This is a genomic window from Rhodanobacter sp. G1, from assembly GCF_055397855.1.
This window is the reverse complement of the sequence record NZ_AP039674.1, coordinates 3652858-3765573: the sequence shown is the minus strand read 5'-3', so window position 1 is coordinate 3765573 and position 112716 is coordinate 3652858. Positions and strand designations below refer to the sequence as shown.

At 68.7% G+C, this 112716-nt stretch carries 97 protein-coding genes and 1 pseudogene (2 of these 98 cut by a window edge); 46 read left to right on the top strand and 52 right to left on the bottom strand.

The window, feature by feature from the left end; translation table 11 throughout:
* The 4 genes in view from bioF to bioC are tightly spaced (at most 28 nt apart) and all read left to right on the top strand, a layout consistent with a single transcriptional unit that may run on beyond the window.
* Positions 1-1020 carry the 3' portion of an 8-amino-7-oxononanoate synthase gene (bioF, locus tag ACZ5Z2_RS16715; protein ID WP_464759696.1) on the top strand. Its footprint begins 174 nt before the window's first position, so 1020 of the gene's 1194 nt are visible here — the last part of the coding sequence; its start codon lies beyond the left edge, outside the window; it ends in the stop codon at positions 1018-1020.
* Between the two features lie 28 nt (positions 1021-1048).
* Positions 1049-1957, top strand: a complete 909-nt coding sequence (locus ACZ5Z2_RS16710) for a sulfurtransferase (RefSeq protein ID WP_464759695.1) — start codon at positions 1049-1051, stop codon at positions 1955-1957.
* Entirely contained in the window at positions 1954-2727 is a 774-nt protein-coding gene (gene bioH / locus ACZ5Z2_RS16705; RefSeq protein ID WP_464759694.1) for a pimeloyl-ACP methyl ester esterase BioH, read from the top strand. Before ACZ5Z2_RS16710 ends, bioH begins: the two co-directional genes overlap by 4 nt.
* Complete coding sequence (gene bioC, locus ACZ5Z2_RS16700; RefSeq protein ID WP_464759693.1) at positions 2720-3601, top strand: malonyl-ACP O-methyltransferase BioC; 882 nt, start codon at positions 2720-2722, stop codon at positions 3599-3601. Before bioH ends, bioC begins: the two co-directional genes overlap by 8 nt.
* Positions 3602-3614: 13 nt before the next feature.
* On the opposite strand, the gene ACZ5Z2_RS16695 is transcribed toward bioC, so the two are convergent.
* Positions 3615-4229 carry a GNAT family N-acetyltransferase gene (locus ACZ5Z2_RS16695; protein WP_464759692.1) on the bottom strand — a complete coding sequence of 205 codons (615 nt, stop codon included), beginning with the start codon at positions 4227-4229 and terminating at the stop codon, positions 3615-3617.
* Positions 4226-4426, bottom strand: coding sequence for a YdcH family protein (locus tag ACZ5Z2_RS16690; protein WP_464759691.1), 201 nt, complete (start codon positions 4424-4426; stop codon positions 4226-4228). Before ACZ5Z2_RS16690 ends, ACZ5Z2_RS16695 begins: the two co-directional genes overlap by 4 nt.
* A 96-nt stretch (positions 4427-4522) precedes the next feature.
* Here ACZ5Z2_RS16690 and ttcA point away from each other — a divergent pair, with 96 nt between their 5' ends.
* The 4 genes from ttcA to ACZ5Z2_RS16670 all read left to right on the top strand — a co-directional run bounded on the left by ttcA (position 4523) and on the right by ACZ5Z2_RS16670 (position 8565).
* On the top strand, positions 4523-5341 hold the full coding sequence (gene ttcA, locus ACZ5Z2_RS16685; protein WP_464759690.1) for a tRNA 2-thiocytidine(32) synthetase TtcA: 819 nt from the start codon (positions 4523-4525) through the stop codon (positions 5339-5341).
* Between the two features lie 76 nt (positions 5342-5417).
* On the top strand, positions 5418-6620 hold the full coding sequence (locus tag ACZ5Z2_RS16680; protein ID WP_464759689.1) for an amino acid aminotransferase: 1203 nt from the start codon (positions 5418-5420) through the stop codon (positions 6618-6620).
* A gap of 128 nt (positions 6621-6748) precedes the next feature.
* Positions 6749-7666 carry a recombination-associated protein RdgC gene (locus tag ACZ5Z2_RS16675; protein WP_464759688.1) on the top strand — a complete coding sequence of 306 codons (918 nt, stop codon included), beginning with the start codon at positions 6749-6751 and terminating at the stop codon, positions 7664-7666.
* A 128-nt stretch (positions 7667-7794) separates the two neighbouring features.
* The gene (locus tag ACZ5Z2_RS16670) at positions 7795-8565 is read left to right on the top strand and encodes a M48 family metallopeptidase (protein ID WP_464759686.1); all 771 of its coding nucleotides are present in this window, start codon (positions 7795-7797) and stop codon (positions 8563-8565) included.
* Between the two features lie 42 nt (positions 8566-8607).
* On the opposite strand, the gene ACZ5Z2_RS16665 is transcribed toward ACZ5Z2_RS16670, so the two are convergent.
* A complete protein-coding gene (locus ACZ5Z2_RS16665) occupies positions 8608-9036 on the bottom strand; it encodes a hypothetical protein (protein ID WP_464759685.1) in 429 nt (142 codons plus the stop codon).
* A 188-nt stretch (positions 9037-9224) separates the two neighbouring features.
* Between ACZ5Z2_RS16665 and ACZ5Z2_RS16660 the strand changes: the two genes are divergently transcribed.
* On the top strand, positions 9225-9812 hold the full coding sequence (locus tag ACZ5Z2_RS16660) for a methyltransferase family protein (protein ID WP_464759684.1): 588 nt from the start codon (positions 9225-9227) through the stop codon (positions 9810-9812).
* 63 nt (positions 9813-9875) lie between these two features.
* Here ACZ5Z2_RS16660 and ACZ5Z2_RS16655 read toward each other — a convergent pair whose 3' ends face one another.
* The 6 genes from ACZ5Z2_RS16655 to ACZ5Z2_RS16630 all read right to left on the bottom strand — a co-directional run bounded on the left by ACZ5Z2_RS16655 (position 9876) and on the right by ACZ5Z2_RS16630 (position 17575).
* Complete coding sequence (locus ACZ5Z2_RS16655) at positions 9876-10862, bottom strand: alpha/beta fold hydrolase (protein WP_464759683.1); 987 nt, start codon at positions 10860-10862, stop codon at positions 9876-9878.
* Between the two features lie 124 nt (positions 10863-10986).
* A complete protein-coding gene (locus ACZ5Z2_RS16650; RefSeq protein WP_464759682.1) occupies positions 10987-12852 on the bottom strand; it encodes a M1 family metallopeptidase in 1866 nt (621 codons plus the stop codon).
* Positions 12853-12924: 72 nt separating this feature from the next.
* A complete protein-coding gene (locus tag ACZ5Z2_RS16645) occupies positions 12925-14097 on the bottom strand; it encodes a diguanylate cyclase domain-containing protein (protein WP_464759681.1) in 1173 nt (390 codons plus the stop codon).
* 152 nt (positions 14098-14249) lie between these two features.
* Positions 14250-15203 (bottom strand): prolyl aminopeptidase, encoded by a 954-nt coding sequence (gene pip / locus ACZ5Z2_RS16640; RefSeq protein ID WP_464759680.1) that lies wholly within the window; start codon positions 15201-15203, stop codon positions 14250-14252.
* Between the two features lie 118 nt (positions 15204-15321).
* A complete protein-coding gene (gene acpA, locus ACZ5Z2_RS16635) occupies positions 15322-17022 on the bottom strand; it encodes an acid phosphatase (RefSeq protein ID WP_464759679.1) in 1701 nt (566 codons plus the stop codon).
* A gap of 58 nt (positions 17023-17080) precedes the next feature.
* Positions 17081-17575 (bottom strand): Lrp/AsnC family transcriptional regulator, encoded by a 495-nt coding sequence (locus tag ACZ5Z2_RS16630; RefSeq protein WP_464759678.1) that lies wholly within the window; start codon positions 17573-17575, stop codon positions 17081-17083.
* 124 nt (positions 17576-17699) lie between these two features.
* Between ACZ5Z2_RS16630 and ACZ5Z2_RS16625 the strand changes: the two genes are divergently transcribed.
* Positions 17700-18608, top strand: coding sequence for a DMT family transporter (locus ACZ5Z2_RS16625; protein WP_464759677.1), 909 nt, complete (start codon positions 17700-17702; stop codon positions 18606-18608).
* 21 nt (positions 18609-18629) lie between these two features.
* On the top strand, positions 18630-19319 hold the full coding sequence (locus tag ACZ5Z2_RS16620; protein WP_464759676.1) for a glutathione S-transferase family protein: 690 nt from the start codon (positions 18630-18632) through the stop codon (positions 19317-19319).
* A gap of 55 nt (positions 19320-19374) precedes the next feature.
* On the opposite strand, the gene ACZ5Z2_RS16615 is transcribed toward ACZ5Z2_RS16620, so the two are convergent.
* From ACZ5Z2_RS16615 to ACZ5Z2_RS16590, 6 genes are all read right to left on the bottom strand, one after another.
* Complete coding sequence (locus tag ACZ5Z2_RS16615) at positions 19375-19995, bottom strand: hypothetical protein (protein WP_464759675.1); 621 nt, start codon at positions 19993-19995, stop codon at positions 19375-19377.
* A 190-nt stretch (positions 19996-20185) separates the two neighbouring features.
* A complete protein-coding gene (locus ACZ5Z2_RS16610; protein ID WP_464759674.1) occupies positions 20186-20452 on the bottom strand; it encodes a DUF2249 domain-containing protein in 267 nt (88 codons plus the stop codon).
* Between the two features lie 359 nt (positions 20453-20811).
* Positions 20812-21561 carry a bifunctional demethylmenaquinone methyltransferase/2-methoxy-6-polyprenyl-1,4-benzoquinol methylase UbiE gene (gene ubiE, locus ACZ5Z2_RS16605; RefSeq protein WP_464759673.1) on the bottom strand — a complete coding sequence of 250 codons (750 nt, stop codon included), beginning with the start codon at positions 21559-21561 and terminating at the stop codon, positions 20812-20814.
* A 28-nt stretch (positions 21562-21589) separates the two neighbouring features.
* Positions 21590-24253, bottom strand: coding sequence for a glycerol-3-phosphate 1-O-acyltransferase PlsB (plsB, locus tag ACZ5Z2_RS16600; protein WP_464759672.1), 2664 nt, complete (start codon positions 24251-24253; stop codon positions 21590-21592).
* A 93-nt stretch (positions 24254-24346) separates the two neighbouring features.
* Complete coding sequence (locus ACZ5Z2_RS16595; RefSeq protein WP_464759671.1) at positions 24347-25252, bottom strand: hypothetical protein; 906 nt, start codon at positions 25250-25252, stop codon at positions 24347-24349.
* Between the two features lie 470 nt (positions 25253-25722).
* Positions 25723-26592 carry a 5'-nucleotidase, lipoprotein e(P4) family gene (locus ACZ5Z2_RS16590; RefSeq protein ID WP_464759670.1) on the bottom strand — a complete coding sequence of 290 codons (870 nt, stop codon included), beginning with the start codon at positions 26590-26592 and terminating at the stop codon, positions 25723-25725.
* A 123-nt stretch (positions 26593-26715) separates the two neighbouring features.
* Between ACZ5Z2_RS16590 and ACZ5Z2_RS16585 the strand changes: the two genes are divergently transcribed.
* Both ACZ5Z2_RS16585 and ACZ5Z2_RS16580 read left to right on the top strand, forming a co-directional pair.
* The gene (locus ACZ5Z2_RS16585) at positions 26716-27750 is read left to right on the top strand and encodes an AI-2E family transporter (RefSeq protein ID WP_464759669.1); all 1035 of its coding nucleotides are present in this window, start codon (positions 26716-26718) and stop codon (positions 27748-27750) included.
* Positions 27751-27984: 234 nt separating this feature from the next.
* Complete coding sequence (locus tag ACZ5Z2_RS16580; protein WP_464759668.1) at positions 27985-30903, top strand: TonB-dependent receptor domain-containing protein; 2919 nt, start codon at positions 27985-27987, stop codon at positions 30901-30903.
* A gap of 102 nt (positions 30904-31005) precedes the next feature.
* Here ACZ5Z2_RS16580 and ACZ5Z2_RS16575 read toward each other — a convergent pair whose 3' ends face one another.
* The 4 genes from ACZ5Z2_RS16575 to ACZ5Z2_RS16560 form a co-directional block, all read right to left on the bottom strand.
* The gene (locus tag ACZ5Z2_RS16575; RefSeq protein WP_464759667.1) at positions 31006-32586 is read right to left on the bottom strand and encodes a sulfotransferase family protein; all 1581 of its coding nucleotides are present in this window, start codon (positions 32584-32586) and stop codon (positions 31006-31008) included.
* Positions 32587-32647: 61 nt separating this feature from the next.
* Positions 32648-34225, bottom strand: a complete 1578-nt coding sequence (locus ACZ5Z2_RS16570) for a sulfotransferase family protein (protein WP_464759666.1) — start codon at positions 34223-34225, stop codon at positions 32648-32650.
* A gap of 171 nt (positions 34226-34396) precedes the next feature.
* Complete coding sequence (locus tag ACZ5Z2_RS16565; protein ID WP_464759665.1) at positions 34397-35971, bottom strand: tetratricopeptide repeat-containing sulfotransferase family protein; 1575 nt, start codon at positions 35969-35971, stop codon at positions 34397-34399.
* An 80-nt stretch (positions 35972-36051) separates the two neighbouring features.
* Positions 36052-38031 carry a UvrD-helicase domain-containing protein gene (locus ACZ5Z2_RS16560; protein WP_464759664.1) on the bottom strand — a complete coding sequence of 660 codons (1980 nt, stop codon included), beginning with the start codon at positions 38029-38031 and terminating at the stop codon, positions 36052-36054.
* Positions 38032-38143: 112 nt separating this feature from the next.
* Here ACZ5Z2_RS16560 and ACZ5Z2_RS16555 point away from each other — a divergent pair, with 112 nt between their 5' ends.
* From ACZ5Z2_RS16555 to ACZ5Z2_RS16545, 3 genes are all read left to right on the top strand, one after another.
* Positions 38144-39487, top strand: a complete 1344-nt coding sequence (locus tag ACZ5Z2_RS16555; RefSeq protein WP_464759662.1) for an NAD(P)/FAD-dependent oxidoreductase — start codon at positions 38144-38146, stop codon at positions 39485-39487.
* Positions 39488-39505: 18 nt separating this feature from the next.
* Positions 39506-40138 carry a thymidine kinase gene (locus ACZ5Z2_RS16550; protein ID WP_464759661.1) on the top strand — a complete coding sequence of 211 codons (633 nt, stop codon included), beginning with the start codon at positions 39506-39508 and terminating at the stop codon, positions 40136-40138.
* 127 nt (positions 40139-40265) lie between these two features.
* On the top strand, positions 40266-41045 hold the full coding sequence (locus ACZ5Z2_RS16545; protein ID WP_464759660.1) for a hypothetical protein: 780 nt from the start codon (positions 40266-40268) through the stop codon (positions 41043-41045).
* A gap of 74 nt (positions 41046-41119) precedes the next feature.
* Here ACZ5Z2_RS16545 and ACZ5Z2_RS16540 read toward each other — a convergent pair whose 3' ends face one another.
* The 6 genes from ACZ5Z2_RS16540 to ACZ5Z2_RS16515 all read right to left on the bottom strand — a co-directional run bounded on the left by ACZ5Z2_RS16540 (position 41120) and on the right by ACZ5Z2_RS16515 (position 46452).
* A complete protein-coding gene (locus ACZ5Z2_RS16540) occupies positions 41120-41719 on the bottom strand; it encodes a nitroreductase family protein (protein WP_464759658.1) in 600 nt (199 codons plus the stop codon).
* Between the two features lie 552 nt (positions 41720-42271).
* Positions 42272-43099: a bifunctional DNA-formamidopyrimidine glycosylase/DNA-(apurinic or apyrimidinic site) lyase gene (gene mutM, locus ACZ5Z2_RS16535; protein WP_464759657.1), complete on the bottom strand. Its 828-nt coding sequence runs from the start codon at positions 43097-43099 to the stop codon at positions 42272-42274.
* Complete coding sequence (locus ACZ5Z2_RS16530; RefSeq protein WP_464759656.1) at positions 43099-43590, bottom strand: hypothetical protein; 492 nt, start codon at positions 43588-43590, stop codon at positions 43099-43101. The genes mutM and ACZ5Z2_RS16530 overlap by 1 nt, the downstream gene beginning before the upstream one ends.
* Positions 43587-44939 carry a GldG family protein gene (locus tag ACZ5Z2_RS16525; RefSeq protein ID WP_464759655.1) on the bottom strand — a complete coding sequence of 451 codons (1353 nt, stop codon included), beginning with the start codon at positions 44937-44939 and terminating at the stop codon, positions 43587-43589. Before ACZ5Z2_RS16525 ends, ACZ5Z2_RS16530 begins: the two co-directional genes overlap by 4 nt.
* Positions 44939-45694: an ABC transporter permease gene (locus ACZ5Z2_RS16520; protein ID WP_464759654.1), complete on the bottom strand. Its 756-nt coding sequence runs from the start codon at positions 45692-45694 to the stop codon at positions 44939-44941. The genes ACZ5Z2_RS16525 and ACZ5Z2_RS16520 overlap by 1 nt, the downstream gene beginning before the upstream one ends.
* Complete coding sequence (locus ACZ5Z2_RS16515) at positions 45691-46452, bottom strand: ABC transporter ATP-binding protein (protein ID WP_464759653.1); 762 nt, start codon at positions 46450-46452, stop codon at positions 45691-45693. The genes ACZ5Z2_RS16520 and ACZ5Z2_RS16515 overlap by 4 nt, the downstream gene beginning before the upstream one ends.
* 151 nt (positions 46453-46603) lie before the next feature.
* Here ACZ5Z2_RS16515 and ACZ5Z2_RS16510 point away from each other — a divergent pair, with 151 nt between their 5' ends.
* The gene (locus ACZ5Z2_RS16510) at positions 46604-47794 is read left to right on the top strand and encodes a DesA family fatty acid desaturase (RefSeq protein WP_464759652.1); all 1191 of its coding nucleotides are present in this window, start codon (positions 46604-46606) and stop codon (positions 47792-47794) included.
* A gap of 73 nt (positions 47795-47867) precedes the next feature.
* Here ACZ5Z2_RS16510 and ACZ5Z2_RS16505 read toward each other — a convergent pair whose 3' ends face one another.
* Positions 47868-48395 (bottom strand): DUF3016 domain-containing protein, encoded by a 528-nt coding sequence (locus ACZ5Z2_RS16505; RefSeq protein ID WP_464759651.1) that lies wholly within the window; start codon positions 48393-48395, stop codon positions 47868-47870.
* 137 nt (positions 48396-48532) lie between these two features.
* On the opposite strand from ACZ5Z2_RS16505, the gene ACZ5Z2_RS16500 reads away from it, so the two are divergent.
* Positions 48533-49645, top strand: coding sequence for a saccharopine dehydrogenase family protein (locus ACZ5Z2_RS16500; protein ID WP_464759650.1), 1113 nt, complete (start codon positions 48533-48535; stop codon positions 49643-49645).
* On the opposite strand, the gene ACZ5Z2_RS16495 is transcribed toward ACZ5Z2_RS16500, so the two are convergent.
* The 4 genes from ACZ5Z2_RS16495 to rpmB form a co-directional block, all read right to left on the bottom strand.
* Positions 49642-50079, bottom strand: coding sequence for a thiol-disulfide oxidoreductase DCC family protein (locus ACZ5Z2_RS16495; protein ID WP_464761732.1), 438 nt, complete (start codon positions 50077-50079; stop codon positions 49642-49644). The two genes, ACZ5Z2_RS16500 and ACZ5Z2_RS16495, sit on opposite strands and share 4 nt — an antisense overlap.
* Complete coding sequence (locus ACZ5Z2_RS16490) at positions 50045-50593, bottom strand: DUF4166 domain-containing protein (RefSeq protein ID WP_464759649.1); 549 nt, start codon at positions 50591-50593, stop codon at positions 50045-50047. Before ACZ5Z2_RS16490 ends, ACZ5Z2_RS16495 begins: the two co-directional genes overlap by 35 nt.
* 145 nt (positions 50594-50738) lie before the next feature.
* Entirely contained in the window at positions 50739-50906 is a 168-nt protein-coding gene (gene rpmG, locus ACZ5Z2_RS16485) for a 50S ribosomal protein L33 (protein ID WP_181303365.1), read from the bottom strand.
* 11 nt (positions 50907-50917) lie between these two features.
* On the bottom strand, positions 50918-51154 hold the full coding sequence (gene rpmB / locus ACZ5Z2_RS16480; protein ID WP_192107688.1) for a 50S ribosomal protein L28: 237 nt from the start codon (positions 51152-51154) through the stop codon (positions 50918-50920).
* Positions 51155-51434: 280 nt separating this feature from the next.
* On the opposite strand from rpmB, the gene secB reads away from it, so the two are divergent.
* The 5 genes from secB (at position 51435) to ACZ5Z2_RS16455 (ending at position 58481) form a co-directional block, all read left to right on the top strand.
* Positions 51435-51947, top strand: a complete 513-nt coding sequence (gene secB, locus ACZ5Z2_RS16475) for a protein-export chaperone SecB (RefSeq protein ID WP_464759648.1) — start codon at positions 51435-51437, stop codon at positions 51945-51947.
* Between the two features lie 8 nt (positions 51948-51955).
* On the top strand, positions 51956-52981 hold the full coding sequence (locus ACZ5Z2_RS16470) for an NAD(P)H-dependent glycerol-3-phosphate dehydrogenase (protein WP_464759647.1): 1026 nt from the start codon (positions 51956-51958) through the stop codon (positions 52979-52981).
* 302 nt (positions 52982-53283) lie between these two features.
* The gene (locus tag ACZ5Z2_RS16465) at positions 53284-56286 is read left to right on the top strand and encodes a DEAD/DEAH box helicase (RefSeq protein WP_464759646.1); all 3003 of its coding nucleotides are present in this window, start codon (positions 53284-53286) and stop codon (positions 56284-56286) included.
* 144 nt (positions 56287-56430) lie between these two features.
* Positions 56431-57102, top strand: a complete 672-nt coding sequence (locus ACZ5Z2_RS16460; RefSeq protein WP_464759645.1) for a TetR/AcrR family transcriptional regulator — start codon at positions 56431-56433, stop codon at positions 57100-57102.
* Entirely contained in the window at positions 57099-58481 is a 1383-nt protein-coding gene (locus ACZ5Z2_RS16455) for a cytochrome P450 (protein WP_464759644.1), read from the top strand. Before ACZ5Z2_RS16460 ends, ACZ5Z2_RS16455 begins: the two co-directional genes overlap by 4 nt.
* Positions 58482-58512: 31 nt before the next feature.
* Here ACZ5Z2_RS16455 and ACZ5Z2_RS16450 read toward each other — a convergent pair whose 3' ends face one another.
* Positions 58513-58974 carry a MarR family winged helix-turn-helix transcriptional regulator gene (locus ACZ5Z2_RS16450; protein WP_464759643.1) on the bottom strand — a complete coding sequence of 154 codons (462 nt, stop codon included), beginning with the start codon at positions 58972-58974 and terminating at the stop codon, positions 58513-58515.
* 97 nt (positions 58975-59071) lie between these two features.
* On the opposite strand from ACZ5Z2_RS16450, the gene ACZ5Z2_RS16445 reads away from it, so the two are divergent.
* From ACZ5Z2_RS16445 to ACZ5Z2_RS16415, 7 genes and pseudogenes are all read left to right on the top strand, one after another.
* Positions 59072-60016, top strand: coding sequence for a quinone oxidoreductase family protein (locus tag ACZ5Z2_RS16445; protein ID WP_464759642.1), 945 nt, complete (start codon positions 59072-59074; stop codon positions 60014-60016).
* A gap of 227 nt (positions 60017-60243) precedes the next feature.
* Positions 60244-60552, top strand: a pseudogene (locus tag ACZ5Z2_RS16440) (C-terminal helicase domain-containing protein); the annotation flags it as partial.
* A gap of 173 nt (positions 60553-60725) precedes the next feature.
* Positions 60726-61022: a DUF6289 family protein gene (locus ACZ5Z2_RS16435; protein WP_464759641.1), complete on the top strand. Its 297-nt coding sequence runs from the start codon at positions 60726-60728 to the stop codon at positions 61020-61022.
* Between the two features lie 191 nt (positions 61023-61213).
* Positions 61214-61888, top strand: coding sequence for an ABC transporter ATP-binding protein (locus tag ACZ5Z2_RS16430; RefSeq protein WP_464759640.1), 675 nt, complete (start codon positions 61214-61216; stop codon positions 61886-61888).
* Entirely contained in the window at positions 61872-63770 is a 1899-nt protein-coding gene (locus ACZ5Z2_RS16425) for an HlyD family secretion protein (RefSeq protein ID WP_464759639.1), read from the top strand. The genes ACZ5Z2_RS16430 and ACZ5Z2_RS16425 overlap by 17 nt, the downstream gene beginning before the upstream one ends.
* Positions 63767-64972: an efflux RND transporter periplasmic adaptor subunit gene (locus ACZ5Z2_RS16420; RefSeq protein WP_464759638.1), complete on the top strand. Its 1206-nt coding sequence runs from the start codon at positions 63767-63769 to the stop codon at positions 64970-64972. Before ACZ5Z2_RS16425 ends, ACZ5Z2_RS16420 begins: the two co-directional genes overlap by 4 nt.
* Positions 64969-66201 (top strand): ABC transporter permease, encoded by a 1233-nt coding sequence (locus ACZ5Z2_RS16415; RefSeq protein ID WP_464759637.1) that lies wholly within the window; start codon positions 64969-64971, stop codon positions 66199-66201. Before ACZ5Z2_RS16420 ends, ACZ5Z2_RS16415 begins: the two co-directional genes overlap by 4 nt.
* 114 nt (positions 66202-66315) lie before the next feature.
* On the opposite strand, the gene ACZ5Z2_RS16410 is transcribed toward ACZ5Z2_RS16415, so the two are convergent.
* The 6 genes from ACZ5Z2_RS16410 to glk form a co-directional block, all read right to left on the bottom strand.
* The gene (locus tag ACZ5Z2_RS16410; protein WP_464759636.1) at positions 66316-67905 is read right to left on the bottom strand and encodes a tryptophan halogenase family protein; all 1590 of its coding nucleotides are present in this window, start codon (positions 67903-67905) and stop codon (positions 66316-66318) included.
* 153 nt (positions 67906-68058) lie between these two features.
* Entirely contained in the window at positions 68059-70458 is a 2400-nt protein-coding gene (locus ACZ5Z2_RS16405) for a TonB-dependent receptor (protein WP_464759635.1), read from the bottom strand.
* Between the two features lie 275 nt (positions 70459-70733).
* Positions 70734-73235, bottom strand: a complete 2502-nt coding sequence (locus tag ACZ5Z2_RS16400) for a glycoside hydrolase family 3 protein (protein ID WP_464759634.1) — start codon at positions 73233-73235, stop codon at positions 70734-70736.
* Positions 73236-73427: 192 nt separating this feature from the next.
* Positions 73428-74444 carry a LacI family DNA-binding transcriptional regulator gene (locus ACZ5Z2_RS16395; RefSeq protein WP_464759633.1) on the bottom strand — a complete coding sequence of 339 codons (1017 nt, stop codon included), beginning with the start codon at positions 74442-74444 and terminating at the stop codon, positions 73428-73430.
* A 50-nt stretch (positions 74445-74494) separates the two neighbouring features.
* Complete coding sequence (locus ACZ5Z2_RS16390; protein WP_464759632.1) at positions 74495-75178, bottom strand: HAD family hydrolase; 684 nt, start codon at positions 75176-75178, stop codon at positions 74495-74497.
* A 14-nt stretch (positions 75179-75192) separates the two neighbouring features.
* Positions 75193-76206 carry a glucokinase gene (gene glk / locus ACZ5Z2_RS16385; protein WP_464759631.1) on the bottom strand — a complete coding sequence of 338 codons (1014 nt, stop codon included), beginning with the start codon at positions 76204-76206 and terminating at the stop codon, positions 75193-75195.
* A 169-nt stretch (positions 76207-76375) separates the two neighbouring features.
* Between glk and hemB the strand changes: the two genes are divergently transcribed.
* On the top strand, positions 76376-77368 hold the full coding sequence (gene hemB / locus ACZ5Z2_RS16380; RefSeq protein ID WP_464759630.1) for a porphobilinogen synthase: 993 nt from the start codon (positions 76376-76378) through the stop codon (positions 77366-77368).
* 7 nt (positions 77369-77375) lie between these two features.
* On the opposite strand, the gene ACZ5Z2_RS16375 is transcribed toward hemB, so the two are convergent.
* The gene (locus ACZ5Z2_RS16375; RefSeq protein ID WP_464759629.1) at positions 77376-78515 is read right to left on the bottom strand and encodes an acyltransferase family protein; all 1140 of its coding nucleotides are present in this window, start codon (positions 78513-78515) and stop codon (positions 77376-77378) included.
* A 172-nt stretch (positions 78516-78687) separates the two neighbouring features.
* Between ACZ5Z2_RS16375 and ACZ5Z2_RS16370 the strand changes: the two genes are divergently transcribed.
* Positions 78688-79629: an alpha/beta hydrolase gene (locus ACZ5Z2_RS16370; protein WP_464759628.1), complete on the top strand. Its 942-nt coding sequence runs from the start codon at positions 78688-78690 to the stop codon at positions 79627-79629.
* A 28-nt stretch (positions 79630-79657) separates the two neighbouring features.
* On the opposite strand, the gene ACZ5Z2_RS16365 is transcribed toward ACZ5Z2_RS16370, so the two are convergent.
* Complete coding sequence (locus tag ACZ5Z2_RS16365; protein WP_464759627.1) at positions 79658-80440, bottom strand: glutaminyl-peptide cyclotransferase; 783 nt, start codon at positions 80438-80440, stop codon at positions 79658-79660.
* A gap of 98 nt (positions 80441-80538) precedes the next feature.
* On the opposite strand from ACZ5Z2_RS16365, the gene ACZ5Z2_RS16360 reads away from it, so the two are divergent.
* Positions 80539-82374: a monovalent cation:proton antiporter-2 (CPA2) family protein gene (locus ACZ5Z2_RS16360; protein ID WP_464759626.1), complete on the top strand. Its 1836-nt coding sequence runs from the start codon at positions 80539-80541 to the stop codon at positions 82372-82374.
* 318 nt (positions 82375-82692) lie between these two features.
* Here ACZ5Z2_RS16360 and ACZ5Z2_RS16355 read toward each other — a convergent pair whose 3' ends face one another.
* Together ACZ5Z2_RS16355 and ACZ5Z2_RS16350 are read right to left on the bottom strand one after the other, a co-directional pair.
* The gene (locus ACZ5Z2_RS16355) at positions 82693-86160 is read right to left on the bottom strand and encodes an ankyrin repeat domain-containing protein (RefSeq protein ID WP_464759625.1); all 3468 of its coding nucleotides are present in this window, start codon (positions 86158-86160) and stop codon (positions 82693-82695) included.
* A gap of 59 nt (positions 86161-86219) precedes the next feature.
* Positions 86220-86513 carry a YcgL domain-containing protein gene (locus ACZ5Z2_RS16350; protein ID WP_464759624.1) on the bottom strand — a complete coding sequence of 98 codons (294 nt, stop codon included), beginning with the start codon at positions 86511-86513 and terminating at the stop codon, positions 86220-86222.
* Between the two features lie 192 nt (positions 86514-86705).
* Between ACZ5Z2_RS16350 and ACZ5Z2_RS16345 the strand changes: the two genes are divergently transcribed.
* Positions 86706-88232, top strand: a complete 1527-nt coding sequence (locus ACZ5Z2_RS16345) for an OmpP1/FadL family transporter (protein ID WP_464759623.1) — start codon at positions 86706-86708, stop codon at positions 88230-88232.
* A gap of 223 nt (positions 88233-88455) precedes the next feature.
* On the opposite strand, the gene ACZ5Z2_RS16340 is transcribed toward ACZ5Z2_RS16345, so the two are convergent.
* The 8 genes from ACZ5Z2_RS16340 to ACZ5Z2_RS16305 all read right to left on the bottom strand — a co-directional run bounded on the left by ACZ5Z2_RS16340 (position 88456) and on the right by ACZ5Z2_RS16305 (position 97913).
* Positions 88456-88680 carry a hypothetical protein gene (locus ACZ5Z2_RS16340; RefSeq protein WP_464759622.1) on the bottom strand — a complete coding sequence of 75 codons (225 nt, stop codon included), beginning with the start codon at positions 88678-88680 and terminating at the stop codon, positions 88456-88458.
* A gap of 26 nt (positions 88681-88706) precedes the next feature.
* A complete protein-coding gene (locus ACZ5Z2_RS16335; protein ID WP_464759621.1) occupies positions 88707-89162 on the bottom strand; it encodes a Tse2 family ADP-ribosyltransferase toxin in 456 nt (151 codons plus the stop codon).
* Positions 89163-89412: 250 nt separating this feature from the next.
* Complete coding sequence (locus ACZ5Z2_RS16330; protein WP_464759620.1) at positions 89413-90813, bottom strand: coniferyl aldehyde dehydrogenase; 1401 nt, start codon at positions 90811-90813, stop codon at positions 89413-89415.
* Between the two features lie 2 nt (positions 90814-90815).
* Positions 90816-93269, bottom strand: a complete 2454-nt coding sequence (locus tag ACZ5Z2_RS16325; RefSeq protein ID WP_464759619.1) for a TonB-dependent receptor — start codon at positions 93267-93269, stop codon at positions 90816-90818.
* A gap of 80 nt (positions 93270-93349) precedes the next feature.
* Complete coding sequence (locus tag ACZ5Z2_RS16320) at positions 93350-94504, bottom strand: SO2930 family diheme c-type cytochrome (protein ID WP_464759618.1); 1155 nt, start codon at positions 94502-94504, stop codon at positions 93350-93352.
* Between the two features lie 11 nt (positions 94505-94515).
* On the bottom strand, positions 94516-95754 hold the full coding sequence (locus ACZ5Z2_RS16315) for a parallel beta-helix domain-containing protein (protein ID WP_464759617.1): 1239 nt from the start codon (positions 95752-95754) through the stop codon (positions 94516-94518).
* A 129-nt stretch (positions 95755-95883) separates the two neighbouring features.
* Positions 95884-96978 (bottom strand): AraC family transcriptional regulator, encoded by a 1095-nt coding sequence (locus ACZ5Z2_RS16310; protein WP_464759616.1) that lies wholly within the window; start codon positions 96976-96978, stop codon positions 95884-95886.
* A gap of 188 nt (positions 96979-97166) precedes the next feature.
* Positions 97167-97913, bottom strand: a complete 747-nt coding sequence (locus ACZ5Z2_RS16305) for a glucose 1-dehydrogenase (protein WP_464759614.1) — start codon at positions 97911-97913, stop codon at positions 97167-97169.
* A gap of 104 nt (positions 97914-98017) precedes the next feature.
* Between ACZ5Z2_RS16305 and ACZ5Z2_RS16300 the strand changes: the two genes are divergently transcribed.
* Positions 98018-98419 (top strand): ArsR/SmtB family transcription factor, encoded by a 402-nt coding sequence (locus tag ACZ5Z2_RS16300; protein WP_464759612.1) that lies wholly within the window; start codon positions 98018-98020, stop codon positions 98417-98419.
* A 102-nt stretch (positions 98420-98521) separates the two neighbouring features.
* Here the strand turns inward: ACZ5Z2_RS16300 and putA are convergent, their stop codons facing one another.
* Positions 98522-101677 carry a bifunctional proline dehydrogenase/L-glutamate gamma-semialdehyde dehydrogenase PutA gene (gene putA / locus ACZ5Z2_RS16295; protein ID WP_464759611.1) on the bottom strand — a complete coding sequence of 1052 codons (3156 nt, stop codon included), beginning with the start codon at positions 101675-101677 and terminating at the stop codon, positions 98522-98524.
* A 208-nt stretch (positions 101678-101885) separates the two neighbouring features.
* On the opposite strand from putA, the gene ACZ5Z2_RS16290 reads away from it, so the two are divergent.
* From ACZ5Z2_RS16290 to ACZ5Z2_RS16265, 6 genes are all read left to right on the top strand, one after another.
* Positions 101886-102374 carry a DUF2244 domain-containing protein gene (locus ACZ5Z2_RS16290; protein ID WP_464759610.1) on the top strand — a complete coding sequence of 163 codons (489 nt, stop codon included), beginning with the start codon at positions 101886-101888 and terminating at the stop codon, positions 102372-102374.
* 107 nt (positions 102375-102481) lie between these two features.
* Positions 102482-103339 (top strand): cytochrome c oxidase subunit II, encoded by an 858-nt coding sequence (gene coxB, locus ACZ5Z2_RS16285; protein ID WP_464759609.1) that lies wholly within the window; start codon positions 102482-102484, stop codon positions 103337-103339.
* A gap of 85 nt (positions 103340-103424) precedes the next feature.
* Positions 103425-105038, top strand: coding sequence for a cytochrome c oxidase subunit I (gene ctaD / locus ACZ5Z2_RS16280; protein ID WP_464759608.1), 1614 nt, complete (start codon positions 103425-103427; stop codon positions 105036-105038).
* Positions 105039-105048: 10 nt separating this feature from the next.
* Positions 105049-105183: a hypothetical protein gene (locus ACZ5Z2_RS16275; protein ID WP_464759607.1), complete on the top strand. Its 135-nt coding sequence runs from the start codon at positions 105049-105051 to the stop codon at positions 105181-105183.
* A 79-nt stretch (positions 105184-105262) separates the two neighbouring features.
* Positions 105263-106150 carry a cytochrome c oxidase subunit 3 gene (locus ACZ5Z2_RS16270; RefSeq protein ID WP_464759606.1) on the top strand — a complete coding sequence of 296 codons (888 nt, stop codon included), beginning with the start codon at positions 105263-105265 and terminating at the stop codon, positions 106148-106150.
* 85 nt (positions 106151-106235) lie between these two features.
* Complete coding sequence (locus ACZ5Z2_RS16265) at positions 106236-108047, top strand: aspartyl protease family protein (RefSeq protein ID WP_464759605.1); 1812 nt, start codon at positions 106236-106238, stop codon at positions 108045-108047.
* An 88-nt stretch (positions 108048-108135) separates the two neighbouring features.
* On the opposite strand, the gene ACZ5Z2_RS16260 is transcribed toward ACZ5Z2_RS16265, so the two are convergent.
* Positions 108136-108357 carry a twin transmembrane helix small protein gene (locus tag ACZ5Z2_RS16260; protein WP_464759604.1) on the bottom strand — a complete coding sequence of 74 codons (222 nt, stop codon included), beginning with the start codon at positions 108355-108357 and terminating at the stop codon, positions 108136-108138.
* Between the two features lie 56 nt (positions 108358-108413).
* Here ACZ5Z2_RS16260 and ACZ5Z2_RS16255 point away from each other — a divergent pair, with 56 nt between their 5' ends.
* The 5 genes from ACZ5Z2_RS16255 (at position 108414) to ACZ5Z2_RS16235 (ending at position 112350) form a co-directional block, all read left to right on the top strand.
* On the top strand, positions 108414-109148 hold the full coding sequence (locus ACZ5Z2_RS16255) for an SURF1 family protein (protein WP_464759603.1): 735 nt from the start codon (positions 108414-108416) through the stop codon (positions 109146-109148).
* A gap of 13 nt (positions 109149-109161) precedes the next feature.
* Positions 109162-109734 (top strand): hypothetical protein, encoded by a 573-nt coding sequence (locus tag ACZ5Z2_RS16250; protein ID WP_464759602.1) that lies wholly within the window; start codon positions 109162-109164, stop codon positions 109732-109734.
* Positions 109734-110897, top strand: a complete 1164-nt coding sequence (locus ACZ5Z2_RS16245; RefSeq protein ID WP_464759601.1) for a COX15/CtaA family protein — start codon at positions 109734-109736, stop codon at positions 110895-110897. Before ACZ5Z2_RS16250 ends, ACZ5Z2_RS16245 begins: the two co-directional genes overlap by 1 nt.
* Complete coding sequence (cyoE, locus tag ACZ5Z2_RS16240; RefSeq protein WP_464759600.1) at positions 110894-111793, top strand: heme o synthase; 900 nt, start codon at positions 110894-110896, stop codon at positions 111791-111793. The genes ACZ5Z2_RS16245 and cyoE overlap by 4 nt, the downstream gene beginning before the upstream one ends.
* A 197-nt stretch (positions 111794-111990) precedes the next feature.
* On the top strand, positions 111991-112350 hold the full coding sequence (locus ACZ5Z2_RS16235; RefSeq protein ID WP_464759599.1) for a hypothetical protein: 360 nt from the start codon (positions 111991-111993) through the stop codon (positions 112348-112350).
* Between the two features lie 74 nt (positions 112351-112424).
* Here the strand turns inward: ACZ5Z2_RS16235 and ACZ5Z2_RS16230 are convergent, their stop codons facing one another.
* Positions 112425-112716: the end of a fimbrial protein gene (locus tag ACZ5Z2_RS16230; RefSeq protein WP_464759598.1), read on the bottom strand. The gene runs 737 nt beyond the window's last position; the window shows 292 of its 1029 coding nt (coding positions 738-1029); its start codon lies off the right edge, out of view; its stop codon occupies positions 112425-112427.

Sequence of the window (112716 nt, the reverse complement as noted above, 5' to 3'; positions counted from 1 at the left end):
CCGCAGCTGATCGCCGCGCTCAAGCGTGCCGCCGCCGACGAGGGCGTGGGCAGCGGCTCGGCGCACCTGGTCTGCGGCCATCGCCGCGAGCACGCGCAACTGGAGGAGGTGCTGGCCGAGTGGATGGGGCGCGAGCGCGCCCTGCTGTTCTCCACCGGCTACATGGCCAACCTGGGCACGATGCAGGCCCTGCTCGCGCAGGGCGACGCATGCGTGCAGGACAAGCTCAACCACGCCTGCCTGCTCGACGGCGCGCGGCTGGCCGGCGCCGAACTGAAGCGTTATCCGCACGCCGACGTCCAGGCGGCCGCACGCCAGTTGCAGAGCCGACCGCAGGCCGCCGCGCTGCTCGCCACCGATGGCGTGTTCAGCATGGACGGCGACGTGGCGCCGCTGGCCGCACTCGCCGCGCTGTGCGCGCGCGAGCACGCCACGCTGATGGTGGACGACGCGCACGGCCTGGGCGTGCTGGGCGAGGAGGGTGCGGGCAGCGTACGCGCCGCCGGACTCGGCCAGCGCGAGGTGCCTGTGCTGATGGCCACGCTGGGCAAGGCGCTGGGCTGCAGCGGCGCCTTCGTGGCCGGCTCCGCCGCGCTGATCGACGGGCTGGTGCAGTTCGCGCGGCCCTACGTCTACACCACCGCGATGCCGCCGGCATTGGCCGCGGCGGCTTGCGCCGCGGTGGAAATCGCGCGCGGCGAAAACTGGCGCCGCGAGAAGCTGCAGGCGCTGATCGCACGCTTCCGTGCCGGCGCCGCGCAGCTCGGCCTGCCGCTGATGGCGTCGCCCAGCGCGATCCAGCCGCTGCTGCTGGGCGATGCGCAGGCCGCGCTGGATGCCGCGCAGGCGCTGGAACAACGCGGCCTGCTGGTCACCGCGATCCGCCCGCCCACGGTTCCGCAGGGGCAGGCGCGGTTGCGCATCACGCTCTCGGCCATGCACGAGGACGAACACGTCGATCAATTGCTGGACGCGCTGGCGCTGCTGCCGCGGCGGGCCGGCACGGGCGCCCCCGTATAATGGCGGGCCGCTGCGCCGCCTTGTCCCCATGAACATCGTCAACCTTTCCGCCTACCGCTTCGTCGCGCTGGACGACCTGCCCGCGCTGCGCGAGCGCGTGCTCGAACGCGCCGCCGCGCTGGCGCTGAAGGGCACCGTGCTGCTGGCGCCCGAGGGCATCAACCTGTTCCTCGCCGGCCCGCGCGAGGCGGTGGACGACTTCATGGCGTGGCTGCGCGGCGACGCGCGCTTCGACGGGCTGGAGGCGAAGGAATCGCTGTCCGAGGCCGTGCCGTTCGGCCGCCTGCGCGTGCGGCTGAAGCAGGAGATCATCACCATGCGCATGCCGGCGATCCGCCCCGCGGGCGGCCGCGCGCCGGCAGTGGACGCGCCCACGCTGAAGCGCTGGCTGGACAGCGGCCGCGACGACGACGGCCGCGAAGTGGTGATGCTGGACACGCGCAACGACTACGAGACCGACGTGGGCAAGTTCGCGCAGGCGGTGGACTACCGCCTCGCCAGCTTCACGGCGTTTCCCGAAGCCGTGGCCGCCGACCGCGCGCGCTACGCGGGCAAGACCGTGGTGTCGTACTGCACCGGCGGCATCCGCTGCGAGAAGGCCGCGCTGCACATGCAGGATCTGGGCATCGAGCACGTGCGCCAGCTCGAGGGCGGCATCCTGAAATACCTGGAACTCACCGACGGCGCGCACTGGCAGGGCGACTGCTTCGTGTTCGACGGGCGCGGCGCGGTGGGTGCCGACCTGCTTCCTGCAAGTGAGCTCCCTCTCCCCTCCGGGGAGAGGGCTGGGGTGAGGGGCCACGCTTGCGATGCACCTGCGTCGGAGCCGGCTCTGGACAGCGCTCCCGCAAGCACCCGCCCCTCACCTCAATCCTCTCCCCGAAGGGGAGAGGAGGCGAACGCAAGCAGCGCTTCATTTCATCGGAGCGTGGGGTGAGCCTCTACATCGAAAAGCTCGGCCGCGGCCCCGTGCCGCTGGTGCTGCTGCACGGCTGGGCGATGCACGGCGGCGTGCTGGCGCCGCTGGTGGAGGCATTGTCTGATCGCTGCACGATGCACGTGGTGGATCTGCCCGGCCACGGCTACTCGCGCCACTGCGGCCTGCCGCTGGAACCCTCCGCCTGCGCGGCGGCGATTGCGGCGGCCACGCCGCCGGCGCTCTGGCTGGGCTGGTCGCTGGGCGGCCTGATCGCGCTCACCGGCGCGCTGGAACAGCCGCAGCACGTGCGCGGCCTCGCCATGCTTTGCGCCACGCCGAGATTCGCGCGCGACGAAAGCTGGCCCTGGGGCAGCGACGCCACGCTGGTGCACCAGCTCGCGCTGGATCTGGAAGCCGACTACCACGCCACCATCGAGCGCTTCCTTGCGCTGGAGGCGATGGGCAGCCCCGACCCGCGCGCCGAACTGCGCGGCCTGCGCGAACTGGCCTTCGCGCGCGGCGAGCCGGAGCTGCGCGTGCTGCAGGAAGGCATCCGCATCCTGGAAACCCGCGACCTGCGCGCGCGCCTGCCCGAACTGCGCCAGCCGAACGCATGGATCGCCGGCCGCCGCGACCGGCTGGTGCCGCCGCAGGCGATGGAATGGTCGTCGCAGCAGGCGCAGGGCCGCTACGCGCAGGTCGAACACGCCGGCCACGCACCGTTCTTCACGCATGCGGACGAAGTGGCGCAGGCGCTGCAACCCTTGCTGGACAGTTTCAATGAGTAATTTCCGCCTCGACCGCGAGCGCGTGCGCCGCAACTTCGGCCGCGCCGCGCGCAGCTACGAAAAGCACGACGCCCTGCAGCGCGAAGTGCAGCAGTCGCTGCTGGAGCGTCTGGACGTCTATCTGGAAACGCCCGCGTGCGTGCTCGACGTGGGCGCCGGCACGGGCCGCGGCACCGCGCTGCTGAAGCAGCGCTACGCCAAGGCCGAGGTGGTCGCCGTCGATCTCGCGCTGCCGATGCTGCGCGAGGCGAAGGGGCACAGCGGCTGGCTCAAGCCGTTCCGCCGCGTCTGCGCCGAAGCCACCGCGCTGCCTTTCCCCGACCACAGCGTGGACGTGCTGCATTCCAACCTGTGCTTCCAGTGGATCACCGACCTCGCCGCGCTGTTCGGCGAATGCGCGCGCGTGCTGAAGCCGGGCGGACTGCTCGCCTTCACCACTTTCGGCCCCGACACGCTGAAGGAGCTGCGCGCGGCGTGGGCCGCGGCGGACGGCCATTCGCACGTGAGCCGCTTCCTCGACATGCACGACATCGGCGACGCGATGCTCAACGCCGGCCTGCGCGATCCGGTGCTGGACGTGGAGCGCTACATGCTCACCTACAGCGAGCCGCGCAAGCTGCTGGAGGAGCTGCGCGGCCTCGGCGCCACCCACGCCGACGCCGCGCGCGAACGCCACCTCACCGGCAAGTCGCACTACCGCGCCATGCTCGCCGCCTACGAGGCGATGCGCATCGACGGCCGCATTCCCGCGACGTGGGAAGTGGTGACCGCGCACGCCTGGGGCCCGCCGCCGGGGCAGTCGCGGCGCATGGCCGGCGGCGGCGAGATGGCCAGCTTCTCGGTGGACAGCCTGCGCGGATCGCGGCGGCGCTGAGCGCTGGCGCGGTTCAATCGCGCGCGCGTACCCCGGCCAGCCGCGCCAGCCTCAGCTCCAGCCATCGGCTCACGTCCGGCCATTCGTGGTCGAGGATGGAATAGCACACGGTGTGGCGCAGGCTGCCGTCGGGACGGCGCTTGTCGTTGCGCAGCACGCCGTCGCGGTGGGCGCCGAGGCGCTCGATGGCGCGCTGCGAATCGAGGTTGCGGTGGTCGGTGTGCAGCACCACGGCCGCGCAGCGCAGCGCGTCGAAGGCGTGCGCCAGCAGCAGGCGCTTGCAGGCAGTGTTGAGGTGGCTTTTCTGCCAGCGCTTGGCGTACCACGTGTAGCCGATCGCCAGCCGCGGCAGCTCGGGCACGATGTCGTAGTAGCGGGTGGTGCCGACGATCTCGCCGCTGCCCAGTTCGCGCACCGCGAACGGCAGCATCGCACCGTCGCGCTGGCCGGCCAACGCCTTCTCCACGTAGGCGCGGGCTTCGCCGGGGGCGGGCGCGCTGGTGAACCACAGCTTCCACAGTTCGCCGTCCGCGGCCGCGGCTTCCAGCGCGGGGACGTGGTCGAGCGTCAGCGGTTCCAGCGCGATGTGCTCGTCGCGCAGCAGGATGGGTTCGGCGAAGGTCGTCATGCGTCGAGGTCGGGGATCAGCTTGCTTTCCAGCCGCGCGATGTGGTCTTTCAGCAGCAGCTTGCGCTTCTTCAGCCGGGTGAGCTGCAGTTCGTCGCGGCCGAGGGAGCTGGCCAGCTGGTTTATCGCGGCGTCGAGGTCGCGGTGCTCCTGCCTCAATTCGGCAAGCAACTGGGCGGTTTCGGCGGGATCCTGCATGGCGGCACGCGACGTGGACGATCCGCTTAGTGTAGCGCCGCGGGACGGGGGCAGGCAGGCGGGTACAATGGGCGATCCACCACTGCCGTGCCTGCCATGTCCGCGCTGCCCGAATCCGCCGCCACGCCCGCCGCCGAGGTCGAGCACCTCGCCACGCGGCTGCGCCACCAGGTCGGCAAGGCGATCACGGATTTCCGCATGATCGAGGACGGCGACAAGGTGATGGTGTGCCTGTCCGGCGGCAAGGATTCCTACACCTTGCTGGACATGCTGCTGCAGCTGCAGGCGAAGGCGCCGGTGCGCTTCGGGCTGATCGCGGTGAACCTCGACCAGAAGCAGCCGGGCTTCCCGGAACACGTGCTGCCGGAATACCTGACCTCGCGCGGCGTGCCGTTCCACATCATCGAGCAGGACACCTACAGCACGGTGACCCGGGTGATCCCGCAGGGCAAGACCATGTGCAGCCTGTGCTCGCGGCTGCGGCGCGGCTCGCTGTACACCTGGGCGGCGGCGAACGGCATCACCAAGATCGCGCTGGGCCACCACCGCGACGACATCCTCGCCACCTTCTTCCTCAACCTGTTCCACCAGGCCAGCCTGAAGGCGATGCCGCCCAAGCTGCGTTCGGACGACGGCCGCCACGTGGTGATCCGCCCGCTGGCGTATTGCCGCGAGAGCGAGATCGCCGAATACGCCGCCCTGAGGGAATTCCCCATCATTCCCTGCAACCTGTGCGGCTCGCAGGAGAACCTGCAGCGCAAGCAGGTGCGGCGCATGCTGGACGAGTGGGAGCGCGAGCATCCCGGCCGCAGCGAGACGATGTTCCGCGCGCTGGGCAACGTGGCGCCGTCGCAGCTGGCCGACCGCAGGCTGTTCGATTTCGGGGCCTTGAGCGCAGGCGGCGCCGAAATCTGACATCATGGGCCGTTCGTCCGTATGGACGTCCATACTTCCATTTGAAATTACATCCGAATCAGCAGCGAGGAATCACGTGTCCATCTTTGCTTCCATGGCCATGGCGCCGGGCGATCCCATCCTCGGCCTCACCGAAACCTATCTCGCCGACCCGCGCAAGGAGAAGGTGAACCTCGGCGTGGGCATCTACGTGGACGAGCAGGGCAAGGTGCCGGTGCTGGACGCGGTGCGCCAGGTGGAACAGGCGCTGGCGCGCGACGAGCAGCCGCGCAGCTACCTGCCCATCGACGGTCTACCCGCGTACAACCGCGCCACGCAGCAGCTGCTGTTCGGCGAGGGCGCGCCCATCCTCGAAGCGGGCCGCGTGGCCACCGCGCAGACCATCGGCGGCAGCGGCGCGCTGCGCGTGGGCGCCGACCTGCTCAAGAAGGTGCTGGGCGACAAGGCGAAGCTGGCGATCAGCAACCCCAGCTGGGGCAACCACCACGTGGTGTTCCGCACCGCCGGCTTCCAGCTGATCGACTACCGCTATTACGACGACGCCAGCCATGGCCTCGACTTCGCCGGCATGCTGGAGGATCTCGGCAAGCTGGAGCCCGGCACCGTGGTGCTGCTGCACGCCTGCTGCCACAACCCCACCGGCGTGGATCTGGACGCCGCGCAGTGGGCGCAGGTGGTGGCGCTGATGAAGGATCGCGGCCTGCTGCCCTTCGTCGACATGGCCTACCAGGGCTTTGACAAGGACGCGGTCGCGGATGCCACCGCGGTGCGCCTGCTGGCGGACTCGGGCATTCCCGCCTTCGTGGTGGCGAACTCCTACTCCAAGTCGTTCTCGCTGTACGGCGAGCGGGTGGGCGCGCTGAGCTTCGTGGGCGCCGACCGCGACGAGGCCGCGCGCCTGCTGTCCAACATCAAGACCACCATCCGCGCCAACTACTCCAGCCCCGCCACGCACGGCGCCAGGCTGGTGGCCGGCGTGCTGGACAGCGCCGAGCTGCGCGCGCTGTGGGAGCGCGAGCTGGGCGAGATGCGGGGCCGCATCCACGCGATGCGCGCGGCCTTCGTGGACAAGCTCGCTGCGCTGGGCGCACCGGACTTCGGCTTCATCAACCGGCAGGCAGGCATGTTCTCGTATTCTGGCCTGAGCAAGGCGCAGGTGGATCGCCTGCGCGAGGAGTTCGCGATCTACGCGCTTTCCAGCGGACGCATTTGCGTGGCTGCGCTCAACACCGGCAATATCGACTACGTGACCAAGGCCGTCGCGGCCGTGTGCCGCTGATTGCGTTGTCCGTCGTTCCGGCGAAGGCCGGAACCCAGTGCCTTGGTGGCCGGAAAGTCGCTGGATCCCGGCTTGCGCCGGGATGACGAGCAGGTTTTTGCTCCGGCCGGACTCGTACCGGATTCTGCATGTTCTTCCGCAACCTCACCCTGTTCCGCTTTTCCCCCGCCGTCGCCGACGACCTGAAGCGCCTCGACGAGGCGTTGGGCGAACACCGCCTGCGCCCCTGCGGCCCGCTGGAGATGTTCACCAAGGGCTTCGTGCCGCCGGTCGGCCGTGGCGACGAGGCGCCGCTCACCCACGTGGTGAAGCATTGCACCATGGTCACCGTGGGCGGCGAGGACAAGCTGCTGCCCGCCGCGGTGGTCAACGACGAGCTGCAGCGCAAGGTGCGCAAGATCGCCGAGGAGGAAGGCCGCAAGGTGGGCGGGCGCGAACGCAAGCGGCTGAAGGAAGACCTGCTCACCGAGCTGCTGCCGCGCGCCTTCGTGCGCACGTCGCGGCTCTCCGCCTACGTGGACACCCAGCACGGCTGGCTGGTGCTGGACACCTCCAGCCGCAAGAGCGCGGAGAACGCGCTCAGCCAGATCCGCGAGGCGCTGGGCAGCTTCCCCGCCGTGCCGCTGGCGCCGGAGGAAGGCCCGCGCGTGCTGATGACCGACTGGCTCGCCAACGGCACGCTGCCCGCCGGCCTCGCGCTGGGCGACGAAGTGGAACTGCGCGACCCGGCCACCGCCACCGGCGCCATCGCCAAGTGCCGCCGCCAGGATCTCGATGCGGAAGAGGTGAAGGAGCACCTGCGCAACGGCAAGCAGGTGTTCCAGCTCGGCCTGGTGTTCGACGACCGCATGAGCTTCGTGCTGGGCGAAGACCTGATCGTGCGCAAGCTGAAGTTCCTCGACGTGGTGATGGACGAGCTGGGCGACAGCCACGAAGACGCCCAGGCCGAGGCCGACGCCGGGTTCGCCCTGCTCACCCTGGAACTGGAGCGTCTGCTGGCCAAACTGGAGGAATGGTTCGGCCTGCCGCGTCCCGCAGACGCGTGAGACTGGCTTCAGGCAAGGGTTTGCGGGCGGCATGACCCGCGGCCCTTGCGCCGGGGCGTAGTCCCCGCCGCATACTGTCCGTCCGGGCCGGCCAGTTGGCTGGGCCCGGCCGTACAGGCAGCAGGATCATGGCGCAGCATCTCGAAGGCGACTGGCTGGAACTGGCGACCGCAGGCGGCAGCACCATCCGCGTGCTCAAGGCCGCCCACCCGCGTGCGCGGCGCTTGCGCCTCACCGTCACGCCCAAGGGCGCGCGCGTCACCTATCCCGACGGCACCCATCCCGCCCAGGTCAGCGCCTTCCTGCGCCACCACGCCGACTGGCTGGAGCAGAAGCTCGACGAGCTGAACCTGGTCGTGAAGCCGCTGCCGCCGTTGCGCGTGGGCCACGCCACCACGTTGCCGCTGCGCGGCGAGGAAGTCGCGCTGGACTGGGACGAGGGCGCCTACCCGAAAGTCGAGGCATCCGCCGACGGCCTCATCCTGGTGATCCCGCGCCCGCACACCCGCGCCCTGCTGGTGGCGCGCGGTCTGCTGGCCTCGCATTTCGAGACGCTGATCCGCCGCGACGTGTCGCGTTGGCTGGCGTTCTACGTGCCGCAGCTCGGCCTCGCCCCCACCGCGCTGAAAGTGCGCCCGATGAAGAGTCTGTGGGGTAGCCTCGACACCCGCGACCGTATCAACCTCGACCTCGCGCTGGCGCTGGCGCCGCCCGCCGCGCTGCGCTACGTGCTGGTGCACGAACTCTGCCACCTCAAGGTGCGCAGCCACGCCCCGCGCTTCTGGGCACAGGTGGAGCAACTGATGCCCGAGTGGCGCGAGCAGCGTAACTGGCTGCGCACGCACGGCGCCACGTTGAAGGCGGAGCTGGATCGGCTGGTGGCAGACGTGGCGGATTGAGGTGCCTGGAGTGGAGGCGCATGCCACGCTGTGGCGAATCACTCAGGCACGTTTGCAGTCTATGTGCTCCGGTGTGCCGTTGATCGAATAGTCGGACTGCCGGCGCTCAAGCCCCAAAGGCAGTGCTTTGAATACCTTTATTTCCGCGTTCTGCCCGTAGTAAACCGCGCGGCACGCCAGATCGCCTTGACGCACCTGCAGATCCGGCTCGCTCCAAGGGTAAAACGCCAGACTCATGCCGAGAAACCACAGCCCTGCCAAGTAAATGCTTGCTGAAACGATGGTTGCGAGAACAGCCAGGGCGCGGCCTCGGATTTGTCGCGCCCACGCAAGCGCCAGAAAGACACTACCGGTCACGGTGATGAATACCGTCAGTACGTTCGCCGCCAGCGAGACGAACGAGATATGCGTCATCAGCGCCAGCGCTACCACACACCAGAGTATTGCCACTCCTGATAGGGCGCTGCGCATTGATTTCTTTTTTCTGGTTCAGGGTCGATCCCCGAATTATTTTCTTGCGGCATGGCTTGGCCATGGACGGAAAATGTCCGCAATCGGCCGAGGCGGGTGGTTGGGCATATGAGCCGCCTGACAGCCGTCACTCGATCAGGTCGCGGCAGCGGCGCATGCTAGGCGCATCTTCTCCGCAGGTTGCCGCCATGTCGCCCTTCGAGAGTTACGTCCATTTCGCCGTCCTCGCCATCTGGGCCGTGTGGCTGCTGTACTGGTTCGTCAGCGCGTTCGGCAACAAGGCGGCGGCGCGGGTGGATGGCTGGGCGCCGTTCCTGGCCTATCGCGTGCCGCTGCTGGTGGCCTACCTGCTGCTGTTCACCCGGTTGTCGGGGCGGCTCTGGCCGTGGCTGGCGCAGCGTTTTCTGCCGCACGGCCTGGCGTGGCCGTGCATCGGGCTGGCCGTGCTGCTGCTGGGCCTTGGTTTTGCCTGCTGGGCGCGCGTGGCGCTGGGGCGCAACTGGAGCGCCACGGTGCAGCTCAAGCAGGGCCATGAACTGGTGACCACGGGGCCGTACCGCTGGGTGCGCCATCCGATCTACACCGGCATGCTGACGGGCGTGCTGGGCAGTGCGTTGGCGCTGGGCGAATGGCGTGGGCTGGTCGCGCTGGCGCTGGTTCTTGCTTCGTTCTCCTACAAGCTGCGCCACGAGGAGAGCTGGATGCGCGAGCAGTTCGGCGCCGCCTACGTGGATTACATGCGGCGCACGAAAGCGTTGATTCCAGGCGTGTGGTGAGGGGGCGGAAAAGCCCCTCTCCCCCGGCCCCTTTCCCACGCGTGGGAGAGGGGAGTAAGCGTGCTAGTGCGACAGCGCGAACGCGGTGAGGATCTGCGCGGTTTCCTCGGGCTTCTCCAGTTCCGGCATGTGGCCGCAGCCGATCAGGGTGCTGGTGCTGATCGCGCTGGCGTGGACGAGGCCGTTGCGCAGGCTGTCCTGCGCGGAGATGTCGATCACCTTGTCGCCACTGCACCACAGGCCCAGCACCGGCATGGTGAGTTGGCCGAGGCGGTTCTGCAGGGCGAGGTATTGCGTGGGGTCGCGCAGTTCGTCGAACACCTTCGCGATGAAGGCGTGGTCTTTCACGTTGCGCGCCACCAGCACGTCGACGAAGCGGCCGGGGATGTCGGGGCGCTTGGCGAGCACGAGGTCGGTGGCGCGCCAGAAGCCGGCGCGGTTGGAGAACGCGAACGGATCCTTGCCGGCCAGCGTCTCGCGCGCGAAGGCGTTTTCCTTGAACTTCAGCCCGAAGCTGTCCAGCAGCGCCAGGCCGCTGACGTGCTCGGGATGTCCGGCGGCGTAGGCGCCGGCGATGGCGCCGCCCATCGAGTGGCCCACCAGCAGGAAGCGGCCCAGGCCCAGGGTCTGCACGAAGGTCTGCAGCCGCGCGGCCTGCGCGTCGATGTTGTAGCTCGCATCCATGTCGCGCGAGGACTCGCCCCAGCCCGGCAGGTCGGGGATGACGAGGTGGAAGTGCGGGGTGAGCTGCTTGGCCATTTCCAGCCATACGTCCTTGCTGTCGGCGAAGCCGTGCAGCAGCACGATGGTGGGGCCGCTGCCGCCCTCGTAGTACGACCAGCGCGTGTCGCCGGCCTGCACCGATTTCTTCTCCAGGTGCGCGGCCATCGCCTCGCGGGCGATATTGGCGTCGAACAGCCACTGCGGCGCGAACAGGTAGCTGCCGCCCAGCAGCACGACCAGCACCGCCGCCACGATGGCGAGGAACTTCAGCCGGCGGATCAGCATGCGCTTCCAGAGCGAGCGGGTGGAGGCGTTGGTGTCGGGCATGGATCGAATCTCGTGGTACGGATGATTTGTCATTCCAGCGAAAGCTGGAATCCAGTGTCTTGCATGTGATGTCTCGGAAAGGCACTGGATTCCGGCTTTCGCCGGAATGACGAGGTTGAGATGACTACTTCGCGGCCGCGTGCTTCTGCTTCGCCTTCGCGAACAGGCGTTCGATCGCGCCTTGCGTCATCGGGTGGTAGCCGTCCTTCGCCTTGGCGTAGACCTGCTCGGCGTAGGCCAGGCCCGTGGGCGTCTTCGCGAAGGCGCCGTACACCGGCATGGTGAGGTAGAGCCGGCCGATGCGGGTCATGTGCTCGGCGGCGGCGGGCCATACGGCCTTGTCGCCCGCGGCGATGGCGTGCACGTACCAGCGCATGCCGATCTCGGCGTTGTGCGTGCCGGTGAGGTGCCACGCGGCGTCGATGGCCTGCGCCTGCGCCAGCGTGGGCGCGTCGGGCAGGCGGTCGAGGAAGTACATCCATTCCTGCGTGTTCCAGTCCTTCGCGTCCAGCTTCGCGGCGGGCAAGGTGCCGGCGAGGAAGGCGCTGCGCTCCTTGTCGATCATGTCGAAGCGCGGCGAGTCGGGCAGCGGCGCATCCTTGGGAATGCCGGTGCCGTAGACCCACTGCTGCACTTCGTCCCAGCTCATCTTGCCGGGGTACTTGTCGATCAGGTTGGGCTTCATGTAGGCCAGCATCTGCTCGGTGGTGATGCTGTGCCAGGCGAAGTGGTTGAAGTAGCCCTTGAGGTAGGCGTCGAAATCCGCGCGGCCGAACCTCTGCTCCAGCGTGCGCAGGAACCACGAGCCTTTGTCGTAGGCCACGTCGGAGAGCGCATCGTCGGCGTCCACGCCGCGCGGCTCGGGCGCCAGCTTCTGCGAGTTGGCGGGCATGTGGGCGATGGATTTCTGCAGCGCGCGGGCGGAGAGCAGCGCCTCCTCGTCGGCGAGGCGCTTGCCGTACAGCGCCTCGGTGATGCGGCCCTGCACGTAGGTGGTGAAGCCCTCGTTGAGCCAGCCGTCGCGCCACGCGGCGTTGGTCACCAGGTTGCCCGACCACGAGTGCGCCAGCTCGTGCGAGATCACGCTGACCAGGCTCTTGTCGCCCACGATGATCGTCGGCGTGGCGAAGGTCATGTTGGGGTTTTCCATGCCGCCGTAGGGAAAGGACGGCGGCAGCACCAGCAGGTCGTAGCGGCCCCAGCGATAGGGGCCGTACAGCGACTCCGCGGTTTCGATCATCTTCTCGGTGTCGGCGAACTCGCGCGCGGCGCCGTCCACCACGGAGGGCTCGGCGTACACCGCCGAGCGCGGCCCGGTTTCCTTCACCGCGATGTCGCCGGCGGCGATGGCGAGCAGGTAGGAGGGGATCGCGTGCGGCTGGTCGAAGCGGAAATCGCCGTCCAGCGGATGCTTGGCGTCGTTGAGCGCGCTCATCACCACGCGCACGTCCTTCGGCGCGGTGACGTGGGCGTCGTAGGTGAAGCGGATCGCCGGCGAATCCTGCAGCGGCACCCACGAGCGGGCGTGGATGGATTCGGACTGCGAGAACATGAAGGGCTGCTTCTTGTCCGCCGTCTGCGAAGGCAGCAGCCATTGCAGGCCGGAGGCCTCGGGCGAGGTGACGTAGGCGATGCGCACCTGCGCCGGATGCCGCGGCGCCTCGATGGTGAGCTTGCTGCCCAGTTCCTTGTCCGCCGGGGCCAGCGCGTACTTCAGCGCCTGCGTCTTGCCCGCCGCATCGACCGCCTCCACCGAGGCGATGCTCAGGGCGCGGGTATCCAGCACCAGCGCGGGCGCCTTGGGGTTCTTCCAGTCCAGCTTGAGCGTGGCCACGCCATCGAGCTGCTTGTGCGGGAAGTCGATCTTCAGGTCGAGATCGAGATGGGTCACCACCACCTGGTCGGGCTGGGCGTAGGAATCCGGGTCGTTGGCGTGGGCGGCCAGCGGCAGCGCGAGCGCGCCGAAGGCAAGGACGGGGAGCAGGCGCATGGCGGGTACTCGGGGCCGAAAAGCCCAAGTATGCCATCGGCCCCCGGCCGGCGACCCGTGGCGGAAGTCCGGTCAGCCGCCGGCGTGGGCGGCCTGCTCCGGATGGATGCGGTAGCCGTGCTTGCCCGTGTGCTTGACCTGGTACATCGCCCGGTCGGCGTGTTCCAGCAGCTCGGTCAGCGTGCGGCCGTGCTGCGGGTAGAAGCTGATGCCGATGCTGGCGTGCGTGGCCCAGGAGCGGTCGGCGGCCACGATGGGCTCGGCCAGCGCATCCAGCAGCTTCTGCGCGATGGCGTGGGCCTGCTCGGGCTGTTCGAGCTGGGTGCAGATCGCCACGAATTCGTCGCCGCCCAGGCGGGCGCAGATGTCGGTGCTGCGGGTGGCGTGGGTGAGCCGCTCCGCCACGGCCTTCAGCACCTCGTCGCCGGCAAGGTGGCCGCCCTGGTCGTTGATGGACTTGAAGTCGTCCAGGTCGATGCACAGCACCGCCACCAGGTGGTGCGGGCGGGTGGCCAGCAGCAGCGCGTTCTCGAACAGCGAGCTCATGTAGCGCCGGTTGTTGAGGCCGGTGAGCGGGTCGCGGAAGGCCATCTCCAGCGCGCTGGATTCGGCCAGCAGCAGGCGCCGCTGGAAGCTGCGCAGCAGCGCGGCGAGCAGGGCGAAGTACTGCACCAGCGTAAGCGCCACGCCCAGCAGGAAGCCGTGGGACGACCAGATCGGCATTCGCGCGATGATCGTGTAGACCAGCGCCCAATGCAGCGCCAGCAGGATGCTCGCCGCGCTGACGACCGTCATCCAGCGGGCATCGAGTTCGTCGCGGAAGCGCAGGGCGATCCAGGCGATGGCCAGCTGAACCACCACGCTGACGCCCACCAGCATCAGCCCGCGCGAGTGCGGCGTGACGCCGAAGGCCAGGCCCAGCCAGATCCACGCTTCGATCGCGAGCCAGGCCAGCGCCACGAGGCGCAGGTCGAACGCGAGCCGGAAGCAGCGGATCATCCCGGTGACGACGCAGGCCGCTTCCGCCACCTTCAGCGCGGTGTAGATCGCCTCGGTCGGTTCCCCCGCGTCGGGCACGGGCTGCAGCAGGTAGTCCACGTGGCCGGCGCAGGCGAACAGCAGCGCCAACGCCCACCATCCCGCGCCCGGATTGGTGCGCGGGATGCTGCGCAGCCACAGGAACAGGGCAAAGAACAGCAGATAGACCGCGGTACCGACCGCATGGATGGCGTCGTGCGACAACATGATTCCCCCGGCAGCTTGCCCCGCCCCGCCCGCCGCCTGTTGCCGCGGCCGGGCGCCCCTGGCAGGTGGGTTCGGCTCCGTGGCCAGTCTGGGGCGCCGCCGCCGCGGAAATCAAGCAAGGCCGCGTGAATCCCGCGGCTTTCGTCGCCGCGTCAGGCGTAGCGATCCGCCAGCCGGTCGGTGGCTTCGACCAGCGCGTCGACGATGGCCGGGTCGACGGCGCTGTGGCCGGCGAGCACGATGCGCAGGGCCGCCTCCGGCCATGCCGCGTGCAGGTCGAGCGCGCTTTTCACCGGGCAGATGATGTCGTAGCGGCCGTGCACGATGGTGGCGGGGATGCGACGCAGCTTCGCCACGTCGCGCAGCAGTTGATCCGGTTCCAGGAACATGCCGTGGCGGAAGTAGTGCGCCTCCAGCCGCGCCAGGCTCACCGCCTTGTGCGGTTCGGAAAAATCGCCGGGCGCATCGGGGTCGTGCAGCAGGGTGGTGCTGCCGCCTTCGTAGTCGCTCCACGCCTGCGCGGCGGCGAGGCGCAGCGCCTCGTCGTCGCCGTCGAGGCGTTTCCAGTACGCCTCGATCATGTTGCCGCGCTCGGCTTCGGGGATGAAGTCGCGGAAGCGCGCCCAGCGCTCGGGGAAGATGAAGCGCGCGCCGCCGTCCGCCTCGTTGAACCAGCGCAGCTCCTCGTCGCGGGCGAGGAAGATGCCGCGCAGCCCCAGCCCCAGCACGCGCTCGGGATGCGCCTCGGCGTAGGCCAGCGCCAGCGTGGAACCCCACGAGCCGCCGAACACCACCCAGCGCTCGATGCCCAGTTCCTCGCGCAGCGCCTCGATGTCGGCGACGAGATGCGCCGTGGTGTTGTCGACGAGATCCGCGAACGGCGTGGACTGCCCCGCGCCGCGCTGGTCGAACAGCACCACGTGCCAGCGCTGCGGATCGAAGAAGCGGCGATAGTACGGCGCGATACCCGCACCGGGGCCACCGTGCAGGAACACCACCGGCAACGCGCCGGGCGTGCCGCACTCTTCCACGTGCAGGGTGTGGCGCGCATCCACCGCGAGGCGGCGGGTGCGGAAGGGTTCGATGGCGGGGTACAGCTCGCGCATGGCGGGATCCGGTGATGTTGCAAGAACCCCTCTCCCAGTCCCTGTTCCGCAAGCGGGCTGGGATTTTGGCTCGGCTCCCCTCTCCCGCTTGCGGGAGAGGGGTTGGGGAGAGGGCAAGTCAGGCGCCGAACTGCAACGCCGCGGTGAGGTCGCCCGGCGCCGGCCCGCCCGCGGCGCGCATCGCCTGGTCGCGCATCACGATGCCCGGCAGCGGTTCCAGCCCGAAGCGGCGGTTGAGGAAGCGCTGGATGGAGCCGGTGTCGTAGACGGTGTGGTCGACGTGGCCCTTCTTCGCATGCGGCGAGATCACCAGCGCGGGGATACGCGTGCCCGGCCCCCAGCGGTCGCCCTTGGGCGGCGCCACGTGATCCCACCAGCCGCCGTTTTCGTCCACGGTGATGACGACCATGGTGTTCGACCACAGCGGACTCTTCCGCAGCGCCTCGATGACGGCGGCGATGTGCGTGTCGCCAGCGGCGATGTCGGAATAGCCCGCGTGCAGGTTGAGGTCGCCCTGCGGCTTGTAGAACGCCACCGTGGGCAGCGTGCCGTTGGCGATGGCGGCGATGAAACGGTTGGTGGCGGCGTCGCTGCCGGTGCCGCCGTCGCGCAGGTGCTGCGCGCGCGCGGCGGTGCCGGGTGCGAACGACCGGAAGTAGTTGAGCGGCTGGTGGTGCTCCTGGAAATTCGGCCCGTAGGGGAAGCTGTCGTGCGAGCCGCGCACGCCCTTGCCGTCCAGCGCCAGCTGCCAGCCGCCGCCGTACCAGGCCCAGTCCACGTTCGCCGCGCGGAGGCGGTCGCCGATGCTGGCGTGCACCTGCGGCGGCAGCGTGCTGGGGTCGGCGGGATCGGCCAGCAGCGGGTTCTTCGGATCCTTGGTGAAGGCCGGCGCATACGGCGGGCCCATCGTGTTCACCGCCCAGAAGTCCGGCGTGAGCGCCATGCGCGAGGCGAACTTCGGACGGCCCTGCATCGCGCTGGCGGGGGAGTCGTCGGCGAGCTTCGGGCGCGTGCCCTTGGGATCGTCGCCTTCGAGCTGGGTGATCTGGAACTTTGCCGGCGTCTTGTCCGCGTCCGGGAAGAACGGCGGCTGCGCGGCGACCAGGTACTGGTGGTTGAGGAAGGAGCCGCCGAAGGCGCCCATGAAGAAGTTGTCGCACAGCGTGTACTGCTGCGCCAGCCGCCACAGCGCGAAGTTGTCCGCACCGGTGGCGTAGTGGCCCATCACCAGCGCGCCGCTGTCGCCCCAGGCCACGAAGCCGTCGTTGCGTCCGCCGTTGATCTGCATCTGGTTGTTGTAGAAGCTGTGGATCAGGTCGCGGGTGACCAGCGCGTGCGGCAGCGGCTCGCCTTCGGGGGTATGCAGCGCGAACGGCGCGTTGGCGAGGTCGCGGATCGCGTCCTCGGCGATGTGGTATTCGCGGCCGTCCAGCACCTGCTTGTGCGGCACCAGGCCGTGCCAGATCGGCGGCAGCGCAGCCAGCACCTTGCCGTCGCGGTCGCGCTGCCGGAACTGTTCGGGCTTCAACGCGGACAGCGGTTGCGCGAGGCCGGGGAAGCCGCCGAACAGGTTGTTGAAGCTGCGGTTCTCCGCGTAGATCACCACCACGTGCCGGATGTGCTCGCGCAGCGCTTCGTCCAGCGCGCTGCCGGCGGCGCTGGCCGTGCCGGCAGCACTGCTGCGCGCGGCCGTCTGGCAGCCGCCCACGGCCAGCGCGGCGCCGGCCAGCGCGATGCCGCCCAGCAGTTTTCGTCGTGAAGGGTCGGTGGGTGCGTCGTCGTTGGCGTCGGAGAGGGTGGGCGGCAGCTTCTCGGTCATGGCGATTCGCTTGCGTGTGTGGAAGGGAAGAGTATGCGCACTATGCGCGGTAGGCATGTCAATCCTGCGGCAGCTTGCGCGCAGCGTCCCACATCGCGCGGGTGACGGCGCGGTTCGCGTGCGGCGCCTGCAGCACCACCAGGGTGGTGGTGCTGATGCTGGCATGGATCTTCAGCAGGCGGTCGAGCACGCTTTCCAGGTGGCTGATCGACATCGCCACCACGCGCAGGAGGGCGGAGTCCTCGCCGGCGAGGCGGCGGCAATCCAGCACTTCGGGGATGTCGGCGACGATGGGGCCGATGCGCGCGCAGATGCCGCCGTCGCAGCGCAGCCGCACCATCGCCTCGATGCGGTAGCCCAGCCGCTTCGGTTCCACCACGGCGCGGTAGCCGCTGATCACGCCGGCGTCCTCCAGCCGCTTCACGCGCTCGGCCACGGCGGGCGCGGAGAGCTTCACCTTGCGGCCCAGCTCGGCATAGCCCAGCCGCGCGTCGCGTTGCAGGGCTTCGAGAAGCTGCCAGTCCTTGGCGTCCAGTTCGGGTTTCGATTCCAAGGCGGCATGCTCCGGTTCTTGTTTCGATCGACGGCGAAACATGGCGATCGCCTGTCGATGGATTATTCCTCGGCATCGCGGGCAAGACTAGGATGCGCATTCCCCACCACACCGGAATCCCTGCATGAGCGCCACCGAGCGCCTCGACGCGCGCGCCCTGATCTGCATCGCCATCGCGCTGGTCACCTGGTCGTCGGCCTATGCCGCGATCGCCTACGCGCTGGCCTCGTTCACGCCGGGCGAGGTGGCGTTCTCGCGGCTCGTCATCGGTTCGCTGTGCTTCGCCGCGCTGCTGGCGGCGAAGCGCGTGCCGCTGCCGGCGCGGCGCGACTGGCCGCGGCTGTTCGTGCTGGGATTGATCGGGCTCACCACGTACCACGTCTGCCTCAACTGGGCGGAGACGCGCATCGCCAGCGGCACCGCGTCCATCATCATCTGCCTGGTGCCCGCGGCGACGGCGGCGGTGTCGGCGCTGTGGCTGCGCGAGCGCCTGAGCCTGCGCACGTGGACGGGACTGGCCATCGCGCTGGTCGGCACGGTGCTGGTGGTGCTGGCCAGCGGGCAGAAGGTCGAGGCCGATCCGAAGGCGCTGCTGGTGCTGGTGTGCGTGCTGGCCTCGGCGGTCTATTTCGTGGGACAGAAGCCGCTGTTCGCGCGTTCCGGCACGCTGGCGGTCACCGCCTTCACCTTCTTCGCCGGCACGCTGGGATGCCTGCCGTTCGCGGGCGGCTTGCCGCAGGCGCTGGCGGCGGCGCCGTGGTCGCACATCGCCGCGCTGCTGTGGCTGGGCATCGCGCCGAGCTTCGTCGGCTATCTTGCGTGGAACGTGGCGGTGCATCGCGCCAGCGCGTCGCGCGTCTCCAGCTTCATTTACCTGTCGCCGCCCATCGCCATCGTGATCGGCTGGTTGTGGCTGGGCGAAGTGCCCGGCGCGATGGTGCTGGTGGGCGGCGTCATCGTGATCGGCGGCGTTCTGCTGGCGAACGCGCGGCGTCGCCCGGTAGCGCCAGCGGCACTGGCGGAATCTTCCTGACGTTCGACGAAGGGGTGCAGCGTGTACGAGCTCTACATCGCCAACAAGAACTACTCCTCGTGGTCGCTGCGGCCATGGGTGCTGCTGCGCGGGCTGGGCATCCCGTTCGACGAGAGGCTGGTGCCGTTCCTCGGCGGCGCCGGTACGAACTGGGAGGCGTTCCGCGCGTTCTCGCCTACCGGCAAGGTGCCCTGCCTGCGCGACGGCGATACCGTGGTGTGGGATTCGCTGGCGATCGCCGAGTACGTGGCCGAGCGGCACGCCGGCGTGTGGCCGGCCGATCCGCAGGCGCGCGCGTGGGCGCGCTGCGCCGCGGCCGAGATGCACTCCGGCTTCCCCGCATTGCGCAGCGTGTGCACGATGAATTGCGGCGTGCGTGTGCGCATCGATGCACCCGGCGAGGCGCTGCGCAAGGACATGGCGCGCATCGACGAACTGTGGAACGAAGGACTGGCGCGCTTCGGCGGCCCCTTCCTCGCCGGTGACGCTTTCAGCGCGGTCGATGCGTTCTACGCGCCGGTGGCGTTCCGCATCCAGAGCTACGGACTGCGACTGGGCGAGGCGGCGATGGCCTACGCGCAGCGCTTGCTCGACCTGCCCGCGATGCGCGAGTGGTACGACGCGGCGCTGGCCGAGACCTGGCGCGACCCGGAGCACGAGGACGAGGTACCTCGCGCCGGTACGTGGCTGCAGGATCTGCGCGCGTCCTGAACTGGCGGTGCGCCGGCCGGCGCGAACGGGCTCGCGCCGGCCGGCGTGGTGCGGATCAGCGCTTCGCCTGGTTGTGCTTGGTGCGGTAGATGCGCTTGCTGTTGCGGTTGTCGGCGCGCTGGATGCGCTTCTGCTCGCGCGGGCCGACGCGGCCGTTGTTGCTGCCCGCCACGTGCTCCATGTGGTCGGCATGCGCCTGGCGGCCCTGCATGCGCGCATCCTCGCGGTTGGTGAGCTGGCCGGACTTCACGCCGTTGGCCAGGCGCTGCTCCTGGGTCGCGTTGCGCTGCACGTCCGCCTGCATGCGGCGCGACGAGGCCGAGTTCGGGTTGCCGGTGACCGCGTCGTGCTTGTCCTTGTAGATCGCCGCGCTGTCGCGGTTCTGCATGTGCTGGATCTGCGCGTTCTCGGCCTTGGTCATCGGGCCGTTGCGCATGTCGCGCTGCTCGGTGCGATCCAGGTTCGCCTCGCGCTGTTCCAGGTTCGACGCCTGGCGCGTGCTGAGCTGGCCGGACTTCAGTCCTTGGTCGACGCGCTGCTGCTGGTTGGCGTCGCGCTGGGTGTCGCTGGCTGCGTTCTGGGCGGGCGCGGTCTGCGCCTGCGCGGCGGCCACGCCGCCCAGCCCGCACAGGCCCAGCAGGCCGACGACCAGCCACTTCTGCGTATGGTTCTGCATGGTGTTCTCCTCCTCGTGGGTGCCGTCCGTCGTACGGGCGGTCTGAGAGCGGAGAACGGAGCGCCGTGAGCGGCGATGACGCGCCTGCCGCAAGCCGTTCAGGCTTCGGCCAGCGATGGCGTCCATCGCGCGATGCGCCGGAGCAGCCGTCGGCGTAGTCGCCTCGCGCGCAATGGCGCGGGGTGATCCATCAGTCCTCCGGCAGGCCGTCGATGCCGAAGTCGATCACCACCGCGTCGGCGTCGCGCTGGCGGTAGGTCACGCTGAGGTGTTCGCCGAGGCGGTCGCGCAACTGGGCGATCAGCGGGATCGGGTCGTGGTCGTTGACGAAGCGCATCGTTTCGCCGTTGCGCAGCACGCCGATGGCGCCGAAGATCGCCGAGTGGCGGAAGCGCCGCGCCACGCCGCGGGCATCGAAGAGGTGGGTGTGCTGTTCGGAGGCGACGGCTGCGTTCATGGCGGTGCTCGTGGAGTGGGGAGTCCACAAGCTACGCCACGGCGCGGGGCGGGCCGCTGATCTGGATCAGCCCCCGCGCGCAAACCGCATCCTCGAAGCGATCCACTACTGTCCGGAATAATTTTGAACATTCGTGGCCGCGGTCTTTCTCGTTATTCCGGCGCAGGCCGGAATCCAGTGGCCGTGCGGCCTGAGCGAACATGGTCGCTACTGGATCCCGGTCTTCGCCGGGATGACAGTCTGGATAGGTGGTCGTTATCGGAAATGAAGTCGCCTTCTCGCCATGCTTCGTGCAAGCGGCGCGGGCTTTCATCCTTCGATACCATCCCCAGATTATTCCGGACAGCAGTGCGAAGCGATCAGAACTTGTACGCCCGATGGATCGCCACGATGCCGTTGGAGAGATTGCGCACTTCCACGCGGCCGAAGCCGGCGCGTTCCATCATGCCCTTCAGTGTCTGCTGGTCGGGATGCTTGCGGATGGATTCGGCGAGGTACTGGTAGCTGCCGGCGTCGCCGGCGAACAGCTGGCCGAGCTTGGGCAGCACCTTGAACGAGTGGAAGTCGTAGAGCTTGCCGAACAGCTCGCTCTGCACGCGCGAGAACTCCAGCACCAGGGCGCGGCCGCCGGGCTTGAGCACGCGGCAGATGTCGGCCAGCGCCTTGTCCTTGTCGGTGACGTTGCGCAGGCCGAAGGCCATGGTCACGGCGTCGAAGCTGTTGTCGGGGAAGGGCAGGCATTCAGCGTTCAACTGCGCCCAGCGCAGGCCGCCGACCAGGCCGCGGTCGGTGAGGCGGTCGCGGCCCACCCCGAGCATGGCGGCGTTGATGTCGCCCACGACGACTTCGCCCTGCTCGCCCACCACGGGCTTGAGCAGCGCGGCGATGTCGCCGGTGCCGCCGGCCAGATCCAGCACGCGGTCGCCCTTGCGCACGCCGCTGACCGCCACGAAGTGGCGCTTCCATAGCCGATGGATGCCGAACGACATCAGGTCGTTCATCAGGTCGTAGCTGCGCGCGACCGAGGTGAACACCTCGCCGACCAGCTTCTGCTTGTCGGCGACGGGCACGTCGCGGAAACCGAAATGGGTGGTGGGCTGCTCGTTCATGGCTTCACGCGATCGGAGGGATGGGTCGTCACAGCGGCAGGTCGCGCTGCGTGCCTTCGGTTTCGCCGATGCTGGCGGGCGCATCGGCGGCGTGCGCGCGATGGCTTTCGTGCTCGGCTTCCACGTGGCGCTGGTGCAGCTCCGCGGCGTCGTCGGTGGGCGTCGTCGGCACGGCAGGTGCGGCTTCCTCGGCGGCGATCTCGCGCTCGCCGCCCGGCGTGATCTTGAGGATGGAGTGGCGCATCTCGCGCGAGAGGATCACGCGCGAGTCGCGCACCATCTCGTCCAGCGCGTTGTCGAAGTCGAGCTTGCCGGCTTCGTCCGTCCACACCACGCGGCGCTCGCGCAGCTTCTGGATGAAGCCGCGGAACAGCGCCTTGTCGAAGAACTCGGGCGCGTTCAGCTCGTTGAGCAGGGACAGCCGCTGCGCGGTGAGCGTGCAGGTGTTCTCCAGCTCGGCGGCGGTGAGCGCGTGCGGGCCGTGCTTGGCCAGCGCGGCGAGCGCGATGTAGTAGCGCTCGAAGGCCTGGATCAGGCTGCGCGCGATGATGCGCAGCTGGTAGGCGCCATCGTCCTGGCCCGGCGCGCGTTCCAGCATGCGGCCTTCGGCGGCGGTTTCCAGCAGGCCGCGGCGCACGAAGAAGTCGATGGTGGCCTGCAGCTGCCCGGCGAAGCCCGCCTCGTCCCACGCCAGGAACAGCTCGCCCTGCAGGAACGGGTAGATGACGCGGCCCAGCCGCTGCACCGAGGCGGGCGATACGCGGCGGTTGTTGAGGAAGCAGCAAGCCACCCATGCCGCCACGGCGACCAGGTGCAGCACGTTGTTGCGGAAGTAGCTGAGCAGCACGGCCTGCTCGGCCTCCACGTCCAGCACGTCGCCCAGCGGGTGCTTGATGCGGCGGATCCAGCCCATCTGCTCGCCGTAGGCGATGATGCCGGCGGGATCCACCGGCGTGACGGTGACGCGGTCGGAGTAGGGCAGCTCCAGCAGCAGCGACTTGGTGAGTTCGAGCTGGGCGAGCAGGTCGTTCTCCGCCATCGCGTGCTTGGGCGTGGCCAGCAGGGTGAGCGCGAGCAGGTTGATCGGATTGACGTCGGCGGCGCGGTTGACGTTGATCTGGATGCGTTCGGCGAGTTGGTCGATGGCGCCGCCCAGCCACTCGGGGCGGGCGTCGGGATCGGCGCTGGCGCTGCGCCAGTCGCTGCTGGCCGCCTCCAGCAGCGGGGTCAGCTCGATCGGCTCGCCGAAGTTGATCGTGACGTGGCCGTAGCGCTGCTTGAACAGCCCGCCGATGCCGCGCAGCAGGGCGAACAGGGTTTCCTTCTCCTTGGGCTGGCCGCTGAGCTCGCCCGCGTAGCTCTTGCCCTCCATCAGCTTCTCGTAGCCGATGTAGACCGGCTGGAACAGCACCGGCCGGCGCGGCGCGCGCAGGAAGGCACGCACCGTCATCGACAGCAAGCCGGCGCGCGGCGCCAGCAGGCGCCCGGTGCGCGAGCGGCCGCCCTCGACGAAGTACTCCATCGGCACGCCGCGGTCGATCAGCTGCGCCATGTACTCGTTGAAGATCACCGAGTACATCGCGTTGCCCTTGAAGGTGCGGCGCATGAAGAACGCGCCGCCGCGGCGCAGGATCGGCCCGATCAGCGGCAGGTTGAGGTTGACGCCCGCGGCGATGTGCGGCGGCACCACGCCGGACATGTGCAACTGGTAGGAGAGCAGCAGGTAGTCGGCGTGGCTGCGGTGGCTGGGCACGTACACCACCTCGAAGCCCGGCGCGGCGGCGCGGGCCTTGTCGAAGTGGTGCATGGCGATGCCGTCGTACAGCTTGTTCCAGAAGTTCGACAGCAGGAACGACACCGAACGCACCACCGGGTGCGAGTAGTCGGCGGCGATCTCCAGCATCATCTTCTGCGCGCGGCGCTTGGCCTTGGCCGCGCTGATCTTTTCCTTCGCCGCGGTGGCGGCGATCGCGGCGCGCACCGGCTCGGCGCGCAGCACGTCGTCCACCACGGTGCGCCGGTGCGAGAGGTCGGGCCCGATCACCGCGGCGCGGATGCGCCGGAAGTGGGTGCGCAGCACGCGCGCCAGCTTGCGCGCGAAGCGCGGCGGCGGCAGCTCGCCGGATTCGGCCAGCACCTCGCGCAGCGACACCGGCTCGGCGAAGTGCACCGTGGTGTCGCGGCCGTTCAGCAGCACCGCCAGCAGGCGGCGGAAGCGGCCCACCATCACCCAGTTTTCGGAGAACAGCACGCTGAACCAGCCCGACTCGCGGTTCGGCGCGCGGCCCACGTAGATCGACACCGGCACGATCTGGATGTCGCGCTCGGGCAGGCCTTCCAGCGACTGCACCAGCTGGCCCAGCGGCTCGTTCGGCGAGCGGTGGCGCTTGCGGCCGAACAGCCAGCCGTCGCGGCGCATCAGGGCGAACACCGAGCGCTTGCGGCGGGTGCCGGCCAGCGGTTGCAGCGGGCTGGGCAGGCCGGCCTCGCGGCAGGCGCGGTCGAGGATCAGCGCGTCGGAAAGGCCGTCGCGCTCGATCACGTAGCACACCGGCACGCCGGCCTTGAGCAGGGTGGCCGGCTCTGCCGGGTCGCGGCGAAGGCGCACCCAGGGCTGCAACAGCTGCCCGGCCAGCCGGAACCACCAGGGGGCGCGGCGGCGGGAGGAATCCGCGTGGGAGATGTTCTGCATCCGCCTATTCTACCGGCTGGTTCGTAAAACCATGCTTGGGCGTGTGGTGGGATAGTTTCCGCTTCGCCCTCAAGCGGGGAAGGGTAGGCGGCGTCAGTGCGCCGCCGCGCTGCCGGCCATCGCCGGTTGCTGCAATTGCTCGTGCGCCTTGCGCACGTTGTCGATCAGCGATGCGCTGTACCAGCGCCCGTCCTGCCGCACCACGGCGGTTTCGGCGGAGAGCGGCTTGCCGAGCAGGGTGTAGTCGATCTTCACCACGGCGCGGCCGTCCTGGCTGGAGACGGTGCTGAGCCTGGCCGAGGCCAGCGCGTCGTCCACCGGCAGGCCGTAGATCGCCAACACCTGCTTGAGGCCGGTGTAGCCGGTGGCGTATTTCGCCATCGCGGCGTCGAAATCCATCGTGCGCAACTGCTCCGGGCTCTTGAGGTCGAGCTTGCGCGCGGTAGCCACCAGCACGGCCACGGCCTGCTTGGCCCTGGCCTGGTCGAACCACGGCGCCTGTTGCGCCCATGGCGTGAGCACGTCGATCAGGCTGTCCGCCTGCGTCTTCTGCGCGCTGTCCAGGGTCTGGTTCTGCGCCACGCCGTTCTTGAGGAAGGCGCCGCCCATGGCCACCAGCACCGGCAACTGATCCTTGTACTGCTGCTGCATCTGGTCGAGCTTGGGCTGCACTTCGGCGTAGAGCCCGGTTTCCGCATCCGGGCCGGTGAGCTTCTGCACGGCGGCGTCGAACCGCGCCTTGTCCGCGGCGCTCACCGGCGGCCGGTGGGCGTTGTGGCGGCTCCAGTCGGCGCGCAGGGTGGCGTAGTCGCCGGGCGGCAGGGCGTGTTTCCACAGGCCGTTGAAATCGCCCGCCTTCAGCAGGTCGATCGATCCCTGCACGGCTGCTTCCGGCGTGCTGCCGCCGACCTGCGCGGCCTCGTCCCTGTTGTGGCAGGCGGCCAGCGCCAGCACGGCGAGCAGGGGCAGCAGGGTGCGACGGAGAAGGCGGAAGCGCATGGGCAGATCTCGCGTGGAGCGGGGCGTGGTCGGTCAGGGTAAGGGGCGCGGCAACTGGGGAACAAGGGTTGTTCGCAGGAACCTGCGGGTGCCGTATGCCGAAACGCGGTGATGAATGCCCGCCCGTTCGACGTTCTCGGCCGGGGTTGATCGCAACGGTTCTTGATGAGAGATGCGGGCGTGGATGGCTGCCCGCGCGATCTTCACGATCGGGGCTGATCGCAACGGCTCTTGGTGAAAAGTGCGGCCAGGGATGGCCGCCCGTGTGATCTTCGCGATCAGGGATGATCGCAAGGATTAAAGAAAACCCCGCGGGCGCGAGCCTCGCGGGGCAATCCGGTCGAGCCGGAAGGGAAATGGCCTTGCCTGCAGAAAACTGGAGGTCAGCAGCAGGTAGGCGCGACAGATATTAGCGGGGCGTGAAACCTAAGGCAACACTTTTGTTATGCGCTGCAACCATATGTTTTTGTTTATTTATAACGCAGGGAGTCCAGTTTCTCCTGGCGCCGCTCGGCTTCCGGTGCGCTCCAGTCGTTGTTGAACAGCGCCGGCTCCCACGAGCCGTAGGTGGGGTTGGGCAGCACGAACCAGCGCGTGCCGATCCAGCCCATGTAGCCGGCGATGGCCTGCTTGCGTCCGGCGTCGGTGTTGGCGAGCACGTCCACGAAATCGCCCAGTTGGTCGCCGAACTGCATCAGCACGCGGTATTTGCGGCTCACCAACTGGCGGCGGCAGCCTTTCTCGGTGCCCACCTGCTCGCAGCCCGGCTCCACCGTGCCCAGGCCGAGGAAGGCGTCCGGGCCGGAAACGGGGAAGCCCAGCTGACGCAAGTTGGCCAGGGTGACCGTATCCAGATCCTTCGCCCGGTTGGAGAGGTAGACCACCGCGATGCCGTGCGCGGCGGCGAACTGCGTGAAGGCCAGCGCGCCCGGCATGGCGCGGGCGCGCTGCTCCTTGCACCATGCGGCCCAGCTGGCCTCGTCGTAGGAGCCGCCGCTCTTCACCAGCCGTGCCTGGTAGGGCGAGTTGTCCAGTACGGTTTCGTCGATGTCCAGCACCACCGCGGGCGGCAGGCCGGCGGCAGGAGCCACGCGGTCTTCCTTGGTCAGCGCATCCCACTTCGGGTCGTGCAGGGCAGCCAGCAGTTGCGATTGCGCGTCGCGGTAGGCCTGGATGTAGATCAGGTCGTGCTCGATCGCGGTCTGCGTCCACGCCACCGCGTTGAGGTTGTCGTTGGCGGCGGTTCCAATCGCGGATGTGGCGGTGGGGTGCGGTGGCGCGCCGGCGCAGCCGGCAAGCAGGGCGAATGCGGCCAGGGCCGGCAACAGACGAAGTCGCATGGGATCTCCAACGAAAAGCGGCGAGTCTGCCGAAAGTTTACGACAGCGGCCTGACAGCACGGGGCTGGTTGTCCCTTGCGCCGGCTGACAGACTGGAAGCTCCCCAGCCACGCCGGAGCCCGCATGAACGATCCGACGCCCCTTGCATTCCGGGCCAGCTCGCCCGCCATCCACGGCGCCAGTTACGTGCTGGCTGCGCTGCTCCTATGGCTGGTGCTGCAGTTGCACCTGCTCTCCGCGTTGCTGGCGGGTCTGCTGGTGTACGAACTGGTGCAGGCGGCAACGCCGCTGCTGGGGCGCCGCATTCCCGGCGACCGCGCGCGTGTGGTGGTGGTGGCGGTGCTGGGCGCCGTGGTAGTGGGCCTGCTGGTGCTGCTGATCCTCGGCGCGATCAGCTTCTTCCGCAGCGAGCTGGGCAATCCGGGACTGCTCTGGCAGCAGCAGCTGATGCCGCTGGTGGAAAAGGCGCGCCAGCAACTGCCCGCGATGCTGGTCGACCACCTGCCCGACAGCGTGGACGACCTGCGCGACGGCTTGGCCGCGCTGGTGAGCAAGCACGCAACGACCCTGCAGACGGCAGGCAAGGGCGCTGCGCGCGTGTCCGTGCACATCCTGATCGGCCTGGTGCTGGGCGCCATCGTGGCCCTGAGCCGAACCCGTCCGGCGCACCAGGTGGGGCCGCTGGCGGCGGCGCTCGGCCAGCGCTGCCAACGCCTGGCCGGCGCGTTCCACGACATCGTGTTCGCCCAGATCAAGATCTCGCTGGTGAACACCGCGCTCACCGCGGTGTTCCTGCTCGGCGTGCTGCCGTTGCTGGGCATCCACGTGCCGCTGGCCAAGACGCTGGTGGCGCTCACCTTCATCGTCGGCCTGCTGCCGGTGATCGGCAACCTGCTCTCCAACACCGCCGTCACCGTGGCTGCGTTGTCCGTGTCGCTGGGCGTGGCCGTGGCCGCGCTGGGTTTCCTGATACTGATCCACAAGCTGGAGTACTTCCTCAACGCGCGCATCGTGGGCTCGCAGATCCACGCGCGTGCATGGGAGTTGTTGGTGGCGATGTTGCTGCTGGAGGCCGCCTTCGGGCTGCCCGGCGTGATCGCGGCGCCGATTTATTACGCCTATCTGAAGGGCGAGTTGGAGGCGCGGCGATTGATCTGACGAGAAATTTCCAGGAAGCGCGAGTCAGACTTGCGCACGCATAATTAACGATGCAAGTACGAAATTGTTGTTGTCCTTTCGTTAAAGCCTGTGCTACACAGGTCACTGGCGCGTGCCAAGACGATGGATCAGCTGGGGGGCTGAGCCTCGGGGGCGTCTTGGTAGCACGCAAGCCTGAGCCAATTCCTGGCGACTGAGCTGGGATTAGTCTTTACGTAACAAGGGGATACAAGAATGATGATCAAGTCGAAACTGGCCGTGGCAGTGATGGCGGCCTTGGCCTTTGGTTCGGTTGCCGCCTATGCGCAGGATGCCCAGACCACGCAACAGGGCCAGAACAACAGCCAGGCGCCCGATGCCAAGAATGCCAAGAAGCTGCAAGCCGTCACGGTGACCGGCTCGTTGATTCCGCAGACCGAGATCGAGACCGCAACGCCGGTCATCACGATCACCGCTGACCAGATGAAAGCGCGTGGTTTCGCCACCGTAGCCGAGGCGTTGCAGCAGGCGTCCTTCGCCACCGGCAGCGTGCAGGGCATGCAGGACACCAACTCGTTCACCACTGGTGCTGAAACGCTGAGCATGTTCGGTCTGCCGGTGGGGTTCGTGAAGTACTTAGTGGACGGCCGCCCGATGGGGAGTTTCCCCGGCCTCTATAACGGTAGCCAGACGTTCAACAGCATCAGTGGCATTCCGATGGACATGGTCGATCACATCGACGTCCTGCCGGGCGGCCAATCCTCGCTGTACGGTTCGGACGCTATCGCGGGCGTGATCAACATCGTGCTCAAAAAGCACATCGACCAGCCCGTGCTGGATGTACGCTACGGCTGGTATACCGGCGGTGGCGGAGCAAATCGCCGGGCCAGCTTTGCCGACAGCTTCACGGTGGGCAAGTGGACCTCGCTGGTAGGCGTGCAGGTGGACAGCACCCAGCCGATGTGGACGAAGGATCGCGCGCTGACGCGGCAGTTCAACCAGAATGGCACCACCCCGCCCATCCCCTCGCGCGATACCTTGGTTCTCAACGGCAGCACTGGTCAGTACGTGTTCGAGGATCCGAGCAACTGCGCCAACGTGAGCAATCAATGGGGAGGTACCGAAGGTCTGCATAATCGACCGGGCCGAGGTGACTATTGCGGTACGTTGTATTCTGGTGGTGCAGCGACCCTCAGGTCGGCGAAAAAATCCGCTGATCTGTATACCCACAACACGTTTGATGTGAACGACAACCTGCAGTTGTACGGAGACTTGCTCTACAACTACTCGGAAAAGAAGTGGACCAACGGTGCAAGCACGACGTTCTGGAACACCAACTATGCGGTGGCGCATAACACCTCAGGCTATTTCTACGATCCCAATCTGGATGGCGGCAGCTTGGTGACGCTGCAGCATACGTTTGCGCCGGAAGAGGTTGGCGGCTACCAGAACATAATGAACAAGGAATATGAAAAGTCCTACATGCTCTCTCTGGGCGGGCGCGGCACCTTTGGCCAATCGAACTGGGACTACGATCTGGGCTTTACCCATTCGGACGATCACCTGATCGATCGCAGCTACAACCGCCTTGCCGTGCCGTTCGAGCAGTACTGGGCCACACGCGTGCTTGGCCCGCTGCTTGGTACCACCGGCGGGTATCCGGTGTATTCGCCGAACTACCCTGCCATGTGGCAACCGGTTTCGCCCTCGGATTTCCGCAGCTTCTCCACTTGGGTAACCGACGACGGCAAGACCTGGGACAACATGCTGCGTGGCCAGCTGACCAACGATTCGCTGTTCGCCTTGCCGGGTGGCGATGCTGGCGTGGCGGTAGTGCTGGAAGGGGGCAACGAGGGTTGGGACTATTCTCCCGATCCGCGCCTGTTGACGAACTTCGCGCTGGATCAAACCACTACGTCCGACATCTGGGGCTTGAGCGCCACGCCGGGCGCGGGTCATCGCTCGCGATATGCGGCAACGACTGAATTCAAGCTACCGCTGCTGCAGCAGTTGACCATGGATATCTCGGGTCGCTACGACAGCTACAAGGTGGGCGGCAACACGGTCAGCCACGGCACCTACATGCTGGGCCTGGAATATCGTCCCTTCGACACGCTACTGTTGCGTGGGCGCTACGGCACCGCGTTCAAGGTGCCGACCTTGGCCGATGAATTCCAGCGGCCGAGTTCGAGTTATATCGGCGTCAACGATTACCTGAACTGCGGCCGCTTGGGCTATACGCCGTCCCAATATGGGGCTTGCTATAACAAGTATTACCAGAGCATCACGACTGGCCCGCTTGTGTCGGCGGGTAATGTCCAGCAGATCACTTCGGGGAACACGGCATTGAAGCCTATTACGGCCAATGTCTGGACATATGGCTTGGTATGGGCGCCGCTCGAGCAGATGTCCATCAGCGTGGATTACCTGCATTGGAGCATCAACAACGAAGTGACCCAGCTTAGTTCGGATACATTGTCGAACACGCAGTACCTGTGCGACATAAAAACGATCGATCCGAACTCGGCGACGTGCACAAATGCCTTTGCCTATCTGACGCGTGGCGCGGCTGGCCAGCCAGTCAACGGTGTGGCCTTGCTTGGCCCTATCCTCACGGCGAATTCGCCGAAGCTCAACCTTGCGAATGAGCAGGTCAATGCGGTTACCGCACACTTCAGCTACGCACACGGCATCGGTTCATGGGGCAAGCTGGTGTGGGATGCATCGTATTCAGATGTGCTCAAGCACACCACTCAGGACTACGTCATCGATCCCAAGGTTGATGTTTTGACGCACCCCAACTACAGCACCGATTTCAAGAGCAAGGTCAATGCTTCGATGACGTGGGAGAAGGACAAGTGGGGCACCACGTTGTACGTCAACCGTTATGGACGTACGCCGAATAATGCGGCAGTCACCGCCGACAACTATACGGATCCGGGTGCCGGCAAGTTGGGGGCATGGATACTATGGAATGCCAGCGTGACCTACAATCCGATCAAGAACCTGGGCGTCTCGTTGCAGATCAGCAATTTGTTCAACAAGATGCCGCCGCTTGACCGCACCTACGACGGGTTCACCAGTGCGCCGTACAACGCGGACAACTACAACCCGTTCGGTCGAGCGTTCTTCCTGGAGGCGAACTATAAGTTCGGCAACCCCTCTAACGGCTAATGCCTGCTCGATGCGTATCTGACTGACAAAACGGCCCCGCTTCGGTGGGGCCGTTTTCGTTGAGGCATGCGCGGCCTCGGTTTACTGGTGTTGAAGCGTGTGTTACTCGGTCAGGTGGACGCCGCGTTCGCACAGCACGGCGCGTAGCTCATCCAGTTGCGGCTCGTATTTGCGCCAGCGCTGCATAGCGTTGCGGTAGATCGGGTTGCGCACCTGTACCGCGCTGGCTGTATTCACCGGTGCGTCGTTTTGTTCAAAACGCAGGCAGCCATCGTGCCAAGATAGGCCGCAGAATTCGAGCAAGCGACGAGTGCTGGCTTCCTGCGACTCCACCAGGTTTTCGTACTGCACTTCCAGGATGCGACCGGGTATGACGCGTTGCCAGTGCGCAATCAGGCGATCGAACAGCGCGTAGTAGCGCCCGATGTCGAGCAGGTCGAACGAATAGGCGTAATAGGGTGATTGCAGCGGTAGCAGTTGGCGGAAATTGCCGAGGCAAGTGTCCAGTGGGTTGCGACGCAGGCAGACGATCTTTGCGTCCGGCAGCGCGCGAGCAATCCATCCTGCGTAAAGGAAGTTGTGTGGCAACTTGTCGACGAAGCGAGGTGCGTGGCCGGTGGCCGGACGAGTACTGGCAAGATACTCGGCCCCGATGGCTTCCCAGTTCAATCCACGTGTTCGATCGATGGTATCGGCGTCGAGCAATAGCGGCGTGCGGCTGCCCGATGAGTGCTTCAGGATCAAGCCGAAGTTCATCAGTTCGCCGGCCGAGTAGACATCCGGGTGACTGGTGATGACGCGCTCCACCAGGGTGGTGCCGCTGCGCGGCATGCCTATCACGAAGATAGGTTCGTTCGTCGGGTAGCCGGATGCAACGTTCTGGGGCGAGGGAAATGCTGCGGCTATGGCCGCGAACAAGGTTTCATCATGCGCGCTGGAGTAGCCGAGATCCTTGCCGGCAGCGGCCTTGCCCCTGGTGTAGTGCGCGAAGGCGGCGGGATAGTTCGCGCAGTCCTCGCACTCCTTGGCCAGCGCCATGTGCAGGTAGGTCTGCGCTTCTTGGTCGTCGTCGTGACCGGCGAGCAGCTCTTGCAAGCGGGTGATGTGGTTGTTGTCCGGCGCCTGTTTGCGCAACTGGGCCAAGGTAAGGTGCGCTTTCGAGTAGTAAGGGTCGATGTGGAGGCAAGCTTCCAGTTCCGCTTCGGCGCTATCGATCTCGCCCACGGTCACCAGCGCGGTGGCGAGGTTGAAGCGGTAGGAGGCAACGGCTGGAGCGAGCGTCGTGGCACCACGAAATGCGGCCGCAGCGTTCGCATGGGCATGTGCCTGGGTGTAGATCACGCCCAGCGTATCCAGCGCGATGGGATCGTTCGGCGCCAATGCCATCGCTTTGTCGGCTGCCTCGCGCGCCTCGCGTGTCATCTTTACCTGGGTCAGCGCTTTGGCAAATTGCACGACAAAGTCCACGCGGCGCGGTTCCAACTCGGTTGCGATGTGCAAGTGGGTCAACGCCATTGGCATGTTCTGCCGTTCCATTTCGGCTACGCCGGCAATGAAACGCAGCAAGGGATGCTGCGGCATGCCTGGCAGCAGGCGGTTCGCGATGCGAAGCGTCTGTTGCCAATCGCGACGGTTGAAGGCAGCGCTGAGTTCGGCGAAAGGGGCAGAGGTGTCGTCGGTCATCGGGAGGAGAATATGGCGCGGAAGTGCAACGTTAGCGCGACTGGCGGGATCACGGTGAGGTTCAGGTAGTCGGTTCGATGCCGGCGTTGCGCAGCACCGCCCCCATGGCAGCCAGCTCGTTCTCATAGCGGTGCCAGTGGCCGATGGATGTGCGAAACATCGGCTGACGCACCTGTAGGCTACTGGCGGTGGCTACCGGTGCCGCATTGCGTTCAAAGTGCAGGCAGGCATCGTGCCAGGTTAGTTCGCAATGGGCCAGCAAGCGTTTCGTTTCGGTTTCCTGCGCCCCGACCAGCGATTCGTAGCGGAGTTCGAGGATGCGTCCGGGCAGCACATTTCGCCAGTGCGCCATCAGTCGGTCGAACAGGATGTAGTAGCGGGCGATGTCATCGAGGTCGAAGGAGTAATGGTAGTAGGGCAGCTTTTCCGCGAACACCTGGCGGAAATTGCCCAAACAAGTGTCCAGCGGATCGCGGCGCAGGCAGATCAGCTTCGCGTTCGGGAATGCGCATGCGATAAGGCCGGCATAGAGGAAATTGAACGGGAATTTGTCCACGAAGCGTGGCGTGTGGCCGGTATCCGGACGTGTACTGGTCAGGTAGTCGACGCCGATGCGCTGCCAGTCGATGGTGCGGACGCGCGTGGCGATATCCGGGTCTTTCCAGAATGGCGCGGAGCCGTTCCAAGCGCTGCCCACCGCCATGCCGAAGTTCAGCAATTCGCCGGCGGCGTGAACGTCCGGATGGCTGGACAGGATGCGTTCCACCAGGGTGGTGCCGCTGCGCGGCATGCCGAACACGAAGATGGGTTCGCCAGGGGGAGCGCTGTCGGGGGCGGGCAGCGGATCCGGGAACGCACGCTCCATCGCGGCGAAGATTGCAGCATCTTGTTCGGGCGAGTAATCGACCGCTTCGCGGCCGGCCGCATTGCCTTGCAGGTAATGCGCGAAAGCCTGGGGGTAGTGGCCCAGATCCTCGTGTTCCTTGGCTAGGGCGAAATGCAGACACAGGCGCGCCTCGGCGTCGGTGGAATAGTGTTCCAGCAGCGACTGCAGGCGGGCGATGTGGGTGCTGGCGGACGATTGCCTGCGCAGGTTCGACAAGGCAAGGTGCGCGCGCCAGAGTCGCGGATCCAGGGCCAGGCAGGCTTCGATCTCGCGCTCTGCGTTTGCGCTGTCGCCAGTGTGCGTCAGGGCGGTGGCCAGGTTGAAACGATAGGCCGGGTGCGTGGGATTGGCAGCCACGGCGCGCCGGTTGGCGGCGACAGCAGCGACATGGGCATCGCATTCCGCATATACGGAGCCGAGCAGGTCGAGTATTGCCGCGTCTCCCGGATCGAGCGCCATGGCGCGATCCGCTGCAGCCTTTGCCGCGCTGCCCTGTCGCGCCGTAGAGAGTGCGTGCGCGTAATGCGCGGCGAACTCGATGCGTGAGGGATCCAGTTCGGTAGCTTGGCGCAGGTGCCGCAATGCAGGCGGAAGGTTGTGCAATTCCAGATGCGCGATGCCAGCGATGTAATGCACGCCGGCGTGCCGCGCCGACAAGGGCAGCAGCGGGGCGATCAGATCGCAGACGCGAGCCCAGTCGTGCTGGTTGAACGCATGGATGGCCTGCGTGTAGATCTGTTCCGGATTGGTCATGGGCACTGGATCGCGTGGTGGGCCCTGCTGCGGCAAGCCGTTGCTGCAACATGGCGCCGTAATCGCGACATCCTCTCGAATCTTGGTGTTGCCATGGTCGGTCGCAAGTGCTTCGTGGAATGACTGGGATCCGTCGAACCCTTCAATTCGTCTCCGGCGTGCCGGTATGTGTCAGTGGGATGATTCAGGCCGGCACACCGTGCCCGCGGCGATGAGCCGCCAACGCAAATCGCGCAGTTGGGGCTCGTAGTTGTGCCAGTGGCCGATAGGAAGGCGATGGGCGGCGGTGCTGGCCGGCGTGGCGGCGGTATCCGCGGCACGCAGGCAAGCGTCGTTCCAAGGCAGCCTGCAGAAGTCCAGCAGTTCGCGCGTGGTGGCTTCGGTGTTCTGCACCAGCGGCTCGTAACGAACCTCGTGGATGCGGCCGGGGAACAGCTTGTGCCAGTGCGCCATCAGGCGGTCGAACTGGATGAAGTAGCGGCCGATGTCGTCGAGGTCGAAGGAGTAGTCGTAGAAGCTCGATCCCTGGTCGAACAGGTGGCGGAAGTTGCCGATGCAGGTGTCCAGCGGGTCGCGGCGCAGGCAGACGATCTTCGCGTTTGGCAGCGCGCGGGCGATGAAGCCGGCGTAGAGGAAGTTGAGCGGCAGCCTGTCGATGAAGTGCGGCGTTTCACCGGTCGCCGGCCGCGTGCTGGCGAGGTAGGCCGCGCCGAGTTGCCGCCAGTCGATGTGGCGGGTGTGCGCGGCGATGTCGGTTTCGCCCAGCAAGGCGCTGGGGCAGCCTGAGGCCCGCTGCAGCAGGCCGGGGAAATTCTGCAGTTCGCCGGCGGAGCGCACGTCGGGGTGGCTGGATAGCATGCGATCGAGCAGCAGGGCGCCGCTGCGCGGCATGCCGACGATGAAGATCGGTTCGTGCGTGGAGTCGCCTGCCGCCGTGGGTTCGGCCTCGGCGGACGGGAAGGCGCGCAGCAGCGCCTCGAACATCGCTTCGTCGCGCGCGAACGTGTAGGGCCGCATGCGTCGGCCGGCGTCCTTGCCGCGCGTGTAGTGCTCGAACGCCTGCGGGTAGTCGCCGAGGTCGTCGCATTCCTTGCCCAGCGCGATGTTGAGCAGCAGTTCCGCACCGGGTTCGTGGCCATGGCGCTGCAGCAGGTCGCGCATGCGCGCGACGTGGTTGTGTTCGGTGGTCTGTTGTTTCAACTGGGCGAGCAGGAGATGCGCGTGCCAGAGGTGCGGCTCCAGTCGGATGCTGGTTTCCAGCGCCTGCTCGGCGCCTTCGACGTCGCCCAGCGCATTCAGCGCGTAGGCGAGGTTGAGGTGGGAGGGTGCGCGCTCGGGCGTCAGCGCCGCGGCGCGGCGGAACGCGTTGGCCGATTGCATCAGGGCATTGGCCTGCTGGTAGACCGAACCCAGCGTGCTCAGGGTGTGGGCTTTGTCCGGCGACAGCGTCATCGCGCGATCCGCGACCAGCCGCGCCTCGCGGAACCGGCGCACCAGCGCCAGCGCGCAGGCGTATTGCGCCACGTAGTCGGCACGGCGCGGCTCCAGGTGGGTGGCTTTCAGCAGGTGTTCCAGCGCCTTTGGCATCTGCTGCATCTCCATGCAGGCCACGCCGTTCATGAAATGCACGCGTGCGTCGTCCGGCGCGACGATGAGCAATTGGGCGGCGCGCTGCTGCACGCGCGGCCAGTCGCTCTGGTTGAAGGCGGCGACGAGCTTGCTGAAGGCCCGGGTCGAGTCGATCACGGCAATCCCCTTGGCGCCGGCGGGGCAGGGAGGCTACCGGTCGCTTTCCGAACAATGAAAGGCCCGCGTCCGCGCGTCAACTACGCGCCAGCGAGCATCGCCTTGATCCGTGCCATGTGCGATTCGGCGGTTTCGCGCACCGCTTCCTTGTCCGCCTCGGGATCCTTGCCCTGCCAGTGCAGGTCGGCCTGCGGCAGCTCGTGCAGGAAGCGGCTGGGCTGGTTGCTGTGCACTTCGCCGTAGCGCTTGGTCTTGGCCGACCAGGACAGGGTGAGCAGCTCCTTGGCGCGGGTGATGCCCACGTACATCAGGCGGCGTTCCTCGTCGATGCGGCCCTCGTCGATGGCGCCGTCGTGCGGCAGCGTGCCGTCCTCGCAGCCGACGATGAAGACGAAGCGGAACTCCAGGCCCTTGGCCGCATGCAGTGTCATCATGCGCACCGCGTTGCCGGGATCGTCGCGGTCGGCGTGGCTGAGCAGGGCGAGCTGGGCGGCAAGGTTGCCGGCGCTGTCGCCCTTCTGCATGGCACGGAACCAGTCGGTGAGTTCGCGCAGGTTGCCGAGCTTGCGTTCGCGCACGCTCACATCGGGCGTGTTGGCGGCGAGCTGCGCCGCGTAGCCGGTGCGCTTGAGGATGCGTTCGACCAGATCCGCCGCGCTCTCGTGCAGCGACGCGCTGCGCAGCTCGTCCAGCAGGTCGGAGAACGCCGCCAGCGCGGCGGCGGGGCGCGGCGTGAGCTGGCGCAGCACGCCGTCGCTGCGCGTGGCCTCCAGCAGCGAGCAATGCCTGGACTGCGCGAGCTGGCCCAGTTTTTCCAGCGTGGTGGAACCGATCTCGCGCTTCGGCACGTTCACCACGCGCAGGAAGGCGGCGTCGTCGTTCGGGTTGGTGAGCAGGCGCAGGTAGCAGAGCAGATCCTTCACCTCGGCGCGGTCGAGGAAGCTCAGGGCGCCGGTGAGGTGGTAGGGGATGCGCGCCAGCCGCAGCGCCTTCTCCAGCGGCCGCGCCTGGAAGTTGCCGCGGTAGAGGATGGCGATGTCGTGCCAGCGCGCCTTGTGTTTCTCCGCCAGCGTGGCGGCGAGCGAGGCCACCTTCTCGGCCTCGTGCTCGGCTTCCTTGCATTCCAGCACGCGGATCGGTGCACCCTCCGGGTGCTCGCTCCACAGCTTCTTTTCGTGTGCGTGCGGGTTGTTGGCGATCAGCGCGTTGGCCGCGCGCAGGATGCGCTTGCCGCAGCGGTAGTTCTGCTCCAGCTTGATCACGCGCAGGTTGGGCCAGTCGCGGCCGAGCTGGTCGATGTTCTCGGGGTTGGCGCCGCGCCAGGCGTAGATGCTCTGGTCGTCGTCGCCCACGCAGGTGATGCCGCCGCGCTCGCCGGTCAGCGCCTTCAGCAGGCGGTACTGCGCATCGTTGGTGTCCTGGTATTCGTCCACCAGCAGGTAGCGCAGGCGCTCACGCCAGGCGGCGCGGCATTCGTCATCCGATTCCAGGATGCGCAGCGGCAGGCGGATCAGGTCGTCGAAATCCACCGCGTTGAAGGCGGCGAGGCGCGCCTGGTACATCTCGTAGATGGTCGCCGCCTCCAGCTCGCGCGGGCTGCGCGCGGCGGCCAGCGCCTCTTCCGGCGAGAGGCCGGCGTTCTTGGCGCGGCCGAGCAGGTTGCGCAGGTTGAACAGCACGTCGGGCTTGGCGCCCTTCGGGGCCAGCTCCTTGACGATGCCCTCGCTGTCGTCCGCGTCCAGCACCGAGAAGCCGCGGCGCAGGCCGGCGCGCGCGTGCTCGATCTGCAGGAACTTCAGCCCCAGCGCGTGGAAGGTGCACACGGTGAGCGCGGCGGCGTCCTCGCTGGACACCAGCTTGCCCACGCGCTCGCGCATCTCGCGCGCGGCTTTGTTGGTGAAGGTGATCGCGGCGATCCTCGACGCCGCCAGTTTGCGCCGCCCGATCAGGTGCGCGATCTTCTGCGTGATGACGCTGGTCTTGCCCGAGCCGGCGCCGGCGAGCACCAGCAGCGGCGTGTCGCAGTGTTCGACGGCGGCCTGTTGTTGCGGGTTGAGCATGGAGCGAGGCGATGCATGAGGCGGTGGTCGATGGTAACAGAGCGCACAGGCGCGCCCGGCCCGGCCATAATCGACGGGATGGATCGCCATGGGCGACGACACGGGAAGCGGCATGACGGATCGACAGGACGCGGCGGGCAACGAATCGTGCGACGTGGCGGTGATCGGCGGCGGCCCCGCCGGCAGCACCGCGGCGACGCTGCTGGCGCGGCAGGGCCACAAGGTGATCGTGCTGGAGAAGGAGCATCACCCGCGCTTCCACATCGGCGAATCGCTGCTGCCGATGAACCTGCCGGTGATGGAGCGGCTGGGCGTGCTGGAGAAGGTGCGCGCGCTGGGCGTATACAAGGCCGGTGCCGATTTCGAGGCGGACAACGCGCGCGGCTACAACACCTACGCGTTCAGCGAGGTGGTGGGGCAGAGCCCGCCGCACGCCTTCCAGGTGTGGCGGCAGGACTTCGACAAGATGCTGTTCGAGCATGCACGCCAAGCCGGCGCGGACGCGCGCGAAGGACACGAGGTGCTCGGCGTGGAGCAGGTGGATGCGCGCGAGACGTGGCTGGACGTGCGCGGCGACGATGGCCGCGCCTACCGCGTGCGGGCGCGCTACGTGGTCGACGCCAGCGGCCGCGACACCTTCCTCTCCGGGCGCAGGAAGCTCAAGCGCAAGAACCGCCAGCACCAGAGCGCGGCGATCTTCGGCCACTTCCGCCACGTGCAGCGGCGCGAGGGCGGCGACGCGGGCAACATCAGCATCTACAGCTTCGCGCATGGCTGGATGTGGGTGATCCCGCTGCCCGACGGCGTGACCAGCGTGGGCGCGGTGTGCCGGCCGGAATACCTCAAGCAGCGCAAGGGCGCGGCGACGGATTTCCTGATGGCGACGCTGCGCGCCAACCCCGCGCTGGCGCAGCGGATGGAACACGCCGTGCTGATCGACGGGCGCACGCATGCCACCGGCAACTACGCGTACGACTCCACCTGCATGGGCGGCCCGGGCTGGGTGCTGGTGGGCGATGCGTTCGCCTTCCTCGACCCGGTGTTCTCCTCCGGCGTGTACCTCGCGATGAGCGGGGCCGAACAGGCGGCCGCGATGATCGGCCAAGCCTTGCGCGAGCCGCACCGCGAGATGCGCCTGCTGCGCGCGCTGGAGAAGCGCCAGCGCAAGGGCATGCGCCGGTTCTCGTTCTTCATCTACCGCTTCAACGGCCCGGCGATGCAGTGGCTGTTCCGCAATCCCAGCCGCAAGTGGAAGCTGGAGCAGGGCGTCACCTCGATGCTGGCCGGCGACGTGTTCGACAACTTCGCCGTGTGGTGGCGCCTGCAGGTGTTCCGCCTGATCTACCTGACCTGCGTGCTGCGCGACCGTCGCGGCTGGCTGGCCGAGAGGCGCCTGCGGCTGGCGCAGGCGAAAAGCCGGTTCACCGGCGGCACCCTGCCGGTGGACGAGGCCTGACGCGGTACCATCATCGCCATGGCCAAGCTCTATTTCTATTACTCGGCGATGAATGCCGGCAAGACCACCACGCTGCTGCAGAGCGCGTACAACTATCACGAGCGTGGCATGCGCACGCTGATCCTCACGCCGGCGCTGGACACGCGCCACGGCGAAGGCGTGGTGGCCTCGCGCATCGGCCTGAAGGCGAACGCGCGGCGCTTCGGCGGCGCCGAGAACCTGTTCGCCCTGGTCGAGGCCGACATCGCCGCGCACGGCACGCTCGACTGCGTGTTCGTGGACGAGGCGCAGTTCCTCACCCGCGCACAGGTGTGGCAGCTCAGCGACGTGGTGGATCGGCTGCGCGTTCCGGTGCTGGCCTACGGCCTGCGCACCGACTTCCGCGGCGAACTGTTCGAGGGCAGCCGCTACCTGCTGGCCTGGGCCGACGAGCTGCAGGAGATCAAGACCATCTGCCACTCGGGCAGCAAGGCCACCATGGTGGTGCGCGTGGACGGGCAGGGTCGTGCGGTCACCGACGGGCCGCAGGTTGAGATCGGCGGCAACGACCGCTATGTCTCGGTGAGCCGCGCCGAGTTCAAGAAGATCACCGAAGGCCATGGCCGCATCGAGTTGCAGCAGAGCGTGCTGCCGCTGGGCGAGCGGCCCTGAACCCAGCTCGTCATCCCGGCGCAGGCCGGGATCCAGTGCCTGCGAAGCGCAAAGACACTGGATTCCTGCCTGCGCAGGAATGACGGGCCCAATACCCTTGTCCACCCGCCATCACGCAGGCACACCCATGAGCGAACCCCATCCAGCCCCCGAGTGGCCCCGCCCCTACTGGCAGCCCGGCGCCGACGAGGACGCCCTGCTGCAGTTCTTCGTGTTCGGCAAGTTCGACCCGCACGAACTGGTGATCCCGGCGCAGCGCTACGGCAGCCCCGGCCTGCCCGCGGGCGTGGATCTCAAGCGCTTCCAGAACCTGGAACTGCGCAAGTGGGAGGGCTACCCGCTCAACGGCACGCTGGGCGAGATCCTGCGCGACGAGGCGCCCGAAGCCTACGAGCAGGCGCGCATCGCGCCCGACGCGCTGGTGGTGCGCGGCCAGCTGAAGGACGGCCCCGGCCTCGACTACCTGCGCGACACGCTGGGCGTGCTGGCCGCCCTGCTCGACATCGGCGGGCGCGCGATCCTCGACCCGCAGATCATAGGCCTGTTCGACGCCGAGGCGTGGCGCGCGCGCTACCTGGTGCCGGGCGGCGCGCCGCCGCGCAACCACGTGCTGATCCTGCGCAGCGACGAACCCGGCGCCGATGGCCGCTCGTGGGTGCATACGCGCGGCATGCGCAAGTTCGGCCGCCCCGACCTCAGCTTCCGCCAGATCCCGGCGCACGAGCTGGATCGCGCCGGCGCGCTGTGCGAGAAGCTGGTGGAGATGCAGGCGCTGGGCACCCGCTTCGCGGCGGGACAGGCGCTGGAAGTGGAAGGCATGCCGCAGGCGCTGGTGGCGCAGCCGGGCGGCAGCCTGGACGATCCGGAGTTCAACAACCGGCACGTGGAATTCCGCTGGCCGGTCTGAGCGGCGTTGCCGCCCGCGCGCATGCGAAGAGGGCGGCCAGCGGCCGCCCTCTTCGCATGCGCGTCGCGCTAGACTCAGCCCGCGACGATGAAGCGCTGCGCGTCGTCCATGAAGGCTTTCTCGCCGAAGCCATTCTCGTGCGAACCGAACGGCATCTGCGCGCGCAGCTTCCACGACGCCGGCACGTTCCACGCCGCGCGGGCGGCCTCGTCCACCAGCGGGTTGTAGTGCTGCAGGCTGGCGCCGAGGCCGGCGTCGGTGAGCGCCAGCCACACCGCGAACTGCGCCATGCCGCCCGACTGCTCCGACCATACCGGGAAGTTGTCCGCATACAGCGCGAATTTCTCCTGCAGGCCCTTCACCACGTCCTGATCCTCGTAGAACAGCACGGTGCCCGCGCCGGCCGCGAAGCTGTCCAGCTTGGCGGCGGTCTGCGCGAACGCCTCGGCCGGCACGATCTTCGCCAGCGCTTCCTTGGCCAGCGTCCAGAACTTCACGCTCTGCTCGCCGAACAGGATCACCGCGCGCGAGCTCTGCGAGTTGAACGAGGACGGCGTGTGCTTAATGGCCTGCTGGATGAGGCTGTTCAGGGCGTCCTTGTCCATGTTCACGTTGCGGCCCAGCGCGTACTGGGTGCGGCGCTTCTTGAGGTGTTCGATCACGGCGTTGCTCATGGCGGTAGCTCCGTAAAAGGAAAAGCCGAACCCGCGGAACGCCTGGGCGTTCCGGTCGTATGCGTATGTGTTCGGGATGGCGGATATGTTGGGCGCGTCGCGCCGCTGCCGGTAGCCGGCAATCCGTGGTTACACCGTTTCCTTCGGGAAACGCTGGGGAGACTCTGATTTTGCTCGTCATTCCTGCGAAGGCAGGAATCCAGTGCCTATGTGTTCATGACTTGCAGACGCTGGATCCCAGCTTTCGCTCACTACTGTCCGGAATAATTTTGAACATTCGTGGCCGCGGTCTTTCTCGTCATTCCGGCGCAGGCCGGAATCCAGTAGCCGTGCGGCCTGAGCGAACATGGTCGCTACTGGATCCCGGCCTTCGCCGGGATGACAGTCTGGATAGGTGGTCGTTATCGGAAATGAAGTCGCCTTCTCGCAATGCTTCGTGCAAGCGGCGCGGGCCTTCATCCTTCGACACCGTCCCCAGATTATTCCGGACAGCAGTGAGCTTTCGCTGGGATGACGGGCAGGCGGCCGAATAACCAGACCATCCCTGCCCGATCAACGCTGGCAGCGCGGGCACCAGAACGTGGAGCGCTGGCCCAGCACCGCCTGCCGGATCGGCGTGCCGCAGACCTTGCACGGCTCGCCCGCGCGGCCGTACACCATCAGCTCGCGGAAGAAATAGCCGGGCGCGCCGTCGGGGGCGAGGAAGTCGCGCAGCGTGGTGCCGCCGCGTTCGATCGCATAGGCGAGGATGCGCTTCACTTCGGCGGCGAGCCGCGCGTAGCGGGCGCGCGACACGCCGCCGGCTTCGCGGCGCGGATCGATGCCGGCGGCGAACAGCGCCTCGCTGGCGTAGATGTTGCCCACGCCCACCACTACCGCGTTGTCCATCAGGAATACCTTCACGGCCGCGCTGCGGCCGCGCGACGTGTGCCACAGCAGGTCGCCGTCGAAGGCGTCGGTGAGCGGTTCCGGCCCCAGCTTCGCCAGCAGTTCGTGGGTCGTGCCGGGCGCCTGCCAGAGCAGGCAGCCGAAGCGGCGCGGATCGGTGAAGCGCAGCACGCGCGGGCCCGCGTGCGCGCCGCGCTCCAGCGCGATGTCCACGTGGTCGTGCGGGCCGAGCGGCGCATCGGGCGGCAGCACGCGCAGCATGCCGCTCATGCCCAGGTGCAGCAGCGCGCTGCCCGCCTGCGTGTGCAGCAGCAGGTATTTCGCGCGGCGCTCCACCGAGTCGATGCGCTGGCCGGGCAGCAGCTCGGCCACCTCGCGCGGGATCGGCCAGCGCAGGTCGGGGCGGCGCAGCGTCACCGTCGTCACGCGCCGGCCGACCACGTGCGGGGCGATGCCGCGGCGGGTGGTTTCGACTTCGGGCAATTCGGGCATCAGTGCAACCCGGCGTCTTGCTGTTTCTGCTGCGGCGCCTGCGGCATGAAGCGCAACGACACCAGCGCCACGCGCCCACCCGCCTGCACGTAGCACTGCGGGCCGGTGGCGGACATCGCGCCGAAGGCGAGCCGTTGGCCGTCCAGGGTGAGCACGGCCTGCGGCGGGGCGAGGCCGATCTTCGCGGCGTCGAAGTCGCCGGCGGCGCGCCACTGCAGCACGGGTGCGGCGGCGGTGGCGGCGAGCGAGTCGAGGTAGCGGTCGTCGGCGCGCTGGCCGTCGTCGCGCCACCAGTGGCCGCCGCGCTTGGCGTAATGCGCGGCGGGCGCGTCGCCAAGCTGCAGCGTCACCTGCGCGATCGCGGCCGGGTCGAGCGCGAGCAGCCGGCCCGGCGCATGGCGTTCGTCGCGTTGCCGTTGCCACAGCGCCAGCGCGACCAGCGCGGTGACGCCGAGCAGCATCAGCAGGCGCGAACGCGCGGCGCGCTTCATGCGCGGCGGCGGCGCCACGCGATCAGGCCGCCGACGATGAGCAGCAGCAGCGGCAGCCCCGCCATGAAGCCGATGGTGACGGCGTTGAGCTCGCCCTGGCCGATGCGCAGCACGCGGTCGGGCACGCCCTCGCGCGGCAGGTTGACGAGCGCGTCGTCGCCCAGCAGCCAGTTGAAGATGCGTTCGCCCAGCGCGCGGTTGCCGCCCTGGCCGAGGTAGGCGTTGGAAAGGAAGTCGCCGTCGCCGACCACCACCGCGCGCTGCTCGCGCTTGTCGGGGCTGGGCGAGAGCCGCGCCAGCGCAAAGCCGAAGTCCAGCGGCCCCTTGAACTCGCCGGCCGCGGCGTCGTAGCGGATCGCCGAGGGGTGCGCGTTGTCGATGGCGTGGAATTCCGTCCAGCTCTGCGCGCTGGAGCGCAGCAGCGGCGTGGCCGTCCAGCCGCCCGCGCCGGTGCGCGCCAGCGCGGCCACCTGCGGGAAGCGCGTGGCGAGCTGGAAGCCCAGCGTGATCGGATTGGCCGGGTACTGCGCCACCGCCAGCAGGCGGGGGTCGTCCAGGCCCAGCGCGCTGCCCGCGCCGTCCACCAGCACGCCGGGCAGCACCTGCACGCCCAGCGCGTCGGCCAGGGCTTTGAGGCCGAGGTCGCCGTTGGCGGGGTCGCGCAGCCACAACAGGTTGCCGCCGTCCTGCACGTAGTCCACCAGCGCCTGCGCCGCACCCGCGGGCAGGGCGGATGTGGGGCTGGCCAGCACCACCAGGTCGGTGCCCTGCGGCACCGCGGCGGCTTGCGCGAAATTCAGCGGCACCGCGCGCAGGCCGCTCTGCGCGAGCTGGCCCATCAGCGTGCCCATGTCCGCGTCGCCCTGGCCCGACGGCAGGCGTTCGCCGTCGCCGGTGACGAAGGCCACGATGCGGTCGTTGCCGCGGATCAGCCGTTGCAGCGCGTTCGTCACGCTGCCTTCGGAGAGTTCCGTCAGCTGCTGCTGGTGGCCGTGGTAATGCAGGATCAGCTCGCCGTTGACGGAAATGCCCAGTTCGCGCATCTGCGCCGGATCCTGCTGCGGATCGACGAAGCGCAACGTGAGGTCGGGCTTGGCCTGCCGGTAACGCTGCAGGAAGCCGGCCACCTGCGCGCGCAGGTCGCCCTGCGGGCTGGCGTAGCTGACGATCTCCACCGGGCCATGCAGCTGCGCCAGCACGGCGCGGCTGCGCGGCGACAGGCTCAGCCGACCGTTCGCCGTCCAGTCGGCAACGTGCGCGTAGCGCGTGCCGAGGAACCCGAGCGCACCCGCGCCGGCCAGCAGCAGCAGGGCGAACAGCCAGCCGTCCAGACGTCTGGAGAGTTTCATCAGCCGCGCTCCTTGTCGGCGGCGAGCCGGCGCGTGGCCAGCGCGAGGCACACCGCGATCAGCAGCACGAACCACAGGATGTCCGCGGTGGAGACGAGGCCGCGCAGCAGATCCTGCTCGTGCGTGCTCATCGCCAGCCAGTTGATGGCGCCGCCGTTGACGCCGGCCACCTGCGCACCGAGGTTCACCGTCCACAGGCCCAGGCCGACCAGCAGGCCGAGCACGGCGGCGATCGCCGGATGCGCGGTGAAGGCGGAGGCCGCCACGGTCAGCGCGGCCAGCGCGGCCAGCATCAGGGCGACGCCCAGCGTGGCGGCGGCCAGCTTGCCCCAGTCCGGCGTGGTGGCGTGCGCCAGCGAGAGCGGCATCGCCAGCACCAGCGCCAGCCACAGCAGCAGCCACAGCAGCAGGGCGAGGTACTTGCCGAGCACGATGCGCGAGGCGGGCACGCCGGCGGCGAACAGCAGCGGCAGCGTGCCGTGGCGGCGCTCGCCGGCCAGCGTGGACATGGCGAGCAGCGGCACCACCAGGAAGGCCAGTTGCGCCATCTGGCCCAGCAGCGGCACGGCCACCAGATCCACGTAGCCGGGGCCGTCCGGCTGCGCGGCGAGCTTGATCTCGCTGGCGAGGAAATCGCCCAGCAGGCGGGTGAAGCACCAGCCCAGCCAGGCCAGGCTCAGCGCCAGCAGCACCCAGGCCAGCGGCTGCACGCGCAGGCGGCGCACTTCGAGGCGGAACATCGCGCGGAGCGTCATGCGGCGCGCGCCGCCGGATTGGCGCCCTGCATGGCGATCTCGAAGAAGCGGCGCTCCAGCGCGGCGTGGTCGTCAGCACGCACCGGGCCGTCGTGATGCAGGCGGCCCTCGTGCAGGATCGCCACGCGGTCGCATACCGCGGTGACTTCGACCAGCACGTGGGTGGACAGGATCACGGCGGTGCCCGCGGCGGCCTGTTCGCGGATCAGCTTGCGCAGCGAGCCCACTTGCACCGGGTCGAGCGCGTTGGCCGGCTCGTCCAGCACCAGCAGCGCGGGACGGTGCAGCAGCGCGCAGGCCAGGCCCAGGCGCTGGCGCTGGCCCTGCGAGAGCGTGCCCGCCAGCCGGCGCGCCAGCGGTTGCAGTTCCAGCCGCTCGACGACGGCTTCGTGCGCCGCGCGCAGTTCGGCAGCGCGCAGGCCGCGCAGGCGGCCGTGGGCGTCCAGGTGCTCGGCCACGGTGAGTTCGGGCCACACCGGTGCGCGTTCGGGCAGCCAGCCGACCAGGCGCCGCGCCAGTTCCGGGCGCTCCAGGAAATCCTCGCCGTCCAGGCGGATCGCGCCGCTGTCCGGGCGCAATGCGCCGGCGATCATCGCCAGCGTGGTGGACTTGCCCGCGCCGTTGACGCCGAGCAGGCCCAGCACCTGGCCGGGCGCCAGCTCCAGGTTCAGATCCTGCACGGCGGCGCGGCCGGCGCGGCGGCGGGCGACGTGGTCGAGTTGCAGCAGGGCGGGTGCGGCGGAGTTGACGGAGGTCATTGCGCGATTGTCGATGCGGCCCCATCTTCAGCACAACCTGCCGCGGTCAAGTATCGGCCTTAACGAAAGTGCAAACCGCGGCCACGTAACATGCTGGCGGGTATGGCAAACCCCGCCTAGACTGCCCCCACATCCACCCGAGTCCCCTCCGATGTCCGATACCGTGCTGAACTTCCTGTCCAGCGGCCTTGCCCATGCCGGCTGGGTCGGCATGCTGGTCTACCTGCTGGTGGTCACCCAGCTCACCATCTTCACGGTGACGCTGTACCTGCACCGCAGCCAGACCCATCGCGGCGTGGATTTCCACCCGGTGCTGGCGCACTTCTTCCGCTTCTGGGGCTGGCTCAGCACCGGCATGGTCACCCGCGAGTGGGTGGCGGTGCACCGCAAGCACCACGCCAAGGTGGAGACCGAGGAAGACCCGCACAGCCCGGTGATCTTCGGCATCAAGAAGGTGTTCTGGGACGGCGTGTCGCTGTACCGCGACGCCTGCGCCTCGAAGGAAGACATGCAGCAGTACGGCCGCGGCACGCCGGACGACTGGGTGGAGCACAAGGTCTACGGCGCGCACCCGTATTGGGGGCCGGCGCTGATGCTGATCATCGACCTCGCGCTGTTCGGCGTGATCGGCGCGGCGATCTGGGCGGTGCAGATGGTGTGGATCCCGTTCTGGGCCGCCGGCTTCGTCAACGGCGTCGGCCACTGGGCCGGCTACCGCAATTTCGAGAGCGCCGACACCTCGCGCAACCTGATCCCCTGGGGCTTCTGGATCGGCGGCGAGGAGCTGCACAACAACCACCACGCCTTCCCCAGCTCGGCCAAGTTCGCGCTGCGCAAGTGGGAGTTCGACATCGGCTGGGCCGCGATCTGCGCCTTCCGCGCCATGGGGCTGGCCAAGGTGCTGCGCGTGGCGCCCACGCTGGACGTGCGCCCCAACGTGCCGCTGCCCGATGCCGAGACGCTGAAGGCCCTGCTCACCCATCGCTTCCTGGCGATGACCGACTACTACCGCAACGTGATCGTGCCCACGCTGCGCGAGGAAGCCGCGCAGGCCGGCGAGAACATCAAGGCCGTGCCGCGCCGCCTGCGCCGCGCGCTGGCCGACGGCGGCCGCTGGCTGGACAGCGACGCCAGCGGCAAGCTGCAGGCCGTGCTGGCCAGGCGCCCGACCCTGAGCACCGTGTGCGACTTCCGCAGCCGCCTCGCCGCCCTGATGGAGCAGCGTGGCGCCGAACAGGCGCTCAAGGGCCTGCAGCAGTGGATCGTCGAGGCCGAGCAGAGCGGCATCCGCGCGCTGCAGGACTTTGCCGCGCGGCTCAAGGGCTACGCGGTCGCCGCCTGATTCGCCGTCGCGCTGCGCCAACGAAAAGCCCGCCATCCGGCGGGCTTTTCGTTGGTATCGAGCCGGCACGGGTTCAGAGCTTGTCCGGCCCCTTGCGCAGCCAGCGGTCGAGCAGGGCCTTCTCGTAGCGCAGGCTGTCGGTGTTGCCGGGGTAACCGCTGTCGGAGAGGAAGGCCGGGTCGCGCAGCTTGCGCGCGCCTTCGCGGATCACTTTGCCGTCGGCGTCGAACAGCTGGAAGCGCAGGTCGATGCGCGGCGGGTAGATGTCCTTGATGATGCGCACGTCGCGCATCGGGTAGGGGCGCCACGGCTCGAAGTTGCCGGCGCGGTCGATGTCGGTGACCACGATGGCCAGGCGCTCGCCGGGCGGCAATATCTTGCCGGCGCGCTTCTCCATGTAGGCCTTCAGGACTTTCAGGTAGTCGTCGTCGCCGACCCGCGGCGACAACGGACGGATCTTCTGCGCCTCGGTGAACTTTTCGGGATGATCGTAGGTGACGGTGACGTTGGTGGGCGTCGGCGTTGCGCTTGTGGCCATCGCGGACGTCCCGAGCAAGGCCAGGGCGGCGAGCAGCACGTGCTGGATGATGCGGCGGTTCATGGCAGTTTCCTCCGGCGAGGGCGATGTCGCCCGGATGTCCACGATAACGCGGCAGCGGCTTCGCGGTGCACGCGGTTTCCCCCGGCGGGCGTCGCATGGCAAGCTCGGTTCATCGTGTATCGGCAAGGATGGACGGGATGGCGCGGCGGGTGGTGGTGCTTGGCGCGACCGGCGTGTTCGGTTCGCGCATCGCGGCGCGGCTGGCGCACGACGAACGCTTCGAGCTGCTGCTGGCGGGGCGCCGCGAGGCGCCGCTGGCGGCCCTGCGCGCGGCCATCGGCGATGCGCGCGTGCGCATCCATGCGCTGGATACGGCGGGCGCGGATTTTCCGGCGGCGCTGGCCGCGCTGGAACCGCAACTGGTGATCCATGCCGCCGGCCCGTTCCAGGGCCAGGACTACCGCGTCGCCGAAACGTGCATGGAGATCGGCAGCGACTACGTCGACCTCGCCGACGGCCGCGATTTCGTCGGCGGCTTTTCGCGGCTCGACGAACGCGCGCGTGCCGCGGGCCGGCTGCTGGTCAGCGGCGCGTCCAGCGTGCCGGCGCTGAGCTCGGCGGCGGTCGATGCGCTGTTGCCGGGGTTCGGTTCGCTGGATTCCATCGAGCACGCGATCAACCCCGGCAACCGCACGCCGCGCGGCGACGCCACGGTGGCGTCCATCCTCGGCTATTGCGGGCGCCCGATCCGCCTCTGGCGCAACGGTCGCTGGGAGTCGGCCCGTGGCTGGATGGACAGCCGGCGGCAATGGTTCCCGTTCGGCCGTCGCCGCGTGGGCGTCTGCGACGTGCCGGATCTGGAACTGTTCCCCGCGCGTTATCCGCAGGCGCGCTCGGTGGTGTTCCGCGCGGGCCTCGAACTGCCGCTGCTGCAATGGGCCACCTGGGGCATGGGCGTGCTGGTGCGGCTGGGCCTGATCCGCGACCTCGCGCGCCACGCGCCCGCGCTGCGGCGCATGAGCGAGTGGTTCGTGCGCTTCGGCTCGGACGTGGGCGGCATGGCGGTGGAATTGCGCGGCACCGACAGGCAGGGCCGGTCCCTGCATCTGTGCTGGTGGCTGGATGCCGACGCGGGCGACGGCCCGCAGGTGCCGGTGACTCCGGCGATCGTGCTCGCGCGCCGGTGGGCGGACGGCCTGGTGGACGCCAAGGGCGCCATGCCGTGCATGGGCCTGCTCACGCTGGAACAGATCGTCGAAGGCTTCGACGGCTTCGCGTTGCGCACCGGCGTGGAGACGATGCCGCTTTAGTCGATGAAGCGCCATGCCTGTTCCGGCTCGGGCAGGCGGCATTGCGCGCGGCGGCCGAACAGGCGGTAGCGGTGGCGGGCGATCCAGCGGTAGGCGGGGTCGCGCAGGCGGCGCGGGATCGCGCGCAGCATCGCGCTGGCCGCGCGCCACGGCCCGCCCAACTGACCCAGCACGTGGGCGATGGCGTCCGTGTCGCCGTAGCCCTGTCCTTGCTCGACCAGCAGGAACGACACCGGGTCGTCCGGCGATAACCCATGCGCGATCAGCAGGGCGCGGCCGTGTTGCCCCTGCATGGCTGCCAGCCGGAAGCGGCCGGCGCGGTCGTGGCGCAGGATGAAATCCACCCAGCGGCTGCACAGCACGCATACGCCGTCGAACACGATGACGGGATGGTCGTCCTCAGGCGACACGGTCGATCTCCAGCCAGCCGCGATAGGCGACGAGCCGGCCGAGCAGCGGCAGGCGCACGTCGATGTCGAAGGCGTAGCGCCCGTCGCGCACGCCGCTGCGCGACAGCACCCTGCCGCAGAGGGCGCGCGGCAGCGGCAGGCCGAGCAGGCGCACGCCTCGCAGTTGCCAATCGATGGCGTCGCCGTCGCGGCGCAGGGCGAAGCGCAGGGTCGCGGGGCCGAGGCGTTCGCGCAGCAGGCCATCGTTGCCCGCGCGCAGCGTGGAGCACATGCGGCCGCGGAGGAACTGGCGGCTCCAGCATTCGTGGGTGGGGTGGCGTTCGATGGTGACCGTGATGGGTTGCGCGGGGCCGGGTTCGGGCAGGGAGAGCAGGCGGCGCAGCAGGCGGGCGGGGAGGTGGGTTGCGCCGGCGACGTCGGCTTGGCCGGTGGCGTGGATCGCGTGGCCTTCGGCGTGCATGTGTTGCACGGCGGGGGCGAGTTGCGACCAGTCGGCTGGGGCAAGCAACGTGCGGAACAGGGCGGTGCTCGATGGCATGGGAGCCATCTTCGTTGGGGTGGTTGGATGGGGCAAGAAAAAACCCGCCTTGCGGCGGGTTTTCGAGTACCTCACTGGATCCCGGCTTTCGCCGGGATGACGCAACGGCAGAGGCGTTCGCGCGGTGCGCGAACGCGCCGTTGCGTCACTTGATCTTGCCTTCCTTGTAGATCACGTGCTTGCGCACGACCGGATCGTACTTCTTGAACTCGAACTTTTCCGGCGTGTTCTTCTTGTTCTTCTGCGTGGTGTAGAAGTGGCCGGTACCGGCCGAAGAAATCAGGCGGATCTTGTCGTTTGCACCCTTAGCCATGACTGTTCTCCTTAGACCTTCTCACCGCGGGCACGCAGCTCGGCGATCACGGCCTCGATGCCCTTCTTGTCGATGGTGCGCAGCGCGTGGTTGGAAACGCGCAGCTTGACCCAGCGGTTCTCGCTGGCGACCCAGAAGCGACGCTCGTGCAGGTTCGGCAGCCAGCGACGGCGGGTCTTGTTGTTCGCGTGCGAGACGTTGTTGCCGGTCTGCACACCCTTCTTGGTGACTTGGCAAATGCGGGCCATGATGAGCTCCGTAATGTTCTGTTGACCGCCCGTTGGCCAGGGCGACATCGGCCCAGCGGCGCCAGGCGCCACGCGATGCTGGAGGGTGTTGCGCTTGCTTCGCCGTGAGGCCCGCATCGCGTGGCGGACTCCCCGAACGGGTCGGGTCGGCGGTGATGAGCCGCGCATTATCCAGCAAAAACAGGCCCGTGCGCAATCCGCCGGGCCGGCCGCGGGTGCATGCGGCCGGCAGGTATGAAACAATCGGCCTCTTTTGACGCCAGACAGACCGAGGATTCCCATGGCAGAAGTCGCCACCAACGGCCAGGCCAGCGCGCAGGGCAACCCGCCGCAGCTGGTGCTGCAGAAGATCTACGTGAAGGACGTGTCCTTCGAGGTGCCGGGCGCGCCGCAGATCTTCCAGGAGTTCAACGGCGAGCCCGAGCAGGCCACGCCGCAGGTGCAGCTGAACCTCGGCCACAAGGCCATGGATCTGGGCAACGACCTGTACGAAGTGGTGCTCAGCGTCACGCTCACCTGCACGCTGGGCGAGCGCACCGCCTACCTGGCCGAGGTGGAGCAGGCCGGCCTGTTCGGCATCGCCGGCTTCGGCGCCGACGAGCTGGCCGGCGTGATCGGCAGCTACTGCCCCAACCTACTGTTCCCGTACGCGCGCCAGGTGATCTCCTCGATGGTGCTGGAAGGCGGCTTCCCGCCGTTCCTGCTGCAGCCGATCAACTTCGACGCGCTGTACGCCGAGCAGATGCGCCGCATGGCCACCGGCGGCGACGCACCGGCCCAGCTCAACAGCTGAGCCCGCGCATGACGCAACATCCCACCCTGGCGGTACTCGGTGCCGGTTCCTGGGGCACCGCGCTGGCCGCGCTGACGGCGCGCAACGGCGTGCCCACGCGGCTGTGGGGCCGCGATCCGGACGCGCTGGCGGCGATGGCCGCCGCGCGTTGCAACCAGCGCTACCTGCCGGGCATCGAGCTGCCGGCGGCGCTGGGCTACGAGCCCGATCTGGCCACCGCCGTGCAGGGCGCCGACGTGGTGCTGCTGGTGGTGCCCAGCCACGCCTTCGCCGCGATGCTGGACGACGTGGCGCCGCTGCTGGCGCCCGGCGCCACGCTGGCTTGGGCCACCAAGGGCTTCGAGCCGGGCACCGGGCGCCTGCTGCACGAGCTGGTGGCGCAGCGCCTGCCGGGTCATCCGGCGGCGGTGATCACCGGCCCCTCGTTCGCCAAGGAAGTGGCGGCCGGCCTGCCCAGCGCGGTCACCGTGCATTCGGAAGACGCCGCCTGCGCGCAGCGCGTCGCCAATCTGCTGCACGCGCCCAACCTGCGTGCCTACACCGGCGGCGACATGCTGGGCGCGGAACTCGGCGGCGCGATGAAGAACGTGCTGGCCGTGGCCACCGGCATCGCCGACGGCATGGCGCTGGGCCTCAATGCCCGCGCCGGCCTGATCACGCGCGGCATGAACGAGATGCTGCGCCTGGGCGTGGCGCTGGGTGCGCGGCCGGAGACGCTGATCGGCCTGTCCGGCCTCGGCGACCTGGTACTCACCTGCACCGGTGACCTCTCGCGCAACCGCCGGCTGGGCCTGGCGCTGGGCAAGGGCATCGCCATCGACGAGGCGGTGCGCCAGATCGGCCAGGTGGTGGAGAGCGTGCTCGCCGCCGACGAGGTGGCGCGGCTGGCCGACCAGCACGCGCTGGACCTGCCGATCAGCGCCAGCGTGCGCGCGGTGCTGCACGGCGAAGTCACGCCTGCCGAAGGCCTGAAGATGCTGATGGCGCGCGAGCAGAAGCCCGAATACCCGCACGGCCTGTTCGGCAACGCCTGAATCTTCACCCGCAGGTGCGCAACCTCGTGTGCGGTCGCTTGTGCCCGTCATTCCGGCGCAGTCCGGAATCCAGTGGCGAGCACGCTCGTTCAAGCCATGCCGCTCCGGATGACTCGCTGCACTCGTCCCTTTGAGGCCACCCTGCGGGCGTTCTACGCGCTTCGCGCTTGTCCGGCCCGCGCCGGAATGACGGGCAAGTCCGTATCTGCCCGACGCGCCGAGTCATCGCGCGCGGGATGACTCCAGCGCACGATCTGCCTGCTAAGCTCGGCGTTTTGGTCGTCGCCACGGGGCGCATGCGCATGCAGCAACCGGACGGGAAACCACGCGCCGCGCCGGCAGGCAGCCTGCCGCCGACCTGGCGGCACCTGCTGGAGACGCCCAGGGCGTCGGCCGGCGGCGAACCCGTCGTGCTCGGCTTCTTCCTCGAGGTGATGCCGGACGAAGGCGCCGCCGCGGCGCATCTCGACGTGGCGCCGGTGCTGCTGGCGGTGGCCGAGCACGGCCGTTACGCGCGCCCCACACCCCTGGACGGCCATCTGCTGGTGCAGGCGCCGCTGCCGCCGCACGAGCAGCGCCTCGCCGCCGCCGTGCTCGGCCTGCCGCAGAGCCAGCGCAAGGGCCGCAACTACGCGCGGCTGGGCGGCCACGTCGGCGACGGCCTGCTGGTCGAGCTGCTGGATACCGCGCCCTGTTTCCTGGGCGGCCTGGCCGGGTTGCGGCTGTCGCGCGGCCGCGCGCATCCGCTCAACTGGCACTGGCAACTGGAGCCGGACGGCAGCCAGCGCCTGTTGCCGCAACTGCCGCACAGCCAGCGCCTGCTGCGCATCGACGGCCTGTGGTACCTCGACGCCGAGCACGCCACGCTGGGCCACCTGGAAGCCGCGCCCGAGGAAACCGCGTGGCTGGATCTGCCACCGCTCAAGCACGACTACGGCCACAGCCTCGCCGCCGCCTTGCCGGGCAGCCGGCTGGCCGCACGCATCCCGCCGCCGCAGGTGTTCGCCGAGCTGCATCGCGCCGAGCTGGCGCCCAAGCCGGTGCTGACCCTGCATGCGCTGACCCGCCACGCGCGCCTCGCCGCCGGCACGCCGCCGCTGGCGTGGGCGCGGCTCTCCTTCGACTACGCCGGCGAGCGTTTGCCGGGCCGCGGCGGCGAGCCGCTGGTGCGCCGTGTGCGCAACGGCCAGCTGGTGGAGATCGTGCGCCGCCGCGCGGAGGAGCTCGCCACCATGGAGCACCTCGAACGCGCCGGCCTCACCCCCGCCGTGGACACCGAGGGATTGCCCTGGGACATGGCCGACACCTTGCCCGACGACGCCTGGCTGTTCCCCGGCACCGGCCACGCCGGCGCGCTGGAAGTGAACACGCCCGCGCGCTGGCTGGCGCTGCGCCCCAAGCTGGAAGCCGACGGCTTCGTGCTGGAGTACGCGCCCAGCTTCCCGTTCGAGGTGCTGGAAGGCCCGGTGCGCTGGTACGGCCAGGCGGCGGAGGACGCCGACGACCACGCCTTCGACCTGGAAATCGGCATCGAGCTGGAAGGCAAGCGCCACAACCTGCTGCCCGCGGTGGCGCAGGCGCTGGCCGACCACCAGCTCAACCTCAGCCCCGCGCCGAACGAGCCGGAAGACGCCGTGTGGTACGCGCCGGTGGACGAGCGCCGCCGCGTGCCGGTGCGGCTCAAGGAACTGCGCGGCCTGCTGGCGCCGCTGGCCGAATACCTGGAGAAGCCGCGCAACAAGTTGCACCTGCCGCGCGTGCAGGCGGGACGGCTGGACGAACTGGCGCAGGCGCTGCCCAGCGACGGCGAACTGGAAGCGCCTGAGACGCTGCGCGGCTTCACCACGCGCCTGCGCGATGCCGCCGAGCGCGCCAGCGACGCCTTGCCCGCCGGCCTCACCGTGGAACTGCGCCCCTACCAGCGCGAAGGCCTGCGCTGGTTGAACGCGCTGGCCGAAGCCGGCGTGGGCGGCGTGCTCGCCGACGACATGGGCCTGGGCAAGACCCTGCAGCTCATCACCCACCTGCTGGCGCTGAAGGAACACGGCGCGCTCAACCAGCCTGCGCTGGTGGTGGTGCCCACCAGCCTGATCCCGAACTGGCAGGCCGAGATCGCGCGCTTCGCGCCCGCGCTCAAGGTACTCACCCTGCACGGCCCGCAGCGCGCCGACGCGTTCGCCCAGCTCGGCGCGCAGGACATCGTGCTCACCAGCTACGCGCTGCTGCCGCGCGACGTGGTGCCGTTGCGCAAGCAAGCGTTCGCACTCACCGTGCTGGACGAGGCGCAGCAGGTGAAGAACCCGCGCACGCAGGCGCGCCGCGCCCTGCTCAGCCTGCGCACGCGCCGCCACGTCTGCCTCACCGGCACGCCGCTGGAAAACCACCTGGGCGAACTGTGGTCGCAGGTGGATCTTGCCGTGCCCGGCCTGCTCGGCGACGAGAACGCGTTCCGTCGCTACTACCGCGTGCCGATCGAGAAGCAGCGCGACGAGGAATGCCAGCAGCGCCTCAACCGCCGCCTCGCGCCCTTCATCCTCCGCCGCACCAAGGCGCAGGTGGCATCGGAGCTTCCGCCCAAGACCGAGATCACCCGCCGCGTGGTGCTGGAAGGCCGCCAGCGCGAACTCTACGAAGGCCTGCGCCTGTCGCTGGCCGAGGAACTGCGCGAGGTGATCGCCCAGCGCGGCATCCAGCACTCCGGCATCGTGGTGCTGGACGCGCTGCTCAAGCTGCGCCAGGTCTGCTGCGATCCGCGGCTGGTGAAGCTGGAGGCCGCGCGCGGCGTGCAGGGCTCGGCCAAGTTCGAGCTGCTGATGGACATGCTGCCGCCGCTGCTGGACGAAGGCCGCAAGGTGCTGCTGTTCTCGCAGTTCACCGGCATGCTCAAGCTGATCGCGCATGAGCTGGATCGACGCCGAATCCCCTACGTCACCCTCACTGGCGAGACGCGCGACCGCGCCACGCCGGTGCAGCAGTTCCAGCAGGGCGAGGTGCCGCTGTTCCTGCTCTCGCTGAAAGCCGGCGGCGTGGGCCTCAACCTCACCGCCGCCGACACCGTGATCCACTACGACCCGTGGTGGAACCCCGCCGCCGAGGCGCAGGCCAGCGACCGCGCGCACCGCATCGGCCAGGACAAGCCGGTGTTCGTGTTCCGCCTGATCACCGCCGGCACGGTGGAAGAGCGCATCGAGGAACTGAAGGCGCGCAAGGCCGAACTCGCCGAAGCCGTGCTCGAAGGCGGTGGCAGCCGCGAGAAGCTCAGCTTCGACCAGGACGACCTGGACGCGTTGCTGGCGCCGGGTTAGCGCCCACGGATCACACTCGCGAAACATGGACAGCCTGGGGCCGCATTGCGGCCCTTTTGCTTGCGGCGGCGGAAGCGTGGCTGCCTTGACGCATGAAAATCATACGACGTACGATTATGGTTGTCGTCCGGTTATGGCGCCACGATGAAAAACGCGAGGCAGACTTCCGATCCCGCAGTCGGCAGGCCGCGAAAGCGGCAGCGCACGGCTTCGCATCTCGCCGAAGTCGCCTTCGGGCTGTTCGAGGAGCACGGCTACGAGGCGGTCACGATGGAGCAGGTCGCGGCCGCGGCGGATGTGGCGAAAGCCACGCTGTACAGCCATTTCCCGATGAAGGAGGCGCTGGTCGCGCACCGGCTCAAGGACGAGATCGTCGAGGGCATGGCCGCGCTCGCCGGGCGGCTGGCGGCGCACCGCAGCTTCGTGTCGCGCATGCGCTTCCTGCTGCGCGAGTCCGCCGCCTGGCACGTGGCGAAGCGCGCCTACCTGCCGCATTACCTGCGCTATCTGCACAGCATCGCCGACTCCGCCGCGGGCAAGGCAATCCAGGACGCCGGCAGCACGGCGACGTTGAACGCCCTGGCCACGATGTTCCATGCCGCCCAGCAAAGCGGCGAGGTGGCCAAGACCCTTCCCGCCGAAAAGCTGGCCTGGTCGCTGCAGTACCTGCTGTACGGCGCGGTCACGCACTGGCTGTTCCATCCCGAAACCGACCTGACGAAGGCATTCCTGCAGGCGTTCGGGCTGCTGATGGATGGCGCTGCGGCGGATGGGCCGGCTTCCACCCGCAAGGCAGGCAAGGGGAGAAACCGATGACGTCGCAACAGGACGCGATCCGGCCATGGCCCCTCGGCCTGCCGCTGCTGCGGGACATTCGCCGCGACCCGCTCGGCTTCGCCGCGCGCCTGCATGCGCGGCACGGGGACGCGGTGAGGCTGAAGGTGCTGTCCACCGATGTCCATTACCTGTTCCGGCCGGAAGCGGCGCGGCAGGTGCTGGTGAACCACCAGGACGATTTCGCGAAGGATCAGCGCACGCTGGACGTCATGCAGTCGGTGCATGGCGCGAACGTGATCACGACGGAAGGCGCCATATGGGAGCGCCAGCGCCGGATGCTTGCGCCTGCCTTCGCGCCGAAACGCATCGCGGCCTGCGCGGCATCGATGGCCGCGGCGGCGGACGAGTGCGCCAGCCGCGACCTGCCGGCCGAAGCTGGCGCCAGCGCCGTCGTCGACGTGGATGGGCTGACCACCCGCATCACCATGGACGTGATCCTGCGGGCGCTGTTTTCCTACCGGTACAAGCCGGAAGAAGCCGCCGCCGTGTCCACGGCCGTCCGCGCGTTGTCGCGGCAGTTGATGCGGGAGTTCTTCTGGCCGCTGCGGCCGGTGGCGTGGCTGCCGTATCCGGGCCGCGCGGAAAAGGCGCGCAACCTGGCCGTGATCCACGACCTGATCCGCGCGCGGATCGAAGCGCGCAGGCGCGACGTGGCCGATGGCGCGGACGCGGGAGAGGACATCCTGGGGCTGATGCTGGCGGCGCGCGACGAGCAGGCCGGGACATCGCAGGCGGCGCTGGGCGACGCGGAAATCCTCGACAACTGCGTCGGCCTGTTCGGCGCCGGGCACGACACCTCGGCAACGGCGCTGACCTGGTGGATCGGGCTGATGGCCGCACACCCGGACATCGCCGCGCAGGTGCGCGACGAAGTGCGCGAGCTGCCGGAAGACCATGTCGCGGCGGCGAAGGATATCGCGGAAGCGCGCCTGCTCAACGCCACGATCAAGGAAACCATGCGCCTGTACCCGCCCTCGGCGGCGACGTTCACGCGGCGTGCGTTGCGCGACGTGGAACTGGACGGCCGGATGATCGCCAAGGGCGCGCTGGTCATCATCCCCATCTGGAACCTGCATCACGACGAGCGCTGGTTTCCGGAGCCCGAAGCGTTCCGTCCGGGACGCTTCCTGCCGGGCGCGCCGGCTCTGCCGCGCAGCGCCTTCATGCCGTTCGGCACCGGCCCGCATTTCTGCCTCGGGCAGCAGTTCGCCACGGTGGAGATGGCCTTGATCGCGGCGCGGCTGATCCGCCGCCACGACTTCTCGCTCGACCGCGGCAGTACCTTGCCTGCCCCCGTGGTGGATCTGGTGCTGAAGCCGCGAGAGCGCTTGCGGGTGCGCTTCACCCGCCTCGCCTAGTCCGTTCCGGGCGACGTCTTGCGCTGTGGCATCAGGTGTCGCGCCCGCGCCTGTCGATGGCGGGCGGCCCCGCGTTCAGGTCGTCCGCGAAGCGGCGCATCAGGCGCACCAGTGCGTCGATGTCACGCGCATCCCAGTTCCTGAAGATGGCGCGGCCCATCCGCGCCCGTGCCTTGTCGATCATGCCGGTCATCGCCTTGCCCTTCGGCGCGATCGCGACCATGCGCACGCGGCGGTCGGCGGGGTTCTGCTGGCGCCGCACCAGTTCCAGTTCCTCCAGCCGCGCAACCTGGCGGCTGACCGTGGTGTGGTCGCGGCCCACGCGGTCGGCCAGTTCCACGACGCCCATGGGGCCGAACTTGCCGATGACGACCAGCAGCGGAAACAGCGCGCGGTCGAGCGGGATGCCGGCTGCGCGGATCAGCACTTCGTCGCGCTGGGGCCGGTTCATCGCCGCGACGATGTCCAGCACTGCGCCGTGCAGATCATGCAAGCGCGCATCGATATGTGTATTTTGCAGATTTCTTGACGGCATCGTCAGTCCCGGATAATGTGTGCATTATGCACATGATTGAACGGGAGAAAAACCGATGAAAGCCGCCATCGTCTGCGGCGCCGGGCAGGCGCCGGTCTACGGGGATTTCGAGGAGCCGGTGGCTGCCGCCGGCGAGCACCGCATCGCGGTTGCCGCGTCCGCGGTCAGCCGTGTGGTGAAGGGCCGCGCCGCGGGCACGCATTACAGCTCGTCGGGCCGCTTCCCGTTCGTGGTCGGCATCGACGGCACGGGGCGGCTGGACGACGGCCGCCGCGTGTACTTCGTCATGCCGCGCGCGCCGCACGGCAGCATGGCGGAACGCACGGTGGTGCCGGCGCGGAACTGCATCGTGCTGCCCGACACGCTCGACGACGTCCGCGCCGCCGCGCTCGCCAATCCCGGCATGTCGTCGTGGGTGGCGCTGGTGGAACGCGCCCGGCTCAAGGCGGGGGAAACCGTGCTGGTCAACGGCGCCACCGGTACCTCGGGCCGCCTCGCGGTGCGGATCGCCAGGCACCTGGGCGCGGGCAGGGTCATCGCGACCGGCCGCCGCGCCGAGGTGCTGGAAACGCTGGGCGCGGATGCGACGATCCAGCTGACCGCGGATCAGGATGCGCTGGAGCGGCGCTTCAGGGAGCGGTTCGCCGAAGGCGTGGACGTCGTGCTCGATTACCTGTGGGGCGACAGCGCCGCCTGCCTGCTGCGCGCCGGCGCCAAGGCCGGCGTGGAGGCGGTGCCGATCCGCTTCGTGCAGATCGGCGCGCTGAGCGGCACGGAGATCGCCTTGCCCGCGGCGGTGCTGCGCTCGTCGGCGATCGAGCTGATGGGCAGCGGCATCGGCAGCGTGCCTTTCGGTCGCATGGTGGAGTGCATCGGCGAGTTGCTGCGGGCGGCCGTGCCAGCGGGCTTCGAGGTCGAGGTCACCCCGACCCCGCTGGCGGAATTCGAGCGCGCCTGGGCCAGCGACGACAGCACGCGGCGCACCGTGTTCACCGTCTAGGCCAGCAAGGGAGTCCTCCGGCTCTGCCGGGGAGGCCGTGGAAGTCTGACGTATGCGAGAGCCCACGATGCGCATCGCGCCGGCGATCCCGATTCATCTGCCTTGAGCGGCTCGCACAACTGAAGTCCCCGGCTTTGCCAGGGGATACTTACATTAACCAAGGGCGGTGCGACTGTTGGCTCACGCTCTTCATCCTCCGCCGCACCAAGGTGCAGGTAGCCGCCGAGCTGCCGCCGCTGTTCGACGAAGGCCGCAAGGTGCTGCTGTTCTCGCAGTTCGCCGGCATGCTCAAGCTGATCGCGCACGAGCTGGAGCGCAGGCGCATCCCCTATGTCATTCTCACCGGCGAAACGCGCGACCGCGCCACGCCGGTGCGGCAGTTCCAGCAGGGCGAGGTGCCGCTGTTCCTGCTCTCGCTCAAGGCCGGCGGCGTGGGCCTCAACCTCACCGCTGCCGACACCGTGATCCACTACGACCCGTGGTGGAACCCCGCCGCCGAGGCGCAGGCCAGCGACCGCGCGTGCCGCGTCGGCCAACACGACCGGGGCGCGCTGCTGGCGCCTGATTGAGTTCAATCAAAACGATTGGTGCAGGATGCTGGAGTCAGGGTGGACAGCCAGCATTAATTAATAATTGAACTTGATGAAGCATTTGCCTTGTGGTATGACTGCCAGGCGATCAGCTTGATCGCATACATGGAGCAATACGCATGAAGCCCACTTACGTTCTTTTTGCAACACTTGCTACTCTGTCCGCATTGGCAATAAGCGCTGTTGTAACTGCTGCGCCAACGAATGAAATAGATACTGTCTTTTATTCAAATGCGAGTAAAACCACTGTAGTTGGTGAATCTGTGCTTTTCTGTACAGGAAGGCACAGTAGCTGGGGCACCTCAACTCCATACAGGGACGTCAGTACCATGCCTTGTTCGGGGGGTGGCCCGTGCAGCCCAGTTGGTTGCGAGAGTATGTCGGCCTCGCCTAGCCCTAGTGCAAGAGACCGGTAAGTACGGTTCGAAGTAGGCCTCACGAGGCCAAAGAGGCGCAGGCGTATTAGCCTGCGCCTTTCTGCGTCATACGAATGGTATGGCGTATATCTTTCTTTCAGAAAGATACTGTGGCGGTAATCTTTATTTACTATTAATGATTTTCACCGATAAAAAATAAATGGTTACTTCTTGCTTATGGAGCGCATACGATGATTCGCATGGAGGCGGTAAGTCGACGCTACCGTGTTGGTGGGCAAACCATCGCGGCGCTGGATGGCGTGAGCTTTGAAGTTCCAGCAGGTCAGTTCGCTGCCATCGTGGGGCCGTCCGGTTCGGGCAAGTCCACCCTGCTCAACATGCTGGGTTGTCTCGACCGCCCCGATCACGGGCACTACCTGCTCGACGGTGTCGACGTTTCCACCTTCGACGACGAACGCGCCAGCGATTTCCGCAACCGGCGCATCGGCTTCGTGTTCCAGGCCTTCCACCTGCTGCCCCGGCTGAGCGTGCTGGAAAACACGCTGCTGCCGCGCCGTTTCCTGCGCGGATCGGACGAAGGGCTGGAGGAACGCGCGCGCATGCTGCTCGCCCGCATGGGGCTGGAACGTCACCTGGCGCATCGGCCCGGCCAGCTTTCCGGAGGCCAGATGCAGCGCGTGGCGATCGCCCGCGCCATGCTGATGAAGCCCGCGCTGCTGCTGGCCGACGAGCCCACCGGCAACCTGGATTCGAAAAGCGCCGCCGACGTGCTGGCCCTGCTTGCGGAGGTGCATGCCGAGGGCCAGACCGTCGTGATGGTCACCCACGACGCCGATGTCGCCGCGCGTGCGCAGCGGCAGATCGGCTTGCGCGACGGAAGGATCGAGCATGATTCGGCGGCCTGAGGCATGGGCGCTGCTGCTCGCCCTGGTGCCGGCGGCGGCCGGTGCCGTGGTGTTCAGCGGGGAAGTGCAGGTGGACGGCACGCAGGGTATCTACACGCCGCCGTCGCTCAGCTCGCCAGTGGTACTGCGCTATTACGTGGCCGAGGGCACGCGGGTGCGCAAAGGCGACGAACTGCTGCGCATCGATGCCGGGCAGGCCGAGAGCCAGCTGCGCACGCTGCAGGCACAGATCGAGCAGAGCGGGGCGAAGAGCGCCAAGGAAATCGCCGAACTCGAGCTCAAGCAGGTCGATGCGGAACTGGCGCTGGCCGATGCGCAGGCCGAGCGCGACACGGCGGCGGTGGACGCCGCCATTCCCAAGGCCTTGATCTCCGCGCTCAACTACGACCGCTACCAGGGCGAGATGCGGCGCACCGAACAGGCGCTGGCGCTGAAGAGGACCGAGGCGGAGCAGGCCGCCGCCGCAGTGGTGCGGCGGCGTGAGGACGGCGCGCTGGAACTGCGCAAGCAGCAGCTGTCCCTCGGTTTCTACCAGGATCAGGTGGCGCGGGCCGTGGTGCGGGCCGAGCGCGACGGCACGGTGGTGCACGGCTTCGACGAACTGTTCGGCGCCGGCAACCGCTACGAGGAAGGCTCGTCCAGCTACCCGGGCACGCGAGTCGGCGAGGTGGTGGGCGCGGGCAACGGCTACAGTGTGCGTGGCTGGGTGCTGGAGCCGGACAGCGCCGGCCTGCGCATCGGCATGCCGGTGCGCCTGCACTTCGATGCCCTGCCGGGCCATGACGCGGTCGGCAGCATCCGCACCGTCGCGGCGGCGCCTTCCAGCAAGAGCGCCTGGGGCGACGGCCGTTACGTGGAAGTCGGCGTGAGCCTGCCGGCCGACCTGCACTTGCCGTTGCTGCAGGGCATGAGCGTGCGCCTGGACAGCGACATCGACGATCCCGGCGACCGCGAACCGGCGACGCCGCCGGTTCGCGGCAAGCCCTTGCAGGTGGATGGCGAGATCTATGCCCGGAGCAGCACGGCGATCTCGCCGCCCGCGGTGGACGGCCTCTGGCAGATGACGGTGACCCAGATGGCGGGCGACGGCACCCGGGTGAAGAAGGGCGCGCCGGTGGTGGTGTTCGACGCCACCCAGGTGGCGAAGAACCTGACCACCAAGCAGGGCCAGCTCGACGAAAAGCGGCGCAAGCAGGAGCAGTTGCGACTGGATCTGGCCGACCGCACACGCGAGGCCGAGCTTGCCACCGCGCAGGCCAAGGCGGAGATGGACAAGGCCGAGCGCAAGGCCAACCAGCCCAAGGAGTACATCGCGCGGGTGGACTACAGCAAGCTGGTGATTGCGCGCGTCAAGGCCGAGCGTCGCTACGCCCTGACCGAGCAGCGTGCCCGCGTGGCGGCTGCCGAACGGGCCGCCGAACAGCACATGGCCGACGCGGAGGTGGCCCAGCTCGATGCGGAGGTGGCCAAGCTGAAGGCCGCGATGGCCTCGCTCACGGTAGCCGCGCCGCGCGACGGCATCGTGCTGCACCAGAGCAGCTTCGGCGGCGGCAAGGTCGATGTCGGCTCGCAGATCTGGATGGGCCAGTCGGTGGCGCAGATACCGGATCTCTCGACCCTGGCGGTGCGTGCGGCCCTGCCCGAGCGCGACCTCGATCGCGCACGGCTCGGCGAACGGGTGCGCGTGGTGCTTTCCGGCGGCGGCGAACGCGGCCTGGATGGCCGCGTCGTCGAGATCGGCAGCACCGTGCACAGCCGCTCGCGGGTGGATGCGGTGCCGGTGATCGACCTGGTGGTGGCGCTGGACGGGAAACCGGCCGGGCTCAAGCCGGGCCAGGCGGTGCAGGTCGACATTCCCGCAACCGGGGAGGCTGGGCGATGAAGATGCGTGCTGCTTGCCTGCTCGGCCTGCTGCCCCTGCTGGGTGCCTGCCACCATGCGGACACGGGCGACCTTGCGCTGGAACGGGCGCAGCCCGGGCCGCTGCGCTTCATCGTGCACGGCGAGGGTGATTTGCGTTCGACCCATCCGACGCCGCTGCTGGTGCCGGGCACGCAATGGACTTCGCGCCAGCTGAGCTGGGTGCTTCCGGACGGCAGCCGGGTGGCGAAGGGCGAGCTGGTCGCCCGTTTCTCGGCCGAACAGAGCAAGCAGGATCTCGCCGAGGCGAGGATCGACCTGGAGCGCAACACGCTGGAGCGTGCGGGCAAGCAGGCCGAACTGGCGGACAAGCGCGGCCAGCTTGGCATCGACCTCGTCCAGGTGGAGACGCAGCACGCGATTGCCGAGCGCTACGCGAATGCACCGCTGGAGGCGATGGCGCGCAACGACATCCTCGACGCGGTGCAGGATACGCACTACCTGGAAGTGCGCCAGCACATCCTGCAGTGGCGCGAGAACCAGTCGGTCGCGCGCGGCAAGGCGGAGCTGGCCGTGCTCGACGCCCAGCGCAGCAACTACATCCTCGTCGAGACACAGAAGCAGGGCGACCTCGATGCGCTGGAACTGCGCGCGCCGCATGCCGGCGTGCTGATGCTGGAACGCAACTGGGCACAGCAGCTACCGCAGGTGGGCAGCAATCTCTACGCTGGCGACAGCTTCGCCAGCCTGCCCGACCTTGATGCACTGGAAGTGGAGTTGTTCGTACCGCAGATCGAGGCCCAGGGCATCCGCGTGGGCGACGTCGTGGAACTGCATCGCTGGGGCGTGCCGACGCAGCAAGCCACCAGCAAGGTCGACTGGGTGGCCGCGGCCGCGCAGCCGCGCAGCCGGGACAACCCGGTGAAGTATCTCGCCGTGAAGGCCAGCGTGCCGGTTGACGTGGCGCACCGTTATGGCTGGGTGCCCGGCCAGCGCTTCGACGCCAGCATCGTGCTGCTGCAGGCCGACGGTTTCAGCGTGCCAAACCTTGCGCTGAACCAGGATGGCGATGCGGCTTCGGTGCAGGTGCTGGCCGGCGGCCGCCGGCTGACCCGCAAGCTCACGCTCGGCGTGCGTGGCGCCAGCCGCACCCAGGTGCTGGCCGGCCTGCAGGCGGGCGACCAGGTGCTGCTCGGGGCGGCTGCGTCGAAGGAGGCGAAATGATCGCCGCAAGCTGGCGCGAAGCCGTCGAGGAACTGTCGCGGCGCAAGCTGCGTACCCTGCTCACCCTGCTCGGCATGATCTTCGGCGTCGGCGCGATCGTCGCCATGCAGGGCGTGGGCGAAGGCAGCCGGCGCGAGGCACTGAAGCTGGTGGAAAGCCTGGGCCTGCACAACCTGATCGTCGAGGCCAAGCCGCTCGATGGCGACGCCCTCAAGGAAACGCGCATGCGCAGCCTGGGGCTCACCGTGGCCGACGCACGCGCCGCGCTTGACCTGGTGCCTTCGGCCGAGCGCTACGCCGCCGAAAAACGGGTCAAGCACTGGGCCGAGTTCAGCGGCGAAGGGCAGGCCGATGCCGAAGTCAGCGGCGTCAGCCCGGACTATTTTCCGCTCGCCTCGCTGCATGTGGCCTCGGGGCGGGAGCTGACCGCGCATGACGATGCCACGCTGGCCGCGGTAGCCGTGCTGGGTCATCAGGCTGCTCACGAATTGTTTCCCGATGGCAACGCGCTGGGGCGCCTGCTCAAGGTCAACCAGGTCTGGCTGCGCGTGGTCGGCGTGCTGGCCGACCGCGACCTGGGCCAGGACAAGTTCGAGGGCGTGGCGCTGGACGCCGACAGTAACCGCATCTTCGTGCCGCTGGCCAGCGCGCGGGCGCGCTTCCGCTTCCAGCCGATGGAGGACGAGATCGATCGTTTCCTGCTGCAACTGAAGAACCCGGCCGGACTCTCCGCCGGCGTGCGTGTGCTGGATGCGCTGCTCGACCAGCGCCATGCCGGCGCCGCCGACTACCGGCTGGTGGTGCCGCAGCAGTTGTACCGGCAGAACCAGAAGACGCAGCGCATCTTCGGCGTGGTGATGGGCTCGATCGCCGGCGTCAGCCTGCTGGTCGGCGGCATCGGCATCATGAACATCATGCTGGCCAGCGTGCTTGAGCGGCGCCGCGAGATCGGCCTGCTGCGCGCGATCGGCGCGCGGCGGCAGGACATCGTGCAACGCTTCCTGCGCGAGGCGCTGGTGATCTGCGTCGCGGGCGCACTGATCGGCGTGGCGTTCGGCGCGGTGCTGGCCTACGCCATCGCCGCCTTCGCTGGCTGGCAGGTGGCCTGGGCCCCGCTGGGGGTGCTCGCGTCGGTGCTGGTCTGCGTGTCGATCGGCCTGGGCTTCAGCATCTATCCCGCGCGCCAGGCGGCGGCGCTCGATCCGATCGCGGCGATCCGCGACGAGTGAGGCGGCCTGGGTTTCAGGCGCACGCCGCCGGGCAGCAGGATTCCAGAAGGCGCGCGCCAGGCCGTGGCGCCGCTGTTGCGGTCGCCCACGGAGGCACTGCCGACCTCGGGGTGCTCAGGCGCTGGCCGCACGCATGGCGCCTGCCTGCGGACGCCTGCGGTATTCGTCGCACAGCCGCTCGACCAGGGCGCGGTGATCCGGCAGGTCGTCCAGCGCCTGCATGGCCGCCTGCCGGATCATGGCGAATTCCCGGCTCGCCTCGACGCCGCGCGGGTAGGCGCTGCGCACGGGTTCGAGGTCGGTTTCGAACTCCATGCCGTAGAGCATGTACTGCCAGCTGGACACCAGGAACATTTCCAGGTCGCCGACGAAGTCGAGCCGGTGCGGCGGTCGGCGCCGCCATTGCGCCAGCTTGTCCTGCAGGCTTTGCGGGATGCTGGCGGGGTCGGCGTTGTCGATCCAGAAGGCCGAGTCGCGCCGCTGGCTCAGGCAGTAGTGCATCTTGATGAAATCGACGATGCGCTCGTAGCGCGCGGACATCATCGCGTTGAAGTGGCGCGCGGCGCGCTCCATGTCGTCGCGGTCGCCGGGCAGCAGGTGGGTGAGCAGGTAAGCGGCCAGTTCGACCAGTGCGATGCCGGTGGATTCCAGCGGTTCCATGAAGCCGCCGGACAGCCCCACCGCCACGCAGTTGCCGCGCCAGGCTTCCGGGCGGTAGCCGTTGTCGAAGCGGATGTGGGTGACGTCCTGGCCGTCGGCGGCGCGGCCCAGGTAGCGGCGAAAGGTTTCCTCGGCGCGCGTCGCGTCGACGTGCCGCGAGGAATACACGTAGCCGACGCCGCGCCGCTGCTGCAGGCCGATGTCCCAGACCCAGCCGGATTCCTGCGCGGTGCACAGGGTGAACGAGGGGATGGGCGCATCGGGGCGCGGGTAGGGCGCCTGCATGGCGACCGCGCGGTCGGTGAACAGCACGTCGCTGCAGCTGCGGTACGGCGAATGCAGCGCTTCGCCGATCAGGCTGGCGCGCATGCCGGTGCAGTCCACGTAGAGGTCGGCTTCCAGCTCACCGAGTTCGGTGGTGACCAACTTGGCGATGTCGCCGTGGTCGTCCAGCACGGTGCGCTCCACCGTCGCCACGTGCCGCTGGATGCCCAGCGCCTGCTGGCCGTGCTCGGCCAGCAGCATGGCGAAGCGGCCGGCGTCGAACTGGTAGGCGTGGTTCATCGGCCCCTGGTAATCGGGATCGCGCGCGCGCTTAGGTGCGCGCGAGCGGTCGACCACCAGGCTCTGCATGGTCACCGCGTCGGCGAAGCCCAGGCCGGCGGGAGCCGCGCCCAGCAGCCAGTACGGCAGCAGCTCGGGGCCGCCAGGACGCTGGCTGGGCACGCTGAAGGGGTGGAAGAAATGTTCCTTGCCGGGTGTGCCGGGCGGCCGCACCCAGTGGCGGAAGCGGATGCCCTGCTTGTAGGTGGCGCAGGTCTCGACCAGGAAGCGGCGCTCGTCGAGGCCGATGGCCGACAGGGTGCCGCGGATCGAGGGGAAGGTGGATTCGCCGAAGCCGATCAGGCCGATGCGGTCGGATTCCACCAGGTGCACCTGCACGCTGGCCGGGTTGGCGGCATTCACCGCCTTGGCCAGGTAGCAGGCGGTCAGCCAGCCGGCGGTGCCGCCGCCCACCACGAGTACCTTGCGCAGGCGCTTCATGGACACTCCTTGGAAGAAACGCCGGGCTCCGGTCGGAGCCCGGCAAAAGCCATCCCGGGGAGGGTGGGCGACGCCCGCCCGGTCAGGCGGTGCCGCCGCAGAATGGCAAACCGTGGGCGGCGCGCGGTTGCCCGGCGCCGCCCGTGCGTGGCGTCAGAACGAAGTGCCGAACTGGATGCCGTAGGTGCGCGGAGCCAGGTACTCGGACACGTACTCGAAGCTGCCGTCAGGCATCTGGAAACGGCCGGCGTTGGTGCGCACCTTCACGTCGGTGACGTTCTGCGAGTACACGCTGATCCACCAGCGATCCTGCGGCTCGGTGTAGCGCACCGACAGGTCGCCGCGGAAGTACGCCTTCTGCTGGTCGCCGCTGCCCAGGTTGAACGGGCTCAGCCACTGCATGCTCTGGTACTGGCCGCTGAAGCGCGGTGCGACGCGTGCGCCGCTGGGCAGCACGAAATCGTGCTCGTAGATCGCGGACAGCGAGACCGTCGGCGCGTGCGCCAGGTCGTTGCCGGAGATGTCCATGCAGCTGGCGATGCCCGATTGCGGCGCGCAGGCCGGCAGGCCCTGGTAGTCGTTGCTGCCGGCGTACACCAGCGTGCCCAGGGTCTTCTTGGGGATGTACGACAGCACCAGGTTCGCGCGGTCGTTCTGCCCCTGGTAGGCCAGTTCCGATTCGAAGCCGGCCACCTTGGTGCTGCCGCCGACGTTGGAGAAGCCCAGGCCGCGGTTGCCGTTCGGGTAGGTGATCGGCGCGGAGAGCTGGAAGTCCTTGAAGTCCTCGTAGTAGGCCGCGTTGTTCCAGGTCAGGTGGCCGTCGAGGAAAGAGAACTTGGCGCCGATCTCGTAGTTGGTCAGCGTCTCCGGCTTGTACAGCGTGCCGGCGTCCTGCGTGCCGCCGGACTTGTAGCCGGTGGACACGCTGGCGTACAGCATGCCGTGCTCGCCGACGTCGGTGTCGATGCGGCCCAGCCACGTCCACTGGCCCTTGCTGTACTTGGCGTCGTTGTAGGTGGACACCGCGAAGCCGGTCGCCGGGCCGGGGATGGTGCTCGGCGCGATCGGCAGTGGCGGCACGTTGGGGTCGTTGTCCCAGCCCCAGCCGCGGCCGCCGATGTTGCGCTTCTCGTCGTTGGACCAGCGCAGGCCGCCGGTCAGGTGCCAGTGGTCGGACACGTTCCAGGTGGCCTGTCCGAACACCGCGGTGGAGTTCACCAGTTCTTCGGGCTGGATGAACGAGCCCTGCCACGACACCGAGCCGTACTGCGTACCGTTCATGATCGGGATGTCGAAGCGGATGTTGTTGTCTTCGTGGCCGTAATACGCGCCGACGATCCAGTCCACCGTCTGCTCGCCGCGCGACTTCAGGTCGAGCTCGTGGCTGTAGTTGTCGTAGTTGGAGGAGTTGGTGCGGTCGGCCTGGTAGGACGCGCCCGTGGTGAAGCTGGTGGGCACCTGCACGCCGACGTCCTGGTCGAAGTTGCCCTCGCCGGAGAAGCGGTTGACGCCGGCGACGTAGCTCAGCTCCATGCTGTCGCCGATGTTCCAGTCCATGCGGCTGCGCAGCGTGCCGGAATTGCGGTGCAGGTAGGGCGGCGTGTCGATCAGCGCCGACCAGAACGACTGGCCCGCGCGCGGCGTCTGCATCAGGCTGAGGTCGGGCGTGCCGCGGTCGATGAAGTACTCGTAGGAGAGATCCCACCGGAACGAATCGCTGGGCTGCCAGCGTGCGCTCACGCGGGCGGCGGACTGATCCTGCGCGTTGTACTTGGCGCCGCCCTGCTCGTACTGGTTCGGGTCGATCGCGCGGAAGTTGGCGAGAGTGCCGCCCGAGGCGAGGTAGGCCGCCTGCTGCTGCGCCACGCTGGGCAGTTCGCTGGCCGGGTTCTGGTAGTCGACGTAGCCGTCGTGCTGCTCGTGCGCCACCGCCACGCGCATCGCGAAGGTGTCGCTGAACGGCAGGTTCATCGCGGCGCGGGCGCCCGACTGGTTGTAGTTGCCGGCCTCGATCTCGGCATAGCCGGAGGCGTCGCCGCCGACGTCGGGCTTGGCGGTCTGGAAGCTGATCGCGCCGGCGGTGGAGTTGCGCCCCCACAGGGTGCCCTGCGGGCCGCGCAGCACTTCCACGCCGTCCATGTCCAGCAGCAGGCCGGCCGCGGCCTCGGCGCGCGCGGTGTAGACGCCGTCCACGAAGATGGCGACTTCCGGGTCGGCGTATTCGGTCTTGGCGCTGTCGTTGCCGATGCCGCGCATGGTCAGGGTGACCACGCCGTGGTCGCCTTCCGAGGTGGCCTGCAGGCCCGGCACCAGCGGGGCCAGATCCTGCACCGTCATCGTGCGCTGCTTGTCGAGCGTGTCCGCGCTGATCGCGCTGACCGCGACGGGGGTCTTCTCCAGCGGCGTCTCGCGCTTGGTGGCGCTGACTTCCACCGTGGCGAGCTGCTGGACTTTCTTGTTCGTTTTCGCCGGTGCGGCCTGGGCCGCGGAATCCTGCGGGGCGGCGCCCTGCTCAGCGGCCTGGGCCAGGCATGGAGCGAGGGCGAGCGACATGGCGACGTACAACGCTGAGTAGCGCAACTTCATTTTGGAACCCCTCTGTCTGTTCTTGGCTGGCGTGTGTGCCGTCGGCGGGGCCGCGGCGGTTGGTTGTTTCATCCCCGAATGACAGCGCTGTCTTTCTTGAAAGTGACAGCGCTGTCAATTTGATGTTAGCGCTGTTCTTCGGGCAAATCATGTTGCGATGCGAAACAGGAAAATGGCCAATTGGCATCAGCTGATTCCCTGCTTTCATATGCGAAGGGCGGACGGCCTTCCGCATGGCGCCGCTACTTCGCGCACTCGATCACGCGATCGGCATTGGTGCCCAGCGCCACGCGCGAGATCGCCAGCCGCGTGCCCTTGCCGGCCTCGATCACGAAGGGATCGACGATGTGGCGCATGTTGGCGCCGGCATCGCGCAGGCACTTCAGCGGGATGCCCACGCGCTGCCAGCCGGCCGGTGCGGCCGTGCCGTCCAGCGCGACGCGGCCGCGGCAATCGTGGCCGCAGCGCATGCCTATCCATGCCGGCTGCGCGCCGACGGCGTCGAGGCGCAGTGTGGCGACCAGCATCACGTCGCCGTTGGTCTGGCGGCTGAGGTCGAGCGGGCTGGCCGCGGCGAGCGAGAACGATGCCGCATCGCCCGTCCAGGCCAGCCGGCGCGCGTCTTCCTGCGCCTTGTAGTCCAGCGCCGTCATGCGCAGGCTGCCGTCGGCGCTGGCGGCCGGCGTGGCGACGGGCTCGACCGCCTTGCCGTCCGCGCCGGTGAGCGCAAGTGCGTAGCCGTGGGTGGCCTTGCCCTTCTCCAGGTAATCGTCCACCTGCACTTCGTCGCCGCTCACGCCGGACTGTTCCGGCAGCTTCGGCAAGGTCATGTGGTCGGCATAGGTGAGGCCGTAGCCCAGCGGGAACTGCGGCTTGCCGCCGGCCACCGCGCTGCCGGGCCACGCGAAGGCCAGCGTGCCGTGGAAGTCGTGGTCGATGCTGCCGTCCGCCTTGCGCAGCAGCACGTCGGCCACGCCGCCGCCTTCGCTGCCCGGCAGCCACGCGGCGACGAAGGCGTTGGCGGCATTGATCTCGCGATTCAGCCACAACGGCCGGCCGCCGAGGTACACGGCCACCACCGGGATGCCCTGCGCGCGCAGGCGGCGGATCAGCTCGAGGTCGTGGTCGTCGCCGGGGTGGAACTGCAGGTTGGCGATGTCGCCCTGGAACTCGGCGTAGGGCGTCTCGCCGAACACCACCACGGCCACGTCGGGCTTGCGTGCGTAGCGGCCGTCCGGCGCGATCTCCGCCGTGCCGCCGGCTGCCTTCGCCTGTTCGGCGATGCCGGCGCCGATGGACTGCGCGCCGGGGAAGTCGGCGTTGGCGAGGCCGGTGCCCTGCCAGGTCAGCGTCCAGCCGCCGCTCTGCTGCGAGATGTCGTCGGCGCCTTCGCCGGCGACCAGGATGTGCTTGCGCGGGTCGAGCGGCAGCAGGTCGCCGTCGTTCTTCAGCAGCACCAGCGACTCGCGCACCGCGCGGCGCGCCAGCGCGCGATGCGCCGCGCTGCCGACGATGCGGTCGGAATCGCGCGCCAGCGGCTGCGTGGACGGCGCGCCCGCGCTGAACAGGCCCAGGCGGAACTTCACGCGCAGGATGCGCGCCACCGCGTCGTCCACGCGCGCCATCGGGATCGCGCCGGACTTCACCTCGGCCAGCGTGTGCTTGTACAGGCCCAGCCAGCTGTCCGGCGCCATCAGCATGTCGGCGCCGTTGTTGAACGCGGCGGGGCAATCCTCGTTGCTGCAGCCGGGAACTTGGCCGTGCGCGTTCCAGTCACCGACGACGAAGCCCTGGAAATCCATGCGCCGCTTCAGCACGTCGGTGAGCAGGCCCTTGTTGCCCAGCATCTTCACGCCGTTCCAGCTGGAGAACGAGGCCATGATGGTCTGCACGCCGGCGTCGATCGCGGGCGGGTAGCCGGCGGCATGCACGGCGATCAGCGTGTGCTCGTCGATCTCGGCGTCGCCCTGATCCTTGCCGTTCCTGGTGCCGCCGTCGGCGAGGAAGTGCTTGGCGCTGGCGATGGCGTGCGCGTCGTCGAGGAAGTCGCGCGTGCCTGGCGTGCCCTGCAGGCCTTCCACCACGGCGGCGGCGTAGCTGGCCACCACGCGCGGATCCTGCGAGTAGCCTTCGTAGGCACGGCCCCAGCGCAGATCCTGCGGCACCGCCAGCGTGGGCGCGAAGCTCCAGTTGAAGCCGGTGGCGCGCACCTCGGCCGCGGTGGCGGCGCCGATGGCGCGCACCAACTCGGGATCGTGCGCGTTGCCCAGCGCCGAGTTCTGCGGGAACAGCGTGGCGCCGATGGTGCCGTTGTCGCCGTGCACGGCGTCGATGCCGAGCAGCGGCGGGATCGCCGCGTGGCCGCCCGCGGTATCCATCGACGCGCGGTAGAACGCGTCGGCCAGCGCCTTCCACTGCGCCACGGTGGCGAAGCGTCCACCGCCCGGCTTGGAGTTGCCGCCGGCGAGGATGGAGCCGAGGTGGTATTCGCGCATCTGCTCCGGCGTGATGCTGGCGATGTCGGCCTGGATCAGCTGGCCCACCTTGTCCCGCACCGACATCTTCGCCATCAGCGCCTGCACGCGCCGTTCGAGCGCGGCATCCGGCGGCAGCGGCCAGTGCGCTTTCGGCCACAGCGCCGGATGCACGGTCGCGGCGTTGCCGCCCAGCGCGATGCCGATGGGCGCGCAGGCGAGCAGCGCGGCGAGCAGGATTCGGGTCGATGGCAGGTGTCGGACGGGCATGCGCGCACTCCTCTGTGCGGCCATGGGGCCGCTGGCGAGGTGGTACTGTCCGGCAAAAATGACAGCGCTGTCAAATGGGACGAAAAACAGCGTGGGCCGTCGTGCCTGGGCATTCCGGTTCGCGGGCGGGTGTGGACGGGGTTGCCGGTGCGGCGGTGTGCGGCGGAAGTGAGCGACGCGTGCGCCGCGCGATCAGCCCGGCGCGGCGGCGGTCGATTCGCGCAGCTGCAGCTCGTAGGGGATCTGCACCAGCCGCCCGGTGCCGCGCCCGCGCAGTTGTTCCAGCAACTGCTGCGCGGCGAGCCGGCCCATCTCGCGGCTGGGCTGGCGCACGGTGGTCAGGGAGGGCCACAGCTGGGTCGCCAGCGGCGTGTCGTCGAAACCGCACACGGAGAGGTCGCGCGGCACCTTGAGGCCGATCTCGTTGGCGGCCCACATCACGCCGGCGGCCATGTCGTCGTTGGCCGCGAAGATCGCGGTGGGCCGGCGCTTCAGCGCGAACAGCTGGCGCGCCGCGACCACGCCGGAGCCGAAGGTGAAGCCGCCTTGCACGACGTATTTCGGGTCGCGGGCCAGGCCGGCGTCGGCCAGCGCCGCCTCGTACCCGGCGAGGCGCCAGCGGCTGGCGCCGTGGTCGGCGATGCCCAGCACGTGCGCGATGCGGCGATGGCCCTGCGCGATCAGGTGGGCCACCAGGTCGCTGGCCGCCTGCTGCTCGTCCATGCCGACGCCGACCACGCCCTTGCGGCGCACCGGCGAGATGCAGGCGTGCGCCACGCCGTGCTCCTGCAGCCGCGCCAGCAGCTTGCGGTTGTCGGTGAGCGGCGGCGTCAGCACCACGCCGTCGATGTGGTGGTCGTTCACCAGCGCGTCGATGCGGCGGACGAAGTCCTGCCCGCGCACGCGCAGCGGGCAGACCATCATGCTGTAGCGGTGCGCCTCGCAGGCGTCGAGCACGCCGTCCTGGATCTCGGCGAGGTAGGTCGATGCGGGGTTGTCGTTGTTGTCGTACAGCATCGCGACCAGGAACGAGCGGCTGCCGGCCAGTCCGCGCGCGGCGGGGCTGGGGCGGTAGTTCATCGCTTCCATCGCGGCCAGCACCTTCTGGCGCGTGGCGTCCTTGACCGATGGCTCCTCGTTCAGCACGCGCGAAACCGTCTTCTGCGAAACGCCCGTGGCGCGCGCCACGTCTTCCAGCCGCACTCGCATGGTGATCCGGTTCTCCTGTCGCTGCCTCGCAACGCGCGATGGCCGGATAGTCAGCCCCGCGCCGCCACCTCGTCAATGCGCTTCAGCATGTCGGCGGGATCCTCGTACACGCGCAGCGCGCCCGCGCGTGCGAGTTCGTCCTCGCCGTAGCCGCCGCTGAGCAGGCCCACGGCCAGCGCGCGGGCGCGCTGCGCGGCGAGCATGTCCCACACGCTGTCGCCGACCACGATGGCGTGGTGGATGTCCACGCCCAGCCGCTCGGCGGCGGCGAGGAACAGGTCGGGATCGGGCTTGGCGTGGCGCACCTGGTCGCGCGTCACCACCGGCACCTTGGCCGGATCGACACCCAGCGCGTGCAGGTTGTGGATGGCCGTGCGCAACTGGCCGCTGGTGGCGATGGCCCAGGGAATATCCTGCGCGGTGAGGTAGGCCAGCAGTTCGCGCGCGCCGGGCAACGGTTTCACCGCGCCCTGCGCGTGCAGCCGGTTGAACGCCTCGGCATGCGCGTCGTAGAGCCGCTGGCGGCGTTCCTCGGCGATCTCCAGCCCGGTCTCGCGCAGCAGCACGCGGGTGAACAGGCCGCCGCTCATGCCGATGCGGCGGTGGATGCGCCACACGGAGAGGTCGATGCCCTCGCTGTCCAGCGCCTCCTTCCACGCCAGCACGTGCTGGTAGACGCTGTCGACGAGGGTGCCGTCGAGGTCGAACAGGAAGGCGGTTCGGGCGAGTGGCATGGCGAGTCCGTCGGTCAGTGCTGCGGATGCAGTTGCAGCCCGGCGGCGCGCAGCGCGATCGCCGCCGCGCCGAGCAGGCCGGGTTCGGGATGGGTGATCGCCGACGTGGGCACGCGCTCCATCGTCTCGCGGAAACGGCCCTTGGCCTCGAAGCGCTCGCGGAAACCGCCGCGGTGCAGCCACGGCAGCAGGAAGGGCAGCACGCCGCCGGTGAGGTAGACGCCCTCCCAGCCGCCGAGGCTCAGCACCAGGTCGCCGGCCACGCTGCCGAAGATGCCGGCCAGTGTCTCCAGCGTGCGCACGCACAGCGGGTCGCTGCCGGCCTCGGCGCGCGCGGTGATGTCCTCGGGCGTGTAGTCCTCGGCCGGCTCGCCGGCGATGTCGGCCAGCGCGAGGTAGAGGTTCACCAGGCCGTTGCCGCAGATCATGCGCTCGTTGGAGACGCGGCCGAAGCGCGCGTTGAGCCGGTGCAGGATCTCCACGTCCTCGGTGGTGTGCGCGGCGAAGCCGGCGTGGCCGCCCTCGGTCTCCAGCACCACCCACTGGCCCTCGCGCCACAGCAGGCCCGCCACACCCAGACCGGTGCCGGGGCCCATCACCACGAAGGTCTGCGGCTGCGCGCTGTCCAGCGTGGCCGGGCCCAGCTTGCCCACCGGCGCCAGCGCGTCCGCCTTCAGCAGCGGCACGGCCATGGCCTGCGCGGCGAAATCGTTCACCAGCCGCACGCCGTCCATCTCCAGCTTGGCCTGCAGGGCAGGCGCGGAAATCGCCCACGGATTGTTGGTGACCTTCACCGTCTCGCCGTCGGCGATGCGGCCAGCTGCGGCGATCACCGCGCGGCCGGCGCTGTCGCCGGTGTCGCTGAAGTACTGCCGCGCGGCGTCGGCCAGCGATCCGAAATCCTTCACCCGGTAACGCCGGATGCTGTCCATGCGCAGCGGCATGTCGACGCTGTCGCCGGCCAGCGCAAAACGCACATTTGTGCCGCCCAGATCGGCCAGCAGGGTGGCGGTGGTTCCGTGGGACATCGGTATCGCCCGGCAGTCGCGAAAACGCCTAGGGTGCAACGCCGCGCGGGTGCGCGTCCACTATCTGCGCACGTATGTTTTCCCGCCGCGTGCGGCAAAGCGCGCGTTTCGGGCTTGCAGTGGGCGATGCGGCGCTAAAATCGCGCGGCTGCCCTTATGAGATTCCACCATGAGCTTCCCCGCCATCCGCCCCCGCCGCATGCGCCGCGACGCCTTTTCCCGCGCGCTGATGCGCGAGCACACCTTGCTGCCCAGCGACCTCGTCATGGTCGCCTTCGTGATCGAGGGCGAAGCGAAGCGCGAGCCGGTGCCTTCGATGCCCGGCGTGGATCGCCTCTCCGTCGACGAGTTGCTGAAGCTGGCCGGCGAATGCGTGCGGCTCGGCATCCCGGCGCTCGCGCTGTTCCCCTCGCCGTGCCAGGACGTGAAGAGCGAGGACGCGCGCGAAGCGTGGAACCCCGGCAACCTCATGCACCGCGTCACCCGCGCGCTGAAGGCGAAGTACCCCGAGCTCGGCCTGATCGGCGACGTGGCGCTCGACCCCTACACCACGCACGGCCAGGACGGCCTGATCGACGAGTCCGGCTACGTGATGAACGAGCCCACCGTCGAGGCACTGGTGAAGATGGCGCTGGCGCAGGCCGACGCCGGCATGGACGTGGTGGCGCCATCGGACATGATGGACGGCCGCGTCGGCGCGATCCGCGACGCGCTGGAGGAAGCCGGCCACATCCACACCCGCATCCTCGCCTACTCGGCGAAGTACGCGTCGAGCTTCTACGGCCCGTTCCGCGACGCGGTGGGTTCGTCCGCCAACCTCGGCAAGGGCAACAAGCACACCTACCAGATGGACGTCGCCAACAGCGACGAGGCGCTGCGTGAAGTCGAGCTGGACATCGCCGAGGGTGCCGACATGGTGATGGTGAAGCCCGGCCTGCCCTACCTTGACGTGCTGCGCCGGGTGAAGGACGCCTTCGGCATGCCCACCTTCGTGTACCAGGTGTCGGGCGAGTACGCGATGCTCAAGGCCGCCGCGCAGAACGGCTGGCTGGACGAGAAGGCCGTGGTGCTGGAGACGCTCACCGCGTTCAAGCGTGCCGGCGCCGATGCCATCCTCACCTACTTCGCGGTGGATGCGGCGAGGTGGCTGCGCGGTGAGTGAGCCGGTATCATCCGGCTGCGCGCTTCAGGAATTTCCCCGCCAACCACTTCCGCACCGGCAGGTCGTAGAGTTTCAGGCACGCGTATGCGATGGCGATGCTCGCCACGAACACCGCCGCCCCCGCCGCGCACTGGGTGGCGAAGGGCAACGAAGGGTGCGCGGCCACCCACGCGGTGTAGCCGTAGATCAGTCCGTAGTGCGTGATATAGAGCGGGTAGGAGAGCTCGCCGAAGAATCCGGCGATGCGGGTGGAGATGCCGTCGACCTGCGTTGCGCCGGCGCCGATGGCCACGATCAGCGGGAACACCGCGATCACGCACAGCGACTCGTACACGCCGTTCAGCCACAGGCGATCGGCGCCGCCGAAGCGGGGTAGCGCCAGCGCCACGACCAGCAGCAGGCTGCATGCCGCGAAGGCATGTTTGATGCGGATGCGCTTGCCCAGGCGCATCAGCAGCATGCCGGCGAGGAAGGGGAACAGCAGGCGGGCGAAGCCGATATGCAGTTGCTCCGGGTTGATGGCCCAGCCGCCGATCACGTCGCCGCGCTTGCCGAACACGGCGAGCTGCACGAGGAAGGCGGCGGCCAGCGCCACCAGTACGCCCAGCCAGCGGTTCGACAACTTGCGCAGGCCGATGGCGTACAGGATGTTGGCGATGTACTCGAAGAACAGCGACCACGCCGGGCCGTCGAGCGGGTGCATCTCGCCCCAGCCGCGGATGTCCATCGACGGGGGCAGCGGCAGCAGGGTGCAGCCCACCAGCATCACCAGCAGCAGCTTCCACGCCGGCGTGGCGGCGATCGCCGGAAACGTCGCGCCCGCCTGGAAATAGAACAGCAGCGCGCCGATCACCATGCCCATGACGACCATGGGCTGCAGGCGGATCAGGCGGCGCTTGAAGAAATCCCACGTACCCAGCGCCTGCCAGCGGTCGTCGTAGGCATAGGCGATCACGAAGCCCGACAGCAGGAAGAAGAAATCCACGGCCAGGTAGCCGTGGTTGATCGGCTGGGTCAGCGGATGCTCCGGCTTGTACGCCTCGCAGAGGTGGAACAGCACCACCATCAGCGAGGCGACGCCGCGCAGCCCGTCGAGGATGAGGTAATGATCCTTGCCTGCCGGCAGCGCGGCGGAGTCTTTTGCCATGGGGTGTGCGTGCGTCGGTGAGGGTGCGAGCCCCCGATGCTACAAGTTCCTGCGGGGCGGCGTGCCCGCAAAAAACCATCGTTGCGGCCCTGGTCGAACCGATGCGCGGCGCAGCATGGCGAATCGTCATCCATCGAACTGCCTTGGCCGGGTGCCGGGGCAAAGGGGCATCATGAAAATCTGGTTCGCGTTCTTCGCGCTGCTGCTCGCCTGTGCGGGCGTGCATGCTGCGGAAACGGTCTGGCAGCCTTCCGCCGGCCACGTGCAGATGCCGCTGTGGCCCGGCACGCCGCCCGACATGAAGGCGATGCCGGGGCCGGAGTATTCGGCGCCGCGGAAGGAGCACCTGATCGCCGGCAGACCATGGCTGGAAGTGGCCAACGTGTCGCGGCCCACGCTGACGGTCTATGCACCGCAAGGGAAGAACACCGGTGCCGCGGTGGTGGTGTTCCCCGGCGGCGGCTTCGAGGTGCTGGCCATGGATCTGGAAGGCACCGAGATCTGCGACTGGCTGACCTCGCGCGGCATCACCTGCGTGCTGTTGAAATACCGCGTGCCGGGTGCGCCCTACGACTGGCACTGCAAGTGCCGGCCCGACGACTACGAAGTGCCGACGATGGCGCTGGAGGACGCGCAGCGCACGATGGGCCTGGTGCGCCTGCACGCCAAGGAATGGAACATCGACCCGCACAAGGTCGGCGTGGTCGGCTTCTCCGCCGGCGGCTTCCTGGTGGCGGAAATCAGCACGCACTTCGACAAGCGCCTGTACAAGCCGGTGGACGCGGCCGACCAGGAAAGCGCACGCCCGGATTTCGCCATGGCGATCTATCCGGGGCATCTCGCGCTGGAGAACGGCAAGCTGAATCCCGACGTGCCCGTCACCCACGCCACGCCGCCCACCTTCATCGTGCAGGCCGAGGACGACGACGTGGATGGCGTGCAGCAGGCATTGGTCTATTTCACCGCGCTGAAGAAGGCCGACGTCCCCACCGAGATGCACCTGTACGCGCAGGGCGGCCATGCCTTCGGCGTGCGGCGCACCGACCTGCCGATCACCCGCTGGACCGATCTGGCGGATGCGTGGATGCGGACGATCGGCGTGCTGCCTCGCTGAGGCCTGGCGAACCCGCAGGGCGCTGCAGTCAGTGCCCGCGCTTCGGCGGCACCAGCTTGATCTCGTACAGCTTCGGCCAGCACTTGCCGGTGACGAACAGGCGGTCGTGCTGCGCATCGTAGGCGATGCCGTTGAGCACGTCGTTGACGGGGTCGGCCAGCGTATCGGCCGGCGGCACCAGGCCGGCGAGGTCGATCCAGCCCACCACCTTGCCGTTGGCCGGGTCGATGCGCGCGATGCGCGTGGTAAGCCACACGTTGGCGTAGATCTGTCCCTTCACCCATTCCAGTTCGTTGAGGTTGGCGAGCGGCTTGCCGTCGGCGGTCACGTCGATCTGGCCGACCTGCTTGAGCGTGTCCGGATCGAGGATGCGGAGGGTCGGCGTGCCGTCGCTCATGTAGAGCCGCTTGCCGTCCGTCGTGAGCGCCCAGCCTTCGCCGGGATAGGGGAAGCGCGCCTGCGGCTTCAGCGTGGCGAGGTCGTAGACGAAGCCTTCGTGGTTCTGCCAGCTGAGCTGGATCAGCTTGTCCTTCCACGCCGCGATGCCTTCGCCGTAATCCGGCCACGGCGTGGGCGCGGACTGCAGCACCTTGCCGGTCTGCAGCTCCACCTTGCGCACGGTGGAGCTGCCGATCTCGCCGGTGCTCTCGTACAGATGGCCGTCCAGATAGAGCAGCCCTTCGGTATAGGCCTTGGTGTCGTGCGGATAGCTGTGCACCACGCGGTAGCCGTAGACGGGGATGGAGTCCTGCGCGTGCAGCGGGGCGACGAGGGCGGCGGCAAGCACGGCGATGGCGGCTAGGGTTTTCATGGTGGGGGATCATCCCATGCCGCCGCCCCGCGTGGCAGCACCGCCGGTGAACGCGGCCGCGTGGAATAATCGGGCCTCGCAAACGGATCGGAGCGCGCGTGGACAGCCATCATTTCCTGCAGGTGGCCGTGGTGTTCCTGCTGGCCACGGTGATCGCGGTGCCGTTGACCAAGCGCTTCAGGCTTGGCGCGGTGCTGGGCTACCTGCTGGCCGGCGTCGCCATCGGGCCGCAGGCGCTGCGGCTGGTGGCCGACAACGGCGGCATCGCGGCGATCTCCGAATTCGGCGTGGTGCTGATGCTGTTCGTGATCGGCCTGGAGCTGTCGCCGCAGCGCCTGTGGGTGATGCGCCGCTCGGTGTTCGGCACCGGCCTGCTGCAGGTGCTGGGCACCAGCGCGGTGATCGGCGCGATCGCGTGGTGGCTGCTGGGCTTCACGCCGGGCGCGGCGGCGATCGTGGGCGGCAGCCTGGCGCTGTCGTCCACCGCGTTCGGCCTGCAGATCCTCGGCGAGCGCAAGGAAACCGGCACCGCCTACGGGCGGCAGGCGTTCGCGATCCTGCTGTTCCAGGATCTCGCGGCGATCCCGCTGATCGCGGCGGTGCCGTTCCTCGCCAGCACCGGCAGCCACGGCTTCGACCTGCCCGGCGCGCTGCGCGCGGTGGGCGTGATCGTGGCGGTGGTGGTGGGCGGCCGCTACCTGCTGCGGCCGGTGTTTCGCTTCGTGGCGAAGGCCGATGCGGTGGAGGTGTCCACCGCCACCGCGCTGCTGGTGGTGATGGGCGTGTCGTGGCTGATGGAGGCCACCGGCCTGTCGGTGACGCTGGGCGCCTTCCTTGCCGGCGTGCTGCTGGCCGATTCGGAATACCGCCACGAGCTGGAATCCAACATCGAGCCGTTCAAGGGCCTGCTGCTCGGCCTGTTCTTCATCAGCGTGGGCATGGCGATGGACGTCTCGCTGTTGCTGCGCGAGCCCTGGGTGGTGCTGGGGCTGGTGGCCGCGCTGCTGTTGCTGAAGGGCGCACTGCTGTGGCCGCTGGGGCGCATCGTGGGCGCGTTGGAACGCGGCGACGCGCTGCGCCTCGCGGTGCTGCTGGCTTGCGGCGGCGAGTTCGCCTTCGTGGTGCTCAAGCTGGCCGACGAGAAGGCGCTGATCAGCGCGCGCCAGCACAACCTGCTGGTGCTGGCGATCACCCTGTCGATGGCGCTGACGCCGCTGCTGGTGGCGGCGCTGGCGAAGCTGCTGGGCGCGCGCAAGGTGCGCAAGCCGGCGCGCGACTTCGACACCATCGTGGCGCACTCGCCGCGGGTGATCCTGGCCGGCTACGGCCGCATGGGGCAGATCGTGGCGCGCATCCTGCGCGCGGAGGGCATCCCGTTCGTGGCGCTCGACCACTCGGTCGAGCAGATGGATCTGGTGCGCCGCTTCGGCGGCTGGAACGACATCTTCTACGGCGACCCTGCGCGCCCCGAGCTGCTGCGCGCGGCGCAGGCGGACAAGGCCGAGGTGTTCGTGCTGGCCAGCGACGATCCCGAATCCAGCCTGCACGTGGCGCGCGTGGTGCGGCGCATGTACCCGCACCTCAAGATCGTGGCGCGCGCGCGCAACCGCCAGCACGTGTGGCGGCTGATGGATCTGGGCATCGACGAGCCGGTGCGCGAGACGCTGTATTCCAGCCTCAAGATGAGCAAGCAGGCGCTGATCGCGCTGGGCCTGACGCCCGAGCGCGCGGCGGATCGCGTCGAGCGTTTCCGCCGCCAGGACGCCGAGCTGATCAAGGCGCAGTACCTGGTCTACGACGACGAGGCCAAGTTGGTGCAGACCACCAAGGAAGCGCTGGCCGAGCTCGAAAAGCTGTTCGAGGCCGACAACGAGCCGCAGGCGCGCGAGGCGCGCGAGCGCGACGCGGACAAGCCGCTGGCCGAGGAGAAGTGAGCTTTTGGCTCGTCGTTCCGGCGCAGGCCCACTGCTCTCCGGAATGATTTTGAACATTCGTGGCCGCACTTTTGCTCGTCATTCCGGCGCAGGCCGGAATCCAGTAGCGATCACGCTTGTTCAGGCCGCACGGCGACTGGATTCCGGCCTGCGCCGGAATGACAAGCAGGGCAGGTCGCTGTTACCGGAATGAAGTCGCCTTCTCGCAATGCTTTGTGCAAGCGGCGCGGGCCTTCACCCTCCGGCGCTGTACCCAGATCATTCCGAACGGCAGTGGGCGCCGGCCGGGATGACGCGCCATGCAACGAACTGCCGGTTTCACTCCGCCGGCTGCGCCGGTTGCCGCAGGGTCTGCCGCACGCTGGGAATGACGGCGCTGCTGCGCACGGCCAGTTCGTGCGCGATGTCCACGTAGCCGAGCTGGCGCGCCACGTCGGCGGCGGTGCGGCCGAAGGCGTCGGCGGCGGCGCGGTCGGCGCCGCGCGAGAGCAGCACACGCGCGGGCGCGAGCAGGGCGTGCATGGCGCAGGCGTGCAGCGCGGTGACGCCGCGCTGGTCGGCATGCGCCACGTTGGCGCCGGCTTCCAGCAGCACCGGCACCAGGGCGCCGAGGTGGGTGGCGTCGCAGTCGCTGCCGGGGCGCTGCGAGGCGCCGAGCAGCAGCAGCAGCGCGGTCTTGCCTTCGCCGTCGGCGCGGTCGACGGCGGCGCCGTGCCGGAGCAGCGCGTCGAGCAGGCGGCGCGCGCGCAGGCTGTCGTTGTGCTCGAAGCCGAATTGCGCGGCGGCGTGCAGCGCGCTGTGGCCGTGCGCGTCCACCGCATCGACCTCGGCGCCGGCGGCGAGCAGCGCCTCGACCAGTTCGGGGCGGCCCATCGCGGCGGCCACCATCAGCGCGGTGCTCCGGTTCGGCAGGCGCTGGTCGACCTCGGCTCGGTGTTCCAGCAGCAGCGCCACCGTGCTTTCGCGGCCGCCGGCCACGGCGGCGGCCAGCGGAGTGATGCCGTTGGCGGCGGCCAGCGCGGCATCGGCGCCGGCGTCGAGCAGGCAGGCGGCGATCTCGCGATGGCCCGCGCCGCAGGCGTGCAGCAGGGCGCTGGCGCCGTGCGCGTCGACGGTGTCGACGGCGAAGCCGAGTTCCAGCAGGCGCTGCACCGCGACCAGCGCGCCGGCCTGCGCCGCCGCAGGCAGGTCGCCGGCGCGCAGCGGGCGGCGCGGGCGCGGCCAGCCGCCCCAGTCCAGCCAGCGCTCGATCGCCGGATGCTCCAGCGCCAGGCCCAGCGGCGTCTCGCCGTTGGCGTCGGTGGTCTCGGCGTCGGCGCCGTGGGCGATCAGCGCACGCACCAGCGGCAGTGCCGCCTCGCCGTGTTCCAGCGCGGCGAACAGCGGCGTGCGGCCGTCGCGGTCGCGGGCATTCGGGTTGCAGCCGCGCGCGAGCAGGGCATGCAGCAGCGCGACCTGGCCGTTCGTCGCGGCGAGGTGCAGCGGCGTGCGCTCGCGCGCGTCGGGGCCGAACGGATCGGCGCCGCGTTCCAGCAGCGCCAGCGGCAGCGCCGCGCCCTGCGCGGAGCCGCCGAGGCGCTGCAGCGCCTGCGCGAGCAGGCCGGCACCGGCCGGCGTGGCGCCGGCCTGCAGCAGGTCGTCGATGGCCTCGGTGGAGGCTGGGAGCTGCAGCAGCAGGGCGTCGAACAGGCGGCGTCCCAGCGGCGGCAGCGCGGCGCGTTCGCCCTCGTCGGCTTCGTCGCCGTGTTCGTCGTCGGGCTGCTGTGCGGCGAGGCGTGCCTCGGCGTCCAGGCCGTGATCCAGCAGCCAGCGTCGTGCCTGGCTCAGGCCGGGCTGGGCCAGGTCGAGATAGAGCTGGGCGAGCTGCGCCTGCGGCCAGTCGCGCACGCGCGCGGCGAAGCCGGAGACGATGGCCCAGTGGCCGAAGCGCAGCGCGTCGAGCAGGTGCGACGGCGTGTCGGCGCCGCTGGACAGCGCGGCCTGGCCGAGGTTGGCGGGCAGCGGGGTTTCCGGGTCGAGCAGGGCGACCAGATCCCAGCGGCCGGCGGCGGCGGCGTGGTCGAGCGCGCTGCGGCCGTCGCTGCCGGGTGTCTTCGGTTCGGCGCCCAGCGCGAGCAGGGCGCGCACGGTGTCGGCATGGGCGCGCGGCGACTGGCAGGCGAGGGTGAGCGCGTCGCGGCCGTGGCTGTCGCGGGCACGCGCATCGGGCTGCATCTCGGCGAGCCGCTGCACGATGCCCACCGCGCCGGCGCGCGCGGCTTCCATCAGCGCGGTGCTGCCGTGGCGGTCGGCCAGCGCGGCATCGGCGCCGGCCGCGCATAGCGCGCGGGCGATCTGTTCGTGGCCCTCGGCGGCGGCGGCGATCAGCGCGCTGCGATGGCGCGCGTCCACCGCGTTCACCGCGGCGCGGTGCTTGAGCAGCAGCTTCACGCCGGCGGGATCGTCGTCGGCGATGCCGGCGGCGGCGACCAGCGCGGGTTCGCCGTTGGCCGGCGCGGGTTTTGCACCGTGTTCCAGCAGGAATTTCGCCAGCGACCAGTTGGCGGCGCGGCAGGCGATGGCGAGCGGGCTGGCGCCAGCCTGATCCAGCGCGTTGATCGGCGCCTCGGCGTCCAGCAGCATCGCCGCCACCATCGGCTCCTCGCACAGCACCGCGCCGTGCAGCGCGGTGCGGCCTTCGGCATCGGCGGCGAGCGGGTCGGCGCCGTTGGCGAGCAGGGTCATCACCGCCTCGGCGCGGCCGTGCAGGCTGTCGCGGGTGGCGGCGAGCAGCGGGGTGAGGCCGCCGGTGGCGCGGTTGACGTCGGCGCCCTTGGCGATCAGCGCGCGCAGCAGGCGGGTGTCCGGCAGCAGGGCGGCGAGCATCAGCACGGGGCGCTGGTCGCGGTCGCCGGGCGGCGGCGCGGTCGCCGGGTCGGCGCCGGCCTCGACCAGGGCCAGCGCGCGCTCGATGTCACCGTCGCGGGTGGCGGCGAGCAAGGCGGCGGCCTGTTCCGGCGTGCCGGCGGTGCGCTCCTGCTCGGTGAGCGGCGCGGCCGCGACGGGCGCGGCGGCCATCTCGGCGGCGTGTTCGGCGCGCTGGCGATGACGGTCGTGCTGCGCGCACAGCAAGGCGCGCAAGGTGCGGTTGGCGACCATCAGGCAGCCCAGCGGCAACACCAGCACGCCGTACAGCGCCAGCGCGGCGGTGCGGATTTCCGACGGCAGCATGCCGTACAGGCCGCTCAGCGCGATGGCGCACCAGGTCATCGTCAGCAGGGCCAGCGCGGCGGGCAGGAAGTGGCTGAAGAAGCGCTCCTCGCGCGCGAGGTGGCGGCCGAACATCAGGCTGCGCAGCGTGGCGGTGAAGATCCACGAGCCGTCGTGGCGCGCCGGGTAGGCGTCGTCCCACACGAACACCAGGCCGAAGGCGGGCCACGGCCGCCACAGCACGGCCAGCGCCAGCACCAGGGTGGCGACCAGCGCCAGCGTGGCGGACAGGCTGTGCGACTGCGAGAGCGACAGCATCGGCCACGCCACCAGCGCGAACACGACCACCGCGTAGGCGGTGAGCATCACCAGATGCGCGGCGCCCCGGCGCAGCACGGTGCGCGCGAAGCTGGGCTCGGGCTCGAAGCCGATCGCGTGGCATACCGCGGCCATCGTCAGCGCGTTCGCCAGCAGCAGCGGGATCAGGGTCAGCGGGTGGGCGACCAGGCCGGCCAGCGCCACGGCGAGCAGTCCGGGAACGAACCAGGCGAGTGCCTGCAGGAACGGGGGGCGTCGGCGCGATTTGGTTTGAGTCATCGCCACAGTATAGGAATCGTGACGAAGCCAGACGGTAACCTCACGTTAACGCGGTACGCTCAATCGCCGGGTGCGTCACGCAAGGCGGCACCGTAGGCGGGATGGTTCGCGCCGGTCAGGGCGCCCTCCGGCGGCAGTTGCAGGTGCCAGCCCTGTTCGCGCAGGTGCGCCAGCACCTGCGCGGCGTCCTCGCGCGGCAGGCGGCGCTGCGTGTCCAGTGCCAGTTCCAGCGCGAAGCGCAGTTCGCCGAGCATGTCGCGCAGCGATCCGGGCAGCACGCCGAAGCCGTCGCGCTCGGCCAGCCAGAGATAAGTGTCCGGCTTGCGGCGGCTGGCGTAGACGTAGCACTGCATGATGGCGGCTCTCCCGATGGGCGCGGACAAGGGGTGCGTATTATCCCCGCGATGGCCATGCCGTTTGTTGCGCCAGCACTTGCAAGCCCCGGAACGAGCGGGCACAGTGCGGGCGCGGATGTTAAACGCCCGTATGAATTTCGTGTGGAATCCATCCACGTCCGACCCGACCCTGATTTGCAGGAGCCCGTGATGCACAAGTCCAACCGTTTCCTCTCGAACGCCTCCAGTCCGCTGGCGCTCGCCGCGCTCAGCGTGGCCGTCGCGGTCGCTCTGGCAGCGCCGGGCATGGCCCACGCCAGCGCCTTCCAGTTGCACGAGAACAGTGCGCAGGGCATGGGTCGCGCGTATGCGGGTTCCACCACGGCTGGCGGTGACGTGTCGGTGGTGGCGAACAACCCGGCGGCGATGAGCGACCTGGACGGCACCTACATGCAGGCCGACATCACCGCGATCAACTTCAGCGCCAAGTTCAGCGGCAGCGCGCACGACGTGACCGGCCAGCCGATCGGCGGCGGCAACGGCGGCGACGCCGGCACCACCCTGCCGGTGCCCGCGCTGGCGATCTCCACCAAGGTGAGCGACCGCGTGAACCTCGGCCTCGCGTTGGGCGTGCCGTTCGGCTTCCAGACCGAGTACGACAACAACTGGATGGGCCGCTACGACGCGGTCAAGACCGTGCTGAAGTCCTACGACGCCACGCTGTCGGCCTCGTTCAAGATCAACGACGAGTGGAGCGTCGGCGCCAGCGCCATCGCCGAGCGCACCAATGCCGACCTGACCAACGCGATCAACTTCAACGCCGTGGGCTTGGGCATCCAGCAGGGCATCGCGCATAGCGCGCAGGCCCAGATCGAGGCGGCGGTGGCGCAGGTGCAGGCCGGCATAGCGGCCGGGCAGATTCCGCCGGCTACCGGCCAGGCGATGATCCAGCAGATCGTTGCGCAGGGCACCGCACAGGCCCAGGCCGCTGCCGGTGGCGTGGCCGCGCTGACCCCGCCGGGCGGGGACGGCTATGCCGAGGTCAAGGGCGACAACTGGGCCTGGGGCTGGCAGGCCGGCGCGTACTGGAAGCCGACCGCCAACGACCGTGTGGGCCTGGCCTACCGCTCGCGCATCACCCACGACATCAAGGGCACCGCCAACTTCACCACCACGGCGGGCTACGACCTGCTGCTGGCGAACCCGCAGCTGTCCGGCAGCATCCCGCCGTTCCAGCACACCGCCGGCACCGCGCGCCTCACCAACCCGGCCGTCGCCACCCTGAGCTACTGGCACCAGGAGGACAAGTTCGGCCTCGGCGCGGACGTGTCGTGGACGCAGTGGAGCGTGATGCGCAACCTCACGGTGGACTACGCCAATGCGGCGCAGCCCGACACCACCCTGGCGTTCAACTGGCGCGACACCTACTACATCGCCGTGGGCGGCGAGTACTACGCCACCGACAAGCTGACCTTGCGCGCCGGCGTCTCCGTCGACCAGGCGCCGATGAACGCCAGCAACCGCGATCCGCGCGTGCCCGACGCCGCCCGCCGCATGGCCGCCTTCGGCATTGGCTACAAGGCCAGCAAGAACTTCGAGATCAACGCCTCGTACGCCCACATCTTCGTTAGCCATGCGGGCGTGAACGGCGCCACCAGCGCCACCGGCGACGTGCTCACCGGCAGCTACGACGACTACGGCAACCTGCTGAGCCTGTCGGCGCAGTACAAGTTCTGATCGTCTTGAACCCACCAAACCACCCCGTGCGAGCGGGGTGGTTTTTTCATGCCTGGTGCTTGCATGTCAGGCATGGCCACGAAGCGGCGGTGCCCGAAGCGAAACGTGGCGGCGGCTTGAGGGCATGTAGCGTTGCGCGAAATCGTACCGGCAACGGCGCCCACGCATTCGGTAGGACGCGTGAATCGAATTGCGCCGGGGTCGCACCCGACGCCTGGTTGCATCAGCGGACGAGGTCTGCGTAGGGAGGCAAGTCGGCGCTTTGTGTCCTTGCTTTTTCGTAAGCCTTCTGGAGTTCCATGGCTGCGACTTCGTAGGTTTCGATGATTTCGTCGTAGTCGGCTTGCTCTGGCCCGGAAACGGTGTTTCTCTCGGCACTGTAATGTTCGGCAATCTGGTGGATTGCCTGGATCGACATCATCAGGGCATTTTCGCTGATTTCAGGCATGGCTTTCCTCCGAAAATTGGTCTGCGTCAGGTAAGGCCAATGCCAAGTTGATTGGCGCGCACGATGCAATTCCGGGCCAGATTATCCAGAGCTCCGCGCAGGGCGTCGGCTCGGAGTTTCATGCCGTTGGCAGCCTCGATTTGCCAGTGCGTCGCTTGGTACCGGTCGCTCCAGTTTCCCTCTGCCAAATTTAATGACGGTGGAATGGTTGTACCTTCGGGCAGCGTGAAGTAATGCCAATTGGAGTAGCCGAAAACGCCTTGCTTGTCCCAAAGTGAGGTGCCGTGGCCGGTTTTGAAATAACCCTCGTCGTTCTGTCGCCAATCTTGCCGTGTTGTTTTCTGGCCGCGTAAAGTTACGGTTCGCGGGTCAATGTCTCCGTAGAGTATGCCCTCCGCCGCGTCACCGCTTTCGGTTAGAACGCCATAGGGGAATTCATCCTTCCGGACGCTGCGGTACAAGTGCTTTTCGATTTTCGCCATCCTGAAGCCTCTGCATGAACCCTGCTGGGCAGGGTAAAGTCCCGTGGGGCATGCTCCTTTGCCATCACTGCGACGTCAAGTGAAGGGCGCATGCATCGGCAGGGCCTGGCTGCCTTCAATCCCGTTGATACACCTGCATGTCGAACAGCCTGATCAACGCAGCATGCGTGCTGAGCTTTGCGCATCAAGGTGTCAATCATGCAGGCATGGGGCGCAGATGGTGCGTAGCCGTCGTTGAAGGCGTGCGTCCTCAGCCGCGCTTGAGCAACACTCCCAGCATCTGCCGGAAGCGCTTGCCGTAGGGCGGGTTGAGCAGTCCCGCGCCGTTCCAGCGCGCCTGGCGGAACACGGGCTTCAGGTGCGAGAAGGTGCGGAAGCCTGCTTCGCCGTGGTAGCCGCCCATGCCCGAGGCGCCCACGCCGCCAAACGGCAGTCCGTGTTGGGCGATGTGGTAGAGCGTGTCGTTGACGGTAACGCCGCCGGCATGGGTGCATGCGAGTACGCGGTCGATCAGCGCCTGCTCCGTCTCGAACAGGTACAGCGCGAGCGGATGGGCGCGTGCACGGACGAAGGCGATGGCTTCGTCCAGCGTGTCGTAGGGCACCAGCGGCAGCAGCGGGCCGAAGATCTCCTCCTGCATCACCGCCATGTCGTCGCGCACGTCGGCCAGCAGCACCGGCGGCAGCAGGCGGCGCTCGGCGTCGGGCGCGGCATCGCTCAGCGATTCGATGCTGGCGCCGGCGGCCTTCGCGTCGTCGCGCAGCGCGGACAGCCGCGCGTAGTGGCGGTCGGTGGCGATGCTGGCGTATTGCGCGTTGCGTGCGAGGTCGGGGTACAGGCGCGCGGCAGCGGCGCGCGCGGCGGCGGCGAAGTCCGCCATCTGCGCGCGCGGCAGCAGCACGTAGTCGGGGGCGATGCAGGTCTGCCCGGCGTTGACCAGCTTGCCGAACACGATGCGTTCGGCGGCGTGTTCCAGGCGCGCGCCGGGGCCGATCAGCGCAGGCGACTTGCCGCCCAGTTCCAGCGTCACCGGGGTGAGGTTGGCGCTGGCGGCGCGCATCACGTGATGGCCCACCGCGGTGGAGCCGGTGAACAGCAGGTGGTCGAACGGCAGCGCGGCGAAGGCCTGGCCCACGGCGGCGTCGCCGTTCACCACCAGCACTTCGTCGTTGCGGAAATACTTGCCGACCAGTTCGGCGAACAGCGCCGAGAAGCGCGGCGTGTACTCGCTCATCTTCAGCATCGCGCGGTTGCCGGCGGCCAGTGCGTCCACCAGCGGCCCCACCGCGAGGTAGAGCGGGTAGTTCCACGGCACGATGATGCCCACCACGCCCAGCGGCTGCGGGCGCAGCTCGGTGCGCGCGGGCAGGAACAGCAGGTCGGCGAAGCGGCGCTTCGGCCGCATCCAGCGCCTGCCGTGGCGCAGCGCGTGGCGCACGGCCGAGAGGCTGGGGAAGATCTCCAGCAGCTCGGTCTCTTCCAGCGGGCGGTTGCCGAAATCGGCGTGGATTGCGTCGGCGATCTGCGCGCGGTTTGCCTGCAGCAGGCGTTCCAGCGCGCGCAGGCGCTCGGCGCGCGCGGGCCAGGCCGGCAGCGGGTCGCGCGCCTGTGCTTCGCGCAGGCGGCGCAGGGCGGCTTCGAGGTCGGACATGGTCAGAACTTCACGTGCAGTTCCACGCCCCACATGCGCGGCGGCGTGACGTTGGCGTAGGGCGTGCCGAACACGCTTTCGGAGATATTGTCCACGCCGATCACGTAGCGCTGGTTGAACAGGTTGCTGACGTAGGCCGCCACGCCCCAGTGTTCGTGCGCCGCATCCCAGCCCAGCCGCGCGTCGGTGCGCTGCTGCGACGATCCCACGGTGAAGTTGGGGCTGATCTGGCAGGTGCCCTGCAGCTGCGAGTCGTTGTTGCAGCGGGACGCGCCGCGGTAGGCGTGCGAGATGTCGAAGCTGGCGCTGCCGCCGAACACGTCGTGCCAGGTGTAGGAGGCGTGCAGCGCATAGGAGTACTTCGGCTCGCCGGTGGGCTGGCCGTCGAGGTTGGCGCCGGAGGGGGCGATGTAGTGGCTGTAGGTGGCGTCGATGTAGGCCACGTTGGCGCCGAGCTGCAGCGCGCTGGTCGGTTGCCACTGCAGCTCCGCCTCCACGCCGCTGGCCTTCTGGTTGCTGCTGCTGACCAGGTAGCGCGGCACGCCGGAGCCGGCGCTGTTGGGGTCGAGCGTGAGCGCCTGGCGGTTGTCGTAGTTGTAGTGGTAGACCGAGGCGTCGAACAGCAGGTGCTGGTCGGGGAACACGCTCTTGATGCCGGCCTCGTAGTTCCACACCTTTTCCGGCGCGAAGTGCGAGGCGATCTGCACGCTGTTGTAGCCGCCGGCCTTGTAGCCCTTGGTCACCGAGACGTAGCCCATCGTGTCCGGCGTGAACTTGTAGTCGAGCACAGCGCGCGGGCTGACGTCGTTCCAGGCGTTGTGCGCCTTCACCAGCACGCCCACCGGCGCGCCGCTGGACGGGCTGAAGATCACGTTCTGGCCGAACGCGGCCAGCGCGTACTGCGCCTCCGGCGGCAGCATGGCGGTGATGCCGGCGTCGTTCAGCGCCTGGATGGTGGCGTCGAACTGCGGCGCCTGGCGCGGCATGTTGTACCAGCTGAAGTCCTTCTGGTCGCGCGTGAAGCGCACGCCGGTGGTGAGGTTGAGGCGGTCGGTCAGGTGCCAGATCACGTCGCCGTACAGCGCCCAGGCTTTGAAGTTGCCGTCGTTGCTGATCGACTCGCGCCACGGGTCGCCGAGCAGGGTGTAGGGCAGACCCATGCCGGCCAGCGCGTTGCTGATGTCGGTGAGCGGCGTGCCCGCGCCCATCACGTTCTGCGCCAGCGTGTCGAGGCTGTCGGTGGTGATGTCGGTCTGGCTGGTCTGGCGCGCCTGCTCGCCGTACCAGCTGGTGCCGGCCACCCAGTCGATCAGGTCGGTGTTGCCGTTGAGCTTGAACTCCTGGTACCAGCTGTTGTTGTGCTCGATGTTGGCGGTGTCGAGGTAGCTGACGACGTGGTTGGTGCCGTCGTAGTCGCCCAGGTTCTCGGTGTCGAAGTTGCGCCACGCGGTAGTGGAGGTGAGGCTGCCCCAGCTGAAACTGTGGTCGATGGTGAGCGTGGAGCCGTCGAAGCGGCGCTTCTCGATCGCGCCCACCGCGTCGTTGTACAGCGGCGCATGCAGCGGGTTGAGGAAGGTGCTCGGGTCGTCCGGGTAGGGCGGGCGCTGGTTGGTGTCGCTGGACAGCGGAACCAGGCCGATGGCCGGGTGTGGCGGCTGCTTCAGCTGTTCGTGATCCCACGACAGCAGCACGCGTGTGTCCGGCGTGACGTTCCAGCGGTACACCGCGCGCGTGCCCCAGTCGTCGTCCACGCCGTAGTGCTTGCCGGTGGCGGCGTCCTTGATCCAGCCGTCGCTCTGGTTGTCCAGCACGCTGACGCGCAGCGCCATGTCCCGGTTGAGCGGGATGTTGACCAGCGCGTCGCCGTAGCGCTTGCCGTAGTTGCCGAAGCGCACGCGCGCCTTGCCCTCGAAGCGGTCGCTGGGCTCGTTGGTGACGATGGAGATGGCGCCGGCCGCGGCGTTGCGGCCGAACAGCGTGCCCTGCGGGCCTTTCAGCACCTCGATGCGCTGGATGTCGTTGAAGGCCAGCAGCGCGCCGCCGGAACGCGCGGCGTACACGCCGTCGATGTACACGCCCACGGCGGATTCGGTGCCCACGCCGAAGTCGTCGGTGCTGATGCCGCGCAGCTCGTAGCCGGGTTGGGTGGGCTGGGTGCCGCTCACCACCAGGCCGGGCACGAACAGGCTCATCTTGCTGAGGTCGGTGGCGGCCAGCGTGTCGATCTGCCGGGCCGAGACGATCTGCATGGCGATCGGCACGTCCTGCACTTCCTGCGCGCGGCTCTGCGCGGTGACGGTGACCGAGCCGAGCTGGGTGGGCTTGGCGGCGTCGGGCTTGGATTTCGCGGCCGCGGCGTCCTGCGCGGCCAGCGCCGGCAAGGGCGCGCACAGCAGCAGGACGGTGCCGCCGTACAGCATCCGGCGCACTACCGCGGACAGTGGTCGTTGGCGCATCGTCATCCGAAGTTCTCCCCAGGCTTGGTCACGCATGGCGCGGTGGCCGCGCCGAAAGTCTTCGTCCCCTGCGACGATGCTCAATGCACGATGTCGCAATTCCCCTTGAGCGACAGGATCCAGTCGCGGATCAGCGCCTCGCCTTCGCGATCCACCGTGCTGCGGCCGATCTCCGGCATCATCACGCCGGGCCGGGTGGAGCCGATGCGGTTCATGATGATCGACTCGTCCGGCTTGCCGGGCACGATGTCGAACAGCCGCCCGCCGGTGGCCGGGCCGGCCGCCTCGGGCGACTTGCAGATACCCAGATGGTGGTCTTCCGGCACGTCCGGGCCGAGCGAGAAGCCGGTGACGCTGGCCTCGCCGTGCGGGTTGTGGCACATCGCGCAGTTGATATCGAGCCAGGCGCGCGCGCGGGCGTCGAGCGATGCGCTGGGGTCGCGCCAGTTGGCGTCCTTGGGCACGTCGGCCAGCTGCTTGGGCATGTCCATCAGGTAGCCCACGGCGACCAGGTGCTCCAGCTGGTTCTCGCGGCCGCTGCCGTAGTCGTAGTCGCGGTTGATGTGCCGCGCCTTCGGCCCGATCGGCTGGATGGTGCGGCCGATCATGTCGGCCTCGTGGCAGTTCACGCACTGGCCTTCGTCGGGCACCACGTAGTTGAAGTCCTCGCGCTGGCCCTGCGCGTCGACCAGGGTGAGCGCCTGCACGTCGCCGGTGCGCATCAAGGTGGCTTCGGTCTGCTCCTTGTTCCACACGTAGACGAAGGGCGTCCAGCCTTCCTTGCGGCGCACCAGCAGGCGCGTTTCCACCAGGTGCACGCTGGCGAGCTGCAGATCCTGCCCGGCGAAGTCGCCGGTGTAGTCCAGCGTGCGCGCCACGTCGCTGAACTTGCCGTCGGCCGCGCGCGGGTAATAGAAGGTCTTGGTGATGACGGTGCCGACCGGGAAATCCAGCGGGCCGTGCGCCGTGTATTTCGCCGGCGTGCCCTTGGGCATCCAGATCGTGCGCAGCTTGTGCACGTAGTCGGTGAACAGGTGGCTGTTGAGGCTGTACGGCACCACGCCGGCGTTGAGTTCCAGCTTGCCGTCGCGGGCCTCGACCATGTGCCAGTCGCTGAGCCTGGGCGGCTTGCCGTCGGCGTGGAAGGCCGGCGGCGCCATGCCGCGGTGGCAGCCGGCCAGCAGGAGGGCCAGCAGGAGCGGCGCCAGCGGCGCGTAGCGTTTTGCGGACTTCACTGGCGCCTGCCTCAGATCTTCGGCTCGGGGTTCAGCGTCACCGCCGGCAGCTTGTCCAGCGTGCACTGGAACGGCTTCATGTCGGTGCTGGGGTGCTTGTAGCCGTTCGGGCCGTCCGCGTTCACCACGCCGTTGACGTCCTGGATGCAGATGCGATCCTGCGGCGGCAGCGTCTTGTCGGTGAACTTGGGATCGGTGTAGCCGTCCCACAGCACATCGGGGAAGTGGCCGCCGAGGCCGAACAACGCGACCTTCAGCGTCTTGAAGTCCAGCCCGCTGGGCGAGTCGCCGCCGCCCTTGAGGCGGTTGCCGTAGACGAAGATGCCCTTCGGGTACGGGTCGTAGCCGGCCGCCACGCCGGTCTTGCTGGCGTAGTTGGTGGAGTAGAAGCTGGAGATGATGATGTTCGCCGTCTTGTTGTCGGCGATGTCGTTGTCGAAGATCTCCACCTTCGGGTTGGAGTTCACCACCACGCCCGAGCCCGCCGGCACGCTGGCCACCGCCGAGCCGTTCGCGGCGAAGTTGTCGTGGTTGTTGGCGACCACGTGGTTCTTGAACACGCGCGTGCCGTGGCCTTCCATCAGCAGGTCGGGCATGTTGAACACGAGGATGCCGCCGGAGTTGTTGGTGGCGGTGTTGCCGTACACGTCGGCGTCCACTGTGTTCTCGATCTCGATGCCGGCCACGTTCTGCTCGGCGCGGTTGTTGCGCACGATGACGTTGGTGGACTGGCCCACGTAGATGCCCGAGTCGGAGGCGCCGATGGCTTCCGAGTCCTCGATCAGCACGTTCTGCGTCTTCACCGGGTAGATGCCGTAGGGGCCGTTGCTGGTCTTGGAGCCGTCCGTCCACTGCGTGCGCACGCCGTGGATGGTGATGTTCTTGCCGTGGTTGATCTTCAGCGCATCGCCCTTGGTGTCCTCGATGGTGAGGTTCTCGATGGTGAAGTCGTTGGCGTTGACCAGCAGGCCCTCGGGGCCGACCACCTGGCCCTTGAACGACAGCACGGTCTGATCCTTGCCGGCGCCCTTGATGGTGACGCCGTCGGTGCGCAGGCTGAGGCCGCGGGTGAGGTGGTAATGGCCGGCGGGAATGTCGATCACGGTGCCGGGCTTGGCGTCCAGCAACTGTTCCTGCAGCTTCGACTCGAAGCTGGCGTCGGAGGCATTCTGCGGTGCGGGCGCCTGTTGGCTGCTGCAACCGGCGAGTACGGCGGCGGCCAGCGCCGCGGTGATGAGCGTCTTGCGCATGATCGTTGAACTCCCCATTCGAACGTAATCCGCGGATGCTTCCACTGTCCCGCAAGACGTTGCGGCTGGGGAGGGCAAAACGGCCAGGGCGTGGGGGGCAAAACGGCCAGTATTGGCCGTGCGCAGCGATCAGGCGGCGGCGCGGCGGGCTTCCTGCGGCGCCATTCCCGTCCAGCGCTTGAACGCACGGCGGAATTCGCGCGGGTCGCTGAAGCCCACCTCGCCGCCGATCTCGGCCACGCTCAGGTCGCCGCCCTGCAGCAGTTGCAGCGCACGCTCGGCGCGTACGCGGTCGTGGATCTCGCGGAACACGCGCCCGCTCTCGGTGAGCCGGCGGCGCAGCGAGCGTTCGCTGAGGTTGAGCGTGCGCGCCACGTCGTTGAGCGTGGGCTGCTGGCGCAACTGGCTGCGCAGCAGGCGCTCCACCGCGGCGACGATTTCCTGGTGCGGCTCGCCGCCGTCCGGCGTGCGTTGCTGCGCGCACAGCGCCAGCGCCTGCTGCGCGGTGAGCGGGTTGTAGCCGGGCAGCGGCTGGGCCAGCCATTGCGTGTCGATCAGCAGGCGGCAGCGCGGCGCGTCGAAGCGCAGCTCGCAGCCGAACAGTTGCGCGTATTCGTCGGCATGCGCCGGGCGCGGATAGGCCAGCTCCACGCGCAGCGGGCGCAGCTCGGCGCCGACCAGCTCGCGTGCGATCAGCGTCGAGCTGGCGAACAGCTCCTCGCAGAAGAACGGCAGCAGGCTGGCGTCGTCGAACAGCGGCATCGCCACCATCGCCACGGCGTGTTCGTCCACCGGCTCGAACGCGAGGTCGAGCAGGCAGCCGCAGATCTTGTGGTGCGCGATGCCGGCCAGCATCGCCTCGCCGAACGTGCGCGAGGTCATCATCGCCAGCCCCAGCAGGCCGAAGCCGCCGATGCTGCCCTCGCGGCCGATGCGCAGCCCCGCGTCGCCCACGCCCGCGGCCGCCAGCGCGGTGAGCGCGCGGTGCACGAACAGGCTGGCCTGGCGATAGGAGACGCGCAGCGCCGGGTCGGCGATCTGCGCGCGGTTCAGCGCCAGCCCGCCGAACCAGGTGCGGCTGTCCACGCCGCAACCGTCCGCGAGTTGCACCAGGTACAACAGCTTGTTGGTGGGGAATTCCGCGGCGGTGTAGCGCGGATCGTCCGTCGCCGGCGTGGCGTGCGCGCTGGAATGGAAGCCGATCATGCCGGCGGGACGTGCCATGGTGCGAATGCTCCGACGCAGGCGGGTCGTTGCGGCCCGCAGTCCGGACTTTCTAGCACGCCTGCGCGGCCGGTCGCTTGTGCATTGCGCAAGCGACCGATCGAGGCACCGTCTTCCGATCAGTTTCCAGAGGCGCCATTGCTGGCGTCGTCGATGGCGGGCAGGCGCCTCCCTGCAACGCAAAGGCCTCAGTGCATGCCGCCGCTGGCGTAGAGCTTCTCGCCGGTCAGCCAGCCGGCGTCGTCGGAGGCGAGGAAGACCGCGATCGAAGCGATGTCCTGCGGCTGGCCGATGCGGCCCAGCGGCGTCTGCGATGCGGCGTGGTTGTGGAAGTCGGAGCCGATGAAGCCGGCGCTATGGGTGCCTTCGGTCTCGACCAGGCCCGGGTTCAGCGCGTTGACGCGGATGCCGCGCGGGCCCAGTTCCTGTGCGAGCGCACCGGTGATGCCTTCCACAGCCGACTTGGTGGCCGTGTACACCGCCGAGGCCGGCGGCGTGATGCGGCTGACCAGCGAGCCGATGTTGATGATGCTGCCGCCCTGGCCGAGGTGCTTCGCGGCCGCCTGCGTGGTCAGCAGCAGGCCCAGCACGTTGACGTCGAACTGCTTGCGGTAATGCTCTTCGGTGATCGCCTCGATCGGCGCGAACTCGTAGACGCCCGAGTTGTTGACCAGGATGTCGAGGCCGCCGAAATGCTCGACCGTCCGGGCGACGATGGCCTGCGCCTCGGTGGCGTCGGCGACGCTGCCCTGCACGGCGAACGCCTTGCCACCGGCCTTGGTGATCTCGGCCACCACGGCGTCGGCACCGGCCTTGCTGGAGGCGTAGTTGACGGCGACGGCGGCGCCTTCGGCGGCGAGCGCCTTGGCGATGGCCGCGCCGATGCCCTTGGATGCGCCCGTGACGAGGGCGGTCTTGCCTTGGAGCTTGCTCATGGGTGGGTTCCTGCGAGTGCGGGGTGGGGGTTAGGTTCGTTGATGCCGTAGTTCAAGATATACGAACTATAGAACAATCGTCAAGGGGCGGCTAGAATGCCGGCATGCGCCCGCTGTTCCACCCATCGATCGACGACGTCACCGTGGAAGGCATCCTCCACGCGCTGTCCGATCCCGTGCGCGCGTCCATCTACGCCAGGCTGGCCGGGCTGGACTGCGCCGCGACCTGCACCGCGTTGCAGCAGGCTGGCGACCGCGCCATTCCCAAATCCTCGCTGTCGCAGCACTTCCGCGTCCTGCGCGAGGCAGGCCTGGTGCGCAGCGAGCGCGCCGGCGTGGAAATGCACAACACCACGCGCTGCGGGGAAATCGAGCAGCGCTTCCCCGGCCTGATTCCCGCCATCCTCAACGCGCACCGCATACAGGTCGCGGGCGCGCCGCCGCCACGCCCGCCAGTCCGGCGGGCGGCAACGGTTACCGTCAAGAAGAAGACCAAGGTGCGTTGAGCGACTCGCCGTCACGGATGCGTGGCGACGCCTCAGTCATGTGCGTATCGTGCGGGCCGGCGGATTCCCTGCGACGATGCAGGGAGTCCGCCGGATCTTGCATCACTCGCCGATGGTCAGCAGCGACGCGTTGCCGCCGGCCGCCGTGGTGTTGATGGTGAGCGTGCGCTCGCCGGCGAAGCGCAGCAGGTAGTGCGGGCCGCCGGCCTTGGGACCGGTGCCGGAGAGGCTTTCGCCGCCGAAGGGCTGCACGCCGACCACCGCGCCGATCTGGTTGCGGTTGACGTAGCAGTTGCCGACGCGGGCGTGGCTGCGGATGTATTCCACGGTGTCGTCGATGCGGCTGTGCACGCCCAGCGTGAGGCCGTAGCCGGTGGCGTTGATCTGCTCGACCACCTGCTTCAGCTCGCTGCCCTTCCAGCGCAGCACGTGCAGCACCGGGCCGAACACTTCACGGGTGAGCGTGGCGAGCGCGGGGATCTCGTAGGCGCGCGGTGCGAAGAAGGTGCCGTTGGCGGTGGTGGCCGGATCGAGCGGTACTTCGCCGATCTTCTTCGCCTCCTTGTCCATGCGGGCGGCGTGGTCGACCAGGATCTTCTTCGCGTCTTCGTCGATCACCGGGCCCACGTCGGTGCTGAGCTGGCCGGGGTCGCCCACCTTCAGCTCGGCCATCGCGCCGGCGAGCATGCCGACCACCTTGTCGGCGATGTCTTCCTGCACGAACAGCACGCGCGCGGCCGAGCAGCGCTGGCCGGCGGACTGGAAGGCGGAGGCGATCACGTCCTTGACGATCTGTTCGGGCAGGGCGGAGGAGTCGGCGATCATCGCGTTCTGGCCACCGGTCTCGGCGATCAGCGCGGCGATCGGCGCGTTGCGCGCGGCGAGCGCGCGGTTGATCGCCCAGGCGGTCTCGGTGGAGCCGGTGAAGGCCACGCCGGCCACGCGCGGGTCTTTCGTCAGGGCCGCGCCGACCACGGCGCCGTCGCCGGGCAGATACTGCAGCACGGCCTCCGGCACGCCGGCTTCGTGCAGCAGCTTCACCGCGGCGTAGCCGATCAGGCTGGTCTGCTCGGCGGGCTTGGCGATCACGCTGTTGCCGGCGGCGAGCGCGGCGCTGACCTGGCCCAGGAAGATCGCCAGCGGGAAGTTCCACGGGCTGATGCAGACGAACACGCCGCGGCCGTTCAAGAACAGCTGGTTGCTCTCGCCGGTGGGGCCGGGCAACTGCTCGGGCTGGCCGAACAGGCGGCGCGCCATCGTCGCGTAGTAGCGCAGGAAGTCGGCGGCCTCGCGGATCTCGGCGATGGCGTCGGGCAGGCTCTTGCCGGCCTCGCGCACGCACAGCGCGATGAACTCGGCGCGGCGCGCCTCGAGCTGCTCGGCGGCGTGTTCGAGGATCGCGGCGCGGCTGGCGGCGGGCAGGCGATCCCAGTCGGGCTGGGCGGCGACGGCATTGGCCAGCGCCTTGTCCACCAGCGCGGCGTCGGCGCTGACGTAGCTGCCCACGGTCTGGCGGCGATCAGCGGGGTTGGTCACCGTGACGGTCGGGCCGTTGCCCTTGGCGCCTGGCACCAAGGGCTCGGCATTCCACGGGCCGGACTTGGCGTTGACGGCTTCGGCGGTGGCCTTCAGTTCGTTGTCGTTGGAGAAGTTGATGCCCATGGAATTCTTCCGCAGTTCGCCAAAGAGGTTGACCGGCAAGGGGATGCGCGGGTGGGGAATGGAGGCGAAGCGGCGCACCGTCTCGCAGGGGTCGGCGACCAGCTCGCGCACCGGCAGGGTCTCGTCCACCACGCGGTTGACGAAGCTGGTGTTGGCGCCGTTTTCCAGCAGGCGGCGCACCAGGTAGGGCAGCAGATCCTCGTGCGTGCCCACCGGTGCGTACACGCGGCAGGGCACATCGAGGTTCTGCGGGCCGATCACCTCGGCGTAGAGGTCGGTGCCCATGCCGTGCAGGCGCTGGAACTCGAACGGGCGGCCGCGCGCGATGTGGTGCACGGCGGCGATGCTGTGCGCGTTGTGCGTGGCGAACTGCGGGTAGATCAGCTCGCTGCCGGCGTCGAACAGCTTGCGCGCGCAGGCGAGGTAGGAGACGTCGGTGTTCGGCTTGCGCGTATACAGCGGGTAGCCCGAGAGGCCCTGCTCCTGGGCGCGCTTGATCTCGGCGTCCCAGTAAGCGCCCTTCACCAGGCGAACGTACCAGCGACGATTTGCCGCACGTGCGGTTTCGATCAGCCAATCGATCACGAACGGCGTGCGCTTGGAGTAGGCCTGCACCACGATGCCGAGGCCGTTCCAGCCGGCCAGCGAGGGGTGGGCGAACACGTCGCCGATGATGTCCAGCGAGAGTTCGAGGCGGTCGGCTTCCTCGGCGTCGACGGAGAGCGCGATGTCCTGCTTCATCGCCAGCTGCGACAGTTCCAGCAGCTTGGCGGTGAGGTCGCGGCGGGCGATGGCGCGCTTGGCCACCTCGTAGCGCGGGTGCAGCGCGGACAGCTTCACCGAGATCGACGGCGCGTCGGTGTGGTTGGCGAACGGGCCGCGCGCGCCGATGCGGGCGATCGCGCGGCGGTAGTCTTCCTGATAGCGCTCGGCGGTCTCGGCGGTGAGCGCGGATTCGCCCAGCATGTCGTAGGAATAGCGGTACACCGCGTATTCCTTCTTGGCGCAGCGGTCCAGCGCCTCGTCGATGGTCTGCCCCATCACGAACTGGTGGCCCATGATGCGCATGGCCTGGCGCACGGCGAGGCGGATCGCCGGCTCGCCGGCGCGGCCGGCCAGGCGCTTCAGCGCGCCGGTGAAGTCGCGGCGGGTTTCCTCGGCCAGGTTCACCAGGTGCCCGGTGAGCATCAGGCCCCAGGTGCTGGCGTTGACGAACAGCGATTCGCTCTGGCCCAGGTGCTTCTTCCAGTCGGCGTCGCCCAGCTTGTCGCGGATCAGCTTGTCGGCGGTGGCCTTGTCGGGGATGCGCAGCAGCGCTTCCGCCACGCACATCAGCAGCACGCCTTCCTCGCTGGAGAGGTCGTACTGGCGCATGAAGGATTCGACGGCACTCTGGTCTTTGACGCGCGCACGCACGCGGGTGACCAGGCCGGCGGCGACGTCGATCACCTGCTCGCGCTCGGCGGGCGGCAGGGTGGCCTGGGCGAGCAGGTCGTTGACCGCTTCGGTCTCGTCGCGCAGCCACGCGGCAGTGATGCGCGCGCGGGCCGGCTCGGCGCCGGCGGGGAGTTCGGGGCTGAGGATGGGTTGGGTCACGGCGGGTCGATGCGATGGGAGGGGCGGGAGGAAACGCGCGATTGTACGCCGTGCCCCATGCCGCCGCCGCATCCCGCCGCCGTGGCGCAAGGTACGCGAAGGTATGTCGCCCGCCGGCAAAACTGATCGGGCGCAAGCCCCTGCGGCATTCTTGCCCCTTGCGCCCATGCGACCTATCATCGAAACGCTCTTGGCACGCCGGATCTCCATGATCGTGCTACGACCAGCCGCCGCCGGCTTGCCCCGCGTGTCGATATGGCTCAGGCCCAATCGCACGCTAAGCCGCCGCGGCCTGCGTCGGCTCATCATGCTTCTGGCGTCGCTGGCGCTGACGACCGCCGTCCTGGGCGCGTGGGTGGGGAATGTGTTTGCTCCGCTGTTCGCCTTGGTCGAATCGTCCGCCGTGGCCGTCGCCTTGTGCGTGGCCTGGCGCGCCGGCGACCGCAGCGAGCGCATCACCCTCGACGAGGCGTCGCTGGAGGTGCAATCGTTGCCGGGCCGGCAACGCACGAGCTTCCAGCCTGGCTGGGTGCGCGTGCGGCTGGACGAAGGGGATGACGGATGTCGCCGCCTGTTGCTGTCGTCGCACGGGCGCGAGCTGGAAATCGGCAGGTTCCTTGCCGAAGGGGAACGTGTCGAGCTGTTGCGGAAACTCAAGCTGCTGCTGGACGAGGTCAACGGCCGGCAGCGCGGATAGGTTCAACAAAGGGCGAGAGCATGACATCTGGCAGCATCAGAACCGACCGGGCCGGTTCGAACCGGGGCCGATCCGGCCGCGGCGGGGCGAACGGCAGCAGGCGCGCCATGGCGTCGGCGCTGGCCCTCGTACTGGCGCTGTGCGCCGGTATCGCGCAGGCCAATCCACGGCCGTGGCAGCTCAACATGACGCGTGGCGTGACCACCTGGTCGGGCGAGGCCTATTTCCTCAACAACGTCGCGCTCGGCGTGTGCGTGGTGATCGGCATCCTAGTGTTCGGCGCGATGTTCATCGCCATGTTCCGCTTCCGCAAGTCGCGCGGTGCGGTGGCGGAGAAGTGGTCGCACAACACCACGGTCGAGATCATCTGGACCACGATCCCGGTGATCATCCTGGTGGTGCTGGCCTGGATGTCCACCGGCGGCCTGGTCTCGTTCGCCAACACCACCGGCGCGCAGATGACGGTGAAGGTCACCGGCTACCAGTGGAAGTGGCGCTACGATTACGTCGATTACCAGGGCAAGGCGATCGACAAGGTCGGCTACATGTCCAAGCTCGACGAGCTCTCCGACAAGACCCGCCAGCTGGGTTCGGGCATGGATCCGTACGCGGTGAAGACCGGCGACGAGAACACCTACCTGCTGAACGTGGACAAGCCGCTGGTGCTGCCCATCCACACCAAGATCCGCTTCGTGATCACCAGCGAGGACGTGATCCACTCGTGGTGGGTGCCGGCCTTCGGCTGGAAGATGGATGCCATCCCCGGCATCGTCAACACGGCCTGGACCAACATCAACGAGCCCGGCACCTACCGCGGCCAGTGCGCCGAGCTGTGCGGGCAGGATCACGGTTTCATGCCGATCGTGGTGAAGGCCGTCTCGAAGGCGGACTTCGCCAAGTGGCTGGCCGCGCAGGAGCAGGCGAACGCGCCCGCGCCTGCCGCGGCGCCGGGCGGCAACGGCTGAGCCGCGTCGCGCGGCAACCACGAATTTCCGGGAGCGGCCGCGCGCGGCCGCGCCATCGACAGACTTGAGGCAGAGGTGCAAGGCCATGGCCCATGAAGCCACCCACGATCACCACGACCACCACCACGCACCGCAGGGTTTCTTCCAGCGCTGGGTGATGTCCACCAACCACAAGGACATCGGCACGCTGTACCTGATCTTCTCGCTGACGATGTTCTTCATCGGCGGCAGCTTCGCGATGGTGATACGCGCCGAGCTGTTCAAGCCCGGCCTGCAGCTGGTGCAGCCGTACTTCTTCAACGAGATGACCACCCTGCATGCGCTGGTGATGATCTTCGGCGCGATCATGCCGGCCTTCGTGGGCCTCGGTAACTGGATGATCCCGCTGATGATCGGCGCGCCGGACATGGCGCTGCCGCGCATGAACAACCTCTCGTTCTGGATCCTGCCGTTCGCCTTCGCGCTGATGCTGTCCACGCTGTTCCTGCCCGGCGGCGGCCCGGCCGGCGGCTGGACGATGTATCCGCCGCTGTCGCTGCAGACGGATTCGCTGGCCTACGTGGTGTTCGCGATCCACCTGATGGGCATCAGCTCGATCATGGGCGCGATCAACATCATCGCCACCATCCTCAACATGCGCGCGCCGGGCATGGATCTCCTGAAGATGCCGGTGTTCGTGTGGAGCTGGCTGATCACGGCGTTCCTGCTGATCGCGGTGATGCCGGTGCTGGCCGGCGCGGTGACCATGCTGCTCACCGACAAGTATTTCGGCACCAGCTTCTTCAACCCGCACGGCGGCGGCGACCCGGTGCTGTACCAGCATGTGTTCTGGTTCTTCGGCCACCCCGAGGTGTACATCATGATCCTGCCGGCGTTCGGGATCATCTCGGAGATCGTGCCGACCTTCGCGCGCAAGCCGATCTTCGGCTACCGCGCGATGGTGTACGCGATCGCCAGCATCGCGTTCCTGTCGTTCATCGTGTGGGCGCACCACATGTTCGCGGTGGGCCTGCCGCTGGGCGCGGACATCTTCTTCATGTACGCGACGATGCTGATCGCGGTGCCGACCGGCGTGAAGGTGTTCAACTGGGTGGCCACGATGTGGGGCGGCTCGATGACCTTCGAGACGCCGATGCTGTTCGCGATCGCCTTCATCATCCTGTTCACCATCGGCGGCTTCTCCGGCCTGATGCTGGCGCTGGTGCCGGCCGACTTCCAGTACCACGACACCTACTTCGTGGTGGCGCATTTCCACTACGTGCTGGTGACCGGCGCGGCGTTCGCGATCATGGCGGCCACGTACTACTGGCTGCCGAAGTGGACCGGCCACATGTACAGCGAGTTCTGGGGCAAGGTGCACTTCTGGTGCAGCGTGGTCTTCGTGAACGTGCTGTTCTTCCCTCAGCACTTCCTGGGCCTGGCCGGCATGCCGCGCCGCATCCCGGACTACAACGTGGCGTTCGCCAACTTCAACATGATCAGCTCGATCGGCGGCTTCCTGTTCGGCGCCTCGCAGCTGATCTTCCTGGGCGTGATCGTGCACTGCGCGTTCTTCTCGAAGAAGAAGGCCGCCGACCGCGTGTGGGAAAGCGCCAAGGGCCTGGAGTGGACGGTGCCCTCGCCGGCGCCGCACCACACCTTCGAAGTGCCGCCGGTGGTGCACGACGAAGAGCTCGCGCACGGCCACGTGAACGATTGACGGGTACGACATGGCCAGCCAGATCGATGATGAGCAGTTCGAGCGCAAGCGCCGCCACGGCGTGCGGCGCACCGTGGCCGTGCTGGCCATCGTGGTCGGCGCGTTCTACCTGCTGTCGTTCGCGCAGATCCTGTTGATGAAGTAGCCGCGGCGGTTCGCCGCCGCATTCGGTAGAAGTGGTCGCGGCACCCGCCGCCCACGGGGAAACTCCACGGAGTCTCAGCATGTCCCAGCAGCACGGCACCTACTACGTTCCGAGCAAGAGCCAGTGGCCCATCGTGGCCGCGGTGGTGATGTTCCTCACCGTGCTCGGCGCGGCGCACTGGCTCAGCGCGGAGCCCGGCGACACCGGTTTCGGCAAGACGGTGATCGCGATCGGCGCGGTTGGCGTCGTCTGCATGTTCTTCGGCTGGTTCCACTCGGTGATCAAGGAATCGCTGTCGGGCCTGTACAACCCGCAGGTGGACACCTCGTTCCGCATGGGCATGATGTGGTTCATCTTCTCCGAGGTGATGTTCTTCGGCGCGTTCTTCGGCGCGCTGTTCTACATCCGCAACTTCTCGGTGCCGTGGCTGGGCGGCGAGGGCCATGGCGTGCTCACCCACCAGTTCCTCTACGGCGCCTACAACGCCTCGTGGGGCGCGGACGGCGGCAACGGCCCGATGCACGTCGGTGGCGCCTTCAGCACCGTGGCGCCGTGGGGCCTGCCGCTGCTGAACACGCTGATCCTGCTCACCTCCAGCGTCACCGTGACCATCGCGCACCATGCGCTGCGCGCGGGCCATCGCGGCAGGATCCTGGTGTTCCTCGGCCTCACCGTGCTGCTGGGCGCGCTGTTCCTGAACTTCCAGGCGCACGAGTACATCGAGGCGTACAAGGAGCTGAACCTCACCCTGCACAGCGGCGTGTACGGCTCCACCTTCTTCATGCTCACCGGCTTCCACGGCCTGCATGTGACCCTGGGCACCATCATGCTGGCGGTGATCTGGTTCCGCGTGCTGAAGGGCCACTTCAGCAAGGAGCATCACTTCGGCTTCGAGGCGGTGGCCTGGTACTGGCACTTCGTGGACGTGGTGTGGCTGGGCCTGTTCCTGTTCGTCTACATCCTGTAACTGCAACGCGGGGCGTGCGCTGATTCCTCGCGCACGTCCGATTCTTCGGCGGGCCCGGTACGGTTCCCATGGCAGGGGGTGTTCGATGAAACGGATGGCATGGCGCCCGATCTGGCTGGGCGCCTGCATGCTGCTTGCGTGCGTGGGCCCGGCTCAGGCGGCCGAGAAGTGCAAGCTGGCCAAGTACGGCACCTTGCCGGTGGAGATGGTCGGCGAGCGGGCCACCACGCGGATCAAGGCCAACGGCGTGGACACGCGCTTCATGCTCGACACGGGCGCGGAGTTCAACTTCATGTCGCGCGCCAATGCGGATGCGCTGGGGCTCAGGCTCCGTCCCGCGCCGTTCGGTTTCTACATGGGCGGAATCGGCGGCAGCGCGAGTGTCTCGCTGGCGAAGATCAAGGATTTTGGCGTACTCGGCACGGATCTCCACGACGTCGAATTCCTGGTCGGCGGATCCGATATGGGCGAGGGCCTGCTGGGCGCCAACCTGCTCGACGTCGTGGATCTCGAGATCGACCTGGCGCAGGGCAAGGTGACCCTGTTCAAGCCGGATGGCTGCGACAAGGCGGCGCTGGCCTATTGGGCCGCCGGCCGCAACTACAACGTCGCCGATTTGCATCCCTCGTACGGCCAGTACGACAGGCGCAGCTTCGTCGACGTGACGATCAACGGCAAGACGCTGCATGCCTTGCTGGATTCCGGCGCCACGGCCACCTTGCTTGGCCGGCGGGCCGCCGAGCGCGTGGGCATCGATCTGAAGGGGCCGGGCGTGAAGGCCAGCGGCGCCACCCGCGGCATCGGCGCCAAGGCCTATCGAACCTGGATCGTGCCGATCGACGCGTTCTCGATCGGTACCGAAACCATCAGGCACAGCGAGATGCTGGTGATGGACGGCAACATCGGCGACGGTTCGACCGACATGCTGCTGGGCGTCGATTTCATGCTGGCCCATCACATGTACGTGGCCAACAGCCAGCGAAAGCTCTATTTCACCTACAACGGCGGCCGCGTGTTTTCGCTGGACACCACGTCGGTCGGAGCCAACGAGCCGGCCCCGGCGGCGTCGAGCGACGCAGGCGACGAACCCGGGACGGCGGCCGACTACGCGCTGCGCGGCCAGGCGCGCCTCGCGCGCGGCGAACTGGCGAACGCGCATTCCGACCTGGATGCGGCCATCCGCATGGATCCGGGCAATGCGGGCGACTACCTGATACGCGCCCGCATCCTGCTGGCCGACAAACAGCCCGACGCCGCGCTGGACGATCTGGACAAGGCCCTGGGCCTCGATCCGAAGAATGTCGATGCCCTGCTGCTGCGCGCCCGCCTGCGTTACGTGAAGAAGGACGAAGCCGGCGTCGCGGCGGACGTCGCGGCGGCGCGCCAGCTCGCACCGGCCGGCTCGATGCAGTCCTATGCCGTCGCGTCGCTGTACGTCGCCATCGGCCAGCCGGCCGATGCCGTGCCCTTGCTGGACGACTGGATCCGCACGCACGGCGCCGATGCCGCGCTAGGCAGCGCACTGAACGAGCGTTGCTGGGCGCGTGCGCTGGCCAACCAGTCGCTGGACGACGCGCTGCGCGACTGCCGCAAGGCGATCAAGCGCGATGGCGAGCGCCCGGCCTATCTGGACAGTATGGGCATGGTGTATCTGCGGATGGGCAAGGACGCCGAGGCGATCAAGGCCTATCAACAGGCGCTTGCGCGGTCGCCCCGCGTGGCGTGGTCGCATTACGGTCTGGGATTGGCCGAATTGCGCAGTGGCCAGGCCGCTGCAGGCAACGCCGAGCTGGCGACGGCGCGTGCACTGGACAAGCGGATCGACGCGCGCGCCGCCAGGCTGGGCCTGGTCGCGCCGGGCGAGTCCCCCGGCGGCGGTGCGCCGATTTCCAGATAGCGCCGCTTCGGCATCGGTTGCGCGTGGTACGGGCATTGCCGATCCTTCTCGCGAACCAGCGAGCCGGTTGCTGTCGCGACCGCTACAATCAGCCGTGGCCGCCCACGTCGTGCGGCTGCAGCCAGCCCATCCAGATGCCGAACACGACCATGCCGATCAGCAGCAGCGACAGCGCGATGCGGCGGGTCAGCGCCCAGGCCATGCGCTTGTCGTTGTCCTTGTCGGTCATCATGTAGTACAGCGCCTGGCCGAGGCTGAAAATCACCACCAGCAACACCACCACCACCGCGTATTTGTAGATGGGGCCCACGTGATCGATCCGGTTGATTCTGTTGCAGCGAGTATAGCGACCGGGGTGCGTGCATCGTGCTAGGCGGGTTCCGCCGACCGCCGTGGTGGGCGATCCTGCTGACGGCCTGCGCGGCCGTGCTTTTCGTGCGCCTGGGCTTCTGGCAACTGCATCGCGCGGCATTCAAGGACGACTTGCTGCGACGCTATGCCGCGGCCGCCGTCGCGCCGCCGCGGGACTTCGCCGCGGTGGCGCTGCAACCGCCGCCGGACGCCTATCCGCGCGTGCAGGTGCAGGGCCGCTACGTGGCCGACCACATCTACCTGCTGGACAACCCAAAGCACGACGACCGCGGCGGCGTGGAGGTCTACGTGCCGTTCCGCCCGCAAGGCGGGGATCGCCTGCTGCTGGCGGATCTCGGCTTCCTGCCCGGCAACGGCACCGACCAGACGCCGCAGCTGCCGCCGTTGCCGGATGGCGTGCAGAGCCTGCGCGGCCTCTACGTGCCGCCGCCGGGGCGCGGCTTCGAGATGGGCGGCAACGCGCTGGCGCGACAGGCGGCGTGGCCGAAGAAGACGATCTACCTCGACCTGGATCAGGTCGCGGCCGACCTCGGCGGCAAGCTGTATCCGCGCGTGCTGGCGCTGGATGCCGACCCGTCCTCGATCTACGTGCGCGAGCACGTGCTGGACTTCGGCGACATGCCGCCGGCGCGGCACCGCGCCTACGCGTTCCAGTGGTTCTCCTTCGCCATCGCCGTGGTGGTGATCCTGCTGGTGCTGAACCGCAAGCGCGGTTCGCGCCCTTCCTGACTTTGGACTTCCGATGAATGCCGCCGATCCCGCCGCGTTGCGCAAGAGCCGCCTGAAACTGCTGCTGGTCGCCGCGGTGTTTGCCGCGCCGTTCGTGGCGGCGCTGGCGCTCACGCTGGCCGGCTGGCAACCCGGCGCGAAGGGCAACGGCCTGCCGATCGTGCCGCAGCGCAATTTCGCGCAGGAGCAGTTGCCGGTGCGCATGGCCGGCGGCGGCACATGGGCGTGGCGCGACAGCGAGCCGCGGCTCACCCTCGTCGCGCTGCCCGGGCCGGATTGCGCCGCGCGCTGCTACGCCGCGCTGACCGCGATGGCCAAGGCGCGCGTGATGCTCAACGGGAGTCAGTCGCGGCTGCGCCTGCTGTACGTGGGCACGCCGCCCGCCGATGCGCAGCAGCGCACCGGCATGGCGAACTACTGGCAGCTCGGCGAGGACGCGGACGGCAAGCTGGCGCCATGGCGCCCGCAGCAGCCGGACAGCGTCGCCGCGCTGCTGGTGGAATCCAACGGCACGGCGCTGGCGAGCTATCCTGCCGGTTTCGACGCCTCCGGGCTGCTCCAGGATCTGAAGAAGGTCATCAAGTGATGTCGTTGCAAGTGCGGAAGATCCTGCGCTGGCTGGCGCTGCTCGCCACCGTGTTCGCGTTCGGGCTGGTGATGTTCGGCGCCTTCGTGCGCCTCTCCAACGCCGGCCTGTCCTGCCCGGACTGGCCCACCTGCTACGGCGAGGCGACCTGGCCGCAGCACGCGCAGGCGGTGGCGCAGGCCGATGCGGCGTTCCCGAACCGGCCCTACGAGGCGCACAAGGCGTGGCGCGAGCAGGTGCACCGCATGCTGGCCGGCACGCTGGGCGTGCTGGTGCTCGCGCTGGCTTTCGCGGCGGCGTGGCGGCGGCGTTGGGTGCTGCTGGCGCTGGGCGCCAGTGCGGTGCTCGCGGCGGTGGGCGTGGCGATGTACATGCGCGGCGAACACCACTGGTCGTCGCTGCTGGCGGTATGCGCGATCGCGCTGCCGCTTGCTGCGGCGCTGGCGTTGCAGCGTCCCGCGGCGTGGCGGGTCTGCCTGGTCGCGCTGGCCGTCATCATCTTCCAAGCGATGCTGGGCATGTGGACGGTGACCCTGCTGCTGAAGCCCATCGTGGTGACCGGGCACCTGCTGGGCGGCATGACCACGTTCGCGCTGCTGGGCTACGCGGCGGTGCGCTTCGCCGGCGTGGGCGCGGCGGACGACGCGCTGGCGGGGCTGCGCCGGCTGGTGATCCTCGGCATCGTGCTGCTGGCCTGCCAGATCGCGCTGGGCGGCTGGACGTCGTCCAACTACGCGGCGCTGGCCTGCGGCTTCGGCGACTCGGCCTTCCCGCAATGCCTCGGCCAGTGGTGGCCGCCGGGCGACTACCACCAGGGCTTCATCCTGTGGCGCGGCATCGGCGTGAATTTCGAGGGCGGCATCCTCGACCAGCAAGCGCGCACCGCGATCCAGATGGTGCACCGGGTCGGCGCGCTGGTGGTGTTCTGCTACCTCGGCTGGCTGTCGCACAAGCTGGCGCGGCGCGGCCTGCGCTGGTGCGGCATCGCGGTGGGCGTGGCGCTGGTCTGCCAGGTGCTGCTGGGCATCAGCAACGTGCACTTCGGCCTGCCGCTGCCGGTGGCGACCGCGCACAACGGCATGGCGGCGCTGCTGCTGTTCACCCTGGTGGCGACGCTGGCGCGCACGCAGCGCCGGCCTGACTTGTCCGGAGTGGCGGCATGAGCGTGCTCGGCGAATACCTGCAACTGACCAAGCCGCGCGTGGTCGCGCTGCTGGTGTTCTGCGCGGTGATCGGCATGTTCCTCGCGGTGCCCGGCATCCCGCCGTGGCGCGCGCTGGTGTGGGGCACGCTGGGCATCTGGCTGGCCTCCGGCTCGGCGGCAGCGTTCAACCATCTGATCGACCAGCGCATCGACAAGCTGATGGCGCGCACCGCGCGGCGGCCGCTGGCTACCGGCCACCTCAAGCCGTGGCAGGTGCTGGTGTTCGCCATCGTCATGGGCATCGTCTCGATGCTGGTGCTGGCGCTGCTGGTGAACGGCCTCACCGCGTGGCTCACCTTCGGCGGGCTGATCGGCTACGCGCTGGTCTACACCGCCTACCTCAAGCGCGCCACGCCGCAGAACATCGTGATCGGCGGCCTCGCCGGCGCGATCCCGCCGGTGCTGGGCTGGACGGCGGTGACCGGCGAGCTGCATCCGTTCGCGCTGCAGCTCTGCCTGATCATCTTCGTGTGGACGCCGCCGCACTTCTGGGCGCTGGCGATCTTTCGCCGCGAGGACTACGCGCGCGCCGGCGTGCCGATGCTGCCGGTGACCCACGGCGTGGCCTACACGCGCTGGCAGGTGTTGTTCTACACCGTGCTGCTGGTGCTGGTGACCCTGCTGCCGGCGATCACCGGCTACGGCGGCTGGCTCTACCTGGGCGGCGCGGTGGTGCTGGGCGCGGGCTTCCTGTACTACGCGATCCGCCTCATGAACCCGCCGGACGAGTTCTTCGCCATGCGCGTGTTCAAGTATTCGATCATCTACCTGATGGCGCTGTTCGCCTTCCTGCTGGCCGACCACTGGCTGGCCGAGCCGCTGCGCCAGGGGCTGGCGTTCCGGCGGCTGGCGTAGCCGGGGCTTCAGATCGCCATTGCCGTGCCGATAGTTGAAGGGCCGGCGGACGGAAGGTGACCGGGTTCCGCCGCCCGGCTGGGCCGGTTGGTGGACAAAGAGTGACGGCCATCACGGTTTGAAGAGCGGGGCGCCCGCTCGCCGTCAAGTTCCCAAAAAAGGCGCCGACAGCCTCCTCGTGGTGCGCAAACCCCTGCGTGCCGGGCGAGGTGGTCATGGTCAGTCGGAATCGCTGGATCTTCGGTTTGCTCATCGCGCTGGCGGCACAGGGCGCGTGGGCGGAAGGTGGACGGATCAATTTCACCGGTGCCGTACTGGAATCCACCTGCACCATCGACACCGCGCAATTGGTCAACGCGGCCGTTGCCCCGGCACCTGCCCATCGCACCTGCGGCCAGGGCGCAGCCGACGCGGGCAGCAGCTATTTGCGCACCGTGACTGCTCTCGATGCGGCTGCGGTCGCGAACGATCGCCTGCTCGGCTACTACGCCAGCTATGCCCCGGCGGGCGCCGATGGCCGGCCGGCGAAGAACCTGATCGTGCGCACCTACGATTGAGGCGGGTTCCGAGCGTCGCCCGCGGATGCACGCCGCAACCGACCGGCGATGCGCCCGGGTGGCAGCTTGAGCGACTACTGATAGGTCAGCGTGTAGGTGGCCGTGGCGGTCACTGTGCCCGCGGTCGCGCCCGAACCAGTCTGGTAATAGCGAGCGTAGAACGGCAGGTTCATGATGCCGCTGGTCGTCGTACCTTCGGAGATGGCCGAGCCGAAGGTGATGGGGCTGCCTTGGCCGTTGAGAAGCTGTACGCCCACATTGTTCGCGTAGCCATTGCCAACGGTAGGCGCGATCACGCTGGTGGTGCCCGTCTGCTGATTTGCAGTGGCCAGGGTAATGGAGAGGCTGGCGCCGGCTTGGCAGTTC

What these genes read in the sequence shown, in the direction of transcription:
- ACZ5Z2_RS16580 (WP_464759668.1), top strand. Translation starts at nt 27,985, where the DNA reads ATGATGATCAAGTCGAAACTGGCCGTGGCAGTGATGGCGGCCTTGGCC.
- cyoE (WP_464759600.1), top strand. Translation starts at nt 110,894, where the DNA reads ATGAGCGTGCTCGGCGAATACCTGCAACTGACCAAGCCGCGCGTGGTC.
- ACZ5Z2_RS16590 (WP_464759670.1), bottom strand. Translation starts at nt 26,592, where the DNA reads ATGCGACTTCGTCTGTTGCCGGCCCTGGCCGCATTCGCCCTGCTTGCC.
- ACZ5Z2_RS16395 (WP_464759633.1), bottom strand. Translation starts at nt 74,444, where the DNA reads ATGCGAGTGCGGCTGGAAGACGTGGCGCGCGCCACGGGCGTTTCGCAG.
- ACZ5Z2_RS16490 (WP_464759649.1), bottom strand. Translation starts at nt 50,593, where the DNA reads ATGCCATCGAGCACCGCCCTGTTCCGCACGTTGCTTGCCCCAGCCGAC.
- ACZ5Z2_RS16625 (WP_464759677.1), top strand. Translation starts at nt 17,700, where the DNA reads ATGAGCGCCACCGAGCGCCTCGACGCGCGCGCCCTGATCTGCATCGCC.
- ACZ5Z2_RS16595 (WP_464759671.1), bottom strand. Translation starts at nt 25,252, where the DNA reads ATGCGCTTCCGCCTTCTCCGTCGCACCCTGCTGCCCCTGCTCGCCGTG.
- ACZ5Z2_RS16315 (WP_464759617.1), bottom strand. Translation starts at nt 95,754, where the DNA reads ATGCGCAAGACGCTCATCACCGCGGCGCTGGCCGCCGCCGTACTCGCC.
- ACZ5Z2_RS16555 (WP_464759662.1), top strand. Translation starts at nt 38,144, where the DNA reads ATGACGGATCGACAGGACGCGGCGGGCAACGAATCGTGCGACGTGGCG.
- ACZ5Z2_RS16660 (WP_464759684.1), top strand. Translation starts at nt 9,225, where the DNA reads ATGTCGCCCTTCGAGAGTTACGTCCATTTCGCCGTCCTCGCCATCTGG.
- ACZ5Z2_RS16400 (WP_464759634.1), bottom strand. Translation starts at nt 73,235, where the DNA reads ATGCCCGTCCGACACCTGCCATCGACCCGAATCCTGCTCGCCGCGCTG.
- rpmG (WP_181303365.1), bottom strand. Translation starts at nt 50,906, where the DNA reads ATGGCTAAGGGTGCAAACGACAAGATCCGCCTGATTTCTTCGGCCGGT.
- ACZ5Z2_RS16690 (WP_464759691.1), bottom strand. Translation starts at nt 4,426, where the DNA reads ATGCAGGATCCCGCCGAAACCGCCCAGTTGCTTGCCGAATTGAGGCAG.
- ACZ5Z2_RS16575 (WP_464759667.1), bottom strand. Translation starts at nt 32,586, where the DNA reads ATGACCGACGACACCTCTGCCCCTTTCGCCGAACTCAGCGCTGCCTTC.
- ACZ5Z2_RS16610 (WP_464759674.1), bottom strand. Translation starts at nt 20,452, where the DNA reads ATGAACGCAGCCGTCGCCTCCGAACAGCACACCCACCTCTTCGATGCC.
- ACZ5Z2_RS16375 (WP_464759629.1), bottom strand. Translation starts at nt 78,515, where the DNA reads ATGGCAAAAGACTCCGCCGCGCTGCCGGCAGGCAAGGATCATTACCTC.
- ACZ5Z2_RS16430 (WP_464759640.1), top strand. Translation starts at nt 61,214, where the DNA reads ATGATTCGCATGGAGGCGGTAAGTCGACGCTACCGTGTTGGTGGGCAA.
- ACZ5Z2_RS16510 (WP_464759652.1), top strand. Translation starts at nt 46,604, where the DNA reads ATGTCCGATACCGTGCTGAACTTCCTGTCCAGCGGCCTTGCCCATGCC.
- ACZ5Z2_RS16550 (WP_464759661.1), top strand. Translation starts at nt 39,506, where the DNA reads ATGGCCAAGCTCTATTTCTATTACTCGGCGATGAATGCCGGCAAGACC.
- ACZ5Z2_RS16345 (WP_464759623.1), top strand. Translation starts at nt 86,706, where the DNA reads ATGCACAAGTCCAACCGTTTCCTCTCGAACGCCTCCAGTCCGCTGGCG.
- ACZ5Z2_RS16670 (WP_464759686.1), top strand. Translation starts at nt 7,795, where the DNA reads ATGGCGCAGCATCTCGAAGGCGACTGGCTGGAACTGGCGACCGCAGGC.
- ACZ5Z2_RS16340 (WP_464759622.1), bottom strand. Translation starts at nt 88,680, where the DNA reads ATGCCTGAAATCAGCGAAAATGCCCTGATGATGTCGATCCAGGCAATC.
- ACZ5Z2_RS16370 (WP_464759628.1), top strand. Translation starts at nt 78,688, where the DNA reads ATGAAAATCTGGTTCGCGTTCTTCGCGCTGCTGCTCGCCTGTGCGGGC.
- hemB (WP_464759630.1), top strand. Translation starts at nt 76,376, where the DNA reads ATGAGCTTCCCCGCCATCCGCCCCCGCCGCATGCGCCGCGACGCCTTT.
- ACZ5Z2_RS16420 (WP_464759638.1), top strand. Translation starts at nt 63,767, where the DNA reads ATGAAGATGCGTGCTGCTTGCCTGCTCGGCCTGCTGCCCCTGCTGGGT.
- ACZ5Z2_RS16655 (WP_464759683.1), bottom strand. Translation starts at nt 10,862, where the DNA reads ATGCCCGACACCAACGCCTCCACCCGCTCGCTCTGGAAGCGCATGCTG.
- ACZ5Z2_RS16365 (WP_464759627.1), bottom strand. Translation starts at nt 80,440, where the DNA reads ATGAAAACCCTAGCCGCCATCGCCGTGCTTGCCGCCGCCCTCGTCGCC.
- ACZ5Z2_RS16545 (WP_464759660.1), top strand. Translation starts at nt 40,266, where the DNA reads ATGAGCGAACCCCATCCAGCCCCCGAGTGGCCCCGCCCCTACTGGCAG.
- ACZ5Z2_RS16435 (WP_464759641.1), top strand. Translation starts at nt 60,726, where the DNA reads ATGAAGCCCACTTACGTTCTTTTTGCAACACTTGCTACTCTGTCCGCA.
- ACZ5Z2_RS16275 (WP_464759607.1), top strand. Translation starts at nt 105,049, where the DNA reads ATGGCCAGCCAGATCGATGATGAGCAGTTCGAGCGCAAGCGCCGCCAC.
- ACZ5Z2_RS16525 (WP_464759655.1), bottom strand. Translation starts at nt 44,939, where the DNA reads ATGAAACTCTCCAGACGTCTGGACGGCTGGCTGTTCGCCCTGCTGCTG.
- secB (WP_464759648.1), top strand. Translation starts at nt 51,435, where the DNA reads ATGGCAGAAGTCGCCACCAACGGCCAGGCCAGCGCGCAGGGCAACCCG.
- ACZ5Z2_RS16470 (WP_464759647.1), top strand. Translation starts at nt 51,956, where the DNA reads ATGACGCAACATCCCACCCTGGCGGTACTCGGTGCCGGTTCCTGGGGC.
- ACZ5Z2_RS16445 (WP_464759642.1), top strand. Translation starts at nt 59,072, where the DNA reads ATGAAAGCCGCCATCGTCTGCGGCGCCGGGCAGGCGCCGGTCTACGGG.
- ACZ5Z2_RS16355 (WP_464759625.1), bottom strand. Translation starts at nt 86,160, where the DNA reads ATGACTCAAACCAAATCGCGCCGACGCCCCCCGTTCCTGCAGGCACTC.
- pip (WP_464759680.1), bottom strand. Translation starts at nt 15,203, where the DNA reads ATGCGCGAGCTGTACCCCGCCATCGAACCCTTCCGCACCCGCCGCCTC.
- ACZ5Z2_RS16520 (WP_464759654.1), bottom strand. Translation starts at nt 45,694, where the DNA reads ATGACGCTCCGCGCGATGTTCCGCCTCGAAGTGCGCCGCCTGCGCGTG.
- rpmB (WP_192107688.1), bottom strand. Translation starts at nt 51,154, where the DNA reads ATGGCCCGCATTTGCCAAGTCACCAAGAAGGGTGTGCAGACCGGCAAC.
- ACZ5Z2_RS16415 (WP_464759637.1), top strand. Translation starts at nt 64,969, where the DNA reads ATGATCGCCGCAAGCTGGCGCGAAGCCGTCGAGGAACTGTCGCGGCGC.
- ctaD (WP_464759608.1), top strand. Translation starts at nt 103,425, where the DNA reads ATGGCCCATGAAGCCACCCACGATCACCACGACCACCACCACGCACCG.
- ACZ5Z2_RS16615 (WP_464759675.1), bottom strand. Translation starts at nt 19,995, where the DNA reads ATGCAGAACCATACGCAGAAGTGGCTGGTCGTCGGCCTGCTGGGCCTG.
- ACZ5Z2_RS16695 (WP_464759692.1), bottom strand. Translation starts at nt 4,229, where the DNA reads ATGACGACCTTCGCCGAACCCATCCTGCTGCGCGACGAGCACATCGCG.
- plsB (WP_464759672.1), bottom strand. Translation starts at nt 24,253, where the DNA reads ATGCAGAACATCTCCCACGCGGATTCCTCCCGCCGCCGCGCCCCCTGG.
- ACZ5Z2_RS16250 (WP_464759602.1), top strand. Translation starts at nt 109,162, where the DNA reads ATGAATGCCGCCGATCCCGCCGCGTTGCGCAAGAGCCGCCTGAAACTG.
- glk (WP_464759631.1), bottom strand. Translation starts at nt 76,206, where the DNA reads ATGTCCCACGGAACCACCGCCACCCTGCTGGCCGATCTGGGCGGCACA.
- coxB (WP_464759609.1), top strand. Translation starts at nt 102,482, where the DNA reads ATGGCGTCGGCGCTGGCCCTCGTACTGGCGCTGTGCGCCGGTATCGCG.
- ACZ5Z2_RS16265 (WP_464759605.1), top strand. Translation starts at nt 106,236, where the DNA reads ATGAAACGGATGGCATGGCGCCCGATCTGGCTGGGCGCCTGCATGCTG.
- ACZ5Z2_RS16270 (WP_464759606.1), top strand. Translation starts at nt 105,263, where the DNA reads ATGTCCCAGCAGCACGGCACCTACTACGTTCCGAGCAAGAGCCAGTGG.
- ACZ5Z2_RS16245 (WP_464759601.1), top strand. Translation starts at nt 109,734, where the DNA reads ATGTCGTTGCAAGTGCGGAAGATCCTGCGCTGGCTGGCGCTGCTCGCC.
- ACZ5Z2_RS16650 (WP_464759682.1), bottom strand. Translation starts at nt 12,852, where the DNA reads ATGCGCCTGCTCCCCGTCCTTGCCTTCGGCGCGCTCGCGCTGCCGCTG.
- ACZ5Z2_RS16455 (WP_464759644.1), top strand. Translation starts at nt 57,099, where the DNA reads ATGACGTCGCAACAGGACGCGATCCGGCCATGGCCCCTCGGCCTGCCG.
- ACZ5Z2_RS16645 (WP_464759681.1), bottom strand. Translation starts at nt 14,097, where the DNA reads ATGTTGTCGCACGACGCCATCCATGCGGTCGGTACCGCGGTCTATCTG.
- ACZ5Z2_RS16330 (WP_464759620.1), bottom strand. Translation starts at nt 90,813, where the DNA reads ATGTCCGACCTCGAAGCCGCCCTGCGCCGCCTGCGCGAAGCACAGGCG.
- ACZ5Z2_RS16335 (WP_464759621.1), bottom strand. Translation starts at nt 89,162, where the DNA reads ATGGCGAAAATCGAAAAGCACTTGTACCGCAGCGTCCGGAAGGATGAA.
- ACZ5Z2_RS16300 (WP_464759612.1), top strand. Translation starts at nt 98,018, where the DNA reads ATGCGCCCGCTGTTCCACCCATCGATCGACGACGTCACCGTGGAAGGC.
- ACZ5Z2_RS16570 (WP_464759666.1), bottom strand. Translation starts at nt 34,225, where the DNA reads ATGACCAATCCGGAACAGATCTACACGCAGGCCATCCATGCGTTCAAC.
- acpA (WP_464759679.1), bottom strand. Translation starts at nt 17,022, where the DNA reads ATGACCGAGAAGCTGCCGCCCACCCTCTCCGACGCCAACGACGACGCA.
- ACZ5Z2_RS16675 (WP_464759688.1), top strand. Translation starts at nt 6,749, where the DNA reads ATGTTCTTCCGCAACCTCACCCTGTTCCGCTTTTCCCCCGCCGTCGCC.
- ubiE (WP_464759673.1), bottom strand. Translation starts at nt 21,561, where the DNA reads ATGAACGAGCAGCCCACCACCCATTTCGGTTTCCGCGACGTGCCCGTC.
- ACZ5Z2_RS16310 (WP_464759616.1), bottom strand. Translation starts at nt 96,978, where the DNA reads ATGGCACGTCCCGCCGGCATGATCGGCTTCCATTCCAGCGCGCACGCC.
- ACZ5Z2_RS16290 (WP_464759610.1), top strand. Translation starts at nt 101,886, where the DNA reads ATGATCGTGCTACGACCAGCCGCCGCCGGCTTGCCCCGCGTGTCGATA.
- ACZ5Z2_RS16425 (WP_464759639.1), top strand. Translation starts at nt 61,872, where the DNA reads ATGATTCGGCGGCCTGAGGCATGGGCGCTGCTGCTCGCCCTGGTGCCG.
- ACZ5Z2_RS16665 (WP_464759685.1), bottom strand. Translation starts at nt 9,036, where the DNA reads ATGCGCAGCGCCCTATCAGGAGTGGCAATACTCTGGTGTGTGGTAGCG.
- ACZ5Z2_RS16500 (WP_464759650.1), top strand. Translation starts at nt 48,533, where the DNA reads ATGGCGCGGCGGGTGGTGGTGCTTGGCGCGACCGGCGTGTTCGGTTCG.
- ACZ5Z2_RS16405 (WP_464759635.1), bottom strand. Translation starts at nt 70,458, where the DNA reads ATGTCGCTCGCCCTCGCTCCATGCCTGGCCCAGGCCGCTGAGCAGGGC.
- ACZ5Z2_RS16505 (WP_464759651.1), bottom strand. Translation starts at nt 48,395, where the DNA reads ATGAACCGCCGCATCATCCAGCACGTGCTGCTCGCCGCCCTGGCCTTG.
- ACZ5Z2_RS16465 (WP_464759646.1), top strand. Translation starts at nt 53,284, where the DNA reads ATGCAGCAACCGGACGGGAAACCACGCGCCGCGCCGGCAGGCAGCCTG.
- ACZ5Z2_RS16325 (WP_464759619.1), bottom strand. Translation starts at nt 93,269, where the DNA reads ATGCGCCAACGACCACTGTCCGCGGTAGTGCGCCGGATGCTGTACGGC.
- ACZ5Z2_RS16460 (WP_464759645.1), top strand. Translation starts at nt 56,431, where the DNA reads ATGAAAAACGCGAGGCAGACTTCCGATCCCGCAGTCGGCAGGCCGCGA.
- ACZ5Z2_RS16530 (WP_464759656.1), bottom strand. Translation starts at nt 43,590, where the DNA reads ATGAAGCGCGCCGCGCGTTCGCGCCTGCTGATGCTGCTCGGCGTCACC.
- ACZ5Z2_RS16585 (WP_464759669.1), top strand. Translation starts at nt 26,716, where the DNA reads ATGAACGATCCGACGCCCCTTGCATTCCGGGCCAGCTCGCCCGCCATC.
- ACZ5Z2_RS16350 (WP_464759624.1), bottom strand. Translation starts at nt 86,513, where the DNA reads ATGCAGTGCTACGTCTACGCCAGCCGCCGCAAGCCGGACACTTATCTC.
- ttcA (WP_464759690.1), top strand. Translation starts at nt 4,523, where the DNA reads ATGTCCGCGCTGCCCGAATCCGCCGCCACGCCCGCCGCCGAGGTCGAG.
- ACZ5Z2_RS16560 (WP_464759664.1), bottom strand. Translation starts at nt 38,031, where the DNA reads ATGCTCAACCCGCAACAACAGGCCGCCGTCGAACACTGCGACACGCCG.
- ACZ5Z2_RS16515 (WP_464759653.1), bottom strand. Translation starts at nt 46,452, where the DNA reads ATGACCTCCGTCAACTCCGCCGCACCCGCCCTGCTGCAACTCGACCAC.
- ACZ5Z2_RS16410 (WP_464759636.1), bottom strand. Translation starts at nt 67,905, where the DNA reads ATGAAGCGCCTGCGCAAGGTACTCGTGGTGGGCGGCGGCACCGCCGGC.
- ACZ5Z2_RS16305 (WP_464759614.1), bottom strand. Translation starts at nt 97,913, where the DNA reads ATGAGCAAGCTCCAAGGCAAGACCGCCCTCGTCACGGGCGCATCCAAG.
- mutM (WP_464759657.1), bottom strand. Translation starts at nt 43,099, where the DNA reads ATGCCCGAATTGCCCGAAGTCGAAACCACCCGCCGCGGCATCGCCCCG.
- ACZ5Z2_RS16390 (WP_464759632.1), bottom strand. Translation starts at nt 75,178, where the DNA reads ATGCCACTCGCCCGAACCGCCTTCCTGTTCGACCTCGACGGCACCCTC.
- ACZ5Z2_RS16710 (WP_464759695.1), top strand. Translation starts at nt 1,049, where the DNA reads ATGAACATCGTCAACCTTTCCGCCTACCGCTTCGTCGCGCTGGACGAC.
- ACZ5Z2_RS16540 (WP_464759658.1), bottom strand. Translation starts at nt 41,719, where the DNA reads ATGAGCAACGCCGTGATCGAACACCTCAAGAAGCGCCGCACCCAGTAC.
- bioC (WP_464759693.1), top strand. Translation starts at nt 2,720, where the DNA reads ATGAGTAATTTCCGCCTCGACCGCGAGCGCGTGCGCCGCAACTTCGGC.